Origin of the sequence: Bacillus cereus group sp. BceL220, from assembly GCF_051776965.1 — a bacterium.
Lineage (GTDB): Bacteria > Bacillota > Bacilli > Bacillales > Bacillaceae_G > Bacillus_A > Bacillus_A cereus.
Genome location: NZ_JBPWBC010000006.1, coordinates 230,687 through 346,029, shown reverse-complemented (window position 1 = coordinate 346,029; position 115,343 = coordinate 230,687). Strand labels below are relative to the sequence as shown.

Sequence of the window (115,343 nt, the reverse complement as noted above, 5' to 3'; positions counted from 1 at the left end):
ATTGCAGTTGAACATGGCACTTATCCGACGTTAAAAGTAACAGAAAAAGGGAAAGAAGTATTACTTGGTAAAGAGAATGTTTTACGAAAAGAACGAGTAGAGACAAGACAAATTGTTCAAGACCATCCTTTATTTGAAGTGCTTCGTGAAGTACGTAAAGAAATTGCACAAGGAGAAGGTGTACCTCCGTTCGTTATTTTCTCTGACCAAACATTGAAAGATATGTGCGTGAAAATGCCGCAAAGTGATTCCGAATTGTTGACGGTAAAAGGTATCGGAGAACACAAACTTGTGAAATATGGCTCGCACTTCTTACAAGCAGTTCAGCATTTTATTGAAGAAAATCCAAATTATGCTGAAACGATTAAGACAGAAGTAGTTTCAGAGCGTAAAAAGTCAGGAAAAGCGTCCGCAAATTCTCATTTAGAAACGTATGAAATGTATAAACAAGGTATTGATTTGAATGAGATTGCAAAAGAACGCAACTTATCAAGACAAACAATCGAAAACCATTTAATTCGCTGCTACGAGGATGGAATGGAAGTAGAGTGGCAAAGTTTTGTTCCATCAGAGTATGAATCTCTTATTGAAACTGCCGTTCAAAATGCAGAGGGTGGTCTGAAATCTATTAAAGAACAGCTTCCGAATGAAGTGAGTTACTTTATGATTCGTGCTTATTTACAAATAAGAAAGTAGAGACATATAAAGGGGATAAGAATTTATGTATCATGTTTTCGTTTATGGCACGTTAAGAAGAGGGCAAACGAATGCTCATTATATGCTAGGTGCAACATGCATTGCAGACAGAGCTTGGACATATGGAAAATTATTTGATACGAATGAAGGATATCCGGCCATGACTTATTCGATTGAAGAAAAGGTGTATGGAGAAGTTTATGTAGTAAATGATGAGATATTGTGTAAGTTAGATGAACTAGAAGAATATACAGGTAATGCGGAGACTGATTTATATGATCGAATTACGCAAACAGTATATGTTGCTGATAGGGAAATTGAGGCATATGTGTATATCGCTCAAGATAAAAAGATGTTAAAGAAAGTGATAGAATCTGGTGACTGGCTTATGTATCAAAAAATATAATAAGGTAGTTTTAAAAATTGGAAAGCAGATAATGACGAATTCATTATCTGCTTTTTATTGTGTGAATAATTGTCGTTCTCTTTTTATTCTTATAGTTCTTAGTACGATTCCAATTCCGAGAAATAAAACAGTAGCAGCGACCCCGCTAATAGGATTTAACCAAAAATCACTACTGTTTGTAAGGGGAATAATCCCTGTTATGGTAACTAAAACAGTAGGAACAGCATCCTCGATCGCATGCATGATAACGCATGCCAGACGGATTTTGTAAGTCTATATATTTCAACATACATAATTGACCAACAAACCATAAGGATACAGCCAGATAAAAGCATATTTAATCTTGAGATAGATTCAAAATATTCATTTGAAGAGCCTCCTTTACTTTTATTTATCCTACTATTTATGGGCAGTAAAACGCCCATTGATTAAAGTCTTTAATTTTTACAATGTTTTTTAATAGATAAATTAAATAGGAGACAAATAGAAAGAAGTATCTTTTACATGCATCACTATACTATATGTGCATGTGTGTGATTTAGATGTTGCATATTCTTTTTAAATTAGAAAGATGAAAAGTAAGTTTTTTCGGAAAATTTAAATGGAAACTATTGACTTTATGATTGGATTTTTAATACAATGATACTTCGACTGAAAAATTAGAACGGACAGGAGGGAATCGTCGAAATGAGCAACATATTTGAAGATGAGTTACAAAAAATGAAGGATACTTTACATACGATGGATGAGCAATTGGATAAGCTTGAAAAAATCCCAGTTTATTATGGAGAAGATTTTAAAGAGCAAATTCTTGAAAGTATGAGGGAGTCTAATAGACAAAACTTACGTATTGGTGTGCAAGAGCCGTACTTTGGAAGGTTAGATTTTCAGGAAGATGGAAAAGAAGAAGTTATGCCGATTTATATCGGAAAAGTAGGGGTTTCGGATATGGACACGATGAAGCCAATCATTATTGATTGGCGGGCGCCTGTCGCAAGTATGTTTTATTCATTTACCGGTGGAGAAGAATTAGCATTTTATCAATCACCAGATGGGTTAGTAGAAGGTGATGTGTATTTAAAACGAAACATTTCCATTCGAAAAAGAGAACTTGAACGTGTTGTTGATACATATGTAAAAGGAAATGAGGATGTATCACATGCCGATGATTTTCTTCTATATCGATTAGGTGAGAATAAAGATAATAAGCTAAAGGATATTGTTTCAACGATTCAATCGGAACAAAATGATATTATTCGAGCGGAAAGAAATTTACCATTACTTATTCAAGGGGTTGCAGGGAGTGGAAAGACAACAATTGCTTTACATCGCCTTGCTTTTTTAATTTATGAATATCGTGAACAACTAGAAGCAGAAAGAATGATCGTATTTGCACCGAATAGTCTGTTTTTAGACTATATTTCGAGTGTACTTCCTGAATTAGGTGTAGGGAATATTAGTCAAACAACGTTTCCAGATTGGGCATTACGTACGTTAGATGATTCAGTGAAACTAAAGCAGACAGAAAAAAAATTGAAAGAAGCATTTTCAATTAATCGTGATGAAAAGAAGGTAATGCTAGGTAAATTAAAGGGTACGTTGGAATTTAAGACGTTTATTGAAGAGAGAATGATCCAATTTGAAAATGAGTTAGTTCCGACAAAAGATTTTGAGGCGTGGGATAGAGCGATTATTCCAGTAGAAGATGTTAAAAAATGGATGCAAGTTGAATATAAACATTATCCTTTACAGAAAAGAAGAGAACGATTAGTAGGACGAATGAAGCGCTGGATTGAAATTGAACTTAAAAAATTCGGGGAAACAAACGAGAAAAAATTACTTAAAAAAGAAGCGACTAAGAGACTGAACGCATATATGAAGTTTTGGCCGAAAATGAGTGCTCTTTCACTGTATAGTTCAATAGTAAAAAGTAAAGAAATACTTGAGGTATTACCTGAAGAACTTGTTAAAGAAACAGAAAAGAGTTGTCGTAAAAAAGAAGTGTGTGTAGAAGATTTACCAGCTTTAATATACATACATCATCGTATAACAGGGATCGAAATCGGGCAGAAGTTTCATCACGTTGTTATTGATGAAGCGCAAGATTTTTCGCCTTTCCAAGTTTATGTATTAAAAGAAATTACATTAGGTAATTCTTTCACTATATTAGGTGATTTATCGCAAGCGATTTATGATTACCAAGGAATTGAAGATTGGAATGCTTTTAAGGAAGTATTCCAAGAAACCGGTTATTATGAATTGACAAGAAGTTATCGTTCTACAAAAGAAATTATTGAATTTGCAAATGAAATAATTAAAAATGCAGAAATCCCAGTAGGACTCGCAACACCAGTCTTCCGCAGTGGAGAAGATGTGAAAGTAATTCATGCAGAAAATCAATTTACTGAAATTGTGAAGACGGTAAAACATTTGCAAAATGCAGATGTGAAAACAATTGCGGTAATCGGAAGAACAGAAGATGAATGTCGTGATATATATATGAAATTAACAAATGCAGGATTAATGGTAAACGTAATTGAAGCAAACCAAAGTAAATATGAAGGTGGTATATCAGTAGTACCTGTCTATTTAGCGAAAGGTTTAGAATTTGATGCGGTGCTTTTAATTGATGTGGATGAAGAACACTACAAAAACACAAAACATGATGCAAAGTTACTATATGTCGGATGTACGAGATCACTTCATGACTTATGGATTTTCCATAGTGGGGAAGCGTCACCTTTAATTAAAGGATTAAAATAAAGTAAAACTATAATCAGTGGGGAGTTTTACTGCAAGCTAATGTGGGATAAATATAAAAAGAGGATTTCTATTACTGTCTACTTAACAGGGAGATGACCATGAAGATCCTCTTTTTATATTGAAATTAATGTTCAATTTTAAACGAATAAAGCCATTAATATTAAATTTTGGTAGCTATCATCCAATTTTACACCCTTTGCTTTTCTACCCTCTTCAAAGAAGCCTAGATTCTTATATAACTGGATTGCACCTAGATTATCTTCCATTACCTCAAGACAAACTTTTTCAATCTTACTGTTATTTTTAGCCCAATTGATTAATGTTTCTAGAAGAGCTCTTCCGATACCATAATTTCGATATTCAGGTAGTATGGTCATCGCAAAAGCCCCTTGATGACTAATTTTTTCTTTGTTTCCGTTCTTAAAATCTATTGAGCCGACTAACTTACCATCAACTTCAGCAATAAACTGTACATAATTTGGATTTTCATGATAAGCTTTTAACGTTTTTTGAATAGCATCGATACGCACCTTTTTTACATCCTCAACCGTACTTAGCATGTATGGAGCGTTTATTAAAGCTTTTGAAGCAGAATCTAGTATTCTTTCTGCATCCTGTTCTTTAGCTTCTCTAATTAGTATTGTTTTTCCATCCTTAGATTTATAAGTAAAAACATTAGTTGATAAGATACTACACACACCCTTTCGGAATATAATTAGTTGAATTTTTTAACTATCGTACGATTATTAAGTAAGAAAAAGTCGTATCACCTTTTTCTTCAATCGCTCTGCTTCAACTTAATGACGATTATTTCAGATATTTTTAATTTTTACAAGAATTTATTCCGTTATATAGCCCGATTGTTTAATAATATGACTGGCGTTTTTTAAACAATTTTATTATGTTTTAAACAACTTTATTATCTCTGTACAAGATGAACTAACGACTTGAGCTGTTGTGTAAATAATATACAATGACCTTTTCTAATTCCTTAGTTTGTTCTTTTTTCCGTATACGAATGGCATCTACTGGAGTTTGTGTATGTTTTAACCAATCTAGAATAAGGTGTAGTTGTTCTTGTATTTGCCCAATGTTTTGCTCCTTTATGTTCTTATTCTGAATTCTATTAATTAATTGCAGCATATAGGGAAGTTTTTCTATACATTCGCCTAAATCCCCGCAATAACCTGACGGTAATTCATGTGTACCAAAATCTAAAGTATTGATGTAATTAGAAACTAGGTATATCATGGCTTCTTGTTCGGTATCACCACCTAATTCAATCGCTTTTCGAAGGGATTTTTCTAAATCGTCTTCTTTATTGCTAGAGTCCATATAAATTCCTATCCATCTAAAAGGTCTTGAATCAAATGGGGTGTTTTCTGTCCATCTATATAGAATGTCAATTAGAAAACTATTTAGTGAGAAAGTTAACACCTCATCTTTTTCGTTTGATGCATCTAAAATAGTAAACAGTGAAATGGCAAACTCCTCTTGATCTTTTGATTCCCATTTCTTTGCATTTGTAATAAATGTCTCTAAATGTTTATAAGCTAATTTTCGAAGTCCCGCTTCGCGATGCTGACAGTAACAAATAAAATCATGCCAATGCTCAGTTGTATTCATATGTATAATAATAGTTTGTAATGCAGTGAGAGGTTTATCCATTATAAGTCCCCAATCTATTAAGCACGTGTTGAAAATTTAGTGTTATTATATCATTACATAAATTAAAAAGGGAGAGTTACTATGATTACAAAAGTAATTACGAAAAGTAATTGGGAAATCGCAAAAATAATTGGAGAAATTAATGAAGCTTCCCTTATAGAAGAGGGATTTATTCATTGTTCATTAGTAGATCAAGCTTTAAAAGTTGCAGAAAAATATTTCAAGCATGAAGAAGATGTTTTATTACTTACAATTGATCCAGCTCTATTAAAAGCAGAAGTAAAATATGAACTTGCTTCTAACGGTCAAGAATATCCGCATGTTTACGGAGTAATTAATGTTGAGGCGATTGTAGAGGTTGTTCCATTTTCTAAAGAAAAAGGGGAATTTATATTACTTAAATCAGTTCGACTTTAGTAATAGGCGATGGAGTTCGCTATATATAGCTAATGAATCCTATTGAAAAACGAGATTTTTTTGTTTATCAGTAGGATTTTGAATTTTATTCGAACGGACTTAAAAAGAGCACATTTGAATTGTGCTCTTTAAGAGAAAAGTGAATTAGGGTTTTTAACTTCTAGATAATGTATGAGTGATTCATCATAATGTGACGATGAATCACAAAAGAGCAGTTAGAGTGGGAAGAATTTAAGGTGGATTTTATTGGTCACGGGATCCAATCGATTGGTAATGTAGCGGTTCTAACAGGACTCATTATTGACTTTGAAGATGAAACGTAAAAAAGTTATTATGTTTATCTGAATATTGAAGGAATACAAGAATTTTATTTATTTAATTTTTAGAAAAAATAGACTACAACATTAATAAATGGTATAATTTCCTTGTTATTGGAATTAAAAAGAAAATATTTGAAGAAAAAGGATAGGGTTGGTTTTAATGGGGGATTCTGATCACAAAGAAACAAAGGCAATATTAAAGTTATGGTTTATTTATATACCACTTGCATTTGGAGAATTTGTCTTTTCGAATATCATAGATTATTTAAAAAAATAAAGATTTTGCATTTGAAAAACAATTAACCTAATTTAATTGTTTTTTTATTTTTCTCTAATAAACCAAACAAAAATAAAGATTTTGAACAAGATGAAGTTTATGAAGGAAGTAACGTTGATTAGGTGCTGAAAACGGTGTGAAATCAACAGCCGATAAAGAATAAAACAGGAATCATTCAACCATGGTAATTTAGTAGTTAAGGTTGCTACCTTTTAGTGTGCTATAGATATATATAACTTAGCTAAAAAAGCACAAATCATATAATTTGCGCTTTTCATTATCTGTTTTTGGTAAAAAATTATAGTTTTTGTCACATTAATACTGTACGATACATAGTATAAAACACATACTGTATGACATATAGTAATGGAAATGAGGTGAGTAAATGGATACTTTATTAAACTCGTTAATTACTGAGTTAAGAAGAGGGACATTAACGTTAGCCGTTTTAAGTCAATTAAGAACGCCGCAGTACGGATATTCACTTGTCCAGTTATTGGAGCAATCAGGGATTACAATTGATCAAAGTACTTTATATCCGCTACTTCGCCGATTAGAAAAGCAGGAATTAGTGACGAGTAGTTGGGATAAAACGGAGAGTAGACCTCGTAAGTATTATGTTTTAAGTGATTATGGATTAGAAATATTTTTGCAGTTGAAAAAAGAATGGATAAAGGATTCGAAAGAACTTTATAACTTATTAAAGGAGGAGGAAGAGAATGAATTTAATTGATCTCTATATCCAAGAGGTTGCGAAGAGATTACCTGAAAAAAATAGTGAAGATATTACACTTGAACTAAGGTCAACTATAGAGGATATGTTACCTGAAGATTATAGTGAGGAAGATGTAAAGAGCGTTCTCAAAAAATTGGGGAGTCCGGTTTCATTGGCTAATGGTTATTTGGATAGACCGATGCATTTAATTGGACCACGTTATTTTGATGTATATACAACGTTGTTAAAAATGATTATACCAATCGCAGCTGTCATTGCACTCATATCAATGGTTGCAGAAAATTTTATAGGCTATAGTGGTGATCAAGCGGTATTAAATGTTATTTTGCAATTGATAGGTAAAGGCATTGGGGAAATTTTTGAAGTGGGCCCCCATGTATTTTTCTGGTTGACACTTGTGTTTGTTATTTTAGAAAGAACAGATAAAGACAAAGGTATCGAGCCGTTGACGACAAGTTTAAAAAAATGGACACCAGATGATTTGAAAAACATCTCGTATATCCCAAAGAAAAAAGCAATCTCGAAGTTTGAAGTTTTTGCAGGTTTAATGTGGACAGCAGTTTGGGCTACACTTTACTTTTATGCGAATCATCTTGTTGGCGTATATCATGGTACGGCAAATGGACTGAAGTTTGTCTCGCCAACTTTTAATCAAGATGTTTTACTGCAGTACTGGCCAATCATTGTAATTATGATCGTTTTTGAAATAGGTATATCCCTTTATAAATTAGTGCAAGGACAATGGACGCAAAGATTGGCGATTGGAAATGCTATTCTTCAAGTAGCTGGGACGATAGTATTCATTGTAATTGTAGTAAATCCACATTTATTTAACGCAGGATTTATTACGTATTTGGCAAATGCATTTACTATTTCCCCAGAGGAGTTTAAAACGTGGCTCATTGGGGGAGGAATTTTCTTTTATATGTTATCTGCTGCAATAAATATATTTGATGGTTTCCGAAAAGCTAGTATTCGTATGTAGATAAAAAACGGAAATTTCGATAAAATAAAACTATTAAAAAAATAGTGAAATAAGATGAACATGATGAAAGGAAGAAAATAATGATAAGGGAAGCAACGAAAAGAGATTTAGCATACATTTTAGATATTTATAACGATGCGATACTTTATACAACAGCTGTATATGCGTATAAACCTGTAACCCTTGAAAATAGAATAGATTGGTATGAACAAAAAAAGGCTGAAGGGTATCCCATTTTCGTATATGAATTAGATAATAAAGTAGTAGGGTTTGCGACATTCGGCCCATTTAGAGCGTGGCCTGCTTATAAATATTCAGTTGAACATTCTGTGTATGTAGATAAGGCATATAGAAAAAATGGCATTGGGTCTTCATTAATGAAAGAATTAATCAAAATTGCGAAGGAAAGAGAGTATATGACCTTAATTGCTGGAATTGATGCAGAGAATGAAAAAAGTATTGCCTTGCATCAAAACTATGGATTTGTTCATGCAGGGACAATAAAAAAAGCTGGTTATAAGTTTAATAAATGGCTAGATTTAACTTTTTATCAGCTGGAACTTAACGGTCCTGAAAATCCTATAGAAGAATAAATATTTTTCGGTAGCAAGAAAAAATGCATGCTACCTTTTTCTTATTTAAATAGCTGATATGAGCTGCCGAAAAGTTTTTTTATATTCGATATTGAATTTATTGGTATAATAGGAATGTTTAACGAATTTCTGCTTCTTTATGTGATGGGGGGAAAAGATTTACCGAATCGCCGTGAAAATAAAGAGGTAGATGAAGCTTTTGCAGTAGTTTTAAAGTACATATACAAAGAATATAGTGAAAACATGCTAGGAGTGAGCGGTTGAAAAGAAACTTAAAGACTTCAACAATCATTATTTTAATTTTAACGATTATTGCTCTTGAAGTTGGAATCGCACTATATGATCACGATTTGTCATTAGATACAATTTACTTTACAGCGATCCTTATTTGTATTGTATTGCTTTTTGGCACACGTGTTTCTGGAGAGAAAGAAAGTACATCGAAACGAGGAAGAAGAAAAACAGCTCTTATATTTTGGCCATCTATTTTATTGTCTATCGTTTGTTTTGCGGTTATAAGTTACATAAGGGTAGGATATGTCTCTGTACCAGGTATAATTGGCTTTTCATGCTTTGTTACATATGGTGGATTCGTATGTATTAGTATTTTAAAGAGAAAAAATAAAATGTAGATTACTAAGCTGAAAGGAAGCAATATAAATGAAACATATAAAGAACGGTACACGCACTGAAGGAGAATATATTAAAAATAAAGTTATTCAATATAATATGTCCATCTTAACAGATGAGGCAAGACAGACGATGGAAGAAGTACGCCTCGTAGTAAAAAATGAAGAAGGAAAAATTTTTGGTGGCGTAACAGGTACGATGTATTTTTATCACCTTCATATCGAATTTTTATGGGTTGATGAATCAGTTCGTCATGACGGTTATGGCAGCCAACTTTTACATGAAATTGAAGGGATTGCGAAGGAAAAAGGGTGTAGATTAATATTGCTAGATTCATTTAGTTTTCAAGCACCAGAATTTTATAAAAAGCACGGTTACAGGGAGTATGGTATTGTTGAAGATCACCCGAAAGGTCATAGTCAGCACTTTTTTGAAAAGAGATTATAATAATATTATGTATACTGTTTGATAGGAGAAAGAATATGTACACGTATAAATTGCAACAAGAACAACTAATCTGTGCAGAAAAAATAAAAAAACTTTATGATTCTGTCGGTTGGTGGCCAGAAAGAAAAGAAGTCGATATTGAAAAAATATTAAAGAATAGCATAGCCATTGGAGTATGGGAAGAAAATGAATTAGTTGGATTTGCTAGAGTCGTTTCTGATGGTGTTTTTCGAGCATACATTGAAGATGTTGTCGTACATGAGAGTGTAAGAAATAAAGGTATTGGAGAGAAGATGCTAACAATATTACTTCGAGAAATATCTCATATTGATATTGTTAGTCTATTTTGCGGAGAGAAGCTAATAAAGTTTTATGGTGAGCAACAATTTCAAACAACGAAGCAAATTGTGATGCATCGTAATCAAACAGGGAAAGAATAAGAGGTGCCAATTAAAATGAATGCAACAAGAGCGTACTGTTTATCGAAAAGAAAAGCGACAGAAGATTCTCCAGATGGTTGGAGTGCAACATGTATGAGGCTTAATAATAAAATATTTGCGATAGTAAATCATGAAGAAGGCGAAAAAGCTGCGATTACATTGAAGTGTGATCCAGAAGTCGCATTAAGAATAAGAGAAGATTATCCAGAAACAATTATTCCAGGGTATCATATGAATAAAAAACATTGGAATACCGTTTATATTCATAAGGGTATAGAGCAGGAGCAAATTAATAAAATGATTGATTGGTCGTATGATCTAGTACTACAATCATTTTCAAAGAAAAAGCAGCAGGAGTTAATGAATTAATATGTATTAGGAGTGTGTGTAATGAAAGATTTGATTAAAGATACGTATGATAAATTAGCGAGTACATATAAAGAAAATCTAGATTTCGCAAATCCATATAACAGTTATTATGAAAGACCGGCGATGATGGAGCTTATTTCAAAGGAACTAGAAGGAAAAAAGATACTAGATGCTGGATGTGCAGCTGGATGGTATACTTCTCAATTCATAGGAAGAGGAGCAAATGTTACAGCAATTGACGTAAGTCCTGAAATGGTAAAAGCAGCAAAAGAAAATATAGGAGAAGAAGCAACGTTCCTTTGTCATGATCTGCAAGAAACATTGCCATTTGAAAATAATACGTATGATGTGATTGTAAGTTCGTTAACTCTTCATTACTTAGAAAATTGGAATCAAGTATTTCAAGAATTTCGTCGCGTATTGAAGCCGGGTGGAGAACTTATATATTCTATCCATCATCCTTTTATGGATTTCACAAAGTTTCCATGTGAAAGTTATTTTGAAAAACAGCTATTAATAGATACTTGGGTTAAACCGAACATTACAATTGAAGTCGAATTTTTCAGAAGGTCACTACAAGACATAATAAATGAAACTACAAATTATTTTGTATTAGAAGAGATAGTGGAACCGAAGGCAGTTGAAAAGATGAAAGAAGTAGACAAAAAATCATATTATTATTTAAATATGAATCCACATTTTCTTATCATAAAAGCAATTAATAAATAGCTAGTAAAATAACTTTGTTTTACTAGCTATTTACAGTTTTACATTACATATTAGGAGACTTTAAAATGAATACGAAATGAAATAGAGTATTATATGCACTATTTACTATAGTTGTTATTATTTTAGGTCTTAGCTCAAGAAAGTTTTCTTTTGCACTACCACATCTATTAAATAATTACTTAGGCGATGCTTTATGGGCATTAATGATTTTCACTGGCTTTGGATTTTTGTTTCCTAAAACAGAGACGAAGAAGTTGGCTTTTATTAGTTTAATGTTTTGCTACGGGATTGAAGTGAGCCAATTGTATCATGCGAAGTGGATAGATAGCATTCGTGCAACGACTTTAGGCGGACTCGTGTTGGGATACGGTTTTTTGTGGAGTGATTTAGTGGCTTATACAATTGGTGTTGGAGTGGGAATACTTTGTGAGTTTATGTTACGGAGGAAATAATCGATTTTAAAAAGGAGCCCTTTATGAAAAAAATAATATTAATTGGTTCTGGTGGTTCAGGAAAATCTACATTAGCAAGGCAGTTAGGGAATAAATTAAATATTAAGGTGCATCATCTTGATGCATTATTTTGGAAACCGAATTGGGAAGGTGTTCCGAGAGAAGAACAAATAACAGTTCAAAATAACTTAATTAAAGATGAGAAATGGATTATTGATGGGAATTATGGCGGGACGATGGGTATAAGACTGAATGCAGCTGATACAATTATCTTCCTTGATATTCATAGAACAATTTGTGTTTATAGGGCTTTTAAAAGAATTGTAAAATACCGAAATAAAACAAGACCAGATATGGGCGCGGGATGTGAAGAAAGATTTGATTTGCAATTTTTTAAATGGATATGGGAATATCCTAATGCTAAACGACCTACAATTTTAAAAGGGTTAGAGCAATTTCCCGAAGAGAAAAAGGTTATTGTTTTAAAATCTCCAAATGAGGTTCGGAAATTTTTAGAGCACATATAATAATAGAATGTAACAAAACAATTCTTTGTAGATCTTACCGATTAGTTTAATAAAACTAATCGTTTTTTATTATGAAAAATTTAACGCATTTTGAAAATTGTATTTTGTAATGAGTATATGACTATAAGTTCATATAAAATGAACGTTTGGAGGAATAGAAAATGACTAACGATTTAATTCAACTAATCGATTCATTAATGGTCAATATTCCAGCTGGAGAGGTAGTATTAAGAGATGATCGAATAAAAAAAGAATGGCTAGTACAAATTCAACCATTTCTTCTTGCAAAGTATGCTGTAACAACGGAACTATATGATGCTATTACAAATAGTACATTAAATAATTTTGAAAATAATCATAAACCAGTTGTAAATATTTCATGGAACGATGCCATTGCGTTTTGTAATGTACTTTCAAAAAAAGCGGGATTAAAAGAATATTATTCTATTAGTGATGGTGGTCAAATTGTTAGATGTAAGTTAGATTCAAATGGCTACCGATTGCCATCTGAGGCAGAGTGGCAATATGCATGTAAAGCAGGTACAACCGGATATACATACGGGAAACTTCATGATATAGCATGGTATAATGAAAATTCAAATGGACATATTCATGACGTTGGCCAAAAGGAACCGAATGCATGGGGACTCTATGATATGTTAGGGAACGTTTGGGAATGGTGCTATGATTTGTATGATGAAAAAGTATACGGAACATACCGCATTTTTCGTGGAGGTAGTTGGGCTGAAGCAGCGAGAGGTTGCGGCGCTACTTGTCGTCGCCGAAGCCATCCTACATTTCATATAGAAGATCTCGGTTTTAGACTTGCTAGGTCAATTTAGCAGGAATATGATACGAAGGGGATCTATACTCTTGCCAACATAGGAATGATTTAACGTAAGGAGTGTTTATAATGGCGCGTGTTTTATTTATTAACGCTGGATCAGAAGGACATATAAATCCAACTTTGCCAGTTGTAGAAGAGTTGATTTCTCGCGGTGAAGAGGTCGTTTATTTTTCAATAGAAGCTTTTAGGGAACGAATTGAGAAGACAGGTGCTACTGTACGAACGATTGACGATCAAAAATTTATAAAAGCGTTTCTATCTGGAGGCAGAAATTATTTACAGGAAAGAATAAACGCTCTTCTACATACAGCAGATGTTGTTATACCTAGTGTTCTAGAACAAATTGAAGGTGAACATTTTGATTACATAATTCATGATTCTATGTTTGGCTGTGGGCACTTAATTGCTCAAATTCTTAAATTGCCATCCATAAATTCATGTACATCTTTTGCGCAGGATGAAAAATCTTTTGAGCAAATGTTAGGTCATCTGTCAAAAAATATCCCAGTAGAAATTCATGATAAAATACAGAATGATTTTCAAAACTTAACGAAGGGAATTGCTGAAAAATATGGTGTTGAAATAAAATCATCGTATGAAGTTTTCTGTAATCCTGCACCCCTTACTATTGTGTATACAATTAAGGAGTTCCAGCCTTTTGGTGATACGTTTGATGAAACATATAAATTTGTAGGACCATCTATCTCTGCACAAATGAAAAACAGAGACGTTTATTTTACTTCAATTGAAGAAAAAAGTCCGATTTATATTTCATTAGGTACTGTTTTTAATGAAGCGATTGACTTTTATAAACTGTGTATGAAGGCCTTTGAGAATAGTGAGCATACAATTGTTATGTCTATTGGTAATAAAACAAAAATAAGTGATCTAGGCGAAATCCCTAAAAACTTCATTGTGAAAAACTATGTACCCCAAACTGAGCTGCTTACATATACGAAACTATTTATTACACACGGCGGGATGAACAGTGCGCATGAAGGACTGTATAACGGGGTTCCGCTCGTTGTAATACCGCAAAGTGCAGATCAGCCAGTAGTCGCAAAGCAAGTGGAGAGTCTTGGAGCAGGAATAAAATTACAAATGCAAGGATTAACTGCGGATCAACTAAGTGAAAGTGTAGAAATGGTATTAAATAATCCGTCATTTAAAGAAGTTGCTTTGAATTTGAAGGAATCTTTCCAAAAATCAGGTGGATATAAGGAAGCTGTTGATGAAATTTTTATATTTGTAGGTCAGTGAAAAAAATGAAATTATACATTAGAAAAGCATCTAAATAGGATGCTTTTTATTTAACTTTATAATTCTTATTTTTAATATCTAGTATGGTTAAAACTAAGGCACTGAGAGATATAAGTATAAGAATAAAAGTTAACCAGTTAAATGTATTGTTAATTATGAAGTAAAGATGATAGATAAATATATTCAAATTGTATTTTAAAATGTTAGGACTTAGTTTTACATGTTAGTAATAATTTCACTATTTCTGCACAACTTCTGCACATACTCAGGTAATTTCTATGTCATGATATATTCATAAAGTGAAATATTTCACAAGAAAAATATAATTTCACTGCGGTGTATGCATAATTAACACATACATCGGTACAAGTTTGTCTCTTGTTATTCTTTTACATCAAAGCCCACATTCCACTACAAAGTATAACAAGAAGGAGACATGAGCATGAATAATCGATTTTTAAAACAACTACAAAATATGAAAATGAACAAAAAAAGTTTAGGAGCTGTAGCATTAACAGCTGGAATTATTAGTACGACACTTATTCCTCAAAATGCTTATGCGCACGGTTTTGTTGAAAAGCCCGGTAGCCGATCCGCTTTATGTAGTTCAACTTATGGTGCGCTAAATGTAAACTGTGGAAGTGTTATGTATGAACCACAAAGTTTAGAAGCTCCAAAAGGGTTCCCACAAAGTGGTCCAGTAGATGGACAAATTGCTTCAGCAGGCGGAAAATTTGGTGGTATTTTAGATCAACAAACAGCAAATCGTTGGTTTAAAAATACAATCACTGGTGGGGAAAATACATTTACTTGGAAGTATACTGCGCCTCACTTAACGAGTAAGTGGCATTACTATATTACTAAAAAAGGATGGAATCCAAATAAAGCGCTAACAAGAGCAGATTTTGAACCAATTGGAACTGTACAACATGATGGTTCTGCAGCTTCAAATAATTTAACTCATAAAATCAATGTACCTACTGATCGTAGTGGATATCATGTGATTTTAGCAGTATGGGATGTAGCTGATACAGCAAATGCATTCTATAATGTAATTGATGTTAATCTTATTAATGATGTGAAACCAGACATAGAAGCGCCAAGTATTCCAAATGGACTTCAGACGCAAAAAGTAACAGCAAATAGTGTAGAACTAACATGGAACGCTTCTACGGATAATGTAGGGGTAAAAGGATATCAAATCTTCCGTAACGGAGAGATGATTGATACAGTAATAGGCACTCATTTTATTGATAAGAAATTACAACCAAGCACAGAATACTCTTATACTGTAAAAGCAATTGACGCAGCTGGCAATGTATTGAAGGAAAGTACAGCGCTTACAGTAAAAACAACAGTTGAGATTCCTGATACAGAACCACCAACACAACCAAAAGGATTACATAGTATGGGAACGACAGCGTCAAGTGTGGATTTAATGTGGAGTCCATCTGACGATAATATTGGTGTAGACCATTACGATATTTATAGAGAAACAGAAGGATCAATGAAAAAGATTGCAACATCCAATACAACTTCTTATATGGATAAAAATCTGCTCGCTAATACTACTTATAAATATGTAGTAAAAGCTGTTGATGTAGCTGGAAATGAATCCGTACAGAGTGATATATTCACAATTACTACAAAAACCGAAAGCGCTTCATATGAAGCGTGGGATGCAAAAAAAGCATATAAAAAGGGAGATAGAGTTCTACACGAAGGAAAAGTATATGAAGCAGTCCAGAGTTATCAAGGAAATGGTGATCCGAACTGGATTTATGCATTATCATTATGGAAAACAGTGTAAGCTTTACCTAGATATGAACTAAGAGATGATGGGCTTTGATTTCAAAAGAGAATCTTGAGAATTCACTTTTCTATTAATAATAAAGGGTAGTGTATGAATACATAAGATTCATACACTACCCTTTTTATTATGATAACATTTTCGTCATAAGTATATGCGGAATGCCATCTTCCATAAATATATCAGAAGAAGTTTCATAACCTAATTTTTTATAAAATCCTTCAGCTTGTGTTTGCCCGTGTAGTTTCACTTTTGTAGCTTGTTCGTTACGAGCAATTTCTTCTAACGTTTGAATGATGACTTTACCTAATCCGTATGTACGATAATCTTTTAAAATGCAAATACGTTCTAATTTTCCGACGCCATCAACAAATCGTATACGCCCTGTACCTACAGGAAGCTCATTATAATAAACTAAAATATGTTTACATTGCTCTCCGATTTCATCGAATGTATCGAATTCATCTGCAAGAGGGACACCTTGTTCTTTTACAAATACTTCTTTTCGAATATGAAAGGCAGTTTCTAAATCAGTAAGTTCTGTTATAAGTTTGGATTGCAAAATGTTCAGTCCTTTCTAATGTAATCAGCTTGTGTTTTCATAGTATATCATAATAATGCGCTATAAAGAGAAGAACATACTAAAAAGCCAACTTTAAAAAGTTAGCTTTTATTACAATTCCTTTATCCCATTTTTAGCGCCGATAATTACTTTACTCGTCATACTTATAAACAACCCTGTTTCAACTACACCAGTAATCATTTTTAATTGAGTGTGTAAATGGGCAGGATTAGAAATATGATTAGGGAATATACAATCGATAATCATGTTATTGTTATCGGTTATATAGGTTTCATTATTTTTCAAACGTAATGTTGTTTGACATCCTAAAGACTGAATTTTATTTTCGGTTTGTTTCCATGAAAAAGGGATGATTTCAATAGGTAATGGAAAAGTACCTAAATGTGTTACAAGTTTCGATTCATCAGCAATGATAATTAGTTCTTTAGAGGAAGAGGCAACGATTTTTTCACGAAGTAATGCACCGCCACCGCCTTTTATAAGTTGTAAATTTGAATCAATTTCATCCGCTCCATCAATTGTAAGATCAAGACTTTGTACGTCGTTTAACGAAATTAGGGGGATATTTAGTTGATGTGCTAATGCTTCAGTTTCCTTTGATGTCGGTACAGCTTGAAATGATAATCCTTCTTTTACACGCTCACCTAATTTTTGTATTGTCCAATATACAGTAGAACCTGTACCAAGCCCAATCTTCATGCCATCATTTACAAAGTTAGCGGCATATTCGCCAGCGAGCTGTTTTAAATTCATCGCTTTACTCCGCCGGACGCGGTCCAGCATCAAGACCTGAATTTTCAACTGTAAGTACCGGACGAACGACTATATCTTTATGTACACGCATTTGACAAGATAATCGTAAATGATCTTCAATCCCTTTTTCCGTCATTGCATGTTTCTCATTCGCACTCGCTTCACAGAAATCACCTGCTAGTATTTCTACTCTACAAGTTGTGCAACGTGCATTCCCGCCGCAACGATGAAGAATGTTGACACCGCTATCTTCAATTGCTAATACTAACTTCGTTCCTTCTTTTACATCAAATGTTCCCGCACCTTCAATTGTTAATTTTGGCAAATTTGTTCCTCCTCACGTAAAATTGTACATAACATATTTATGACCGCGAATTATTGAACATAAACATTATTTTTTTATATCCCCGTAACTTTTTTTAATGTTGAATCGTTTATTAAGTAAGCGCTGAAAAGGAGTGGTTATTTTGTGCACAAAAGTAACTCATGTTTTAAAGAACCGTATCGATATGAATCATTCAAATATAAACTTTTTAATTGAACAATATGGAGAGTTAAAAAGATACTGTACTTTTTTAACGAAAAACAAATGGGATGGGGAAGATCTCGCCCAAGAAACAGTGTGTAAAGTGCTTCAAAAATATAGAAATAAAGATATTTGTATGACACTCGTCTATAAAATAGCAAGAAATCGTTGGTTAGATCAGATGAAGTCTAAGTCTGTTCATGAAAAAATAAGAGAACAAATCACTTTTGAAGAACCACATGAGAACATTGCAGATTTGCATGAAATGGTAGGGAAAGTATTGTCTTCATTAAATGTACAGCAATCCGCAATTTTATTATTAAAAGATGTTTTTCAATATAGTATCGCTGATATTGCTAAAGTGTGTTCTGTATCAGAAGGTGCAGTGAAAGCTTCTTTATTCCGGAGTAGAAATAGGCTGAAAACTGTAAGTGAAGAAGGGGTCGAGATAGTCGAATTCACAGATGATATGGAAGTTGTAGTAACGTCTATTCGAGAAGAGAGACCGGAATTATTAACGAAACTGCTTCCCTCAATAGATTTTACTAAGTTACCATCTAAACAGCCAGTCTTATTATTTAATGTGAAACAACCTTCTTCCTACAGTTGTATGCTTTGCGCAGCATAACAAGTATTGGAGGGATTTAAAATGAATGCAATTCCATATGTAGTAGAACAAACAAAATTAGGAGAACGTTCCTATGATATATATTCAAGGTTATTAAAAGACCGCATTATTATTATCGGTTCAGAAATTAATGATCAAGTAGCGAGTAGTGTCGTAGCTCAATTATTATTTTTAGAAGCAGAAGATGCAGAGAAAGATATATTCTTATACATCAATAGCCCCGGCGGTTCAACGACAGCAGGTTTTGCAATATTAGATACGATGAATTTAATTAAACCAGATGTGCAAACGCTGTGCATGGGCTTTGCGGCATCATTTGGTGCATTGCTATTATTATCTGGAGCAAAAGGAAAACGGTTTGCGCTCCCTAACAGTGAAATTATGATTCATCAGCCGCTTGGTGGTGCACAAGGGCAAGCAACAGAAATTGAAATAACTGCGAAAAGAATATTAAAGTTAAAGCATGATATTAATAAAATGATTGCAGAAAAAACAGGCCAACCGATTGAAAGAGTAGCACATGATACAGAAAGAGATTATTTTATGACTGCAGAAGAAGCGAAGGAATATGGGATTGTAGATGATGTTGTTACGAAAAAATAAGATGAAAAAGGCTAGAGGATATATTAATTCTCTAGCCTTTTTATTAATCCTTTACCCATTCATCAACTAATGCTTGATTTTTTTTAATCCATTTTCGCGCAGCTTCTTCAGGATCTTTTGTTTTATTTAACATGACCATTAAAGTACCGAGCTGTTCATCGTTCATTTTCCATTTATCAAAGTATTTTATAACATCTGGGTGATCTTTTTCGAAACCTTTACGAACGGAGTAATAAATGTCATCTTTTTCACCATATACTTTCTTAGGGTCTTTTAAATATTTCAAGTCAAATTCTGAAAAACCCCAATGCGGATTCCAAAGCGTAACAGCGATTGGTTTCTTTTTTGTATATGCTTTCTTTAGTTCACTCATCATCGCAGCTTCAGAGGATTGGACAAGTTTTAGTTTTATATCATATTCTTTCATTGCTTTATTCGTTAAATTCATAAGACTACTACCGGGTTCGATACCGACAATTTTATTATCTAGTTCATCTTTATGAGCATTTAAATCTTCGATACTGTTTATGTTTTTCATATAAGAAGGGACGACTAAACCTAGTCCAGTACCTTCGTACCATTTTGATTTTAAGACAATATCATCTTTATAACGATCGTTTAGCGGTTTATCTGTAACTGGTAGCCATACTTCTAAATTCGCATCAACATCGCCACGAGCAACACCAGTCCAAATTGCGGCTTTTTCTAAATACATGAGCTCAACTTTGTAGCCTTTTTCTTCTAATAAAACTTTCCACATGTTTGCAGTTGCAATATTTTCTTTCCAACTTGTTACACCAAGTTTAATTTTCCCTTTCGAATTTGCATTTGTTGCATTACATGAAGTGAAAATCATAGTAATAAATAATGCAAGGCATATAAACCAAATTTTCTTTCGCATTGAAAACCTCCTAAGTAACGTTTGCCTTATAAAATAAATGTATAAGTAAGCATTCTTATTATGAACGGAAACGAGAATTTTAAAGAAATCTTATGAATGTCATTTTTATGTAATATTTCTTTGTAAAATCGCAACACTATGTGAATAGATGGGTAGAAAAGGAGTAGTGACATGGATAATACAAAGGTGCGTGTTGAAAACGTAACAAAAGTATTCGGGAAACATCCGCAAAGAGCCCTTTCCTTATTAAAAGAAGGAAAAAGTAAATCGGAAATTTTAAAAGAGACAGGAATGAACGTTGGGGTGAAAAAAGCAACGTTTGAAGTATACTCTGGAGAAATTTTCGTTATTATGGGTTTGTCTGGTAGCGGGAAATCTACGCTAGTTCGTATGTTAAATCAATTGATTAAACCAACTGCAGGTCATATATACATAGATGGTGAAGACATCGCAACGATGGGAAAAGAAGAGTTACGAAGAGTAAGAAGAACGAAAATGAGTATGGTATTTCAGAAATTCGCTCTATTTCCGCATCGTACAGTTATACAAAATGTTGCATATGGGTTAGAAATACAAGGAGTTCCGGTTGAAGAGCGAGAGAAAAAAGCGTTAGAATCGCTACAGTTAGTAGGACTCGATCATCATAAAGATAATTATCCAAGTCAACTTAGTGGCGGTATGCAGCAGCGCGTTGGAATCGCAAGGGCGCTAACGAATAATCCAGATGTATTACTAATGGACGAGTCATTCAGTGCATTAGATCCACTTATTCGAAAAGAAATGCAAGATGAATTGTTAGAGTTGCAAGATAAAATGGAAAAAACGATTATATTTATTACGCATGATTTAGATGAAGCGCTTCGAATTGGAGATCGTATCGCATTAATGAAAGATGGAGAAATCGTTCAAATTGGAACGCCAGAAGAAATTATGATGAGCCCCGCTAATGAATTTGTAGAAAAGTTTGTTGCGGACGTGAATTTAGGAAAAGTAATTACGGCGGAGTCTATTTTAAAACGACCAGAAACTTTATTAATTGATCGTGGACCTCGTGTAGCCCTTCAAATTATGAGGAATGCTGGTGTTTCAACTGTATATGTTGTAAACAAAAAGTATGAGTTTTTAGGTATATTAACTGCGGATGATGCGAGTAAGGCAGTACAAAAACAGTGGCCGATTGCTGATTTATTACTTAATGATATTCCGCATGTGTATTTAGATACTTTACTGGAAGAGACGTATGCAAAAATGGCGGAGATGAAATATCCGTTACCAGTAATCGATGAGAAGAAAAGGCTAAGAGGAATTATTAAACGTGAAAGTGTCATTCAAGCTCTTGCAGGAAACATTGAGGAAGAGGTGAAAGACGATGAATAGTATACCGCGTATTCCGTTAGGGGAATGGGTCGACTCATTTGTTGTAAGTTTATATGAGCACTTTGAAGGCTTATTCCGAGGATTCTCTTATATTATTGGTGGATTCGTTGATTTACTCACTAATTTTTTAATAATAATTCCTGCCATATTGATGATTATTATCTTATGTTTCCTCATTTGGTACACAACGAGAAAACTATCTTTAGTCATTTTTACGCTTATTGGATTATTATTTATTTTGAATATTAACTACTGGGCACAAACGATGCAAACATTAGCACTCGTACTTACGTCAGTTATTATTTCAATTATTGTCGGAATTCCAATTGGTATATTAGCATCTCAAAATGAACGTTTCTCAAAATTTTTAAAACCAACATTAGATTTTATGCAAACAATGCCTGCATTCGTATACCTTATTCCAGCGATCACATTTTTCGGAGTAGGTGTAGTACCTGGAATTATTGCATCAGTAATCTTTGCAATGCCACCGACAATTCGTTTTACTGACTTAGGAATTAGACAAGTTCCAGAAGATTTAATTGAAGCAGCGAATGCATTTGGATCCACGGCATCACAAAAACTATTTAAAGTACAATTACCACTTGCAACCGGAACGATTATGGCTGGTGTGAACCAAAGTATTATGCTTTCATTATCGATGGTTGTAACAGCATCACTTGTAGGAGCTCCAGGACTTGGAGTTGATGTATATCGCTCGGTAACACAAGTTAATATCGGAATGGGATTTGAAGCTGGATTAGCTATCGTAGTAATCGCAATTATATTAGACCGAATTACACAAGGGTTCCATACGAAAAGAAAATAATGACCAAAAAACACACTTTTATACTACAAAGTGTGTTTTTTATTGCATCCAGTTTACATACGAACGATAACAGAACCTCCAGCTGGTGCACAAACTTGGTTTTGCTGTTGTTCCATGGATTTAATTAATTGATTATTTTCTTCAATTAATGAGATTAATTTAGCTAACTGACTTTCAAGACTTGCGATGCGCTGCATCATATATTGTGAATCATGATGCAATGTATTCCTTACAGGATGGGGGAATAAACATACTGTTGATTTATATTTGGATTCCAATGAGGATGCATTTGAATCGTTCCTCCTTCAATAAATTACGGATCTTTCTTATAGTAAATGCCTATATATATTTAATGGTTACTTGAAATTTTTTCATTATAAAAGGAGTATGTACAGAAAATGGAAAATATTATATATGAAGTTAAAGTGCATTTTTTGAAAAGATTCAAGCGAGATAGTGCGTATATTAATACATTTAAGTGAATGCATGTTGTTTAGGGAGAAATGATGGGAGGAGATGCAATTTTGGCTAAAAATAAAAAAAGAAATGATGCTTTGGCAATAGGTGTCGGTATAGGGGTTGTAATCGGTGTATTTCAAGGGCACTTTACAAATAATTTAGTAATCGGAATTGTGATTGGGATTATAATTGGGATTGCGTTTTTGAAGAAATAATGAGATGTAAATTCATTTCAAAAATTGTTGTATCAAAAGAATGAAAATTCGGAATACGAAACCTGTTTTTCCTTTTTTTGTGCTATTATATATGAAAAGGAAGGTGATGGATAATGTCAACAAACAATCAAATAGAACAAAACTGTTTCATTTGCGAAAAACATAAAGGAATTATTATAGTTCCAGGTGGAGCTATTTACGAAGATGAACTCGTTTACGTTGGACATGTCTACTGGGATAGTGAAGAAACATACCTAGGTTATGTAATGATAGATATAAAAAGACATGTACCTGGCCTTGCTGAACTAACAGATGAAGAAGCGAAAGCGTTCGGACTTATAACAAGTAGAGTAAGTAAAGCGCTAAAAGAAAGCGAAGGTGCAGAGCATATTTACACTTTTGTTTCAGGAAATGGTGTACCACATATGCATATGCACATTATTCCACGTTATCCAAATACACCAAAAGAATTTTGGTCACCAACCGAAGTAGCGAAATGGACTGGTGCACCATATGGTGATGAAGAGAAAATAAAAAAACTATGCGAAAGAATACGTAAGTATATGGTAAATGAGTATGCATACAACAAATAATACACAATATTCATGGGTTGGAAATATAGAAATGTGTTTAGGAGAAATTTCAGTTAAGCAATATGGTGATATTGTACTTGGTAAATATGGCGGGAATATAAGTGCTGGAGCGAAAAAGAATGAAGATGGTGCATTAGTTTGGTCAAATGGTGAATGGGAATTTGCAGCTATATTAGATGGACATAATAGTGCAGAAAGTGTTGATTTAGTAGTAAATACAATCGAAAAAGAATATGAAAATATAAGCGTAATTTTGAATGAACCAATTGATAAAGTATTTCAGTATGTTGAAAATCATATACTTACAATTTTTCAGTCATCTTCATTTAAGGAAAAGTGCAAAAGAATACAAGGTGAAACAGCTTGCTTACTATGTGTAAGAAAAGAAAATTATATATGGTGGCTTTCTATTGGTGATTGTTTAGTGTATGTATTTCATGAAGAGTTACATAAGTTAGGACAATATGCATTAAATCAACGTCATTTTTACGAATGGATTGGAAATGTAAACACATTTGATTTACCTGTTCCTTGTTATTCATCAGGTATTCGTGAATTACGTACTGGAAAGAACCGAATTGTAATGGTGACAGATGGAGTATTAGAATGCGGGGAACGCCGATATGAAACGCCAGTAAATCTGTATAATAATATGAATAGAAATAATAAAAAACTTGAAGAAAGTGTTCATCATGTATTAGAGCACGTTCATCATCAATTCGGACGCGATAGTGCGACTATAATTAGTTGGGACGTTGAAAATAAAGAGAGTGCTACGTATCCGAGTGATCAGCCGGAGAAAAGGTAAAGGAGGAGGCCTTTCTGTTTCTTTTGAAACTAATTGTCTTATTGTTATGGATTATAATTTTATTCTTTTTAGAAAAAATTGTGAGGAAGAAGTTAAATATACCGAGACAAACTGGATGGAATAGTAAATATGTCAGCCAATCACATAAATGGGGGCAATGGATTATCATTATTTCTTATGTAGTACTTATGATGATAGGTTCAATTTTGAATCCAATATACATGACTTATATACCAATTTTCTTTTTTATGACGTTGTACATTTTTCAAGGATATATGCAGTGGAAATATGATAGGAAAGCAAAAGAATATATTATTTCGTTTGGAATTGTTCCGTTACTAATAATTACAGGTTTTATTTTGAATGTATTCTATAATACGTATTGGTGATGAATGGTCATACAAATAAAGGGTGAGAAAATGATAAGACCACGTTTACGGGCTGAAGTAATGATTGTAAACGACGAACATTCAAAAGTACTAGTACAATGTGATGAGAATGAATCATTTTATCGTTTTCCAGGTGGCTCTATTGAATTTGGTGAAACGTCAAAAGAAGCAATAATTCGAGAGTTAATAGAAGAATACGATTTGAAAGTTGATGTTCAAGAGTTAGCAATTGTAAATGAACATATTTTTGAGTGGGGCAACGAAAATGGTCATCATTGTACATTGATACATTGGGGGACTGTTGAAAAAATCATTACAAATGAAATAAGGCATAAAGAGCATGAGGATATTATATTAATTTGGAAAAGTCTAGAGGAATTACAGGAGAAGCCGACATATCCTGAAGGCATCATAAGTTATTTAGAAGGGGATAACCGTAATATAGTCCAATTTATTTCAAGTAATTAAATGAAATAATAGGAGGGGTTAAAATAGGAGCTTCTACTTTTTGGATTATAACTATTGTTTTTTGTATAGCTGTCTATTTTCTCGATAAGTTTTCAAGAAAAAAATTGAATATGCCCACGGGTGGTTTTTGGGGATATAAGAAACATGTAAATAGTTTACATAAAAAATTGGAAATAGGACTACTTTTTATTTATTTAATAACTAGCTTTATATTTATCTTTAAATTTGAGAGTGTTAATATCGCTTATGTCATTTTTACTTATTTAGGTGGGACGTTAATCTTAAGAGCATTGATGGAATGGAAGTATGATAAAGAATCGAAAGAATATATATTTTCGGTAATTGGGGTATTCACGTTTATTTTTATGACTTCGATACTATTTTACTTCTTTCCACCTGCTGTATAATAAAAATTTGATAGTACAAATAATGAAATAACTAATAAACAAGAAACCATTTACTACTAAATGGTTTCTTGTTTATTTAAGCATTTATTTTAGTTAATATAGATGTAATGAAATTAGTTTTATCCTCTGCATACTTATGTTTATCAGTAGGATTAGCTTGTGAAAGTTGAATCTTTAACTGTTCATACTGCATGCGTGCAGTTTTATTGTCTATTAAGTAATCACGAAATTGTAATTGTTCTATTAAATATGTATTCCCTTGTTCATACATATGAATTTGATGAGTTCTTGGTTCACCTTTATTAAAATAGTATCTTTCGGGTAATACTTCTTTTCTATATTTATAGTTTAGTAGTTCTAACTTTTTAATACAATGTATACCGTCCGTATAATTTTCTAATTCAATTGCTATATCAATAATTGGCTTTGCACTTAAATATGGAATAGAAGTACTATCAATATGGTGTATCGCTAAAATATGTTCGCCAATTTGTTCCTCAATGATTTGTTTCTCTTTCATAAACTCAATTTCCCATTCTTCAGTCCACGGCACTAAAAACACTTTCCCATACGGTAAACCTAACATTTAATTAGCACCTCTTTCAAAATAGTTTATTACATCTTCTTAAAGCTTCTCAAAACAAGGTATTCCCACAATCTCCAAGGAAGAATCTTCTTCGTAAAGATCATAAATTTTACACCTTTTCCAATAGGATATCGTAAAGTAGTACGCTTTTTTTCAGCAATTTCAACGATTTTATTAGCAACATCTATCGGATTACCAAATGTATCACTACCGCTATTAATATGTTTTTGTATTTTATCCATATATTCTTTGTAAGGAGATGTTGTATCAGATTGGTTTTCAGCTAGTTGTTTACCAACCTCCCATATATTTGTGTTGTAAGAACCAGGTTCAATTAAAGCGACATCTATTCCGAAAGGTTTTAATTCTAAGCGAAGCGATTCACTCCAGCCTTCTAATGCATATTTTGAAGATACATAAGGAGATAAACCAGGGAATCCAACTTGGCCGCTAATGCTGCTTATATTAATGATTTTTCCACTTCTTTGTTTTCTCATATACGGTAAGACAAGCTGGGTAATTGATATAGCTCCAAATATGTTCGTTTCAAATTGTTTACGGTATTCCTCTACTGGAATTTCTTCTACAAAGCCCCCATTTGCATATCCTGCGTTATTTATAAGGAGATCTATTCTATTAATTTCTTTTAAAAACAATTGGAAATTATGTATAGAATTTTGATCTGTTACATCTAATTGTTGAACTTTTATATTGTGCTGTAAGTTAAGTTGAGTAACTTGGGATAGTAAGGTTCCTTGTTTTTCTAGGTTTCGCATTGTAGCGATAACTAAATAATCTTTTTTTGCGAGTTCGAGTGTAGTTAATAGTCCAAATCCACTTGAGGCTCCTGTAATTATTGCGATTTTTTTATTCATTTTCCGCCAGCTTTCTTTTTCTTTTATCATAACGAGTTATGATAAGAAAATCTATTATTCTTACATTTAGTATGAAATCAATTTGTATGTAAAAAAAGGGGATCATAGGGAATCAGCGTATATAGAGTAGTGTATATTAATATGATAATGAAATGAGGGAAGAAACATGGTCCATGTAAAAGCTGTATTAGCAGATCAGCTATTAGCGAATGCAAATGATCCCAGTTGGTATATGCCATTTTCAGATGCAGTTAAGGATTTATCTGAGAGGGAAGCTTTCTGGAAACCGAATGAAGAGAGTAATAGTATAGCTGAAATCGTACAACATTTACTGTATTGGAACTCTACGTGGCAAACTAGGTATAAAGAATCAAATGTGAATGCAGTACCCGCTATAGGAGATAATAACAAAAGTTTTATGCTCTCAGATAATCAAACTTTCGATGAATTACGGGAAAAACTACTAGAAAAACTGTTACAATGGCAAAATCTCATAAATGAAGAAAAGGTTGAAAGTGATGTAGTGGGATTTCCTGTTTCTGCAAAGTGGTGGGAAGTGCTAGCGAATGTAACAACTCATAATGCATATCATATTGGTCAAATTATTTACATCCGAAAATTACAGAAGAGCTTTGATAATGAATAAAGTAACAATTCTCTTATTAAGGGAACAAAAGTGGACAAAACGAGACAAACGTCTCATTTTGTCCACTTTTTTATTGTTAAAAGATAGAGAAAACCTATTAAAACAAGGATTCGAAATTGGCACAATACTTGCAATATAAAAGACGAACAAGAAAATAGGAGGGCTGGACATGTTAAAAACAACTGAAAGTAAAGGGAATGAAATTACGAAAGAACAAGCTCGTTGGATGTACGAAAAAATGTTAGAAATTCGTAAGTTTGAAGATAAGGTGCATGAATTGTTCGCGCAAGGCGTTTTGCCAGGTTTCGTTCATTTATACGCAGGTGAAGAAGCGGTAGCAGTTGGTGTATGTGCCCACTTAACGGATAGTGACAGTATTACAAGTACACATAGAGGTCATGGACATTGTATCGCAAAAGGTTGTGATTTAAATGGTATGATGGCTGAACTTTTCGGGAAAGCGACAGGATTATGTAAAGGTAAAGGCGGTTCCATGCATATTGCCGATTTAGATAAAGGAATGCTTGGTGCGAATGGCATTGTAGGCGGGGGTTTCCCACTTGCTTGCGGTTCAGCATTAACAGCTAAATATAAAGGAACAAAAGATGTAAGTGTTTGCTTCTTCGGTGACGGAGCAAATAATGAAGGAACATTCCATGAAGGGGTTAATTTAGCGGCGATTTGGAAGTTACCAGTTATTTTTATTGCAGAAAATAACGGTTACGGTGAAGCAACTACATTTGAATATGCTTCAAGTTGTGATTCTATCGCTGATCGCGCAAAAGCTTATAATATTCCAGGTGTTCAAGTAGATGGAAAAGATCTTCTAGCTGTATATAAAGCTGCTGCAGAAGCAGTGGAACGTGCACGTAATGGTGATGGTCCAACAATTATTGAATGTATGACATATCGTAATTATGGTCATTTCGAAGGTGAAGCACAAACATATAAAACATCAGAAGAAAAAGAAGAACATTTAAATGAAAAAGATGCAATTGTGAATTTCCGTAAGCATTTAATTCATGAAGGTTTATTAACGGAATCTGAACTTGTTGATATGGAAAAAGCAGTAGATGATGCAGTACAAAGATCCATTGAATTTAGTGAAAATAGTCCATACCCAGACGATGAAGAATTATTAAAAGATGTATACGTTTCTTACAAATAAGAGGAGGGTGAAAAATTATGACTAGAACAGTAAGTATGTCAACTGCAATTAATGAAGCGATGAAAATCTCAATGCGTCGTGATGAAAATGTAATTTTAATAGGTGAAGATGTTGCAGGCGGTGCACAAGTTGATCATCTGCAAGATGATGAAGCTTGGGGTGGTGTTCTTGGTGTTACGAAAGGACTTGTACAAGAGTTTGGCCGAAATCGTATATTGGATACACCAATTTCTGAAGCGGGTTATATGGGAGCTGCGATGGCAGCTGCTGCAACTGGATTACGTCCGATAGCTGAGTTAATGTTTAATGATTTTATCGGTAGTTGTCTTGATCAAGTATTAAACCAAGGTGCGAAATTCCGTTATATGTTTGGAGGTAAAGCAAAAGTACCCGTTACAGTACGTACGATGCATGGCGCTGGTTTTAGTGCAGCAGCTCAACATTCACAAAGTTTGTACGCATTATTTACGAGCATACCAGGTATTAAAGTTGTTGTTCCTTCCACACCGTATGATGCAAAAGGCTTATTATTAGCGGCAATTGAAGATGATGATCCAGTAATCTTCTTTGAGGATAAAACACTTTACAATATGAAAGGTGAAGTGCCAGAAGGATACTATACAATTCCATTAGGAAAAGCAGATATTAAACGGGAAGGTTCTGATGTAACAATTGTCGCAATCGGAAAGCAAGTTCATACAGCGCTTGCAGCTGCAAAGCAATTATCGAAAAAGGGGCTTGAAGTAGAAGTAATTGATCCACGATCTTTATCACCACTTGATGAAGATACTATTTTATCATCTGTTGAAAAAACAAATCGTCTTATCGTCATTGACGAAGCGAATCCTAGATGTAGTATCGCAACAGATATTGCGGCAATTGTAGCGGATAAAGGTTTTGATTTGTTAGATGCACCTATTAAACGAATTACAGCACCACATACACCTGTTCCGTTCTCACCACCACTTGAAAAGTTGTATTTGCCAACACCAGAAAAAGTAATTGAAACTGTATCAGAAATGATCGGAGACCAATCTTTATTACATGTGTAATAAAACGATGAGAAGGGAGAGAGAGACATGGCTGTAGAAGTTGTAATGCCGAAGTTAGGTATGGCGATGAAAGAAGGTATTATTACGAGCTGGAATATTAAAGCAGGCGATAATGTAGCAAAAGGAGAACTAATTGCTAGTATTAATTCAGAAAAAATTGAAACGGAAATTGAAGCGCCAGCTGATGGTACGGTACTTGATATAGCTGTAAGTGAAGATGAAGGAGTGCCGCCTGGTACTGTAATTTGCTACATCGGTAAACCGAATGAAAAGGTAGAAATGCAGGAAAGCACACATGTTGTAGAAGAAAAAACATCTAATATAGAAGTACAAAATGTACAAAATCAAGAAGCAAATGGGAAAGAAGTATCGAAGCAAAGAATTAAAATTTCACCTGTAGCGAAGAAAATTGCAAAGTCTGAAAATCTGGATATCAAGGCATTAGTTGGTACAGGTCCTGGCGGAAGGATTACAAAGGCAGATGTATTAAAAGCACTTGAGGTAAGAGTAAACGTTCCGGAAATATCTGAACGAGAAGAAAGTAAAGCGATTCCTGTTACTGGTATGCGTAAAGCAATCGCAAATCGTATGCACGCAAGCTTACAAAATAGCGCACAATTAACGTTAACGATGAAAGTAGATGTAACAGATTTAGTTGCTTTACATAAAGAAATAGCGGAAGTTGTACAAAAAAGATATGATAATAAATTAACTATTACGGATTTCGTCTCGCATGCTGTTGTATTAGCACTTGGAGAACATAAAGAAATGAACAGCGCTTATATAGATGATGCAATTCATCAATTTGAACATGTGCATTTAGGCATGGCAGTCGCATTAGAAAAAGGGTTAGTCGTTCCAGCTATTCGCTTTGCAAATAATTTATCTTTAGTAGAGTTGTCTAAAGAGATTAAGAATGTGGCACAAAAGGCACGAACAGGTAGCTTAAGTAGTGATGATATGCACGGAACGACATTTACAATTAGTAATTTAGGTAGCTTTGGTATTGAATATTTCACACCTGTATTAAATACACCTGAGACTGGCATTTTAGGTATTGGCGCAATTGAACATGTTCCTGTATATAAAGGGAAAAAATTAAAAAAAGGTAGTATGTTACCTTTAAGTTTAACATTCGATCATCGTGTACTAGACGGTGCACCAGCAGCTGCATTTTTACGCACAATTAAACATTATTTAGAAGAACCTATAACAATTCTTTTATAAAGAGAAGGTGAGAGAATGAGTAAATTAGTTGTTATTGGGGGCGGACCTGCTGGCTATGTAGCAGCAATTACCGCGGCTCAAAATGGCAAAGATGTCACTCTTATTGATGAAGCTGACCTTGGCGGAACGTGTTTAAATGTTGGTTGTATGCCTACGAAATCACTGTTAGAAAGTGCTGAAATACATGACATTGTGAGAAAAGCGAATGATTATGGAGTTACGCTTAATACAGGAAGTATATCAATTGATTGGGATCAAATACAGGCGAGAAAATCACAAATCGTAATGCAACTCGTCCAAGGAATACAATATTTAATGAAGAAAAATAAAATTAAAGTTGTAAAAGGAAAAGCGAAATTCGAAACGGATCATCGTGTGCGAGTTGTACAAGGAAATAAAGAAGAAGTAGTTGATGGAGAGAGCTTTATTATCGCATCTGGTTCCGAACCTACAGAATTACCATTCGCTCCGTTCGATGGAAAATGGATTTTAAATAGTAGCCATGCCATGTCTCTTGAGAGTGTACCATCGTCATTGTTAATCGTTGGCGGTGGTGTAATAGGATGCGAGTTTGCAAGCATTTATAGTAGACTTGGCACAAAAGTATCGATAGTTGAAATGGCACCGCAATTAATACCTGGTGAAGATGAAGATATCGCGAATACTTTAAGAGAGAAATTAGAAAAAGATGGGGTGAAAATTTTTACGGGAGCAGTTTTAAAAGGTTTAAATAACTATAAGAAGCAAGCTTCATTTGAATACGAGGGAATTACTCACGAAGTAACTCCAGAATTTGTTCTTGTTTCTGTAGGAAGAAAACCACGAGTGCAACAATTAGGATTAGAAAAGGCAGGGGTTCAGTTTTCAAATAAAGGGATTGCTGTGAATGAACATATGCAAACGAACGTATCGCATATTTACGCAGCTGGTGATGTGATTGGTGGAATTCAGCTTGCTCACGTTGCCTTCCATGAAGGAACGACAGCAGCATTACACGCAAGCGGAGAAGACGTGAAAGTAAATTATCACGCTGTGCCCCGTTGTATATACACAGCTCCAGAAATAGCTAGTGTCGGGTTAAGTGAAAAAGGTGCAAGAGAACAATATGGTGATATTCTCATCGGAGAATTTCCTTTTACAGCGAACGGAAAAGCTCTTATTTTAGGAGAACAAGTAGGTAAAGTAAAAGTCATTGTAGAACCTAAATACCAAGAAATTGTAGGGATTTCTATTATCGGTCCTCATGCAACTGAACTTATTGGTCAAGGAACCGTAATGATTCATACAGAAGTTACCGCTGATATAATGAGAGATTATATTGCAGCACACCCTACTTTATCAGAAGCAATTCATGAAGCGTTAATGCAAGCGGTAGGACATGCTGTACATGCTTAAATGGAAATATAATAAACCACTATTCTCTAAACAAATAAGAGAATAGTGGTTTGATTTTTTATTAATAGAATATCTTATTATTTTTTAATTTCAATCGCTGAAGTAATATCGTTCCAATCAGGAGCTAAATTAGCAGTTTTACCATACCAATCAGCGTGTTTAAATATAACACCTTTTCCATATCCTTGTGTTGAAGTGTGCTCCCAAAGTGTCGTTGAATAACTTGCAGAAGGTGAGGCTGTACTTACAGAAGAAATTCTGTCATTCCAGCTAGATGGTAAGTTTTTAAAGCCGCTGCTCCAGTAAATATATTGACCACCTTTATCTTTATGTTCGTAAAAATCAGTACTACCAGCACCGCTACCTAAAGGATTAATATTATTTTTAATTGCTTTTTTATCCTTTGCAATATACGCATCCAATGTTTCGCGGCTAGTAAAACCATAAGCTAGCCAATCTCCATTTTCATTTTGCTCTGGTAATACCATAGTAATTTGGATATCTTTCTTATCCTGATCACTTAATTTTGCAAATGAATTAACATTTTGTTCATCCACTTTTAAATAATCAAATGACTTAATTGTGTTACTTTTTTCCTCAGCACTTACTGCACCTAGTCCTCCAGTTAATGCAAAACCCGCTACTAATGTCCCTGCTACTAATTTCTTCAACATATAACCATCCCTTTTTGTTTGAATTTTTGTACAGGTGAATCTTGTACAGCTAAAATGTATTCTAATTTTATACTTTTGTAAATATTCTGAAGTTTTAGAAATAATAGGCGGAATATTTACATTTTTACATTATTTCTTTAGAAAAAATGGTTATTGGAATGATATAATAAGTGGATGTATTGCTTTTACTGGATGTAAAGATATTTTAGGAGAGGTGTCATTGAAATATTTTACAAGAGAATGGTATAAAAAAATGCAAGTTTTAGAATTTATAAGTTTTATAGAGTCTATAAAAGAATGGTCGGAAATGGATATACAAAGTTTAAAGGAAGAAATAGAGGAAAGGAAAATAGATTTATTAAAATTCCTTCCTGAATCGATATACTCAATTATACAAAACATAACAATTAATTCAGAATACCCATCAGGTGAACTGAAAAAACTTATGCAAGAGTGGACAACAGATTATGAGAAAAGAATGGCACAATTAGATCAATCATACGTAGAATATTTTAATTCCATTGAGAAAAAACTTCCGTCAAATGTCGCTCAGTTACACAAGACATCACTACACGATAGTGTAATTAAAGTAATAAAGAGAGAATCAGAAGATACTTTGTCTATCGTATTAGATTGCAGTGGTACTTTTAGTGAATTTGATAAACTTGAAGTAACCTTTATAGGAGTAACACAGTGTTCTATGCCGGAAAACTTTGAAAATGCTTGGTGGTTATATCATGAAATAGCTCTTACTGAAGATGGTTTTGAACTAGGCGTTTTATTTGACTCTCCGTTTAGAGAAGTGACGATTTGCGCAGCAGATGTATTACTTGTGAAGAAATAATGTTGTATGGAGTATTACAAACGTTTGACATAATAAAAAAATAAAGTTATTGTAGATACATGAAGTCTACAATAGGAGCTGTACTATGAAATATTCTAAAGCTACAAATTATGCTCTTCATACAATGCTTTTTCTGGCAAAGGCCACACCAAATAAGTTAGTTAGTGTTCACCAATTAGCAGAAATGCAAAATGTTTCACCAACGTACTTGTCTAAAATACTAACTAAGTTGACGAAGGAAGGGATGATACACTCATCATCTGGTCCAAAGGGCGGTTACTCGCTTAGTAAGAATTGGGAAGATATTTCATTTTTAGATATTATACATGCAATTGAAGGCAAAACATCATTGTTTGACTGTTGTTTACATGACAAACCTGGATGTTTAATTAATGAGGCAATGCTCGCAGCAGAAGAGAAAATGGAAGAAGAGTTAAGAAATCAAAAAATCGTAGATCTTGCGAAAAAAATAAAAGTGGATTTTTAATCTGCTTTTATTTTTAAATTAATTAAGGATAAAGAGGCTCTTTAATATCTTTAATTGTAGTTAGAAAATGATATGAAGAAGGAGAGAAGATGATGAATAATTTTTGGAATGATCGATATAAATCAGATGAATATTTTTACGGGGAAGAACCTAATACATTTATTAAAGAACAAGCATTTCGTTTAGCAAATCACAATAAAGTAATAGCATTTGCGGAGGGAGAAGGTAGAAATGCTGTATTTCTAGCAAGACAAGGGAACGAAGTAACAGCTATTGATTATTCGGAAGATGGATTAGAAAAGACAAAAAAATTGGCAGAGAAGCATAACGTAAACGTGCATACAAAAAAAGTAGATTTATTAGCTGATAGTTTGCCAGAAAATGAATATGATGCGGCAATTATGGTATTTGGACATTTTCATGATGATTATAAAAAAATGATATTAGATAAAATGATACAAACGATAAAACCTGGTGGATTAATTATGTTTGAAGTTTACTCAAAAAAACAAATAAACTATTGTACTGGTGGACCAAAAGATGTTGATATGCTGTATGATCCAATTGATATCCTTACTTGGTGTGAAGAACATAAGGTAATTCATTTCTTTAATGGAGAACAAGAGCGAGTTGAAGGGAAAGGACACACTGGTTTAGCTGATGTTATTCAAGTTGTTATTAGAAAATTAATATAAGTGTTAATGAAAGTGTTAAATGTATGAATGTAAAAAGACCAGTCGTATAAGACTGGTCTTTCTATTTAGATACTAAATTATCAAGCTTCCAATATGTATTTGTTAACGGCGCAGCTTTGCTATCTATGTATAAATACATATTATTTAAATCTTTTGGTGAAGTTTTCAGTTCAAATACAACGTCAGTAGTTAAAGAGAATTCGTGTGGAACATTTTTATAGTGCTCGTCATCTATCGGATGAGCTTCACCTTCATATTTCTCACCAGTTTTTTCATCTTGTATGAAATATTCTATTTCCGAAAGATCAATAGTTTGTCCATCGTCTCGAACATTATTAATCATAACACGAGTAGTAAGGCGCCGCTCTTTGTCTATTTTTTCAAACTTTGCATTCTCAACTGTTGCTCTATAGTATTCGTTTTTAACTATTTCTCCATAGTGCATTGCATTCTTTTCGAGAGCGCTCTTTTCTTGTTTTGATGTAGTATTGCTATTACATCCTGTTAATATTCCAGTAAATAATAATGCTGTACATGTCGTTTTGATTAATGATTTCATAGTAATCCCTTTCTGTATTAAAAAGTAAAACATAGGAATAATTTTACATAAATAGGAAGGTAAATGGAAGTATTTTTGCGTAATATACAGATATACATTTATTTGGTTGTCAAGTTAACAGGATAGAAAGAGGGAGAAGACTGTATAAAACGGAATAAATAAGAATTGAAAATATTGTAAAACGGAAGAGGCATGCATATAATTAAAATAAAGTTTAAGTTTCTGAACCTTCAATAACGGTGGTGATAACATGTTTACTGAAGAACGTCGAGAGAAAATTTTAGAACTACTTAATACAGATGGAAGAGTAATAGCAAAGGATCTTGCGGAAAGATTTGATATGTCTATTGATTCTATAAGAAGAGATTTGTCTATTATGGAAAAGGATGGTTTATTAAAAAGAACGCACGGAGGTGCAATTGAACTTACGCGAGTGAGAAACTTAGCTGCGGAACCAACTAAACGTTATAGTGATAGCTCAATATATGAGGACACAATTGCAAGAGTTGCGGTATCTTATATACAAGAAGGTGATTCAATTTTTATTGGTGGGGCTTCCGTTCATAATGCGATGCTGAAATATTTACCGGAAGTATCATTTACGGTTATTACGAATTCTATAGAAATAGCTGGTTATCTACGAGAATATAAGAATATTGATACGTATTTAATTGGCGGAAAAGTAAAACCTTCAGGGAATATTACTGATACACTTGCCTCTGAATTGATAAGTAGATTTTCTATTGATCTGTATTTCTCTACAGGTGGAGGCATTTCATTACAAGGTATTAGTACCGCAACACCTGAAGTTGCTTATTTTAGTAAAAGAGTAAGTGAAATTGCTAGAAGAAATATTTGTTTAGTTCCGCATAATAAACTTGGAATAGATTGTTTTATAAGAGGAGAGTCTCTAAAAAAAATTGACATTATTATAACTGACGAAGAGGCTAGTAAAGAAACTGTTCAGGACTTTGAGAAACAAGGTAAACAAGTTGTAATAGCGCCATTATATTCATTTGAAAGGAGTTTGACATGATTGTAAAAGAGCAAGAGTTTCATATAAATGGATTAACTTATACAATTCGTTCTGCAGCTGAGAAAGATGCTGACCAGTTATCGAAAATTAGAGTTCAGATTGATGGAGAAACTGAAAATATGGATAGAGATGCTGGAGAGGGATTTATAGATAATCTAGGATTTCAAAAAATAATAAAAACAGATAGTGAAGAGACGAAGAATCTCTTTTTAGTTGCAGAAGTGCACAATCGAATCGTTGGATTTTCAAGGTGTGAAGGATCAAATTTTAAGAGATTATCTCATAAAGTGGAGTTTGGCGTTTGCATTTTAAAAGAGTTTTGGGGATATAAAATGGGTAAGAGCCTATTACAACAATCTATTAAATGGGCTGACGAAAATGCAGTAAATAAAATATCTTTACAAGTATTAGAGACAAACGAGAAAGCTATTCATCTTTATAAAAAATTAGGTTTTGAAGTAGAAGGCGTTTTGAAAAATGACAAAAGACTATCGGACGGAAAGTATTATAATACGGTAGTGATGGGAAGGTTTACTGATACTTTTCATAAAAGAGGTGAAGAAGTATGTTTTACAGAAGGAAGTACTATGTAGTGAAAAATGAATTCATAGAAGTATTTAATGATCATTTCAATAACACGAACTTACCTAATCAATTAAAGCATGGTTCTAAGCTAATAGGACGCTGGATGAAAGATAATAAGAATGGTACGTCTGAAGTATTTGCCATATGGGAATATGATAGTTATGAACAGTATAAAGAAATAGAATCGAAAATTAGAAGTGACGAGAGGCATATTAGAAGAATACATGAATGGTATGAAAACCATGGCGGGAAAGAATATGTTTTACAGGAGTACATAGTAGAGATGAAAAATGAAGAGTTAGTATGTACTGTAAAGTAATAGAGGGGTGAGGGATAATAGGAATGAAAACAAAATTATATTTTAGTTTAGCATCCACTATTTTATTTGCAATAGCCGTGATTGTTTTCTTTATAAACGGTAATCCACAAAAGTGGTTTTGGTTATGTATTTTCTTTGCTTCCATTATACAAAATATAGTGCTACTAAAAAAGAATAAAGAAGTGCATTAAGATATTCAAATTATTAACATATTTGTGTCGTCTTTCTAGTTTTATTGAAAACGCTTTTATTCAGTTTTATAATAAAAGTATGTTTTTACAGATCTCCAAAACAATGAATAGGGAGATGATACAATGTTAGCTTCACCGTTTTACTTACATACATGGAAAAAGTTTATTAATGAAGGAGTCCTTGATTCGAACCGTATAAACGAAAGAATTTCAGAGTCATGGCATCGATGTAAACAAGCAAATGTGAATCCTCACATGAATAAAGGTCAGAAAATTTTGTCTTCTAATTTTTTTCAAGATCAAAAGAAAAAGAGTGAAATCTTCCTAGATATCGCAATCCCTCAAATACAAAATATGAGAAAAACCATTGATGAACTACAAATGATGGCATTATTAATCGATCCAGATGGTTATGTTCTATCGTTAAGTGGAAATAAACAAACGTTAAAGCGAGCGAAACATATTAATTTTATTGAAGGTGTAAAATGGACGGAAGCAGCTGTGGGGACAAACGCAATAGGAACAGCGCTAGAAATTGAAGAAGCTATTATGATAAGTGGTACTGAACATTACTCCGTGGTATCTCATAGCTGGAGTTGTGCGGCTGCTCCCATTCATAATGATGACGGGAAATTAATTGGTGTTCTAGATTTCTCCTGTCCAATTGAATTTTCGCATCCATATATGCTCGGTATGGTAACTTCAATTGCACATGCGATAGAACGTGAATGTAGCATAAGAGTTCATCAAAATGAATTACACTTAATTCATCGTTTTTTAGATGTCATTGATAGTGATGAACAAGTAGTTATTTGTAATCATCGTGATGTTATCGTTTCTGCGAGTAAGAGCGTTCGTGAACGAATAAATAATTGGTCAAGAATGAAACTTGAAGAGTTAATGCACCATGGATTAGAAACTAAATTAGAGATACCAGTATATAGTAATGAAAGAATGATTGGGAAATGTATGTATTTAAAGGAAAACGAACAAATGAATACATATTCTGCTCTCACATTTATAAAAGGAATTACTTTTCCAGGAGTTACTGGGACAAGCAGAGCATTTCAACACACACTAGAAGAAATTAAGCTTGTTTCACCGACTGATGCTAGTGTGTATGTATGTGGTGAGACAGGAGTGGGAAAGGAATATGTCGCGAGAGCGATTCATGAAAATAGTCCAAGAAAAGACGGGCCCTTTATAGCTGTTAACTGCGGTTCTTTGCCTAAAGAATTAATAGAAAGTGAATTGTTCGGTTATGCTGAAGGTGCATTTACAGGTGCGCGACGTCAAGGATATAAAGGGAAATTTGAACAAGCGAATGGAGGAACATTATTTTTAGATGAAATTGGTGAAGTACCACCAGAGATGCAAGTAGCATTATTGCGTGTTTTACAAGAACGTACAATAACTCCAATAGGAAGTTCAAAAGAGGTACCAGTAAATATTCGTATTATTACTGCCACACATAAAGATTTACTACGGTTAGTAGAAGAAGGGAAATTCCGTCAAGATTTATATTATCGTTTGCACGTTTATCCGTTATATGTTCCATCGTTAATAGAAAGAAAAGAGGATATCCCATATTTTATACAACACTTTTGCGAACAGAAGAATTGGAATGTTGTATTTTCGAAGAGTATTTGCAATCAATTTTTACAACATACATGGCCCGGAAATATTCGAGAACTAGTAAATGTATTAGAACGCATTTACATTTTGTCGCAAGGACGGGAAATATGCGAAAAACAAGTCGCTTTTTTGATACAAACAATGATCGGAAATCAACAACAACTTGAGTTACAAGTTGAAAATAAAACAGAACATACATTGAATTTTCGTAAAAAAATACAGCGTGATAGCATGATTGAAGCATTACAAAAGACAAACGGAAATGTTTCGTTAGCTGCAAAACTATTAGATGTACCCCGTAGTACATTCTATAAACGAATGCAAAAATATAAGTTATAAAGTAGATTTTTGTAATCTACTTTTTCTTTGTGGGCTCATGTTCTGTCGGAATGTGCGCTTACCGGGGAAATAATAGAATTGTTAGAAAATAATTCCCGGAAGGGGGACTTATGTGAAGTATATTGAAATCGGCTTCGGAAATAGGTGGTTCGTTCGAACAGAAACCGAAAATAAAGATGGAACTGAATTTGAAGAACGAGGAATTATAAAACCTATTTATTTTGAGTCACTATATGTACGAATGTGGTTTCGGAAAACGTGTTTAATTTTTGATACGAAAGAAGGATTTAAAAAGATTAAGAAGAAGAGGATTGAATATAAATTTATAGTTGGAATTGTAAGTAGACTGAATAAAGAAAAAGTGTGCTAACATACATAGTTATATTGGCCAGGAAATTCTATTGACTTATATCAAACTCATAAAAAGTAATTTTACTAAATATAAATTGTTAATAAAACCACTAAGGAAACTTAGTGGCTTCTTTTTTTATAGGAAGGATTTTCATATGAATAGGATCTTAACGATTGTACTTGCAATTATTGTAATGGGGTATTCCATTTATAGTTGGAATGATGTTTCGGAACAGAGTATGCTAATTTTACAAACGCTTATAGGGATTATGTTAGTTAGTTTAGGAGTGCAAAATTTTAAAAATAAAGAAAATAAAAGTATGGGCATCGCTTGACTACTCGTTGCGTTATATTTAATTGTTGTATTGTTAGTAAAACATTTTGCATGAATAAGTATTTAAATTATTTATTCATGATTTTCTTATTACGAAAAACATTCTCGCAATAAAAGTTAAAATTCCACTTGTATTTCACTATATAAAATATGGCATAATGATTTAGTTAAATAGAAATGGATAGGGTATTTGAGAGGGGCAGTATAATGAGTTTTGCAATTGAAATAGTAATAAAAGCACCAATGGATATTGTATGTGACTATATAATAGAAGATGAAAAAATAAAAGAATGGAATACGTTTATAATAGAAAATCGCTATCCTTCAAATATGGATAAAGAGAATCCACGTGTAGGAGATAAATATATTTCTGTTCAAAAAGTAGGTAAGAAAATATTTGAGGCAGAAGTAGAAATTCTTGAATACGATACACCCCATATTATTTCACTAGGTAGTGAAATGAAGCAAGGTTATTCAGCGATGACTTATATGTTAGAAGAAGATGAGGAAGGTACAGCACTAACATTAATTTCAGAATATGAACCTAGTAATTTTTATTATAAAATGATGTATAAGTTAACAGGCTGGATATCACGAGGTATAACTATGGAACAAATGGAGCGTCTAGCAGAATGTGTAGAAGCTGCTTATCATAAAGAAGATTAATATTAAAAATATATTAAGGTAAAAGCGTTACTCAATCTCATGAGTAACGCTTTTACTGTTTGAAGATTTTTCATTGAAAATCTCAATAGCTCTTTCATATATTTCTTTATCAACACAAAATCTTTCTGTTATCCAATAATTAAGTTCAGAAGATGTAATGATTTGTTCTCTTTTCTTACCTTGGAAATATTGTTTTAAAACATTATCATTTATAGAAGTCGGAATGCCATCGATATAACCGAAAATCTGAATTTTCTTTAATACAGGAGATGTACGCCAATCGTTAGACCTTGAAATAAGTTCTTTCATATTTGATAAGTGTATTGGTTCTATGTGTAAGGTTTTTGTGGGACCTGGATTTCTAGTAATTTCAATCTTATTATTTGAGACTTCATAAGTGAAAGTTTCTCTTACATTACTTACTTGAAATGATTCATAAAGTGGGTAAGCTTGGAATAAAGGTGCACAGTAACCAACATCAACATAATAAGATTGTTCTAAGTTAACCCGTAAGCATAAATGTCCGGGGTCCATATACATATATTGAACATCAAAACCAAGATTTGATAATAACCAATGGAATCCAATCGAGTGAGTCCAACAAGTACCGCCCAGACCTTTTGTTGTAATACGGTTTATGTATGTCTCAATGGAAGGAAAATAATCCTCTGTTTTCTTACCTTTTTCCCAGTCAATTATTTTAGTAAGAGTTTCCCACTTTACTTTTTCTTGATGAGCTTTAATAAGCTCATTTAAAAACTTTAAGCTAGTAGGCTGTTTTGTCGTACCTAAAAATGATAGAAAGCTATTTACTAGTTGTACTTGGGTCATTTTCGTATCCTTTCTATATAGAAATGGTTATTGGTATTATTATAGAATATATGTCAGAAAATACAGTTATTCATTAATGGAGTGGGAGAGAATTATATGTCGATGTCGCTATATTATAAAAAAATCCGGGAGCAATTAGGACATGAACTAATATTCATGCCAAGTGTAGCTGCAGTTATTAAAAACGAGCAGGGAGAAATCTTATTTCAATATCCTGGCGGAGAATATTGGAGTTTGCCGGCTGGAGCAATTGAACCTGGGGAAACTCCAGAAGAAGCAGTAATTCGGGAAGTATGGGAAGAAACAGGATTGAAAGTACAAGTAAAAAAACAAAAAGGGGTATTTGGAGGGGAAGAGTTTCGTTATACATATGCAAATGGCGATAAGGTAGAATATATTGTTGTTGTGTTTGAGTGTGAAGTTACTAGTGGAAAACTGAAATCGATAGATGGTGAATCTTTAAAACTACAATATTTCTCATTTTCTGAAAAGCCTACTTTAGCACTACCATACCCAGATAATATATTTTTATAGATGTAAAATAACACACCTTACTTATTGAAGGTGTGCTATTTATATAACCCGGTCATATACATCTCCGTTAACGTATACACAATTTCCTCTAAGTTAATCTTTTTGTCATTTTGCGTAATAGTCCAAAGAAACGATTCATTCATCGCGAACCAACCGCGTGCTACAATCTCTTTATTTAAATTAGGTTGTGCTAATCCACTTTCTTGAGAGTAAGTAATATCCTGTTTAATGCTTGTTATAAAACGTTCCCGAATCTCATCCCATTTTTGCCGTATTTCTCTTGATAATCCTATCGCTTCCTCTACAACTTGCAAAATAGCGCGTTCTTCATCTGCTAATTGCAGGAATGCTCTAACTTGATTTTGGATCATTATACGTGCTTCCTCTTTTGTTTGTGGAGAAAAAGAGAGCTCAGCAATATTATAAAATTGATTCATAACATCTTCCATTAAACTAATTAGGAGATCATCTTTGTTTTTGAAGTATACATATGCTGTTCCATAACCAGTTTCTGCATGTTTAATAATTTGTGTAATTGTCGTTTTTTGAAATCCATTATTTATAAAAATAGTGTAACCAGAGTGTAATAGTTTCTTCTTCGTTTCTAAGGAGCGGTGTTTTCTTGATGAAAGAGTAGAGTTTTTCAAAGAATCACCTCTTTATACTGAAATATCTGAAAATATAACTGTATTGTAAAAGAAGTTCATATATAAAGTCAACTGACACAATATCATTGACGTTGTATCAATTATGGTGATATATTTCAATTAGTTAGAATAAAAAGAAAATTAAGAGAAGGTGACACCATGTATAAAGAACCATTTCAACCAACTTATGAGTATGCGCTTGAATGTGATAAACATGATGAACTGAAAGATTTTCAAACTGAATTCTATAAAAAAGAAGGTACTATATATTTAGATGGAAACTCATTAGGGCTACTTTCAAAAAGAGCAGAGAAATCATTACTTACGTTGCTAGATTCTTGGAAAGAGTATGGCATTGACGGCTGGACAGAAGGTGAGCACCCGTGGTTTTTCCTTTCAGAGAAATTAGGTAAACTTACAGCCCCTCTTATTGGAGCTTTACCCGAAGAAACTATTGTAACCGGTTCTACGACTACGAATATACACCAAGTTATTGCGACGTTTTATGAACCAAAAGGAATACGTACAAAAATACTTGCGGATGAATTAACTTTCCCGTCAGATATTTATGCACTTCAAAGTCAAATTCGTCTAAAAGGATTAGACCCAAATGAGCATCTAGTAAGAGTGAAAAGCCGAGATGGTAGAACACTTTCTGAAGAAGATATTATTTATGCGATGGAAGATGATATCGCTTTAATTTTATTACCTTCTGTTTTATATAGAAGTGGTCAAATTCTGGATATGAAACGTTTAACAACGGAAGCTCATAAACGCGGCATTCATATCGGATTTGATTTATGCCATTCAATAGGATCTATTCCGCATCATTTCAAAGATTGGGATGTCGATTTTGCTGTTTGGTGCAATTATAAATATTTAAATGCAGGACCGGGTGGCGTTGCAGGAATTTATGTGAATAATAAACATTTTAATAGACTACCAGGGTTGTCTGGATGGTTTAGTTCTAGAAAAGATAAGCAGTTTGATATGGAGCATACATTAACAGCTGCTGATCATGCAGGTGCTTATCAAATTGGTACACCGCACGTTTTAAGTACAGCACCATTAATTGGTTCACTTGAAATTTTCAAAGATGCTGGTATTGAACGTTTACGTGAGAAATCTTTACATATTACGAGATACATGCTGAATTTAATTGGACATGAATTAAAAGATTTCGAATTTACAATTGGAAATCCATTAGAGGATGAAAAACGAGGCGGGCACATTTATTTAGAGCATGCAGAAGCAGCACGTATATGTAAAGCACTAAAAGCAAATGGAGTAATTCCAGATTTTAGGGCGCCAAATGGGGTGAGACTTGCGCCGGTCGCTTTATATAACACATACGAAGAAGTGTGGAAATCTGTACAAATATTAAAGAAAATTATGAAAAATGAAGAGTATAAGCAGTTTGAAAATAAGCGAGAGGTTGTGGCATAAATATGAAAACATCAGAGTGGATTGATATTTCACAACCGCTAAATAATAATATTGCAACGTGGCCAGGAGACACACCGTTCTCGTATGAAGTTTCATGGTCAAAAGAAGAAAGTGGCTCAGTAAATGTCGGAAAGTTAACGATGAGTATTCATACAGGCACTCATATTGATGCACCATTTCATTTTGATAATGATGGAAAGAAAGTATTGGATTTAGATGTTCAAGTTTATGTTGGACCAGCACGGATTATTGACGTTTCTAATCTTGAAAGCATCGGGAAAAAGGAATTAGAAAGCTTTCATTTAGAAGGTGTAGAACGATTATTATTACGTACATCTTCACATGGAAAAGCTGAAGAATTTCCAGAGGTGATCCCTCATTTACGTGCAGACATAGCGTCGTTTCTTTCAGAGAAAGGTATTCGTTTAATCGGAGTAGATGTACCATCAGTTGATCCGCTAGATGATAAAGAATTAGCAGCGCATCATCAATTATTTAAACATGGAATTCATATTTTAGAAAATGTCGTACTAGATCATGTAGCAGTCGGTGATTATGAACTTATTGCATTACCACTTGCATTAACTGATGCAGATGGAAGTCCAGTTCGAGCCGTTATTAGACCAATATAAGTAGAATCATATAAAAGGGGCGTTTGGCTAATATGAAAGAAAATGAAAAAGTAATTATGGAAAAAGGGATTCATACGGATTTTAAAGAGAATATGACGTATGGGGAGTATTTACAATTAGATAGTTTACTATCTTCTCAAAAAAGATTATCGGACCATCATGATGAAATGTTATTTATCGTTATTCACCAAGCAAGTGAGCTTTGGATGAAGCTCATTTTACATGAGCTAAATGCGGCGATTGAATCTATTAAACAAGATAAATTACAACCAGCTTTTAAAATGTTAGCACGTGTATCAAAAATTCAGTCTCAAATTATTCAATCTTGGGATATTCTTGCGACATTAACACCATCAGAATATATTGAGTTTCGTGATTCACTCGGTCAAGCTTCAGGTTTTCAATCGTATCAATATCGTATGATTGAGTATGCACTTGGCTATAAAACGCCACACGCATTAAAAATTTATGAAAAGGATCCAGAATTACATGCACGACTTCATAAAGCGCTACATGCACCAAGTCTATATGATGTCGCGATTCAAGCATTAGTAAAAGAAGGATTCCCTATTCATAAAGATGTGTTAAACCGTGATATTACGCAGCCTTATGAAGAAGATGCAACAGTAGAAGCAGCATGGTTGGAAGTGTATGCGGATGTGAAAAAATATTGGAATTTATATCAGCTTGCTGAAAAATTGATTGATATTGAAGACTGGCTACAACAATGGCGTTTTCGTCATATGAAAACAGTAGAACGAATTATTGGACATAAAATGGGAACAGGTGGATCCTCCGGTGTTTCTTATTTAAAACGAGTACTTGATCAACAATTCTTCCCAGAGCTGTGGAATGTTCGTACGAAATTATAAAAATAAACCTGTCAGTTCATTATGACTGACAGGTTTATTTTTATTTGAGCACAATTATGTTTAAAATGAAGGAACAAGATATAATAAATGGAGTAACTATTTAAATGGAGGTAAAGTTTTTGGATTTCAAGCAACTAGAAAATAAATTCGAAAAGAAAAAAGTGAATACATTTCTTGTTTATCAAAAAGGGGAATTAACAACTGAGTACTATAAAACACCTGAATGTGCAAATAACTTATATAAAATAAATTCGATTACAAAAAGTATTGTATCTTTATTAATTGGTATTGCTCTTGATAAGAGCTATATAAATGATATACATACACCGATTACAGAGTGGATTGAAAATGTACCTGGGGAAAAACATGATTTGACGCTTTATCACTTATTAACAATGACTACTGGTGAGGATTGGAAAGAGTTTGGAAATGGAGTAGTATTCCCAAATGACTTTGTAGAATCAGAGAACTGGGTACAGTACATATTAGAAAAGCCAATAATTGAAGAACCTGCTACAAAAATGAATTATAATTCAGGTTCTTCTCATTTACTGAGCTATATTATTCAAGAAGCTACTGGAATGTCGACAGAGCGGTTTGCAAAGAAATATTTATTTGATCCATTAGAAATTAACGAATACGAGTGGCAACAAGATCCGCAAGGTATATATGTCGGCGGCTTCGGTATGAAAATGAAATCTACCGATTTATTAAAATTAGGAAAGTTATGTTTGCAAAATGGATATTGGAATGAAAAAGAAATTGTATCAGCGAAATGGTTAGAAGAGTCAAGTAGGGCTCTATTTGAAACATATGAACATGTCGGTGCATATGGATATCACTGGTGGGTATTACATAACGGAAGATTTCACATACCGTATTGTATATATTTTGCTATGGGATACGGCGGACAATACATCGTTATCATTCCTCAGTTAGAAATAGTAGCTATTATAAGTAGTCATATGCCAAAACGTGGGCTTGTTCCATTAAAACTATTTATTGAGCATGTACAGGGAAATTCTAATTATATATAAGAAAAGGAGGGAATGTATGAAGGATGAAAAAATTTTATCTTTATTTAGATTATGTTTAAGTCTTCTAGTGTGTAGCGCCATTATTACGCAATTCATAATTAGGGCACAAGTGAAGCCGTTTAATCCAGTTAACTTTTTTAGTTTCTTCACTATTGAAAGTAACATTTTAGTTGCATGTATTCTCCTTTTAAGCAGTATCGGAACAGCTACATTTGGTCGCTCAGAACAGTTTAGTATACTTCGTGGTGCGGCAACGGTATACATACTTACGACAGGACTCGTTTATTTTTTGTTACTAAGAGGGTTAGAAGAGTCACTTCAAACGGCAATACCATGGGTAAATACTGTGCTACATTATATCATGCCGATTGCAATGCTTTTAGATTGGATTTTAAATCCACCTATTAAGAAAATCACTTGGAAACAAGCTGCAAGTTGGCTCTTATTCCCGTGTTTTTACGTTGTATATAGCTTAATACGTGGTCCAATCGTGAATTGGTATCCATATCCGTTTTTAGATCCGAGAATAGGTGGATATGGTAAAGTACTTTTATATAGTATAGGGATAGCTGTAGTAATTGGCGCTATTTGTATATTGGTAAGATTTTTAGGGAATCGAAACTTTAGGAAAGAATTTTAGAAATGCAAGGAACCCCACTGTTTCCATTTTTAACAGTGGGGTTTCACTTTATCTACTCGTCTTCTGAAACGACAACTTTATAAATTTCTCCGTCTTCGTTTCAAATTCTACATCAACAAAAACACCATATTCTTTTCCATCTTCACGTAACCACAATTTAAATTTTTCAACAGTTATTTGAACTGTTTTTGGTTTTCTACCTATATGAAGATAGTCAATAATTTCTGCTTTTGGGTATTGTTCTTTCGTCTTTTCTACGGCAAGTTTACCCCATTTGGCATACGGCGGCTGCGCATGAACAATTGATGAGTCTGTATATATATTTGAACATGTTGTTAGGAACAGAATGACGAGTGCGACACGTTTTAACGATTTCTTCATGATGAACTCCTTTCATCCTTTTTTATATTGTTTACATATTTTTTCAACGATATTAGTTTGGATTTTTTTGTCTTCTTTACATAAAAGCGAGGCTTTTACAAAACATAACCAAGAAATCATTTCCGTAATTAAGGAGGGAAAATTATGCGCCAAAAAGCTATTTTTAAAATAGCAGTTTTACTTGCGTTCATAGGACTGTCTTTAATGGTCAGTAGTATACAACTAAAGAATGTAGAAGCTTTTTCTAATCAAGTTATTCAAAGAGGAGCATCTGGCGAAGATGTCATTGAACTGCAATCTCGTTTGAAATATAACGGATTTTATACGGGAAAAGTGGATGGTGTTTTCGGATGGGGTACATACTGGGCACTTCGGAATTTTCAAGAGAAATTCGGATTACCCGTTGATGGTTTAGCTGGAGCTAAAACGAAGCAAATGCTCGTGAAGGCAACGAAGTATGACAAGTCAACTGCTAATAAAGGGACAACAACGAATAAAGGAAATAGCGGCGGAACTGCACAAGAGAATAAACCACCTCAAAATAAAGGGACAAATGTTCCGAACGGTTATTCTCAAAATGATATTCAGCTTATGGCAAACGCAGTATACGGCGAATCACGTGGTGAACCGTATTTAGGACAAGTTGCAGTAGCTGCCGTTATTTTGAATCGTGTTACAAGTGCGTCATTCCCAAATACTGTTTCAGGTGTAATCTTTGAGCCTAGAGCATTTACAGCAGTAGCCGATGGACAAATATATTTAACGCCAAATGAAACAGCAAAAAAAGCAGTTTTAGATGCGATTAACGGATGGGATCCAACAGGAAATGCTTTATATTATTTCAATCCAGATACTGCGACTAGTAAATGGATTTGGACTCGTCCACAAATTAAAAAAATCGGTAAACATATTTTCTGTAAATAGAGCGGAGGTGGGACAATGTTACGAGGTATTATCATTGTATTATTAACAGTCGGTGTAGTAGGAACAGGCTATTGGGGCTATAAAGAGCACCAAGAGAAAAATGCGGTTTTAATTCGAGCGGAAAATAGCTATCAACGTGCATTCCATGATTTAGCATACGAAGTCGATTTATTACACGATAAAATTGGCACAACACTTGCGATGAATTCACGATCATCTTTATCACCTGCATTAGCGGATGTATGGCGTTTAACATCTGAAGCTCGCTCAGATGTAGGACAACTTCCTTTAACATTAATGCCATTTAATAAAACGGAAGAATTTTTAGCGAATATCGGTGATTTCAGTTACCGTGCAGCCATTCGTGATTTAGAAAAAGAGCCGTTAAATGAGCAAGAATATAAAACGCTACAAACTTTATATTCAAATGCAGGAAATATACAAGATGAACTAAGAAAAGTACAACATCTTGTTTTGAAAAATAATTTACGCTGGATGGATGTAGAAATGGCACTTGCATCAAATCGTGATCCAGCAGATAACACAATTATTGATGGATTGAAAACTGTAGAGAAAAACGTAACATCATATTCTTCTACAAACTTCGGACCGACCTTTACAAGTGCGCAAAAAAATAAAAAAGGCGGATTTGAAGCGGAAGGAAAGGCAATTTCTAAAGATGAAGCGGCGAAAATTGCCAAATCGTTTTTGAATTTAAAAGGAAATGAAAAAGTAGATGTAGAGAAAAGTGGAAAAGGTGCGAAAGAATCCTTCTATAGTGTGAAAATTAAAGATGAAGCAACGAACAATGAGTTCTATATGGATATTACCGGAAAAGGCGGATATCCAATTTGGGTTATGAATAACCGCGAAATTAAAGAACAGAAAGTTAGTTTAAACGATGCAGGTAGTAAAGGTTTAAAATTTTTAAAGGACCATAAGTTTAATAATATGGAGCTTTATGATAGCTCTCAATATGATAATGTTGGTGTATTTACGTATGTAGTAAATGAAAATGGAGTACGAATTTATCCAGAAGCAATCCAAATGAAAATTGCTTTAGATGACGGTTCTATCGTAGGGTTCTCCGCAAAAGAATATTTAGCGTCACATCAAAAACGAACAGTTCCATCGGCAAAGCTAACTGCAGCAGAAGCAAGAAAGAAAATCAATCCGGATGTAAAAGTAATGGAAGAACGTAAAGCTGTAGTAGTTAATGATTTGCATAATGAAGTACTTTGCTATGAATTTGTAGGTACTTTAGGAAAAGATACGTACCAAATATTCATTAATGCTAATAGCGGGGCCGAGGAAAAGGTAAAGAAAATGCAAGCTGTTGAAAAAATTTATGATTAAACCTTAAAAGTGAAGTGGTGAAAATAATGAAAACTCTAATATATATATTAATGCTTTGCTTCGTTATAACTGGATGCAGTATTGGAACAAAAGAAAACCCAAACGAAAAGCCGGAACAAAAAAATGTTTCAATGAAAAATGTTAATTATACGAATAAATCAAATAAGCCAAATGAAAAAGCGGCAGATCATTTAGCATCTTTAGCAGCAAGTGTGCCAGGTGTGAATGATGCGACAGCGGTCGTTGTTGGAAAATATGCTATTGTAGGTATAGACGTAAAAGCAAAACTTGATCGAACTCGTGTTGAATCAATTAAATATTCTGTTGCAGAAAGTTTAAAAAATGACCCTGACGGTGCTAATGCAGTCGTTGTAGCAGATGTTGATACGTATGAACGCCTCAAACAAATCGGAAAGCAAATTAAAAAAGGAAAAACAGGTGAAGGTATACTAGATGAATTAGCGGCTATTGTGGGACGAGTAATGCCACAAGTTCCAAATGATATGATTGAAAATCGAGAAACGAATCCAATTAAAGATAATGATAAACAATTACCAAAAGATGAAGAACAAGAGTTAAGAAAAGAACAGGATGATCAATCAAATAATCATTTGAATAAATGAAATTAGCCTCGTACTTAATTGTGCGAGGTTTTTAAGTATAATATTAAATATTCAGTTTATTTTTAAGGGAATATATGGTTTAATTATGATGGGAGGGACAACTGTTATGATGAAAAAAAGCGCATGTATATTGTTTAGTTTATGCTTAGGTTTCAGTATGACAGCGTGTGAAAAGAGAAAAGAAGTGAAAAATCAAACAGCAACTTCTTCTACTGTGATGGAAAGGCAACAGAAAGAATCTATCAATATAAATCATTTCTCGAACATAAATGAAGGAATGACTTATACAGAAGTGAAAGATTTAATTGGTTTTGAAGGGGATTTACTTATAGAAGAAGGGGTAGAACATTCTACACAAATTAAACAAATTTTTGCTTGGAAAGGAAACAATCCAAATTCATTTGTTGAAATTACCTTTTTAGATGGAAGAGTGCATTCAAAAGCACAGCAAGGTATAAGTTAATAAGCTAAAAAATGGGAGAGTTTAGCATGAACATACACACAGGGGAAATTCAATTAGTTCCGTATAAGGAGAAATATAAAGAAGTTATACAAACATTTACTTTACCAAGTGAACAAGTTCAGTTTACAGCAGATCCAAGCGCATTACTGGAAAAAGCAAAAAGTGATCGTACAAAAAATGTGATTGTTATTTTAGATTACAATGGGGTACCGGTGGGTCTTTTCGCATTGGAAACGGGAGATAGAGTAAAGGAGTTCACAGATAATGAGGATGCTTTACTTTTAACGTCATTTTCTATTAATCACAATAGACAAAGAAAAGGATTCGCTAAAAAGTCATTGTTATTATTAGAAGAGTTTGTAAAATGCTATTTTCCAATAAAAAATGAAGTTGTACTTGCTGTGAATGAAAGAAATATTCCTGCACAAAATTTATATGCAAAAGTGGGCTTCGAGGATAAAGGTTTTAGAAGAATGGGACCAATTGGCCAACAAATAATAATGCATTTACCTATAATGAAATAATGAGATAGAAAACTTACTCTTGAATATTCACGTAGTAGGTTTTTTTATTTTAGTAATATATGTATATAAAATGAAACAGAAATGAAGGATATAAAAAATGAATCAAGATAGAAAATGGAATATCGTTGGGGGAAGAGTGATTAAAACTGGGATTGCAGTTTTTCTTACAGTGTTAGTTTGTGAATTTTTTAACATTCCAACTATTTTTGCTGTAATAACAGCAATTGTTACAATTGAACCAACTGCAACAGACTCAATAAAAAAAGGGCTTATTCGCTTTCCGGCCTCAACAATTGGATCGGCATATGCCATGACGTTCACATTTTTCTTAGGTCATCAAGCAATTTCTTATGCATTAGCTGCGATGTTTACGATCGTTACATGTCAAAAACTAAGGTTACATGCGGGAACATTAGTCGCAACTTTAACTGCTGTAGCTATGATTCCAATTACGGCAGATCATTATTTCACTGCATTTTTAATTCGTTTAGCTACTACATCTACTGGTATTATAGTATCTACTTTAGTGAATTTTTTCATTTTCCCACCACACTACACGAAAACGATTTTTGGATGTACAGAGGATCTATTTGCTAAAACAGCAAATATTATGGAAGAATGGATTACTGCATTAGTTGCAGGAAAAGGTATGAAAAAGGAGACCGCTCAGGATTTATCTAAATTGACTGTATTATTGCATAAGGCGATGCAATTTGTTCAATATGAGCAGAAAGATTGGAAATATCATCAACATACAAAGAAGGAAATGAGAAGCTTTTTAACCATGCAGAACCAACTTCATATATTACAGCAAATCATTTACCATATAGATAATTTAGCTCGAGTGTCAATTGAGACTTGTGACTGGTCACAAAGTGAAAGGGAAATATTACAACGAACAATTCATTCTATAATTGCTATATTGAGAAACCGTTGTAATGAAATTGATGAGGAACATTTGAAACTTATTGCTGAATTAGACAAGCAATTTTGGAGTTATAAAAATGATTTAAAAGATTATAAACCAAATCATTATCATCACCATTTTTCAAGTGAGTCTATTACTTTATTTGAGGTATTATCTATTCATGATATGTTAGAAGAATTAAAACAAATATCCGAGAAATATGAGTGGGAAAATCGATTCAATTGATAAGTTTATTTTATTGTGAGGGGAATAATATGACACTTTATATTGCATTACTAAGAGGAATCAATGTCGGTGGACATAAAGTAATCAAAATGGCTGATTTAAAACGAGTGTTTGAATCAATAGGGTTAAAACAAGTGAAAACATATATACAAAGTGGTAATATCGTGTTCGAATCTGAGGAAGATATAAGCTTTCTAAAGGACCGAATACAATCTGAAATAAAAAATGAATTTGATTTCGATGTTCCAGTCATGCTAAGAACATATGGTGAATTTATAAATATTATTAAACAATGTCCGTATGAAGTTCATTCATTGTTAGAAGGAGAAAGTGTTCATGTTGCTTTTTTAGCTAATGTACTTTCTGAAGAGGAAAGTAGTCAATTGCTTACATTTAAAAGTGAACTTGAAGATTGCTATATAGATGAGAAGGTTGCTTATTTGTTTTTCAAAAATAGCATTCGAAATTCTAAATTAATGAACCAGTTTCAGAAGTTACATACACCAGCTACAGTTAGGAATTGGCGTACTGTGAATAAATTAAAAGCAATTGTAGAGAGTATGTAAATATAAAAAGATGAGGTTTTCTACATGTAGAAAACCTCATCTTTTTACTTATATTGTTTTGCAACTATGAGTTCGACAATAGGATAAATAAAGAATGAAGAGCAAATTGCGATGAACAGAGGGAGGTTTTTAACGCCATCTAAATTAGCCCCCATAGAAAATCCTTCGGAGAAGATTAATAAAAGGAACATTACAACTACAAGCACAAAATACGCAATTTTAAAGCTTTTATATGTAATTTGTTGGCCCATTTCATCTTGACTTTCTTCTGATACACCGTGGGGATCTCCCCAAGTAATGTGATTAATTAAATTACTAAGTATTAACGAGATAGCAAAAATCGTACCACCCAAAATAGAACCTTCAGTGATGTATTTATATGTGCCATGTACTAGTATTGCAATTAATGCTAAAACAATGATTATAAAAATAGTTTTTTTAGTATTCAATAAATAATTGCCCCCCTCGATTGTAAAAACCTCTTTACAAATATAAGTATAAAATTGGAAAAGTATCATGTCAAATACTTTTTACATATAATATGTCAGTATGCAATATTTTGGTTTTATGATAAATAAAAAATTACAATACATTTGAATGTAAAAGAATGGGCTCGCATATATTTGGAAGGGATGTCAGATTAATTTAGGGGGTAGTTATGTCTATACTTTTAAAAGCTGGTGCAGATGCAGGAAACAACGGTTTGAAGTTAATGGTGAAAGGGCAAGACCCTATTTTTATTCCGAGTATTTATTCTTTATATATAGGTGAGCCGACAGGACTCTTAGATGAGGTAGATGTTTCATTATCTGAATTAGAAAACCACATTGATGTGACTATAAGTTCGCCATCGTTAATGCTTAATAATGTACGATACATCGTTGGAGAAAAAGTCATTCAAGATCAATTAAAAGGTACTGAGGTAGAGAAGAAATCAAATAAGTCAACGGATGAGTTAATGGTTATTACAATACTATCAGGTTTGGCGGTAAGCGCTATGCGTCAAAGTCCAACTTCTAGCCATATTAATATTCGTTATGATTTATCTGTCGCTCTTCCTATGCAGCTTATTACACAAGAAATAGCTGCTGAAAATGCAAAACGTTATATGGGAAATCATAAGGTTATTTTCCATTATCCGAACGGACGCGATGTGACAATTAATGTTTCAATTGAGTATTGTAAATGCCTGCCTGAGGGTGCTTCTGGGACGTGGGGCATTGTATACGATGAAGAAGGAAATGTTGTAAAACATAAAATAGAATGTGAGCAAAATCAAGTTTCTGAAATTGATTTTGTAGATAAAACTCTACTCTCTTTTGATATTGGTGCAGGGACGACAGAAGAAGTCGTTTCATTAGGAGTAAATTTCCGTCCGCAACTAAGTAAAGGTTTATCTTATGGTGTAAAAGAGACGCTACTACAAATCATTACGAGATGGAACCGGAAGTATCCAACTAAGACGATTGATAGTATTACAGAATTCAATCAAATTTATTTAAATGATACGCATCCGAGAAATACCTTATTAGTTGAGGAATCACAGCCGGCACTATTAGGTTTAGCAGCGCGTGTCGCAACAGATATTATAAATAAAATTGATGATATGAAAGACGATCCATACGTGTTTATTTATGGCGGGGGTGCAGTAATTATTAAAAACAGTTTAAAAATGATTTTAAAGCAAAAAGGACGACTAAAAAATGTAATCTTTGTAGATAATCCGTTATTTACAAATGCACGAGGATTATTAGTTTATACTTGTTCGCCAAAATATAGAGAGCATAAGCAAAAAGAGTTAGGATTTACAAACTTAACGATAAGTTAGTTGGTGGAAGTATGCGATCTAGGCGATATAAACGTGGTGATCGAGTAAAAATCAGTATTCATAAATCGGTATCACCTGAAATGCTTGCGTGGCTGAATAAACAATCAAATCCAACTAATTTCTTCTTTTTTGCTGCGCAGCAATTATTTAAACAAGTAGGAGATATTGACGTTTCAAAAGCTTTACCAAGCAGCCATGTTTTCTCATTATATGTGGAGCCTTCATCCTTATTAAAAGTCGAAGTAAACCCTTTTAAAAACATGACACTAGAAGCAAATACATCCACCGAAAATGCAAAAAAAAAATTATGGGAATCTGTTGATCAATTAGATTGTCCATTTTTTTAAACATAGAAAAATATAAGAAGTCCCATCACTATACATACGAATACAGTGATGGGTTTTTGTTTGTAAATGGAAGGGGCACAATACAATTTGTGCCCCTTCTGTTAATTATTTGTTTGTCTAAATTTCAGATGTATGTTTAGAAACCGCAGTAATTATGCTTTCCCAATCATTTGGATGATTTTCATGACCTGCCCCTTTAAGAGTTAATAGTACTGAGTTTGGAATTTCATCAATTAGTGCGAGGCCATGTTCAAATGGGAGTGCTGTATCGTCTGTTCCGTGAATAACCAATGTTGGTGCTTGTATGGAGTGAAGTACACCTTCATATGCATCATCACCTTGAAGTAAAGCGTGATTAAACATACTTAATAAATTGTTTGCGCGTTCTATTTCTTGTTTTACTTGTGTATAAACTCTATTTTCATCAAATATTCGTTCTGATCCACATAATAGACGAGATCCTGAAACTAAATACTCTGCCACATCATTTTTATTTGTCCAATCTATACTTGCGCTCTTTACATGATGTGTTAAAATCCTTTCATCCATTGGGGGTAAATCGCGAGTATTATTATCAGATCCTATTACACTAGTCGCTAGTAAAGTTAGCGTCAAAATTCTTTCGGGATGTTTTACAGCGGCAATTTGAGCAATCATACCACCTAATGACATACCAAAAAGATGGGCTTTATCAATATGATAAGCGTCTAATACTCCGATTGCATCTTCAGCCATATCTGTTACTGAATAATTTGAAGTGCCAGGTTCATATGTAACAGAGCGTCCAACATCGCGATTATCAAAGCGAATAACAAATTTTCCTGTGTTCGCCAACTGTTCACAAAATTCTTCATCCCAATATATCATTGAACAAGTAGCTCCCATAATTAATAAAATAGCGGGATCATTAGAGTTACCGAAGCTTTCTGTACATATATCAATACCGTTTATTTTAAATATCTTTTCACTCATAAAGTTAGCCCCATTTCTTTTGAATTTAATTAATAATACAGTTTTGAATAATTCTAAGATGTGTGTAAGATTCTTTTTGAAATTCATCCCGCTATTTGCCGGGCAGTAAGAGCCCGATTGGTGAGGAATGATTAAAGTTTTACTTTATAATGCTTTTTGCATAATTACCCCCAAAAATAAGTATATGGTAATTCAAGGCAAAAAATTTTGAGAAATAATTGTATGTTATTAAAATAAACAGTAAGGAGGAGAGGAAATGAAAGCAATTGTTATTGATCGATATGGCAGTGTTGAAGAATTAAAAGAAAGACAAGTTTTAAAACCGGTTGTTAAGAATAATGAGGTATTAATACGTATTCATGCAACATCTGTTAATCCAGTTGATTGGAAAATAAGAAAAGGTGAGTTACAAGAACAGTTACGCTTTTCATTTCCAATCACTTTAGGATTAGATATAGCTGGAGTTATTGAAGAAGTTGGAGAAGATGTAGAGTGTTTCAATATAGGAGATAAAGTGTTTACGAAACCTGAAAATATAGGAAGCGGCTCTTATGCTGAATTCATTGCAGTACAATTAGATTTAGTATCACATATGCCTAATAATATTAGTTACGAAGAAGCAGCTTCTATTCCTCTTGCAGGACTTACAGCGTGGCAAAGTCTTGTAGATTACGCAAAAATAAAAGAAAATGACCGTGTATTCATTCATGCTGGAGCTGGTGGCGTTGGAAGTTTGGCAATCCAAATCGCAAAATCATTTGGAGCTTTTGTTGCCACGACTGCTAGTAGAAAAAATAAAGAATTTTTACAGTCTTTAGGAGCGGATCTCGTTATTGATTATAAAAAAGATAAATTTGAAGAACTAGTATCAGACTTTGATATTGTGTTAGATACAATAGGTGGCGAAGTGCAAGAAAAAAGTTTTCGAATTATTAAACCTGGTGGTGTTCTAGTTTCCATTGTTCATGAACCACTACAAAAAGTAGAAGGAATAAAATCAGGATTTTTATGGCTAAAACCAAATGGAAAACAATTAGAAGAATTATCAGCTTTAATTGTAAACGGGAAAATCAAACCAATCATAAGTAAAGTGGTGCCATTTAATGAAGCAGGAGTTCGAGAAGCTCATATTTTGAGTGAAGGACAACATGTTAGAGGAAAGATTGTAGTTAAAGTGGAATGATAATCAAGATTACAGCTTATAGAGTAACTAGATTTGAATAACGAAAAAGCTCAACAATAGATAATATCCCATACTATACATTTTCATTTGCAGGTATTATTTATTGTTGGCTATTGTGATATTACTTCTAATAAATACTGTTTCGTATTGTATCGTGTAATTTCTCTAATCCAATTTCCATATCTTTCTCGTTTAACATTGAATAGCTAATTCTTAATTGGTTATCATTTGTTTCGTAATTTAATAGACAAGCTGTTCCTGGTAAAAAAGAGACATCTACTTCATTTGCTTTTTGTAATAAGGTAAAGGGATCTATCGAATCAGGCAGTGTCACCCATAAATTAAAACCGCCATTTGGTATTTCAAAGTTTAGTTCTTTTAATGGCGATAATATATCAATTGTTAAATCACGTCTCATTTGTAAAGCTGTTCGTAATTTTTCTAAATGATTTTTCATACGTTCCGCACGTAAAAACGGTAGAAGTGCCTTTTGTGTTAATAAAGGACTACCGATATCCATTGAACCTTTCACTGCATATAGCCATTCAAAAATAGGGCCATCGGCAATAAGTGCTGCAATACGCAATCCTGGTGCTAACGTTTTACTAAATCCTTTTATATATATTACGTGGCCATCCTTATCAAAACTTTTGATTGGAGGTGGTACTACAGCATCTTCAAAATATATTTCTCCGAAAGAATCATCTTCAATGATAAAAAATTGATATAGCTCCGCTAGTTCTATAAGTTCCATTCTTCGTTCTTTACTCATTACTGTACCTGTCGGGTTTTGGAAGGTCGGATTCGTATACAATAAAACGGGATTTTTACTTTGACAAATATCATCAATTAAGTCGGAGCAAACTCCATGATTATCAAGAGAAACAGGAATGATTTGAACACCTTTATTGATGAAAACATCAAGCGCGGCACTGTAACACGGACTTTCTACTAATACAGTATCTCCAGGTTTTAATAATGTTTGAGCAATTAAATCAATTCCTTGTTGTGCTCCGCTTGTAATTAATAATTGAGATGGGTCCGTCACTAATTTCTGGTGTTCATTTAAGTAATTTGCTATTTCAACTCGCAATTCATAATCGCCTTGAACTGGCCCATAAGTTGCTAACAACATCGGATTTTTATCTAGCAATTTATGCATTTCGTCTGCCAAAAATGGATTTGGTAACAGACGGGGATACAGAATTGCTTGTGAAAAATCATAATATTTACGGTGTTTATTCATTGCATATTGAGAACGCATAACATTAATAGATCTTGATTGTTGCCATTTATACGGTATCGGTTTAAAATCTTTCTTTACACGTTTATATATGTAAGCACCTTTTCCTTGTTCGATGCGTATATACCCTTTCGTTTCTAACTGTTTATAAGCTTTACGAACAGTTAATACATTGATTTGTAAATCTGTGGCCATACAACGTAAAGAAGGAAGGGATTCACCATGTGAAAGCATACCACTTTGTACTCTTTCAACAATTTGCATATATATTTGCTTGTAATACGGTATGTTTGATTCTTTACGCAATACAATCTTCATAGGTTCACCTATTTTTCTTTTTAATTTAATTAAAGCGAAAAATATATAGGGAATCAACTACAACTTGAAGTAACTGTTATATGTACCGATACACTGTTATACACCATAGCCTCTATACTTATTTTAAGAGTAAAAAGGAGGAAGTAAAATGGTCATTTTTAATTACATTTTAGTATGTATTATTTTCGGGACAACATTTTTAACGATTAAAATTGGAATTGAAGCAGGGGCGCCACCGTTGTTTTCAGCAGGAATTCGCTTCTTTTTAGCGGGTATAATCCTTATGATTATTTTTAAATTAAAGCGAAAAGAAATTATGCCACATATATTTTCAAAACGTATTATGTATGCTGGATTTTGTTTAACATTTATGACATTCGCAAGTTTATATTGGTCAGAACAATATATTTCTTCGGGATTAGCTGCTGTTCTTTCTGCTACGGGACCAATGATGATTTTATTAATACAAGCAAAGAGGAATAGGGAGAAATTACAAAAGGAACAACTCGTTGCCTTAGTTATTGCACTAATAGGTGTTATATTTGTTTCTTTACCAGGAATGCATCAACAAGTAAGTTTCATATGGAGTATTGCTTGTATTGTTTTAGTTATAGGAGAGTTATTTTACGGAATAGGCTCTATTCGTTCGAAAGAAATACTTTCAGATTTATCAAATGTATCACCATTTCTTATTAACGGAATTCAAATGTTTTATGGAGGGATTTTACTACTAATCGCATCTATTATTGTAGAACAACCAAATGTAACTGTATTAACTTCATGGAGTGTACAATGGCCTATTTTATATCTCATATTTATCGGATCAATCGGTGGACACGGATTATATTACTGGCTCTTATCAAAAACAAACCCAGTATTTCCATCGACGTGGTTATATGTATCACCATTAATAGCAATTATCGTAGGGTATATCGTATTAGGAGAACCCTTAAATCCTACAATGGGAATGGGGGCTTGTTTCATTTTGATAGGTGTATTTTTAGCAAACCGTACAACAATTGGAGCTTATTTTAAGCAAGGGAAGCTATTAAAGAAGGAGCTTTAAATAGAAACGACTGAAGTGTTTTGAGAACTTAAATAAATAGATGACACAAAAAACATGCTATTACTAATTTGTAGCATGTTTTTCTTATTGGAGCCGTTACCATAATTTTCTTAGAGAATAACGAACACTGTACTTTACGAACAGTGTTCGTTATGTTATAAATAGAACAAGTAATTCAAAAACATGTAAGGTGTGATTAATGATGGAAAGAACGAAAAATATGAAAAAAAGAATTGCCATTATAGGCGCAGGACCAGGAGGATTAACATTAGCTCGTATATTACAACAACATGGTTTAAAAAGTGTGGTGTATGAAAGAGACACATCCCCAATGATTCGTCAACAAGGAGGTTCATTAGATATCCATCATGATACTGGTCAAGAAGCGCTAAAAGAAGCAGGATTGTTAGAGAAATTTTATGAATTTGCTAGATATGAGGGAGAAGATTTTCGATTATTTGATAAAAGTGGAAAAATATATTTAGATGAAGAAGCAGATTCAGCTGGCGGGAATCGTCCTGAAATTGATCGTGGTACTTTGCGTGAGTTGCTTTTAAACTCTATTGATTCAGAATGTATACATTGGGGATATAATTTAATAAAAGCCGTTTCTCTAGAAAATGGTATGCATAAACTTCATTTTGAAAATGGACATGTAGATATTGTGGATTTAGTTGTAGCGGCAGATGGTGCTTTTTCACAAATTCGCCCACTTGTCACAGATTCGGCACCGCAATATACTGGAATTAGTATGATTGAATTGAATTTGCAAAATGTCACGGAAAATCATCCGGGAATAGCGGAGTTTAATCGACGTGGTAAAGTCTTTGCACTTTCGGATCAAAAAGGTATTTTGACACAGTTAAATGGAGATGACAGTATTCGAGTATACTTAAGTTTTAGAACTAATAAAGAATGGCTTGATAATTGTGGGATTCCATTTGAAAATGTAGAAGAAGCAAAGAGTCAACTTCTACAATATTTTGAGGACTGGGATGAAACTCTTAAAAATTATATTAGATGTGCAGATGGTACAATTTTTCCTAGACGAATTTATATGTTACCTGTGGGGCTAACTTGGAATAGTACACCTGGTGTTACTTTAATTGGTGATGCTGCTCATTTAATGTCTCCATTTGCTGGAGAAGGTGTGAACCTAGCTATGCGTGATGCAGCAGAACTTGCACTAGCTATTGTAAAGTATGACGATTTGAACGAAGCAATCAAAACTTATGAAGGAAAAATGTACGATTATTCTTCACAATCTGCTGCTATCTCAAATGATAACCTTGAAATTTGTTTTTCAGAAGATGCTGCTATTAAAATGTACAATCTTATGAATCAACTTCATGGACAACAATAAAACTGGATGTAATTAAGGAGAACTATGGAAGAGAAAACAAATACAACGAATAGCCGTCGTTCGCGACCAGCAAAAGAACCATTGAGTAAAGAAATCATTGTGAAAACCGCATATAACCTCCTGGAGTCTGAAGGAATATCAGGCCTTAGTATGAGAAAAATTGCAAAAGTGCTAGATACAGGACCATCTTCTTTATATGTTTATGTTAAAAATGCTGATGAATTAAGAGCGTTTGTATTAGATTATGGTCTAGGAAACATTGAAGAAATAGATGTCAAAAATGAAACATGGAAAAAAGAATTATTTGAACTTGTATATTCATATTTCAGAATTTTGTTCAATTCCCCTGGAATGGCAGAATTGGCTTTAATGACAATTCCAATTGGACCAAATTCGTTAGCTCTTACCGAACGGATTTTGCACCAATTACACCTAGGAGGAGTAAATGCGAAATCATCAGCATGGGGAGTAGATATTCTACTGTTATATGCTGCTTCAGTCGCCTTTGAACAAACAGCACGTAAAGAAAAGGGAACTACACTTGACGCAATTCGTGCTTCGTACGAAACATTAGATGTAGTAAAGTATCCGATGATTGTAAGCTTAAAAGATGATATGTTGTCTGGTGGAGAAGAAAGGTTCCGCTGGGGATTAGAAGTTGTACTTCAAGGTATTTTACATGCACAATAATAAGGATTTTAAAATCGAGAATTAATGGCGATATTTATATAAAATAAAAAACACACTATGTCTTTAAAATATAGTGTGTTTTTTATAATTAATTCACTTTTTTAATAAAGCCTTTATAATGACGTTTTACAAGCTGGCTTTCTAACGTCTTCATAGTTTCTAGTGCTACACCGACAATGATAAGTAAGCTTGTACCACCAATTTGAGCAGAAGGTGGTAACGTAGCAATTTTCGTGAATACGAGCGGTAATATAGAAATTGCACCTAAGAAAATTGCACCAATAAATGTTAAACGGTATAAAATTTTAGTTACATATTGTTCAGTTGCTTTACCAGGACGAATACCAGGAACATATCCATTTTGCTTTTTCAAATTCTCAGCCATTTGTTCAGGATTTACTTGAATAAATGCGTAGAAGTATGTGAAAGCAACGATAAGACCGACATAAAGTGTCATTCCAATTGGATGTGCGAAATCAAGATTTGCAACTAACCATTTTGATACGCTTGAATCAGGGAAGAGCTGCGCAATTGTACGCGGCGTCATTAAAAATGCAGAAGCAAAGATAACTGGTATAACACCAGCACTATTTACTTTAAGCGGTAAATGAGTGTTTTTTGCTCCTTGATATTGATTGTTTCCTGAAACAGCTTTTGCATATTGGATCGGTATTTTACGTACAGCTTGTTGAATGTAAATAACACCAACAACTATCGCTAAAATTACGAGTCCAATTAAAACAATTTTTATTATGTGCATAAATAGCTGATCGCCAGCATTTTGGAATTGTTGTAAATAAATTTGATTTGCAACATTTGGAATTGCGGCAACGAGACCTGCGAAGATAATCATCGAAATACCATTACCAACTCCGTTAGCGGTAATTTGTTCGCCTAACCAAAGTAAAAATGCAGTACCTGCAGTTAAAACTGTCGCAATAAATAAGTATGTAGTCCAGCTTTGATCTGTTATTAATTGTCCACCTGCTATATTATTAAAGCCATAAGACATTCCGATGGCCTGTATGAATGCGAGAATGATTGTAAAGTATCGAGTGAATTGAGCTGATTTCTTACGGCCCATTTCTCCTTGCTTTGCCCATTCCGAAAACTTAGGTATAACATCCATTTGTAGTAATTGTACTATGATGGAAGCTGTAATATATGGTGTAATACCTACAGCAAAGATTGAGAAATGTTGCAATGCTCCTCCACCAAATACGTTTAACATACCTAGAACGTTAGCTTGATCTTGTACTTTTAATACCTCTGCGTTAGTATGAGGAACTGGAATAAACGTGCCAATTCGAAAAACGATTAACATCGCTAGTGTAAAAAGGATTTTCCTTCTTATCTCAGCTACTCTCATGAAATTTGAAATCGTACGAAACATTATGTCGCCTCCTATATTTTTATCAGTAAAAAACTGATTATTATACCCTATGAAGTAACCACAAACCTCCTTCCGCACTAAATTCATTTGACAAATGGATTTTCATACACTTTGTAGTTTTCACGGATATAAAAATATAAGGTGTTATATAAGCGACTTTTACACTTTACGTAATCATTCAATACCCATAATATATCGAATAAATTAACAAATGTACATACATACGCATTAAAAATGAATAAATAGAGTCATTTTTTACATTTATTTAATGATAAATTGATAGGACATTATTATTCAAGATTGTTATACATGTTATCAATTAAAGTTTATCCCGCATTAACTGGTAGCCCGATTGGTTCAACTAATAATCAGTGGGGATGAACAAAACCATCGCTGATTAAAGTTTCACTTTATGTGATTAGAAAATTCTTTTTGTTTAAGAAGGAATAAATATTAAAGAAAGCTAAATAAACAGTGTACGTATTTATAGGGGAGAAGATGTAAATGAAAGTTGTTATAAAAAAATTACCAACATTAGAAGTAGCGTATATAAGACGAACTGGTAGCTACTTTGAACTGCAAGATCACTGGGGAAAGTTACTGAACTGGTCAATTGAAAATAAACTGTATCCACCAGAGCAATCATTTATCGGAATATCATTAGATAATCCTGAACTTGTTGCAAGTCATAAGTGCCGGCATGATGCATGTGTTACGATTCCTGAAAACTTCGATAAAGAAAAGTATCATGATGTGCAATTTAAAAGATTAGATGGAGGTACATATGGTCTATACCAGTTCTATGATGAACCTCATAAATTAAGTGAAGCGTATCAATACATGTATGCAGAGTGGCTACCAAATAGTGAGTATGATGCAGATTATGATAGAGATAATTTAGAGTTTTGCTTAAATAATGTTGCTGAAGATCTAGAAGGAAAGTTAAAGGTTGATTTATTTGTGCCAATTAAAAACATACAAAAAAACAAATAACTTCATTTGTGGCTTTAAAATGAAATTGGAATAGTAGTGAAAGAAAATCTGTTTTCGAAGATAATATTTTTAGCGTAGAAATTTAAGTATGTAGGTTGCAATGAAAGGAGAATCCACATGGATACATTTGTAAATGACAAGTTTTATGAAACGAGAAATCAATTAGTTGAGGAAATTTCTTTGTTGAGTGATGCTCAATTTAATAGGAAACTAGATAAGGATAAATGGAGTATTGCACAAGTTTGTCATCATATAGTTTTATTAGATGAGAGAGTTATAACAGTTATTTCCTCAGGATTAAAAAAGTTAGATAGTACCCAAAATGAGCGTAAAGAAATTCACACTATTTTATTAGATAGAACGAAAAAGTTTATAGCTCCAGAAATGATTGAACCAAGTATAGAACCATTTGAAGTGCAACAAATGCTCAATATGCTAAACGAATCAAGAAAAGAATTGATGCATTTCCTGAGTACAATAGAAGATGAATCAATATTAGCGAAAAAATCAGTGATGCATCCAGCTCTTGGAGAATTGCCCCTTGATCAGTGGATAGAACTGATCTATCTGCATGAACAGCGCCATATAGAACAAATCAAAGAGATAAAATTGCTTTGTGAAATTGAAAAGTAAAAATTTCTCCCTATTTATTGATACGTATTATAAACAGGGAAAACGGTTGATTCATATTGATTCAGAAGAAGACAAAAGTAGAATGAGATTAGTTGAAAGTAACCAATAAACTTAAGAAAATATGAAACTACCCGATTTTCTGTATAAGTGTAACCCCGTCTTAAATGAAGAGCGGGGTTATTTTTTTGAAAGTGTTTTTATTTAGAAGGAAATAAATCAGCAACGAAATTCAAAAAAATAATCATCATAACATATTGTATATGCCCGTTTTAATAAATTGAAATAATGATTTTTATGTTGACGAATGATATGTATATATTTTGAAAGTGCTCTTCACACGTTTAAGGAAGGAGTATTCTGTCAGAAAACGATAAAATACGATTCTGTTAGGGGATGTATGCAATTTATTCTCTTTATTTTTGCAACAGAACCACCTTCAAAATTATCTTTTGTAGTTGAAGTTTCCTGAATAATAAGTTACATTTTTAAAGTTCAAGCAACTTTATGAAAGTACAAAAAGGGGAGAAATATTATTATTATGCAAAAAATGAAATGGAAGAACTATGTATGTTACTTTGTAATTCTATTACTGCTTGGAACAGCAGTAATAGTCAAACCACCTATCTCTAAGGCTGAGGAATCTGAAGTAAATATTACATTGTTAGGTACTGCAGATATTCATGGTAGATTTATGCCTTGGGATTATGCACTTGATGGAGCAAATATGAGTGGAAGTTTGACGCAGCTTTATACGGTTATAAAGAAGGTCCGTCAAGAAAATCCAAATACCATATTAGTAGATGCCGGGGATACAATTCAAGGAAACTCAGTAGAATTATTCAACGATAAGCCACAATCGCCAATGATGGTAGCGATGAATACAATGGGATATGACGCCTGGGCATTTGGAAATCATGAATTCAACTTTGGATTAGATACATTGAAAACAGTTAGTGAGCAATATAAGGGAAAAACGTTAGCAGGAAATATTTATAAGGAAAATGGAGAGCGCTTTCTTCCTGCATATACAATTGTAGAAAAAGGTGGAATTAAAGTTGGGATTATTGGTATGAATACACCAATGATTAGTGATTTTGAAAAAGGGACAGATCACTTAAATGGTTTAGTGGTGAAAAATCCGGTAGAAGAGACGAAAAAGGCAATTAAGGAATTAGAAGGTAAAGTAGATGTAATGGTAGGAGTTATGCATATGGGACTAGAAAATGAGAATGGTATCCCTGGTACTGGTGTTCAAGATATTGCAAATGCTTGTCCGGAACTAAGTGCTATTTTTGCGGCTCATATGCATAAACTTGTAAAAAAAGAAGTTGTAAATGGCGTAATTATTACAGAACCAGATAAATATGGAACACATATTTCACGTATTGACCTTACTTTTACAAAGCAAGATGGGAAGTTGGTTTTAAAAGATAAAACTGCTACCGCTATACCTGTAAAAAATGCTGATGGAACAACGATATTATCTGATCCTACACTTGAAGAAATACTAACACCTTTTCACGAATATGCGAGAGGAGATGCAAATGTTGTAGTCGCTCAATTAAAGGGTAGAAATCTTGTTCCTGAAAATGAAATAAAGGGTATCCCAAGTGTTCAGATTCAAGAAACACCTTTATCAGATTTCTTTCATGAAGTCATGCTCTACTACAGTAAAGCAGATGTAGTAGCCCATCAAATTGATAATGATTATGCCCGTTTGGATACAGGTCCTATTAAGAAAAAAGATATTGCGTATAATTACCAATATGCCTTGGGAGAAATTACAGTATATAAGATTTCTGGAAAAGATTTAAAAGACTATATGGAATGGGCAGCAGGATATTTTAACTCATCTCGTGCCGGAGATGTAACCGTTAGCTTTGATAAAACCCGCCGTGCATCTAAATACAGTACGAACGATTTCTTTGGAGGCGTAAAATACGAAATTGACTTAACAAAACCATACGGAAGTAGAATTACAAATTTACGCTCTATTCGTACAAACAAACCAATCAAAATGAGCGATGTTATGACGCTGGGAATGAATGCATATAGAATGGAGGCTCTTCAGGCAAAAGGAGGAGCTTTAGAGGGGCGTAAGTTTGAACAAATTTGGTCATCTAAACAAGAGAATGCATTTGGAGAAACAGGTGGAACCATTCGTAACCTCGCTATTACATATTTAAAAGAGGTAAAGAACGGTGTATATACGCCAAAAGTTATGCGTAATTGGAAAATTACTGGTGTAGATTTACATTCTTCAGAGCATAAGGCGGTAGTTGATCTTGTGAATAAAGGGATTTTAGAAATTCCAAAAACAGAAGACGGAAAATACACAAATATAGCATCTATAAATACTAAAGACTCAATTTCAAAAGAAGAGATTATATTCCTCTCACAAAAAGCAAATATTAATCCAAATCAGTTTAATCATGTAAAGACAAAAGGTGAATTCTACAAAAAACTTAGTAGGATCACTAAAAAATATAAATTATAAAATTTCTTATAGTAATTGTTATTTTAATAGCATGAAACCCACTCTTAAAATAGTTAAGAGTGGGTTTTTATGTTGTTATTTAGATGTAAGTATACTTTTATTAGAATGAATATAGATAATTAATAACTAACCAATTGGATGAGCGCCTATAAGGACTCTCTTTTATTCAAATTAATGTACATATGTGTTCCGTTCATTATTTATAATATTGACCACAATTTATGTAATTTTGCATAATGTTACATAAATTGTGTATTTTCTCTTTTTTCCGACAGAAATAGACAGTATACTTTGTACAAGCTTTCTATTTCAAAAATTATACGAGGTGAAATAATGAAAAACAAAAAGACATTAACTAAGGTAGCATTAACAACAGGATTAGCTTTAACAGCTGTGGCACCATATGGGGTAGGTCATGCAGAGGAAACAGATCAACTACAAGTTCAAATTCAGGAGGAATCGTTCCGTTCGGGTGAACTTACACAGCCGTCACAAAAGGCACCAGAAAATGTAGTAAAGGATGCACTTAAGGAGAAAACAGAACAAGCTCTGTCCCAAAAACAAGTCAATGGAGAAGTAGGAGTAGATTATAAAGTCCTGCAAAAACGTGGTTCGTATGATGGAACTACACTTGTGCGTATGCAGCAAACATACGAAGGAAAAGAAGTATATGGCCATCAATTAACTGCACACGTAGATAGTAAGGGTGTTATTAAAAGTGTTTCAGGTGATAGCGCGCAAAATCTAAAACAAGAAGAATTGAAAAAACCTATTAATCTATCAAAAGATGAAGCAAAACAATATATTTATACGAAGTACGGGAACGATATCAAGTTTATTTCCGAGCCAGCAGTTAAAGAGGTTATTTTTGTTGATGAAAATAATGGACAAGCTAAAAATGCATACCAAGTTACCTTTGAAGCTGCAACACCAAACTATGTTTCTGGTACTTATTTAGTAAATGCACAAAATGGTGAGATGTTAAAGAATATAGTACAAGAATCTAACTTAAAAGCCAGTGACAAACTAGTTGGAGCCTTAAAGAAAAGTAAACAAAGCAGTCTTACATCATTAACTGGAACAGGAAAAGATGATTTAGGTATTTCTCGTTCATTTGGTATTTCTAAACAAAGTAATGGCAAATATGCTCTTGCTGATTATACAAGAGGGCAAGGAATTGAAACATATGATGTGAATTACAGAGATATTACTAAAGAAGAAAGCTATTATCCTGGTACATTAGCGACTAGTACTTCGGCAACATTTAACGATCCAAAAGCGGTAAGTGCTCATTACTTAGCAACAAAAGTATTTGATTTTTATAAAGATAAATACAAGCGTAATAGCTTTGATAATAAGGGACAAAAGGTAGTTTCAGTTGTACACGCTTGGGATTCTGAAGAGACGAATGATCCGAAGAATTGGCAGAATGCATTAAGTGCTAATAATGGAAGTATGCTTGTATATGGTGATCCTATTGTTAAAGCATATGACGTAGCTGGACATGAATTTACACATGCTGTTACTTCTAGCGAATCTAATCTTGAATATTACGGGGAATCTGGTGCGATTAATGAGGCACTATCTGATATTATGGGAACATCTATTGAGAAATACGTAAATAATGGAAACTTTAACTGGACAATGGGAGAACAAACAGGATCTGTTTTCCGTGATATGGAAAACCCAGCTTCTGTTCCATCTTCACTAGGAGTACCTTATCCAGATGATTACAGTGAATTTAACGATTTTAATGGATGGGATCAAGGCGGTGTTCATTTTAATTCAAGTATTATTAATAAAGTTGCGTATCTCATTGCAAAAGGCGGTACTCATAACGGAGTAACTGTTAAAGGAATTGGTGAAGATAAAATGTTTGATATTTTCTATTATGCAAATACTGATGAGTTAAACATGACTTCTAATTTCAAAGAATTGAGATCAGCATGTATTCGAGTGGCAACTAATAAATATGGTGCGAATACAGCTGAAGTTCAAGCAGTTCAAAAGGCATTTGATGCAGCAAAAATTAAGTAATTTAGAAATATAGTCATCATTCATATATTAATACATTATGAAAAACAGCTAGTATCATTTTAAGGATATTAGCTGTTTTTTTACGTAGCTATGTATTGTTGAAAATAAACTGACTAAGCAATAATTAGGTGCGTTATCTGTAAGAAGTTGCGACAAATAAATAAGGTTTAAAATGTGTAAAAACAGAAAATTAATAATATATTGACCTCTTGATAGAAAGTCTATAAAATGAAAGCGATAACAAACGATTGCTTTAAAATGATTTCCCTGACCTTTTAGCATTTACAAATATATGAGGGCATACACAAATCTATTTTTTTAACTATTAATGCAAACGTTTTCGTATTAAAAGGTCATTGAAATACATACGTGAAAATAGCCAATATGGAGGTGAATTAAAAGAGATTTCTAGATTAATTTAAGAAGTGTTATTCAGTGTAAGCATAATAAATCGCTAGTAATATTTGAAGAAAGGGTGTATGTGGTGCAAATTACAAAAAGATTAATTAACAAAACAGTTTTATTACTTACTTTAATCGTTATGTTATCATCTGTTTTCTCCTTTCAGGGTGTGAGAGCAGTTTCAAATTTGAAAACAACTGAAGTTATCATTCATTACAAAGAGAAGCTTGGAAATACAAAAGACTGGAATCTTTGGTTATGGGGTGAAAATGCAAATGGTACATCTTACGAATTTACTGGTGAAGATGAATTTGGAAAATACGCTAAGATAAAAATAGACGGTGACTATAATCGTGTAGGATTTATAGTTCGAACAAATGAATGGGAAAAAGATGGTGGAGATCGTTGGATTGAAAATATAAAGGACGGTCGTGCTGAAGTATGGATTCTTTCGGGTGATGAAAAAGTATATAACTCTAAGCCTTCATCGGATCTCTCAATTCAAAAAGCAACTATTGATAGTTTCCATGAAATTACTGTAACGACTAATGTCCCATTTAATATTAGGGAAAAGAAAATTGAAATTGAAGGCATTAAAATTAAGGATATTAGTCCTTATGATATAAACAGTGGAGATATTACTAATAAGGTTAAAATAATTACGGAACAGAAAATTGATTTAAAACAAACATACAAACTTAAAATAGAAAACTTAGCTGATACGAATACTGAAATTGGTAAAGTCATTCGTAGCGAGGAATTTGATAATTTATTTTATTATAGTGGTAACGATTTAGGGAATACATATACCGCGCAACATACAAAGTTCCGTGTATGGGCTCCTACTGCAAGTGAAGCGAAGTTAGTTACATATAAAAAATGGAACGATAAAATAGGTACTGAAATAAACATGCAACAAGGTGAAAAGGGAACTTGGACAGCAGAACTAAAGGGGAACCAAAAAGGGCTCTTTTATACGTATAAGGTCAAAATTGGTGATAAGTGGACTGAAGCAGTTGATCCATATGTGCGTGCTGCTTCTGTAAATGGGGATAAAGGTGCAGTCGTTAATTTAGAAGAAACAAATCCGAAAAAATGGAAAGCAAACAAAAAGCCAAAATTTAAAAATCCGGAAGATGCTATTATTTATGAGTTACATATACGCGATCTTTCCATCCAACCTGAAAGTGGTATTAAACAGAAAGGGAAGTATTTAGGTGTAACAGAAAAAGGAACAAAAGGGCCAGAAGGTGTAAAAACAGGACTTGATCATATAAAGGATCTCGGTGTTACTCACGTTCAGTTTTTACCGATATTTGATTATGCTTCAGTAAATGAAGAGACTTTAAATGAACCGCAATATAACTGGGGATATGACCCTAAAAATTTCAACGTTCCAGAAGGCTCCTATTCTACAAATCCTTATGAGCCAACTGTTCGAATAACTGAATTAAAGCAAATGGTTCAAATACTACATGATAATAATCTTCGTGTGGTAATGGATGTAGTATATAACCATATGTATAACGCTGCTGAATCTAATTTCCATAAGTTAGTTCCAGGTTATTATTATCGTTACAATGAAGATGGAACATTTGCAAATGGAACTGGAGTAGGAAATGATACTGCTTCAGAAAGAAAAATGATGAGGAAATTTATGATAGATTCCGTCACATATTGGGCAAAAGAATACAATTTAGATGGATTCCGTTTTGATTTAATGGGTATTCATGATTATGAAACGATGAATGAAATACGTAAAGCTGTTAATCAAATTGACCCTTCTATTATACTACACGGAGAAGGATGGGATTTAAATACACCTCTTGCAGCTGAGCTGAAAGCAAATCAAAAAAATGCAGAGAAAATGCAAGGGATTGCTCATTTTAATGATAATATACGTGATGGATTGAAAGGTAGTGTATTTGAGGAGAAGGAAAATGGTTTTATAAATGGAAAGGAAAACATGGAAGATCGTATTAAAAAAGGTATTACGGCAGGTATTGACTACGATACAAATTCGTCTACCTATCAAGATCCAGAGCAGGTGCTAACTTATGTGGAAGCACATGACAATCATACATTATGGGATAAACTTGAGTTAACTAATCCAGGTGACAACGATGAAGTGCGAAAACAAATGCACAAATTGTCTTCTTCAATTTTATTAACATCACAAGGAATTCCATTTTTACATGCAGGGCAAGAGTTTATGCGGACGAAATACGGTGATCATAATAGTTACAAATCTCCAGATTCAATTAACCAGATGGATTGGCTGCGCCGTGCAACGTTTAATAATGAAGTAGATTATATGAAGGGTTTAATAGAATTACGCAAAAAGTACTCAGCTTTTCGAATGACATCTGCAGAGCAAATAAAAACACAAGTTTCATTTATAGGTGCCCCGAAAAATACGGTAGCTTATACAATAGAGGGGAATAAAAATGAATACTTTACGGTGGCTCACAATGCAAATAGAGAAGCGGTTGAAATAACACTTCCATCGAAAGGGCCTTGGAAAGTACTAGTAGACGGGAAGCAGGCGGGAAGTAAACCACTTTATGTTGTCCATGACAATAAAATTAAAGTTCCTGCATTAAGTTCCATTGTTTTAAAATCAGAAAAACCTACTAAATAAAAGCGAAGAGTGTGGAAATAAATACTGAATTGAGCAAAGTTAATAAGGATTGCAAATAAAAAAAGCGAAGTGAAGATTATTCTCACTTCGTTTTTAAAGTTAATGTAATATAATTTCACATACTGTAATTATATTACAATTTAACAAAAGAAATAAGCAATAGATTATTTCTTTTGTGAAAGTAGGGGGAGAAGATATCTTTGAGTTTATTTATAAAATTATATGAAATACGTTCGTAATTCAGATAATTTTTATTATATATTTGAACATATAATAAACTAGATGTTCGAGTTGTATTAATTCCTACAAATCGTTTAAAAATAACAAAGGCGTAAAAAGTATATGGAATTAAAATAGAGAAAAGACACCATTCAAGGTGTCTTTTCTCTATTTTGAATATGAAATGTAAGTAACTCAATTGTATGTAATAGTATGTGATATTTTCACACTAACTAATTAAGAAAAATTTAAAACTCTTTTCTTAATCTATTTGTAATAAATTACATCATAAAATTTTATCAATATAATAAATAAAACTTTCTCAACATTATTTGATTTAATAACTATATTCAACCGCTCTTCAATCTATTACAATAATTTCACATTGGAAATACATGAATATTCTCAATGTTATAAATGGTTTATACCTTATAGGATTACTGTGGGAAAGGATGTGAAATATCCAAAAAAAAATCATTTTTTATGATTAAATAAAAAATTTTAATGAAGAAAAAGTTATTTCATTATTTTCAAGTTTCGTTAAAGTACATGTATTTATAATCACTATGAGACAAGGAGCAGAATCTAAAAAAATTTTGTAAATTAGAAAATTGCATTTCAAAAATAAGTTAAACGTTTATGGAGGGTTATATGAGCGAGAAAATTTATTACTGGTCTCCGATTAAGCATTGGGAGAAGTTGCATAATGAAGTTTTGATAGGGGAAATGAGGTTTACAGGTATTCTGTCTGAGTGGTTTCCTGATTTTTATTTTATGGCTCAAAAAGGTGTGAAAATTAGTGAACTAGTAGAGCGCTTTTCGTTAGGAAATGTAGAAGAGACACAAAAAAACATAGAGCTCATGATAAAAAATCGTGTGTTAGTAAGTAACATATTACACCCAAGAGAAGTATTTTCTTCACAAGAAAAGATTTTTCCAAATCCATATAGCAACCAGATTCGCTTTTCTAAAGAAGAGTTAGATAAGTATATGAGTGAACAATTAAATCGCACGTACGTTGCTGCACGGTCAACCGAAATTCAACTTGAAACAACAGATGAGCTACCCACTATAATCAAGGAACGTAGGTCTTGTCGTCAATTTGAAATGGAAAAACACATTAGTTTTTCGGAATTTTCCCAATTCTTATCAACTCTAAAACAGGTTAGGGAAGAAAAAATATACTATCATTACGCAAGTGCAGGCGGGCTCTATCCCATTGATATCTTTGTTTATATAAAACCAAAACGTATAGAGGGTATGAAAGCTGGATTTTATTATTATAACCCATCAAAAAATAGTCTTGTGATTGTAAACAACATTGATCAAGTGATCAAAAGTGATCATGAGTTAATTAATCAGGATTTATTTACTCAATCTGCATTCTCAGTGTATTTGATTTATAATGCGAACGCTTCTATCCCGAAATACGGTTCAGATGGATATTTATTTGCTTGTATCGAGTCAGGCATTATCACTGCTACCTTAAATATGGTTGCTGAGACATTAAATTTAGGGGTTTGTTCAGTTGGCCATATGAAATTTGAAGAGATTCAGAAATTTTTATGTTTGGATAACCATCAAGTGTTTCTCCATGGGCTTGAAGTTGGCTTGAAAATTAACGAGTAGAAAAAATGAATATTAGGGGGATAAAGATAAAAATGCACATTAAAGATCGAAGTTCGATTCATGAAAATAAAGAAGTAGAAGCGTTTTGGAAGGAGCAATTATCTTCCGAGGTTCTCGATTTTTCTGTATTTAATAGCGATTACCAACTAAATAAAGAAACACCTTGTGAGTACGTTCAAGTCATAGTGAATGTAGAGTTTAGTAAAAGTATACAAAAAATAAGTAAGTCTCAAGATTTATTATTATTTAGCTGGTTTCAAGCCGCTTTAAGGGTTTGTTTGGCACATTATACAGATCAAGAAAGAATTACTATTGGTATTCCTATAATTGAAAAGAATCTTGAACAAAGTGAGAATCTTAATAAGTTGATTCCTTTAGGAAGTGAAATCCATCCGCATCACCCCTTTAAACAATTAGTAAATGAGATTGAACAAACGACTTTATTCGGGTATGAAAATCAGGAGTATCCGCTCTCTGAATTATTAGTTAAACACAATTTAACTCCTTTTCAAATTGTAATCGGGATGGAAGGATTACATAATGAAAATTCACTAGAAGAATACGCAGAGAATAATTTAGTCCTATGGATACGAAGAAAATGGAATGAAATACATAATGAATTTGAATTTCAAATTTCTTGCAAGTCCCGTTCATTCTCTTCTTTGCAACAGTTTGCCAATTCGTATTGTTATGTTTTAAAGCAAGTTTCACAAAACCCGAATTTGGCATTGAAAGATATTTGTATTATTGCAGAAGAAGAAAAAGAGTTGTTAGAAGGATTGAATACTTTTCAAACAGGCATAGACTTGTTTCAATCATTTCAAGATTTGTTTGAAGCGCAAGTATTAAAAACTCCAGATCAAATTGCTGTTGTTTGTAATGATCAATCTTTGACATATAGAGAATTGAATAAGAAAGCGAATCAATTGGCTTCTATCCTTCAAAGTAAAGGTGTTTCAAAAGAAAGTATTATTGGCGTTATGGTAGATCGGTCATTAGAAATGATTATTGGTATGATGGGGATTTTAAAAGCAGGAGCAGCCTATTTACCAATAGACCCTAACTACCCAACTGAACGAATTGAATATATGTTACAAGATAGTCAAGCAAAATATTTACTTAGTAAGCGAACAGAGGAAGTGTTGCCACAATTTGCGGGTGAAGTACTGTATCTTGATAAAGAATATCTTTTTCAAGGTGAAGAAAGTAATTTAGTACGAGAACATAATCCTAATGATTTGGCTTATGTTATTTACACATCAGGATCGACAGGAAATCCAAAAGGGGTAATGATAGAACAAAAATCGCTAGTTCATTTTTTAAATGTAATGAGAGAAAAAGTAAAGGCTAATCAATCATTCTTGTTTCTTGCTAGTGTATCTTTTGATATTTCCTTGTTAGAAATATGTCTTCCTTTAACGCAAGGTTCAAAAGTAGTAATTGCTACAGAGGACCAGTTTGCAACAAAAGAATTGGCTCATTTGGTCAAAAAACATAAGGTGGATTTATGGGAATCAACGCCATCGCGAATGGAAGTGATTTTGAGTGATCCAGAAGGGGCAAATTTTCTAAAAGATTTAAAATCTATTTTATTAGCAGGAGAAGCATTTTCCATTGATTTGGTTGAAAAAATTCGTTGTATCAGTGAAGCAAAAATTTTAAATATTTATGGTCCCACAGAAACAACCATTTGCGCAACAGTAAAAGACTTGAGCACTTCCAAAGAAGTTACGATCGGCAAACCAAATCCGAATTATCATTCCTATATATTGAATAAGTATGGCCAATTAAAAGCATTTGGAATTCCCGGTGAACTATGCATTGCTGGAGTAGCGGTAGCACGAGGGTATCTTGGTAAAAGTAAACTGACAGATGAAAAATTTGTACCGAGTCCTTTTATGGCAGGGGAAATGATGTATCATACAGGTGATCTCGTTCGTTGGTTGCCTAATGGAGAACTTGAGTATTTAGGTCGAATGGATCATCAAGTGAAAATTCGGGGGTATCGGATTGAATTAAGAGAAATCGAAACTCAATTAAGGGAATATCCAGAAATAAACCAGGCTATCGTTGTTGATCAAGTGTATGGAAATAGGAAATTATTAGCTGCCTACTATGTATCGGATAACAAGGTGTCTTTTGGTGAAATCAGAAAATATTTAAGTGATAAATTACCTGAGTTTATGATTCCTGAAAAAATGATTCAGGTAGAAGAGATTCCATTGAATCCAAATGGAAAAGTGGATAGAAAAAGGTTATTGGATATAACACAAACGGATTATATATCAATTCCATACGTTGCCCCGCGCAATGAAATTGAACAAAAATTAGTGCGTGCGTGGGAAAAAGTTATGGAGATTGAGGGAATCGGTATTCATGATAATTTTTTTGCATTAAAAGGAGAATCCATTAAAGCACTTCAGGTAATTAATTTATTAAGAAAAGACTGCTTAAAAATAAGTACAACAGATTTTTTTAAGCACCCTACAATCGCTCAACTGAGTTCTTGTGTAAAGTTAGAGCATAAAGAGGAAAACTTTGAAAGTAGACCAACTCATGTTAAAGATTTGTCTAATCCATTTTCCTTAACAGAAGTTCAAACAGCGTATATGTTAGGAAGGAATTCACAGTTTGAATTAAGTGGTATTTCACCTCAAACATATTTTGAATATGAAACAGCATTGGATATCAATCGTCTTTCAAAAAGTTTTCAAAAGGTAATCCATCGTCATCCAATGTTGCGAGCTGTAATTTTACCAGAGGGAAAACAGCAAATATTACAAAGCGTTCCTGATTACGAGATTGAAATAGTGAGTCTCATAGATTTAGATGATAGGAATCAAAATGCTCGCATACAAGAAGAGCGTTCTCGAATGACTAACCATGTATTCCCTTTGGGGCAATGGCCTTTGTTTGAATTGAAAGCTTTTCTTTTAAAAGAAGACACATATTTATTATGTTTTCGATACGATGCTTTATTAATGGACGGAGCAAGTATGAACATTGTTGGACAGGATTTGTTGCATTATTATTATAAACCAAATCAAAAATTAGAATCTTTATCTTTTGATTTTCAAGATTATATGTTTATCTATGATGAAATGGAACAAAGCGAAGAATATAAAACAGCAAAAGATTATTGGACAAGTAAGCTTCCTGACTTTCCGTTTGCACCTTCTTTGTTGTTAAAAAAGGATCCAGCAGAGATTGCTACTCCTAAATTCCAATCACTTACTAAGATCCTGGACAATGAAAAATGGACAAAGCTACGAAAGATAGCACAAGAGAAAGAGGTAACTCCTTCCGCTCTACTTTGTACAATATATGGTGATGTGTTGGCATATTGGAGTAATCAATGTCGATTAGCAATTAATTTGACTGTATTTAACCGTTATCCTGTTCATGATGAAGTAGAACAGATTGTAGGAGATTTCACATCGCTTATTTTGTTGGATGTTGATGTAAAACCAGAGCAAACTTTCTTTACTAGAGTAAAAGAAACGCAATCTACTTTATTAGATGGCCTTGAACATCGTCATTACGATGGAGTTAACTTTATTCGAGATTTTACTCGATATCATCAAATGACACCAAAAGCAGTTATGCCAATCGTTTTCACCTCGATGTTAGCAGGTGCAGGTGCTTTCTCTTGGGAACAACTTGGTTCTCTTCGCTATATTCATGCTCGGACTCCACAAGTGTATTTGGATAATGTAGTAATTGAAAAAAATGGAGAGTTACTAATTAGCTGGAACTATGTTGAAGAGTTGTTTGATGTTGATGTAATAGAAGCAATGTTTTCCCAATTTGTTGACTTATTGGAACAATTGGTGAAACAAAGCGATATAACATCTTTGCAGATGAAAGAATCGGATCAAACTTTAATTAAGCAATACAATGAAACAACAGAAAAAATACCTTCAACTACTCTGTATCAATTATTTACAGACCAAGTAAAACGTACACCGGATGAAGTAGCAGTAGTATTTGAACAAGAATGGTTAACATACACGGAACTTCATAAACGCTCCAATCAAATTGCCCACTTCTTAAAAGAGCAAGGCATTGGTCTAGGTGACAAAGTGGGTCTTTTAGCAAAAAGGCGAGTTGACACAATTGTTAATATGTTAGGTATTTTAAAAGCAGGTGCTGCTTATGTTCCGATTGATCCCGATCATCCTTTAGATCGCCAAACATATATTTTAAAAAATAGTTCATGCAAGCTTTTATTAGAACCTAGTCTTTATGAAGAAAATCATTTGTCATTTTATACAACAAAAGATATGCCCGCTATTGCTGGTCCAGAAGATATTGCCTATATTATATACACTTCAGGAAGTACAGGAAAACCAAAAGGAGTAATTATTACTCACCAAGCGGTTACAAATACTATTCAAGACATAAATCAAAAATATGAGGTAAATGAAGATGATCGTATTATTGGTATCTCTTCCATGTGTTTTGACCTATCTGTATACGATATTTTCGGAGCTTTAAGCACAGGTGCAATGTTAGTAATGATTCGTGATCCGAGAGACATGCAAGAATTAATCCGCACTGTCGAACGTAGAGGGATTACAATTTGGAATACAGTGCCTGCAATCATGGATTTGGCATTGGATCAAGTAGGTTCTCATTTTGAACATTCTTCTTTACGTTTAGTTTTACATAGTGGAGATTGGATTCCGCTTTCTTTACCAGAAAAAATAAAACGACATTTTCCGATTGCAGAAGTAATTTCACTAGGAGGGGCAACAGAAGCATCGATTTGGTCAATTTATTATCCGGTCAAACAGGTGGAATCACATTGGAATAGTATTCCATACGGGATGCCCTTGGCAAACCAAACGTATTATGTGTTGAACTATGAAAAGAAAATGTGCCCTGTTGGTGTAATTGGAGATTTATATATCGGGGGAGTGGGCCTTGCTAAAGGATATTTAAATGATGAAAAGAAAACAAATGAAGCGTTTGTGTCACATCCTGATTTTGGTCTTATATACAAAACAGGAGATTGTGGAAAAATGCATTCTGAGGGATATATTGAATTTTTAGGCCGCCAAGATTACCAAGTGAAAATTCAAGGATATCGAGTAGAGTTAGAAGAAATCTCTCATTGTCTTCTAACTTATAAACAAGTCGAACATGCTCTCGTAATTGATCAAACAGATGAGAACGGAATAAAATTTTTAGTTGCATATGTAGTAACTGAGCAAAATATTAGTACAACAGAACTACGAAAGCATTTGCGAGATCACTTGCCAGATTATATGATTCCTTCTTATTTTGTTTATTTGGACCAATTACCCCTGACTCCAAACGGGAAATTAGATAGAAAAGCGCTCCCTACTCCGCAGAAACAAAAAAATGAAGTATTTATTGCTCCAAAAACTGAAATGGAAAAAATATTAACTAGTATTTGGCAAGAAGTACTCAAAATAGATCAAGTTGGAGTAAATGATCATTTCTTCGCCTTAGGTGGAGATTCGATAAAAGCGATTCAAGTGTCCGTTAGACTGTATCGACAAGGATTCGAGCTTGAACCAAAAAATCTATTTTCATTTCCTATATTAAGAGACATGGTTCAATTTGTTAAAAAGCTAGACCAGTTTTCAAGTTCACAAACAAATGATGTAAATATAATGAACGATAATAAAGCTACATTACTAAATGTTAAAGATAAACAACTTAATCAACATACACTTACCAAAATACAAGAAAAAATGCCGGATATAAAAATAGAACGTATTTACCCGTTAGCACCTTTCCAGAAAGTTATTTATGAGCATGCTACGAATGAACCTGATACAAATGCATATTTTGAACAAACAATTTGGGCACTTGAGGGGGAGCTGGATATTAAACTCTTTATTCAGTGTTTCCAACAATTAGTTGATCGTCATGATTCTTTAAGAACAATAATTGTGCAAGATGAACAAGCAAAACCTTGGCAAGCTGTTCTATATAATGTTCAAATAAATTCAGAAATAAAAAACTTGATTGAGATGACGAAACAAGAACAGCAAGAATTCCTAGATCAGTGGATGAATGAAAATTTAAGTCAAGGATTTAAAAATAGTGAACTTATGACCCGTCTCTGTATATTCCAACTAGGTAATAACGAGTATAAGGTAATTTGGAGTTCCCATCATCTATCATGTGATGGTTGGAGCGTCAGCATTTTGATAGACGAATTATTCCAGCTCTACGAAACTACAAATGCGGGAACTACGGCGGAGTTACCTATGGTAAAACCTTTTGAAACATTTATAGATTGGACTTTGGCACAAGATCATGAGAAAGCACGTCATTTTTGGCGAGATTATTTATCAGGATACAATCAGAAAATTAGTATTCCTAAAAAGAAAGTCCCATCTAAAAGTGAAGGGTTAAACTTCACTTTTACGGATTTAACATTAGACAAGGATTTGACTGATCAGTTACAGACATTTGTAACTAAAAATAATATAACTATGAATACGGCATTACTAGCTGTATGGGGAATATTGCTTGGCAAATTTAACGGAACGAGAGAAGTAGTATTGCCTAATCTAGTATCAGTCAGACCTCCCGAAGTAGAAGGAATTGAAAATATGTTCGGTCTGTTCACAAATATTTTGCCTATCCGATTAGCATGGACAGAAACGCAATCTTTTGTGGACTTCCTGCAAAAGGTACAACTAGAGACATTGAAATGTAATGAGTATGCATACTATTCATTTGTTGATATACAAAAGCAAAGTGAATTAAAAACTGAGTTGACTGACCATCTTTGGGTTTTTGAAAACTATCCAACTAATCCAGCAATCTTTTCTTCAAATGAAAACAGACATTTTGCTATCACGGATTACGAAGTCGTTGATGAGCCACATGTAAAGTATGGAATTATGTGCTTCCCTGAAGAAAAACTTACAATAAAGTTTGGATTTGATCAAACCGTATATGAAGCAGAGAAAATACAGGAAATATTAAATCACATTTATGGATTAATCAACATGATTCTTCAAAATCCAGTACAAGCAATTGGTGATTACAAATTATAAAAAATGAAAAGGCGAGCAAGAACTCGCCTTTTTAAATAGAATAGGAGCAAACCAAATGACAAAAAATTTGCAGTTATCAGCCGAAGAGATGCGTCAGTTAGGATATCAAGCGGTTGACTTGATTGTTGATCATATGAATCATTTAAAAAGTAAACCAGTTTCAGAAACGATTGATAGTAATATTTTTAGAGACAAGCTAATTGAAAAGATTCCGGAAAACGGATCTAATCCAAAAGAATTACTTCATTTTCTTAATAACAATGTGTTTAATCAAATTACTCATGTGGATCATCCTCATTTTATGGCTTTTGTGCCAGGTCCTAATAATTATGTTGGTGTATTAGCAGATTTTTTAGCAAGTGGGTTTAATGTATTTCCTACAGCTTGGATAGTAGGTGCAGGTGCCGAACAAATTGAATTAACGACAATTAACTGGTTAAAATCAATGCTAGGATTCCCTGAATCAGCTGAAGGACTATTTGTCAGTGGCGGTTCCATGGCTAATTTGACTGCACTTACTGTAGCAAGACAGGTTAAGTTGAATAATGAAATCGAAAATGCGATTGTTTATTTTTCTAACCAAACTCATTTTTCTGTAGATCGAGCACTTAAAGTATTAGGTTTTAAACAGCATCAAATTTGCCGAATTGAGACAGATGAAGATTTAAAAATTTCAGTTAGTACTTTAAGAAAGCAAATAAAAGAAGATCGATTAAAAGGGAAAAAACCATTTTGTGTTATTGCGAATGCAGGGACAACGAATTGCGGAGCGGTGGACTCCCTCGATGAATTGGCTGATGTATGTGGTGATGAAGATATATGGCTACACGCGGATGGGGCTTATGGAGCTGCAGCAATTCTCAGCGAAAAAGGAAGAGAGTTGTTAAGAGGAATTCATCGTGTTGATTCTTTGACGTTAGATCCGCATAAATGGCTTTTTCAGCCTTATGATGTTGGTTGTGTACTCATTCGAAATAGTCAATATTTAAGTGAAACGTTTCGTATGATCCCAGAGTATATTAGGGATACGGAAACTAATATAGAAGAAAAAGTGAACTTTGGGGAGCGTGGAATTGAACTTTCTCGTAGATTTAGAGCATTAAAGGTATGGCTTTCTTTTAAAACATTCGGAGTTACAGCTTTTCGTGAGGCAATTGATCATGGCATTATGCTAGCTGAACAAGTTGAAGAATTTTTAAGGAAAGAAAAAGATTGGGAAGTAGTAACACCTGCCCAATTAGGAATTGTTACTTTTCGTTATATTCCATGTGAGCTAACATCTACAGATACAATTCATGAAATAAACAAAAAATTGGTGGAAGAAATTAATCAAAGAGGATTTGCTATGCTAAGTACGACTAAATTAAAAGAAAAAGTAGTAATTCGACTTTGCTCTATCAACCCAAGGACAACAAAAGAAGAAATACTTCAAATCATGATGAACATAAAAGCATTGGCAGAGGAAATAAATACATCGTCTAAACATCTTATATCTGTTTCTCAACCTTGATATATTAGGCGGATTTTACATATTAATAGCCGATTTCAAATGAGAATCGGCTATTATATTTAAATGATAATAACACTCACAAATGTATACTATTTATGAGTGTTTCTCTTGTAATGGGATTAAGCCTCAACCTTAGATACTCGTTTGAACCCAGTTTTTATTGCTTGTACTATTTCGTTCACAGCATAAATAGATACATCGGCATTTGGATTTAACCCTTCAAACCAGTGATAGGCATTTGGATATAAATGAAACTCGACATCAACACCAGCTTGCGCTAGTTTGCTTATATAGGTTAATGTTTCGCTTCGGAATGGATCTAATTGACCTACAAATGTGTAAGTATACGGTAAGTCACTATAATCCTCAGCTCGAGAAGGCGCTGCATATGCAGGGATTTGATCCATTCCATACATTTCTCCTAAATACATTTTCCAGCCAGCTTCATTTGCCTTTTGGTTCCAAACAAATCCTTCTTTAATTTCATTCGCTGAAGGTGTATTATTTCGGTCATCAATCATTGGATATAGTGGCATTTGTAAACAAATTGAAGGATATTTTCGATCTCGTGCTAATAATGATAATGCTGCTGTTAGTCCACCGCCAGCGCTTACTCCTGCAACTCCAATTCGATTCGAATCAATGTTTAATGACTTTGCATTATCAGCAATCCATTTTAAAGCTGAATAACAATCCTCAATTGGTGCTGGGTAAGGGTGCTCAGGTGCTAAGCGGTAGTCTACAGACACGACCACACAGCTAGCTTCTTTTGCAAACCTCATACAAGTATCATCGTTATCATCTATAGACCCTAAGATATAACCTCCACCATGTATCCATAATAAGACAGGTAAAGATTCATGATTTGATTTTGGACGATAAATTCGTAATGGTAACGGATTATCATCAGGCCCAACAATGACTTTATCTATTAAAGAAAGGGAGTCATCAACAACGGTAGGTGGTCTCATTTGAGCTATTCCTTCTCTGATTGATTGCAAATTTTCTGGGCGTAAATCGAGATCCGGAAACATCTCTAACCCTTGTAATAATTCTGGATTTACTCTAGTTTTCATTTTAGCACCTCTATTTGTAATTGTTTTCAAATAAATGAAGTGTATTCTAAGTAGTTTAATTGTGAAAGAACACCACAATTAAATTGTAAATTGGATATGTTATAACGGTCAACAGAATATTCGGAAATTAAAACCTTTCTCAAGAAGGAGTTTCATGCAATTAATAATACAAGTAGCGGATTTAAGAGCAAAGTGTTTTAATGTCGTTGTAATTATGTACATTAGAAAAATTTCTTTTCTAGACTCATGAAGAATTATAAAAAGCAAAATTTTATAGATAGTTATTTTAAAAATAAACAAAAAGAGAAGAACTAACCAATGTTCTTCTCTCTTTTTCATATGTAATTAGGGTATCCATAAATGTAAATACGGATGGTATAGATTAATGGATGAATAATTTATTTTTAAATTAATAACGTAATAAATAAAGATTTTTGTATGTAATATTGCATATACAGGGACCACTAGTGAAAATGCTGACCAATGTTTTTCCACATGGTAAATTAGTTCCTTAGTTATTTATTTTATTTCATTTTCAATCGTGTAAGGCTTGGGGCTAAGATTTACAAAGGTGACTAGTAAAAAATATAACAATATAAGTATAAGATTTTGTACTTAGTAATCTCACAATTTAAGACCTGTCATTGGATAAGTGCAGGGAGTTCAATCGATTTTGAATAAAATTGATTGTATCAGTTGCAATTTTTTTACGTTTAAGAACTATCCCGGCATGCCCACATGTATAAATATATCGTGTAGGCCTTTCCCAAGATTCCCACAAGTAGTCTGTATCCTCAGAATGCACATATAGATCGTGCTTACCTGAAATCAATAAAATATTTTCTTTTTTTACTTTTGGTAATGCTTGACTCGGTTCAGTGATTTTCCAATAATCTATTAAATCATCATACGTTACACCATGATGTTCCAAGTCTTCTCTAATAAATTTACCTGGAGTTGTATTCCAAATTGAATAAGAAAGTCGATTTGCATAGAAAATGGATGCTAACACATCAATTTCTTCTTCAACAAGAGAGGTTAAGTTAGTAATAAATCCACCTAAACTAATTCCTATTAGAATCAGGGGACCATTTTTATTTGCTTTAATCCATTTAATCAAAGCTCGTAAATCAGCTACAGCTTGTCTAGTTGCTTGTACTGTTCGTTCAATATTTGCACTTACCATATACTCTCCACTGAAAAAGGATTGATCGGGTTTTCTTTCAAAATGATAGGGTAGAGTGAAATAATACATATTCCACTTCAGGCTGGTCATATGATGGTGGAATATTTTTTCACACGTTCGTTAGAATCCATTCTCCAACCGTGAACAAAGATAACATGAGGTGCATTTTCATTTTTATGTAAGAATAATTCCCCAGTTACAGAGTCGTTGCGTGAATCACCGGATTGAACCGAACTTTTATATTTGAATTGCCCAACCATGTATTCCTTTTCCTGTTTTGAATGCTTAATGTCAAAATGAATATAGGATGGTTTTACGTTATAAAAAGATTCTATGTCCTTTATATTTAATGAAGTGTTAGATAGGGAAGTATACTGAAACGCTACACTTCTTTTTTTGTGTAAATCATATAAGGCGTACCGATCAATGAGTTTTGAAAAAATCAAATTAACCTCCTCCAAAATACATATTGTTTAAAACATGGACAAAATTTATGTTGTAAATTAATTATAAAATATTCTCTTTTCCTAATAGTAGGTGCTTGAATTATAAAAACAGGTGATAAATTTGCATATTATATTATAAAGCTTACAATAAATAATTTATACTAAAATTTAAGAAGCAAGTTAATATTCTTATCCATATAAAAGAATGTTAACTTGCTTCTTTTCTTATTAAAAGATGTAATTTCTATGAGGAACTACTTACAATTCTCAAATAAATATTCACAAATAGGTTCTCTATATTTATTGTATAGAAATTATACAATAAATATATTTTTTATATTATATACATTAAATTAAGCTTAACCTCTCTTTTCTATAAGTCTCTTAAATTGACTAACTCCTTACCGAAATTCAAAAACGACTGAGTTTTTGAATTTGTGTTCTAGCTTTTTTGGAACAGGTAAATAACTACACATAAACTCCTTGTATCTCTAGTTAAACTACCGATTAGCTCCATATGAACTCTAGATAACCTATATAGAATACAAGTTATCAAGGAGGTAAGAAAAAATGAATTTTATGAAACGAGCAATTCTCAGTATGAAAAAAAGGATAGGAACATCATTAATTTTGATGGCAGTTTTTCTGATTGTTACAAATTTGGTTCTTTCAGGTTTCACAATCCAAAATGCGTCAAAAAAAGCAGCGGATGCTGCGAGAAAAAAACTTGGTGCAGATGTTACTTTAGGTCTTGATTTCGACAAATTAGGTCAAAAAGCTAAGGAAACTGGAGAAATGCCAAATCCACCGCAGCTCGATACAAAAGAAACAGATCAATTAGCGAAATCCAAGTATGTAAAAGACTATAATTACATAGCTAACACTTTTGGTATTTCTGATGGACTTAAACTAGTAGGAGCTTCAGAAGAAGAAGGAAAAGGTAAAGCCGGAATGGCGGCTGTGCGAGGCGGTTCAAGCTCTGGTACAGAAATAGATATGAATGCTTCTTTTATGATTGAGGGAGTTCGCAAGACTGCATTACAAGAAAGCTTTAAAAACAGAAAAAGTAAAATCATTGATGGAAAGCCAATAACAGAGCAAATGAAGGACCAGAATGTAGCTTTAATGGAAAAACGATTAGCGGAATTAAACAATTTGAAAGTAGGAGACAAAGTTAACGTGCAATCAGGGGATAAGAAGGAAACCCTTGAGGTTGAAATTATTGGTATTTACGAAACAAATGAGCAAGCAATGGGTCAACAGGCTCCTCCTATTATGGATCCAGCTAATAAACTATATATGCCGTATTCAACTATGAAAAAATTAGAAGTAGACCAAGGTATAAGTAGTGTTCAAGTCGTGTATTTCTTGAATGACCCACAATATATTGATTCATTTAAAAAAGAAGCAAAAAAATCTAATATTGATTTTAATTATTATAAATTAGATGCGCATGATTCATTGTACAAGCAAATGATTGGTCCTATCGAAAATATCTCTTCGACTTCTCAAATGATTATTTATATTGTATCGATTGCAGGTGCGATCATTTTAGGATTAATCATTATGCTATCAATTAAAGGGCGTCGTAAAGAAATGGGAATTCTATTGTCTATTGGAGAGAAAAAGTGGAAACTGATGGCGCAATTCGTAGTAGAAGTAGTGTGTGTCGCTATTTTAGCATTTGGATTATCCATAACAACAGGAGCTAAAGTTTCTCAATATATCGGGGATAATTTACTTTCGAATGAAATTGCTACTGCAAGCGAAGAAACAGATACCTCGCAACATGGTACTGTAATGATGGCTGGACCCGGCGGTACTCTACAAAATCAAAAAGAAGATCCAATTGATAAAATTGATGTAAGTGTAACAGGAGAAGATGTAGGAAAAATGGGTGGAATTGGACTAGCTATTGCTATAATAGCAACGCTTCTTCCGGCATTATCTATTCTACGTTTAAACCCAAAACAAATTCTTTTAAAAGATGAATGAGGAGGCTCGATATGGAGACGATTTTACAGTTTAAAAATTTGGATTATTATTATGAAAGTAATGGGAAAAATGTAGCGATACTAGATAATGTTAACTTTTCTTTTCAAAAAGGACATTTCTACACGATTTTAGGACCATCTGGATCTGGTAAAACCACAACTCTGAGCTTAGGTTGTGGACTGGATGTCCCTAAAAATGGTTATGTACTGTATAATGGCAAAGATATTAGAAAAATTGGTTTGGATCGATACCGTAATCAAAATGTATCTGTAATTTTCCAATCTTATAACTTAATTACCTATATGACCGCTCTTCAAAACGTCTTAACAGCAATGGAAATTACAGGTGTTAAAGTGCAAAATAAAACAGCAAGAGCATTAGAATTATTAGAGAGGGTAGGACTCTCAGAAGCTGAAGCGAAACGAAACGTCCTGCAACTAAGTGGCGGGCAACAACAGCGTGTAGCAATTGCTCGAGCACTATCTTGTAATGTTGATTTACTGATTGCAGATGAGCCGACAGGAAACCTCGACGAGGAAACCGCAATGGATATAATAGAACTGTTTCAAGAACTTGCACATAAAGAGAATAAATGCATTATTGTTGTGACGCACTCACAGGAGGTTGCTAAAAAATCAGATCGTGCAGTGTATTTAAGTAAGAAGAAGTTAGTCATAAATGAAATCTAATATAAACATCGTAGCTGTTTAATTCACATATTTTTCAAAAACTAGACCTTTCAAAAGCTTATATTTGATTTATAATACAATCAAGCCATAATCAAAATGGTCTCCCTGTACTGAATGTTAAAATAGTTTGTCGTTCCCGTTTTAATAATATTTGAAAAAGAACTTGTAGAATATCCTACAAGTTCTTTTTATTATAATTGGTTACCTATATCATGGGATAATTACACATAAAAAACGGGACATTACCTAGATGTATGATCTAAATGATGTCCCGTTTCCCTATGTATCTGTATAGTTATTGCAGAACTAAACCTACAATCATAATTAAACTAAATACTATCATCCAACCAAACGCGCAATAGCCAAAAATTCTAATCCATTTAGGTAATTGATTCATGTTAATTTTATTTGTGGGAACTCCTTGCATAGAAAACATCATTTTTTGATCTCTATCTCTATCATTTTGTTGTTCATACATAATATCATCACCTTTCCAGAACTATTGTGTTTATAGTATATCAGCCTAAAGAAAATTATGTACAGAATAAGAGGGGATAACATATATATTATGTGGTGAATTTTATAAATAAAGACATTTAATTGCCATGGTTCTAAGCGCTAATCCGTTATAAATTCTGAAAAAGAGCCCTACATAAATAGGAATCTTTTTCTTCAAATATTAAGTTGCTGGATATACATCAGAACCAAGGTAACGTTCTTTTATAATTTGAAGATGATGAAGCTCATGACCAGCAATGATGTATGCTAATGCACGAACTGTAACTTCAGAATTATTCGCATTTCCTCTTTGTGACCAAGCTTCTTTATCTAAGCTTCTAAGTAAATACAGGGTAGATTGGCGAACAACTATTAAATTCTCAAGAAGATCTTGCATAGATTGCTTATCAAAAGCAGCTCTAAGAACATACATATCATCATTATAGCCTGGAAGTTCTGCTGTCTCGCCTCGAGCGATTGATAACAATCGATACGCCATAATCCGTTCTGTATCTGCTATATGACCGATTACTTCTTTTATACTCCATTTAGTAGGAGCATACCGGAAAAGTCCCTCACTATTAGAAATTCCCTGTAATAAAAGATTCGTTTCCTTCATTTGTTGTTCTAGAATATGTATGATATTTCCGTCTGATACCAAGTTGGTATACGTTGCATAATAGGAGTTATATTCACTTACCTTTGGTCTTATTTGCATACGAATCATCCTTTATGTTTTATGTTTAATCTTTACATATAGCTTATCATAAAAGAATTCCAAATTAATCTGAAAGTTTGAAATTGAAATCAAAAATTATGCTTACTTCCGTAGGTGAGCTATAAATATTGTTTCACATATATAGGAAGGTTCAAGTCGAATGTTCTGCATCCGCTAAATGAAGGGACTACTTCATCATCAAAATAATAAAACTTGTTTATGACAAAAAGATAAGTTTTTTAAATATTATTATGTTTTATTAGATCTATTCCAGTTCATTCTAGTAACTATATATTCAATACGAAACACAAATGAAACAAGTAGAATGAACTTAATAAAGACAAGAAACTATCCCGTTAGGGCTTTCTGAGGCTGCATCAATTTTTTAGCGTGGAAAACACACCTAGATTTCATCGTAGCAAACTAGAAGAAGGGGATTAAAGTTCATCCGTTTTTCTCTCTTGAAAACTAGGATTCAACCCTTTGGAGAGTGAAACACAACCATATTTTATAGCATAAAAAAGCAAGAGGGATGAAGCATTACCATATTAAAACATCAAAATCGGATAGTGTCATAAATGTATTTACTACATTCAAAATGTGAACACTTATTATTCTTTAGCGTGGTCTCAATTTATTGAAAAAGCTATTCTTTCCTATTATTGTATAGAAAGAATAGCCTGTTTTGTCCGTTATATTTTTTTATGTTAGTTCAATTGCTATATGCAGCATGACGTAAAAATCCTTGAAATCCCAAATTAAGAAATACTTCTATATTGAACTGGTGATGATAAGTTAATTAAAGTTGATGGATAGCCGAACTCCATAGAATCATCGATAAATTCTTCTAACTGATGCACGGATTCAGTGATTATTTTCACCAAATAACTATATTGTCCAGCTAATCTGTGGCACTCAAAAACCATGGGATTTTCTTTGCAAAAATCCCTGAATTGCTTACATTTTTTTGATTCAAACAATACAAAAGCCGTTACATTCTTATTCAACTTTTCTGGGTTTATAACTGCCCTATAGGCGGTAATTATACTTTTATCTTCTAACTTTTTAACTCTTTCTTTTACAGCAGGTGTCGATAAGTTAACCATTTTTCCGAGCTCAGTCATAGATACCCGTCCATCTTCTTGCAGTATATATATAATTTTTTGGTCAATGTGATCCATTCTCAATAACTCCTTTTTATTTAATGTAAAATACGTATAATAAATTAAATTTTTAAGTTTACCAGATGAAATAACTCATAATTTGTATTTAAACAAAATTATTTAAAATTTATAATTTTAAGTATATCATGAAAATAATGTTATTGGAGGAATTGAAATGGGACTTGAGATGAGAAAACATTGCGAGAAATGCAATAAGAAGATTGAGGCGCAATCATTAGCCTTTATTTGTACACATGAATGTACATTTTGTGAGGAGTGTACAAAATTAATGAACAATGTATGTCCTAATTGCCAAGGAGAACTTGTTAAAAGACCTAGAGCCCTGTCGAATAGTGACTGTCCTATTAGTTTATAACAATATTACTTATTAAGTTTATAGTGAAATAGTTTCTAAAAATACTAGATGGCGACATTATGATTGTAAAAATGAGAAAAGCTATGGATAACATAAATATGTTACATAAAGGAGTTTTTATATTGAAACATGCCTTGCGTATTATTGATGTACAACAAGAATTAAATGTAGATAATTTTTCTGTTGTTCGAACTAGCCACGAGGATTTGTTTCAACCCATTCATAATAATTACAGATAAATCTATACCAAGGGTACAACTCTTACTGAATAATTATCGGAAAGGATTGTACTTTTTATTTAATATACAATAAATCGATGACTTTAATATCATTGGGTTTGAAACTGAAAAATTACTTTCTCAGATACACAAAATCAATGGATTGTGAAATAGATTTTCACGAAATGTTTGATAATCAAATTGCAATTGTAGAGGATGCTTTAATACACCGAAATACAAAAGAAGAGCAAATTCAGGCTGCGAAGAGTGCCTATGATGATTGTATATTAAAGAATCGTAAACAAGAATATCGTTTCATTTAAAACGAAAAGCCAGCCTATTAGTTCCTGATAAGTCTATAGTTACTACAAAAACAAACAAACTCGTCCTACTAAGAGGGGAGGTTGTTTGTTTTTGGTCTAGATAATGGAATCCTTATGCAAAATTGCACACTATGTTCCATATTTTTTATTGAATACTTTATATCTAGCGTTTCAAGAATTTGTTTAACAATATATAGCCCCAAACCACTTCCTCCAGTATTTCGATTCCTTGATTTTTCAATACGATAAAATGGTTTGAAAATTTGTTGTATATCTTCATCTTTAATATTGATACCTGTATTTGTAATTTGTATTTCGATTTGATCTTGTTTAGAATTCTCGCTTAACTTTATATAGACTTTTTCATTATGTGGTGAATACATAACCGCATTGTGAATAATATTTTTACATGCTTTTTCTAAAAGAGCACAATCTGTATAAATAGAAAGATCAGAATCAATTTCTTTTATTATTTCGATGCTTTTTTGAGAAGCAAAAAATTCGAGATCTTTTGTGATTTTACCTATTAACTTTGAAGGATTAACTTCCTCTACTTTTAGTTTGAAGGTGTGTTGTTCTAATTTCGATACGCTTAAAATTTCACGAACTAATTGTTCCATACTTTCAATAATTTGATGATTTTTCTTTAAATATTGATCGCGATTTTGATAAGGGCCAATATTGTAAATCATCCCTTCTAAGTAGCCTTTCATTACAGTAAGAGGGGACTTTAATTCATGTGCTACAATCGCAAAAAACTCTCTGCGTTTTGTTTCTATTTCTCTTTCTTTTTCAATATCATTTTTTAATTGTTCATTTGCTTTTTTTAAATCAAACATAGCTTGTTGTAAGTTAATAGACATGTCATTCAAACTATTAGACAATTCTCCTAACTCATCTGTAGAGCGAACCTCAATTTTTTCGGAGAAATCTAAATTTGCCATCTTTTGTGCACCTTCATTAATATAAATAAGTGGCTTTGTAATAAACCTGGAATAAAAATAAGCACTCCCTATACCAATTACGAGTACAATGATACTAATATAGGGGAGAAAGCGTACTAAAACCTGTGAAGCTTCATCAATCGGTTGAAATGTAGCAAAGACTATAAGCGTTAAACTACCATCTTGGAATTGAATTGGTTTCGTAACGTTATATGAATTGCTAAGGGTACTTGCATTCTCGAATCGTGTTGCTTTAGTAACTACTGTTTTTTGCGTACCACTTTGAATAAAAGAAAACGAAGGAGAGTAAATAATTACCCCTTCTTTATTTTGAAGGTAAAGCATCGCATTATTTTTTTTTGCGTATTCATCAAAAAGTGGTGTCGCATCTTGAAACGTAAGATTTTTAGACTTATCAATGATTTCGTTTATCCCTGTTTGAAGTTGATCTGTTTTATATTGCTCATAAAATGTAGGGAGAAAGAAGTATAAAGTTAAATAAATCAATACTGCAAAGGATAACAAAATGAGAGATGTAGTCATAAAGAGTTTATAAGTGATTTGCTTCATCTTCATAAGTTTCACAATACTATTCATCAATTTTATAACCAATACCCTTTATTGTTTTAATATAAGGGATAGCTAATTTTTTACGTAGATTTTTAATATGTGTATCAATTATTCGTGTTTCTCCAAAATAATCGTACCCCCAAACCTTCTCTACGATATTTTCTCTTGTAAGTACTTTTCTCTCATTTTGAAATAGTAGTTGTAGAATTTCAAACTCTTTTGTCGTTAATATAATTTCAACGTCATTTACATACACTCTATATGCATCCACATCGATACGAACTTCTTTAAATATCAAATGATTATTTACATTTTTATCATAACTTCTTCTAAGTACAGCTTCGACTCGTCTAATCAAAACATGAAATGAAAAGGGTTTTGTTATATAATCATCGATCCCAAGATCGAATCCTTTCATTTGATCTTCCTCTTCTTCCAACGCAGTTAGCATAATAATTGGTACGTTTGACTGACTTCGGATCATTTTAGAAACTTCAAACCCATTAAGATTGGGCATCATAACATCTAGAAGAATTAAATCAAATGATTGCTTATTAAATTGTGTCATACCCTCTAGTCCATCTGAAGCGACTACCACTGTATAATGCTGTGTCATTAAAAATTGTTTAATTAATTCCTGAATTTCTTGATCGTCCTCAACCACGAGGATATGATAGTTTTTCATAATATCACCTCTGGTAGTCATTATAGCCGTACAATCTGGAGTTTATGTGGAGATACAGTAGTAAACTTCATAGGACGTTTACTACCAAAAAGTATTATTAGCTATATTCCTTTTTTATGGAGAAATAATTGCTTAAAAAAACTTATCGTATGAATTGATGTACGATTAATATTTACGAAAAACTAATGTATAATAACGTGAATTGTATGTAGTTTCTTAAAATTCTCGAAAATATACTTTTGCTTCTTTACCAAAAGAGGAAAAGGAATTTCAATATAGAAGAAGCTACTGTAATACTAGAGTGTGTGCCAAGAACTATGGATTTCTTTCATCTAGTTTTTATTTAATCGTTAATCACTACATAACAATGTTCTTGCTAAACCAAAAGTTTAAAGGTACAAACTTGGAGAGATTTATATAATGCTAGAAAGGTTGTGAAATGATTTGATGGGTTATAAAGCGATGCTGTTTGATTTAGATGATACATTACTTGATAGGGATAAAGCAGTAGAGGCATTATTTTTAATTGTTTTAGAAAAGTGTTATGAAAATGTAGATGGTGCGGCTAAAAGCAACATGTTACAGAAATTCAAAGAATACGATAAAAGAGAATATGGCATAAGTAATAAAACGACAGTTTTAGAATCATTGTTTGATGAATTCACGCCGAAGTATAGATTGCCACGCAATTACCTCCAAGATTTTTGGAATAATAATTTCCCTAGATGTTTTTCAATAGACCAAAATACTATTCATTTCTTAAATCAAATAAAGAAGCACTTTAAAGTTGGAATTATAACAAATGGCTCAACTCAGAGGCAAAAAGCTAAAATATTTAACACGAATTTAAATAAGTATTTTGAAACAATCATTATTTCTGAAGAAGTGGGATTTAGTAAACCTGATAAACGTATATTCGAACTAGCATTAAATAAGTTAAATTTACAACCGGAAAATACTTTATTTGTTGGGGATGACTTAGAAAAGGATATTGCTGGTCCTCAAAATGTAAATATAAAAGGTGTGTGGTTTAACCCTCAGAAGATCAAGAATACTACCAAAATACAACCGTATGCCGAGATTAACACTTTGGATAGTTTGTTAAGTTATGTTACTCCACAATATTTTTATAACAAGTAAAAGTAATCTCATATATATTCAAAAATATAATAAAGAGAAACTATCATTAATTTCATTGACCGTATTAGTAATAAAAAATATATACTTACAATAAAAAATAGGGGCGATTTTAATAGCTGTGGCTAATTTAATCTATGATTAATACAAAGTTTTGTAAAACAATTTTACTCATACTGTGTAAATTATAAAGGGGTGGGACTATGGAAATAAAGAAAGTAGTAATCGATGGAATCAATATTGCGGTCATTAGAAATGATAAGGTATTAATATCGGATGTTCAGTCTGCATTAGATACTATGGCAACAGTTCAATATGAGGTAGATGCGAAACATATTATTATTCATAAATCTTTAATAAGTGAAGATTTCTTTGACCTAAAAACACGGCTTGCGGGTGATATCCTTCAAAAGTTTATAAACTACAAGGTAAAGATTGCTATTGTTGGAGATTTCTCTATGTATACTAGTAAAAGCTTAAAGGATTTTATTTATGAATGTAATAAAGGGAATGACATTTTTTACTTAGCAACTGAACAACAAGCAATTGAAAAACTAAGTACATTAAAGTAATAATTATATCCTGCTAAATTCCCCCATTTCACTTAGTTCATAATTATATACGATATAGAAGAACTGATGTTTGTGGTAAACTAAGAGATGAATAAAGGGGGAGTTTTTTTGAACAATTTTAATAATATAATCCGAAATTTAAATAATATAGTTTACAAACCTAACAACTTAATGATTACGAATCTAAAAGAAGAAAAGCAAAACGCAGAATATGCCGGATGTTTATTCCACTTAAATAACAAAACCATTCGTTTTAGAAAATCAAAAGTTACTCCTAATAAAATTGGGCAATTTGTTTCTTTTTGGGAGAAAGATGAAAATATGCGAAATAGAGCTTTCTCTTATGAAGCTGCTCCTGATTTATTAGTAATCACGTGTATTGCTGATAATAAACTAGGGCAATTTATTTTCCCTAAAGAGATTCTTCTTAAAGAAAAAATATTGAGAACACCAAGTCAAACAGGGAAAATGGCAATGAGAATTTATCCTGTTTGGGATACCACTGTTAGCAATCAAGCTAAAAAGAGCCAAACGTGGCAACTTCAATATTTTGTTGATTTAAGTGATATTAATAATTTTCCTATAGATAAACTATTAAATTTATATTCGTAGCTTTTGATTTGCCCCAAAAAGAAGTAATTACAGAAAAGACATTTGTAATGACGCCTTCTATTAATTTACCTCGTGAATCGTAATTTTTGTACCGGTACAGTTAAATGAAATGTACATTGTTACAGTGCCCCTTAAAATTTACAATCAGCATATATTATTTTAACTTATAAATTTTTAAGGGGTGCTAAATATGACAAGTTTACAAGATCAGCTTTTCACAAGATTAAATCTTAAAAAACGTAATGATGTAACGTTTGAAGAATTACCTACCATACTCTTTTCGTTTGCGCATACTATACCATTTGAGAATTTAGATGTTATAGCACGAAATACGAATCAAATCTCTCCGGAAAACTTGCGAGAGAAAATTTTAACTAGTTCCCGTGGTGGACTTTGCTACGAATTAAACACTCTTTTTTACTATTTTTTAAGAGACTGTGGCTATGATGTACAACTGGCATTAGGTACGGTTTATAAAAACGATATAAATGCATGGGCACTTGAGGATGGCCATATAACAATTATTTTAACTTATGATAATGTACAGTATTTAATTGATGTAGGTATAGCTTCGTTAGTACCTCTTGTTCCTGTACCTTTTACTGGTAAGTCTGTTTCTTCAAAAAATGGTTCGTACCGGGTGAGACGAAAAGATACGAGTAAAGGAAATTATGTTTTAGAAAGAATAGATACTGATGGAGAATGGAAAGTTTGTCATGCTTTTTATAAACATAATATTGATGAGATAGTAGTAAATGATGTTCAAAGAAGAGTGATAGAAGATGAGAAGTCTATTTTTAATAAAGGACCAATTGCAGTAAAGTTGACGAACTCTGGCCATATTTCATTAACGAATACAAGTTTAACCGAAATTATTCATGGGGAAAAAACTAAGCGTGAAATTACAGAAGATCAATATAAAGAGTTTTTATATACTTTATTTGCTATTAAGTTATGAATAATAAAGATAGCCGGTTCTTATTCAGAAGCGGCTATCTTTATTATTTTTGGTGTAAATGGTTTTCTTCTAATATGTTTCGGAAACTACGGTATAGTTAATGTTTTTAATGTTTCCTCAGCTTCTTCATATGTATGAAAAATTGGTTCTTTTCCATCATCCCCTTGTAAAACTAGCCCTTCATCTCGGATTACATATGGCATAAAACCACCCCATCTAGTAAAGAATTATGTTCTTTTGCAGCAGAATAATACGATTTAAAGTTTGATTTTCTTAATACATATAATACACTAGAACAGTACGAAAAAGTATGTACAATGAACTTTGAATGTAAAGGAAGATTATTATGTCAGTTATTGATAAATTGAAACTTAATAAGTATACAAATATGGTCGTTATTAACGAACCAAGCGATTATGACATTTTTACAGGTAAAGAAACTGCATTCTCAAAAGAACACGATGCTATCTTTATATTTGTAGAAACGCTTGATGAAATGGTGAAACAAACGAATTTTATTATTAGTAATGAAGAATTACTAATTGAAAAAGGTTACGTATTCTTCGCATATCCGAAAAAAGGTAATGCTCGTTATAGTACGTTTATTCACCGTGATGAGATGTTTCCGGCATTAAACGTTGGAGAAGATGGTTATGTGGGAGAAAGCGATATTAAATTTGCACGAATGGTAAGTATGGATGAAGTCTTTACTGTTGTTGGTTTAAAACGTGAAAAGAAAAAAACAACAAAAACATCTGCTATGAGTCAATGTGTTGCCGATTATGCAGATCGAATTAAAGATGTTGAAGCATTATTAGCTAATCATCCGAATGAACTTAAGTTTTATCAAAGTTTAACGCCTGGATATCAGAAAGATTGGGCACGTAATCTTTTTTCTGTAAAACAAGAAAAAACACGTGAAAAACGTCTAGAGAAAATGATAGAGATCCTTTCACAAGGCTATAAAACAATTGAATTATTCCGTAAGAAGAAAAAATAATGATTAAGAAAGTCACAATGCTGCAACAATTAATTGTGATGAGTGCATTGAAAAAAGCATTCCTTCCATTATACTAAGGAATGTTCTTATATTTATATAATTAGCAAAAGAGAAAAGGTGTTTGAAATGAAATCGTATATTGTAGTTGGATCTGGAATTTTAGGAGCGTCTACTGCTTATCATCTTGCTAAGGCAGGTGCGAATGTTACTATCGTGGATCGCCAACAATTAGGGCAAGCAACTGATGCAGGAGCAGGTATTGTATGTCCATGGCTATCACAGCGTCGTAATAAAGCATGGTATAAAATCGTTAAAGGCGGTGCACGTTACTATTCTTCGTTAATTCAGCAATTAGAAGAAGACGGTGAAACTGACACAGGATATAGTCGTGTAGGTGCAATTAGTTTACATACTGACGAGAAAAAGTTAGATCAAATGGAAGAGCGAGCTTATAAACGACGTGAAGATGCCCCAGAGATTGGTGAAATAACTCGCTTATCAGCTGAAGAAACAAAAAAATTATTCCCAGCATTATCAGACGAATATAGTTCTGTTCATATTAGTGGTGCTGCACGAGTAAATGGAAGATTATTACGCAATGCATTAATAAGTGCTGCGAAAAAACATGGTGCAACTTTTATAAAAGGCGATGCCATATTAGTCCGTGAAGGAAATCATATTACTGGAGTTACAGTAAACGATGAAACAATTTTAGCAGAAAAGGTTATTGTAACTGCAGGCGCATGGGCGAATGAAATCTTGAACCCATTAGGAATTAATTTCTTAGTTACATTCCAAAAAGGACAAATTGTTCATCTGCAAATTGAAAATACAGCAACAGAAAATATGCCAGTTGTTATGCCACCAAACGATCAATATATTTTAACGTTTGACAATGGTCATGTCGTAATTGGTGCAACACATGAGAATGATACTGGTTTCGATCATCGTGTAACAGCAGGTGGTTTACATGAAGTATTCCATAAGGCATTAGCAGTTGCACCTGGCTTAGAAAATGCTACAATGCTTGAAACGAGAGTTGGATTCAGACCATTCACACCAGGATTCTTACCTGTTATCGGGCCACTACCTAACTTTGAAGGAATTCTCGTTGCGAATGGATTAGGGGCTTCGGGTTTAACAGCTGGTCCATACTTAGGAGCGGAACTTGCTAAACTAGCGCTCGGACAACCGATTGAATTAGATTTAAATGATTATGACGTTGCTGGCGCAATTGAATAATATGGAGTACTACTAACATTTATGAAAAACCATGCTAAACAAATTCGACAGAGAATAAGTAGTTTTTCCTCTATTAAGAGTAAGCCTGTTTATGAAAAATAAAATTGTTTAAAAATAGAGGGCCGACATTATAAACCTGCATTAATAATGTAGAATTGTGATGTCGGCTCTTTATTCATATTGCTTTAAAACTTATTTTCGAGAGGAGGTTAAGTAATGAGAGCGCCATATCAAGTATTGATATTTCCTTATATAAAAACTGCCGATTCTATTCAATATGCCATTTTTAACCGAAGTGATTATGGTTATTGGCAAGGAATAGCTGGTGGCGGAGAAGACGGTGAGATTCCTATTGAATCAGCAAAACGGGAAGCATTTGAAGAGGCTGGTATTACAAGAGAATGTCCATATATACAATTAGATTCTGTGTCTTCACTATCAGTAGAAGATGTAGTTGGAGGATTCCTTTGGGGAGAAGAGGTTTATGTAATAAAAGAATTTTCTTTTGGAGTTAAAGTCCCTACAAAAAACATATCATTATCTAAAGAACACTTCAATTATAAATGGTTATGCTTTGAGGAAGCAATAACGTTTTTGAAATGGGATAGCAACAAAACAGCATTGTGGGAATTAAACAAAAGACTATTAAAACAATAAAAGTTTTAGCTAACAAAGATAGTATTGGAACAAGAATGGAACCATTACAAACCTTTGCTACACTTCTAAACAATGTTTTAGATTATAAAATAGAGTAATATAGATTTTGTATAGGTAATTTACTAAGAGAACTTGTACTAAGAAAAGCCCTATACAGTTGACTCTGAAAAAATGAAAATAGTTAGAAATATTTTTATATCGTACGGTTTTTGGCTATGAATAACGGAATAGATATTAAGTATTCAACAGTTTAAATAAAACGAGTTAGCTTTTTATTTTAAGAAGAAAGATGACTCGTTTTATGCTAAAATTCGCTTAGTGTATATTTTCGTTAAAATGTGGGTGGGCCCCCTTTTAGCAAAACCGGAGTGGGAATGATGAGTATAAATAGTTTTGTGGGATTGATAAAGGACGAATTATTAAAAGAGGTAAGTATAAGAAGTGAGGATGAATTCGAGCCTGTAGTAGTTAAAGATATTCCTAGACTTTGGAAGTGTTTAGGAACAGGTAATTATGCCGCAGTATTCATGCACAAAGAATACAAAGATTGGGTAGTGAAAGTTTACGTGCGAGAAGGAGAAGGAATTGAAAAAGAGTCAGAAGTATACCGAAGAATTGGAGATCATCCTTCTTATTCAAAGCTTATATATAAAGGAGAAAATTTCATAGTATTGAAACGTTTAAAAGAAATTACCTTATACGATGCTATTCATAAGGGAATTAAAATTCCTAAGCAAGTAATACTTGATATTAATGAGGCTTTAGAGTATGCGAGGGAACAAGGGTTAACTCCTTGTGATGTTCACGGGAAAAATGTGATGATGGAAAAAGGAAGGGGATATGTAGTCGATGTATCTGATTTCTTAAAAACAAAAGAAGATAGTAAGTGGAGAGACCTAGAAAAGGCATATTTCACCTTTTATTTTCCTTTCATTTATAAATTGCCTTTCCCCGTTAAAATACCGTATTTTATGTTAAACATTGTTAGACGTTCGTACAGAAAATATAAGAAGCTTAAAAAGAACTTCAAATTATAAAAGGATCACATATGTTCCTGAAAACGATTTGAATTCACATAAATAACTTTAGAAAAATTTAAAATTTTGTTTAGGGGCTACTTCAAGACCTTAGCTTGCTGGGCATATGGTGCTACCTCAAAATATAAAAAGATTAGGAGTGAATCCTAATCTTTTTATTTATACATATTTTTGTTATGAATATCACTATCAATTCCAAAACGGGATATTTTGAATAAATGAAACCGTCAAAATAAGTGTTGATACGGAACCAGCAGTTACTAAAGTTACTATTTTTCGTCCATTCTGTTCTTTTGAAGGTTTTATAAGTTCTGTAATTAACACAATCCATATTATGATAGAGATTATTGAAATAATATCTATAGACATATGTAACACATCCCTTCTTGTTTTCACATAAATATTTCTTCTTTTATAAAATAAAAGCAATTTAACAAGAAAATATGTAACGCATTACAAATCAATATTTTCCTGTTAAACCACCTTTTTTAAATAGAAATACGACTGATAAAACGATAACAACACCCTTCAAACTTCCCCAATATGGATAAATAGCATGATCTGTTAGACTAGCATATTGAAAAATATTCTCTAAACCGAAAATTCCTATCATGACTGCTAAAATGAATGAAGCTGATCCATACGTCCCGTTATGATAGAGGGTAAATAAATAGACTGCGAAAATTAGTGGTAAGATGATTTGTAGTACGATTATCATAGTTCGTCCCCCATATTATTTATAATTATATTATATACAAAATTGTAATAAAAAGGAATACGACTTATTTGATACTAACAGAACTACTCTAATCATATTCTTCTATAAAAAGAAGAAAAAGGGGTGTACAGTTAATTGACAAAAGTTAAAGTTAGTTTACGACCCATTGTTCATAATATAAATTTACCAACCGTATTGAAAACAACAATACTTCCAGTCGAATCGACCGAAAGACTATTTATCGCAACCCAATTAGGAGAGATTTTTTACATAGGGAATGGAGTTATAAAGATATTTTTAGATATTCGTCACCTAATTATTAAATTAGGTACATTTGAAGAAGGTGTTTCTAGTAGCGGTTATGATGAACGCGGATTGCTAGGACTTGCGTTCCATCCACAATTTTATCAAAATAGGTTATTTTATCTACATTATTCAGTAGCCGGAACTCAAGGGCCAGGTGCACTTTCTGAACAATTTAAACCGAATCCTTGTGACCCTAAAACATTAAATTTAAAGTGGGTTAATAGAAATACGCAATATGATCACATTGATACTGTGGAAGAATGGACTTTACAACCTAATGGTCAAGCTCAAAAGCGACGAACATTACTGAATGTAAGAAGACCATTTTTTAATCATAACGGAGTCAATAGTTTAAACTTTTCACCTGAGACTGGAAAACTTGTTTTTACAAATGGAGATGGCGGATCAGGTTATGATCCATTTAACTTAAGCCAAGATGATTTAGAAATAGCAGGTAAAATAATTGAAATCGATGTAAGTAAAAATACATTTATAAATAACCCTCCTGTAGTTACACGCTTCGATGAACTTCCTTTATCTATACAAGAAACACTTACAGTAATTGCAAAAGGAGTACGTAATATAACCGGCATTTCATTTCAAAGGTTTTATAATCAATATATCAAATACGCCGGAAATGTCGGACAAGATATTGTAGAGTCTATTTTTTCATTTGTTCAATATAAACCTATACCGGTTACAGAACTTGTTCAAATGCATTTTATGAGGCTCACTCCCAATCAAGATGGGTTTATCAATTTTGGTTGGAGAGGATGGGAAGGGGATTTACCTACTTCTTTTATACGGCATTGTTCCGAAAATCAGACTTTGGATGAAAGAACAATGACTTATTATGATGAAACAATACAAACTTCAGCGAGGCGTATTCTGCCTCTACTTAGTTATTTTCATCAAGATTCCAGACCCGATAAGTTTGGAGGAACTTCCCTTACAGGAGTTCAGCCATATATGGGAAATGCAATTCCAAATTTAACAGGTAGCGTAGTGTTTACTGACCTTGCTAAGAAAGAAGATTCTCGACCGCCAGTTAAAGGTGTTTTAGCATATACTAGAGCAGGTACAGACGGTAAACATGCTGATTTTCATGCTATTGAAACCAATTATGATTTTGGTACGCAAGCAGCTTATTATATGAGTTTAGGAACAAATTTGAATCAAACTAAATTATATTTAGGAGTTTACGGTTCTATGAAAGTAACTGATTTTAATAAAGGTACCATTTTTGAAATTATCCCTTAATACGATACAAATTATCAGTCTAAAAATATAATATAAGGAATTCATTCTGTTCCCAAAACGCACGACTTAACTTATCCCCCTAAAAATCTTCAATGTATGAGCATCTATTAACTTGCAGAAAGTAACTCATAAACCGTATGTGTACGAATAATATAGAAAGTAATGAATGAGGTATCTTTAGGGGGTATTTTAATGAATCGGTTTGTACGTTATTGGTATCAACTGATGATAGAGCATGATACAAGCTTTGTTCATAAAAGGAAATTGTCCATTGCGAATAAATTAGTACTTACAGCTTTGATGAGTGCATTGGCTACCATGTTTCAAGCAGCGGGGAACTTAATTCCTGGTATAGGTTTGCTCATTAGTCCATTTTCGACATTACCGATTTTTTTTGCTATTTTCTATTCTATTCGTGAGGGAATACTTTCTTATATTCTTACTATTCTTCTATTATTTATTATTGAGCCCAGTGAACTAATTGTTTTTCCTTTTACTACAGGCTTATTAGGTCTAGCCTTAGGGGTATCCTTTTTAAAATTAAAGAAAAGAATTTGGATTGTTTCTTTTTCAGCAACTTGTCTACTTATAGGTATTATGATCGTTCTCGATGTTTTCCGCTTTCCGGTACTTGGTCCTGCTGTTCATACAACTATGGATATAAAAATTATTTTATTGATATTTATACTGAGCTTTCTATACTGCTGGATTTATGCAGGTTTTTGCAGAATAATGATGAATAGATTATGTAAAGTGTTGTATTGACAATGGCATAATGAAGATTGGAGAATGCATTCATGACTAACGTTGCAGTTAGAAGACCGAATTTGAATGATGTAGATGAACTATATTTATTTTTCCGTATCGTTATTACGAATACATACAAAAATGAAGGATTGTCACAATTATTGGATGACATAGAAAATGAAATTAACTCAAAAAAGCGGTATTTGAAAAGTGATTTTGAAAGTAACGGAGAAAGTCGTTACTTTTTATTAGCGATTGATACAAATAACGATAAAATCCTTGGAACAATTGAAGTTGGTCCAGCAAGTACATTGATTAATAGTTGTACAGGTGGTGTACTTAAGGATTTGTATGAAATAGGAACTGTATTTATACTTCCAGAGTATCAAAGAAAGGGTATCGGGAGTTTACTGCTACATACAATGTTTCTTACGTTACTTAGCAGAGGAATAACAGAATTCTGTTTAGATAGTGGATACAGAAAAGCGCAAAGTATATGGACAAAGAAGTTTGGAGAGCCTAGTTATGTACTGAAAGATTATTGGGGAGAATCAAGTGATCATATGATTTGGAAGAAGAGTTTACATGATACACCTATAATATTTGAATTATAAAATGAAATATACCTATGAACGTAGCTTTTCTTACATATGTATGCTATTATTTATCTTTATAATAAAAGAGGACGTGAATGAACTTGATTAAAATTAGTATCCCTGAAGTTGATGTTACAATTACTGAACGTAAACAAGTTATTAAAGGAGACGAGCCAATCATTACTCCAATTAATGGATTTATCGATTTCCACTTGTTCCCTAGAGATAAAGGCGGCATTTTTATGTTTTACAATATTAATGACGAACTACTTTTCGTAGGTAAAGCTCGTAAAATTAGACAACGTATTAAGAAGCATTTTGAAGATAATGTTTCACCAATTAAAAATCACCGTGATGAAGTATACCGCATTGATGCATGTATCGTAGAAGATCCAACAGAAAGAGAAATTTACGAAACGTATATCATTAATGAATACAAAGCGAAATATAACGTTGATAAAGTATTCTACAAATAATCAACATTAATAAAAAACAATCCTAGCTAATATGCCAGGATTGTTTTTTATTTAGATTTATTCTTCATATCTTTCTCCTTTTTTCAAATGATTAGCCACAATAAAACAGAATATCCCTATAAATATAAGTACAATACCAAGCGTTTTATGTTTTCCCTCAAAGAAAGGAATATCTGAAATAACATTTGTCATACATAGTCCTAAAAATACAAGGATAGGGCCCATCCAAAGTAATACATTACCGAATTTTGTGTGCTTCCACATAATAACCCTCCTTAATTCTCTTTACATATATATCCATAAACGAAAAGTAAATTCATAGAGAAATATAGTTTTTTTCATATCGAAAATTTAACCCTCATATATTGGTACAAGCAAAAGAGAAAGGAGACCATCATGAATTGGTTAGAAGCTTTCATATTAGGTATAATTCAAGGTTTAACAGAATTTTTACCAATCAGTAGTACCGGACATCTTTATTTAGGAAGGCATTTATTTCAATTAGATGAAGCAGGCTTATTTTTAGATACGATGTTGCATATTGGGACTTTACTTGCAGTGTTTATTTATTACAAAAAAGAATTTATATATTTAATTAAAAACCCATTTTCAAAGCTCATGTTATTACTTATTGTTGGGACGATACCTGCAGTTGTTATTGGTTTATTGTTTAAAGACTTCTTTGAAGATATTTCAAAAACAGGAATCACGATCGGTTGGGAGTTTTTAGTGACCGGATTCTTTCTCTACATGGCAGATAAACAAAAGAATGGTCGTAAAAAAATGGGTGACATAACATATAAAGACGCATTAATTATCGGTTCATTTCAAGCTGCTGCTATTTTTCCAGCCATTTCCCGTTCTGGAATGACAATTGTCGCTGCATTATGGAGAAAATTAGACCGTGAAACTGCTGCTTACTTTTCTTTTTTACTGTCGACACCAGCTATTGTTGGAGCTATCATTTTGCAATTTGCAGACGTTTTTCAAGGGAAAGCAGAATCTATTTCTAGTACATCTTTAATTGTCGGAACGTTATCAGCAGCGTTTTTTGGATACATAGCCGTTTCATGGATGATTCAATATTTAAAACGTCACTCCTTAAAAGTATTCGCGTATTACGTATGGGGATTAGGTATTTTAATTTTAACGTTGCAATTTACTGATGTATTTTAAGTATAATGATAAAGAAGTTAATTAGTTTAAGATCCTGTTTCATTCATACAAGGCAGGATCTCTTTTTATTAAGGGGGAAAATATGTTTAATAAGGCTATCGTTATTGGTGGAAGTATGGCAGGAAAGTTTGCAGCAAAAGCATTATCAACTTTTTTTAAAGAAGTAATCATTTTAGAAGTCGGTGAAAAATGGGATGGAAAAGCTTCAAGAAAAAGAGTTCCACAAAGTAATCATCCTCACGTGTTATTAAAAGGTGGAGAAAAAGCAATTGAAGAATTGTTTCCTACTATTACGAATGAATTAATAGAAGCGGGTAGTATTATAAACAACTTTACACGTGATTTGAAATGGCATCAATTCGGTCTATGGAAACAACCGTTCATAGGGGAAGTACATATGATTCAACAAAGTCGTCCTTTACTAGAATGGCATATTCAAAAACGAATACATCAGATTTCAAATATTACTATTAAATATGAAACATTGGTTAAAGGGTTATTGGTAGATGAAAAGCTTAACAAAGTGTGTGGAGTAAAAGTTAAATATTTAGAGACAGACATACAAGAAGAAGTTCATGCAGACCTTGTAGTTGATGCGAGTGGATTTGGCTCAAAAAGTATAGAGTGGTTACGAGAATACGAAATTGAAGTACAAGAAGAGAAAGTTCGTATTGATTTATTTTACGCAACGAAAATGTTCAAACTTAAAGAAAATGAGAAATTAGACTGTTGCAATGTGCTAATGTCTCCGAGTTTCCCTGATAACCCTTATGGCGTTCTTATTCAAACGATAGAAGATAATCGTTATTTTGTTACTTTCAGTGGATACGCAAACGAGAAAGCACCACAAACAGATGATGAGTTTTATGATTTTGCTGAAAACCTATCAATTTCTAATGTTACAGACTTCCTAAACAAGGCTGAGGGAATTACTGATATAAAGACATACAAAATTCCCTATCAAGTACGCCGGCGATTTGATTTAGTGAATAATGTACCAGAAGGCTTATTAGTTGTTGGAGATGCGCAATGTCGTTTTGATCCCGTTTTCGGCCAAGGCGTATCAGTTGCTGCTATGGAGGCTCACCAGTTGCAATTACTTCTGCAAGGTAGAAAACAACTTGATAAAACATTTACACAACAATTTTATAAAAAGGCAGCTAATATAATAGAAACCCCATGGGATATGACAACAACGGAAATATCACGTCATCCGCAACTAAAGAGAGAATTAACTACAAAACAAAAATTTCAGCTATGGTATACGAAACAAATATATCGACTATCCGCAAGTAATTCTGATGTTTATATTCGGTTAGTACGAGTGATGAATTTAATTCGTAGTCCATTTCATCTTTTTCATCCGAAAGTGCTACTATCTGTATTACTTAATCGAAAGTAATAGCAGGAATATAATTGATTAAAAAAGAATGTATAACAGTTAGTAAATCTAGAAGGAGAATACGGGATGGAAATATACATAGAGCAACTAAAGAAACAAGATGCTAAGGATTTATTTACGTTTGAACTTACGAATAAATATTTTTTTGAAACAATGGTACCAAATCGTGGCTCAAAATATTTTGAATTTGAATATTTCCAAAAACTACTAGACGATTTATTAATAGAACAAGCAGATGGAGATTCTTATTTTTATTTAATTCGTAATGAAGAAAAAGAAATTGTAGGGCGAATTAATTTAGTAGATATAGATACGGAAACTCGAATTAGTTCTCTAGGGTATCGGGTCGGAGAAAAATTTACTAAAAAAGGCGTTGCTACAGCAGCCGTAAAATTAATTTTAGATGTAGCGAAAAAGAATGAAATTACTGAAGTTCATGCTAAAACAACTACTAATAATCTCGCATCACAAATTGTACTAGAAAAAAGCGGATTTTCTTCTTATCAAAACGAATCAGATATAACATCTGTAGAATTAAATGGAGAACATGTGAAGTTTGTACACTATATTTGGAGAAATACTTCGCGCTTATAATAAGGAGGACTTATTCATGAATGATTTACGTTATCCAATTGGCCAATTTACATACAAACGTCCTATAACTGAAGAAATGATTGATACATGGATTCAAGAAATTGAAGATTTACCTCATGAACTAACAAAGGCAATTAAAGATTTAGATCAGAAGCAGTTAGATACACCATATCGCGTTGGAGGGTGGACTGTCCGTCAAGTTGTTCATCACGTTGTTGATAGCCATATGAATAGCTACATACGCTTTAAATTAGCACTGACAGAAAAGAATCCAACTATTAAGCCGTATAAAGAAGAGAAGTGGGCAGAGTTACCCGATTCAAAATTACCGGTAGATGTTTCACTAGTAATGCTAGATTCATTACATAAAAGATGGGTTAACCTTTTATATTCTCTAGAAATTGAAGATTTAGAAAAGACATTTAACCATCCTGAAACTGGTGAAACAAAACTTGCTGTTGCAATAGGACTATATGCATGGCATGGTCGTCATCATACCGCTCATATTACCTCGTTAAGAAAGCGACTTAATTGGTAACATGGAGATTACATTAGAGAAGGCGACAGAAAGTGATACAGAAGTTATATTTCAAATGCAAATAGACTCATTTAGCCCTTTATTACATAAATATAAAGACTATGAAACAAATCCAGCAAATGAAACTATCGAAAAAACTATTTGTAGAATAAATCATGTAGACGGTGGCTTCTATAAAATAATAGTGGCAATGAATCTTGTTGGAGCGATATGCATTTCACAAAAAGAAACACCCTCTAAATTTTGGATCAGTCCAATGTTTATTCACCCGAGTTATCAAGGAAAAGGAATTGCCCAAAAGGTACTTACATTAATTGAGGAAATGTTTCCTGAAGCAACGAGCTGGGAACTTGCTACTATTTTAGAAGAAGAGAAAAATTGTTTTTTGTATGAAAAGATGGAGTATAAAAGAACAGAAGTTATAAAGAAATTAAATGATGAAACTACACTTATTTATTACAAAAAAGAAAGGTAAAGCATATAAAATACGCTTTACCTTTTTATGTTATTTTAGATTAAAAATACAAAAATAATGTATGTTCTTCCAAAATACTCGGATTAGTAATTTTAAAAATGAATAAAAATACAAAAACCACTACTTTGTCGTAAAGGTTACTAACGCTTTTTGAATGCTTAAAATACTATCGTCACCTTTAAATTCTTTCGTAATTGGATCCTCCATACTAGACACCCAAATTTTAAGTTCTGCATCTAAATCAAAATGCCCAGCCGTTTCGATGCTATATTGTGTAATACTTTTATAAGGAATAGAATGGTATTCTGTTTTTTTGCCAGTTACTCCTTGTTTATCTACTAAAATAAGACGACGATTTGTAAATACGATTAAATCACGAATTAATTTATAAGCATGCTCTACTTTTTCATCGTCTAGCATAATCTTCTCTAAATCACGTTCTACACTTTCAGAACTCGTATTTGATGCATTTCCTAAAATACCGCTAAATAAACCCATATTAAATTCCTCCTTTAATATATGTGGAATGAATTACTTATATTGTAACATGTTACTCACAAAGATATTATGACATTACTTTAGTAGTTTCTGGTTATTGTTGTAATTAGTTTATATAACCTCATCTTAAAATCTTATGCTAATATGAAATTAAGAAAAAAGAAGCAGAGGGATATAGCATGAAGAATATAGGTTTAGTATTAGAAGGCGGAGGAATGAAAGGTTTATATACTGCAGGTGTACTCGAATATTTCATGGAAAAGAACTTATTCTTTCCGTATGTAGTCGGCGTATCAGCTGGAGCCTGTATGGGAGCAACTTATTTATCACGTCAAAAAGGGAGAAATAAGAAAGTAAATACAGAGCTAGTAGCAGATCACCGTTATATATCTTATCGAAATTTGATTCGAAAACGCGAATTATTCGGAATGGATTTTTTATTTGATGAAGTACCTAATAAAATTGTACCATTTGATTTTCAAACTTTCTTAAAATGTAATGAACAGTTTGTCATAGGGACGACTGATTGCGAATCAGGACAAGCCATTTATTATAATAAAGCAGAACACGGAAATGATATTTTAAAAATCATTCGCGCCTCAAGCTCTGTACCGTTTATAGCACCTGCTGTAGAATATAATAATCGAAAATTATTAGATGGAGGGATTATAGACCCTATACCAGTTTTGAAAGCCCAAAAGGATGGTTATGAAAAGAACGTTGTCATTATGACAAAGCCAGAAGGATATGAGAAGCAGCGAAATAAATTTTCAGGCCTGGCTAAAATTTTATATAGAAAATATCCGAAAATCGCAGAGAATTTAGTAGACCATTATCGTTTTTATAATGAGACGATATCTTATATGAATCGAGAAGAACAAAAAGATAATTTTTATGTAATTCAACCAAGTGTACAGCTTCCTATAAGCGGAATAGAAAGAAATAAGGAAAAGCTCGTTAATCTATATAATCTTGGGTATATAGATGCTCAATATCATTATGAAAACTTATTAAATTGGATAGGGAAATAAAGGGGTGGAAAGTTGAAGTTAGGAAAACGAATTATTTTTAAGGAATTGCAGAAAATGCATAGTCCACTTCATAAACCGTTTCCTTATCGTGCTACAGCAAAATTGCAGCGAGACTTAAAAAGTAAATTTACCGAAGATGACTGTATAAACGCTGATTTTAATCATTATTGGATGCATACAGCAGCTACTTTAAATTCTGTACTAAATGGAAACGAACAGAACATTACGTTTCAACAAATAAAGTGGTTAAGAAAATCGTTTTTTGAGTGGTTTCCGCAATATCGTTTTCTAGAAACAGAAATTGTGAATTATCCCATTTTGTATAGAGATTTCATAAGTTATGAGAAGACCAGGAAGCTATTACTTTATTACCTTACTGAATAAAAGCGAAAACGTACAGGTTACATTACTTGTACGTTTTTTTGTTCATAAAACATTCAATATTAACAACTAGTTTATATAGGAATTCTAATGAGAAGAAAGAAGTACATATAATAGAATGATACAGGGGAGGAGAGAGGAATAGCTGTTTTACTTTAAGTTATTGTCCAACTCGAATACAGTTAGTTATTTATGTTAAAATATTTCGAGTGAAATCAAGCTTTTAAGGATTTCATTAAACATTAAACAAAACAAGTTAGCAACGTAGAAGGGATAACATTAACATGAAAAACGTATCAAATATAGATAAAGTAGAATCAATAAAATCTTTACAGTCAACAATTAGTAAACTTGAAAATGCCTTATCACAGATGACTCAAAAAGGATCAAATACTACTTTAGTGAAAAAAAGACTCAAAGCAGCTAGTATCGGCTTAGCTATGTTAGAAAGTGTTTGGAAGCAAGAAACTCATTATTATACTCAGGAAGATTTAGCAGAAGCTCGTAATGTTCTAATTGGTTTGCTTCCATCAATTGAAAAGATTTACGTTAAGTCAAAGCTTGGGAGTCCTCAAAGAACGCTTTTAGAAAGAAGAATAAAATCATTAGAACTTTCTATTCAGGCAATTGATTATTTTTCTAATAAATAACTTCGCTAAACAAATAACTTACGACTACTTTTATATAGGGATTCTAATGAAAAAAACTACATATAGAATACTACAAAGGAGGAGAGGTGACTACAATAATCAGTCCTAAGTTAGAGAAGCTTAAAAATTAATTAAAGAACGGAAACAAAAAAGCTCTTTATACTTTTTTGCATGAAATAAAGTCAAATCACACGCCACTAATAGAACAATGCCCTGCAGATAATCAGTATAAGCTTATAACGTATATATGGTTAGGGGATCAAAACACTGAAAACGTTTATGTATTCGGTAGTTTTCCTGGTTGGGATTTGTCTGTAAATCAATTACAACGATTGTTACAGACAGATATTTGGTATGTAACGTTTAGGACGGATAAGAGTTTTATTTCAACGTACTATTTTTCAGTAAACGATGTTTTCGAAAATGATTGGATAAAGCGTAGTGAACAGTACGAAATAGACCAATTTAATCGAAATACATTTGGAGAAGGTACCAATAAAGCGTCTGTGTTAAACATAGGAATGGAGGTGCAATATAGCAGTCGTTTTCCTTCAAATGATTATCCATCCGGAAAGATTGAAACATATTCTTTTTATAGTTCGATTTTAAATAACACACGCAAAATTCATATTTATACGCCTCATGATTATTCTCACACTTCACATCTTCAAGAACTTCTCATTGTATTTGATGGGAATTCATTCATTAATTACCTTTCAATCACAAAAACACTTAATTATTTAATTTACGAAAAAGAAATCCCATCGTGTATTGCTGTTGCTATAGATCCTGTCGATCGATTAGAAGAGCTAACTTATAACGATAAAATGAATGCATTTTTAACGAAGGAATTACTTCCGTGGATTCAAGCTAAGTATCACGTTTATCAAGAAAAGAATCATATAACAATTGCTGGTTTCAGTCTTGGTGGCTTAGCAGCTTTTTATGCAGCATTTCAAAATCCACATATTTTCGGAAATGTGTTGTCACTGTCTGGATCCGTACATTGGAAAAAGGATAATTATGAAAATACAATTCCTTGGATTGAAAATCAAATTTCATCAATATATTCTAATGCGACTCATCTACATTCTTACATAGCAGTAGGTGAACTCGAAAACGAACCTCTTTTAACGGCTAATAGACGGCTATATAAAGCTTTAGAAGAAAAGAAACGCCCAAACACCACTTACGAAGAGTTTCAAGGCGGACATGATAGCGTATGGTGGCGAGAAAAGCTATTCGATGGATTAAGGGCATTAGAATTTACAAAAACGACATTAGAAAATAAAAAGGAGAGAGAATCTATGAATCAAGAAGAACTAGATAAAAAACTAAAAAAACAAGAGATTTTAGTAAAAGATGAGAAAGTTTGGTCTTATACGTATGAGGATCATATTAGTTCTATCGTTAAACAAGCAGAACAGAAAGGAGCTTTTGATAATTTACCTGGTAAAGGGAAACCTCTTAATCTTGATAAAGATCTTTCTTACAATCCTGAAAAGCAACTTTATAGAACTTTAGCAAATAATCATGTTTTACCTAGGTGGATTGAGCTTTCAAAAGAAATTGATGATTTAAAAGAAAAACTAAAAGAAAATACAAATACTGCAGAAGCAGCGGACTTAATTCGAACTATTAATAAAAAGGTTTTAGAACATAATCTACTTTGTCCACCAAGCGCGCAAAAAATGAGGGTGAAAATGGATTTTTAACGATTTTCAATTAAGCTATCGCTTGCTATATAATTAAGTTAGGCATTTTCAATTCATTACTAAAGGGAGGCAAATGTAGTGAAGAATACGTATCAACTTCAAATTCCGAAAGAACTAGAACAGTATCGTAGTATTTTAGAAGAAAGTGTGAAACCGTATGTTAAAGTGTCTGGAACGCAAGCAGAGACAACGCTTTTTGAAAGTAAGTTTGGTGGATATCCGTATTTACCTATAGATCAAGAGCATCCTAAAGACTCAAACGGACAACCTATGATGTTACTTGCGCAGTTAAACCTTGAAGAAATACCAAACATTGAACATATGCCTCAACATGGAATGTTACAGTTTTTCATAAGTGCTGAAGAAGATCTTTTTGGAGCAGATTTTGATCATCCCACAAGCCAAAAAGACTTTCGAATTGTTTATCATTCTACAATCACAGCGGATTTAACTAAGGTGATTACTGA

At 33.0% G+C, this 115,343-nt stretch carries 122 protein-coding genes and 7 pseudogenes (2 of these 129 running past the window's edge); 98 read left to right on the top strand and 31 right to left on the bottom strand.

The window, feature by feature from the left end:
- Together recQ and ACS2FK_RS18585 are read left to right on the top strand one after the other, a co-directional pair.
- Positions 1-696: the 3' end of a DNA helicase RecQ gene (gene recQ, locus ACS2FK_RS18590; protein WP_063547537.1), read on the top strand. 1,422 nt of this gene lie to the left of the window's left edge; 696 of the gene's 2,118 nt are visible here — the last part of the coding sequence; its start codon lies off the left edge, out of view; it ends in the stop codon at positions 694-696.
- Between the two features lie 25 nt (positions 697-721).
- Positions 722-1,102, top strand: coding sequence for a gamma-glutamylcyclotransferase family protein (locus ACS2FK_RS18585; RefSeq protein ID WP_063547535.1), 381 nt, complete (start codon positions 722-724; stop codon positions 1,100-1,102).
- Positions 1,103-1,156: 54 nt separating this feature from the next.
- Here ACS2FK_RS18585 and ACS2FK_RS18580 read toward each other — a convergent pair.
- Positions 1,157-1,470: pseudogene (locus ACS2FK_RS18580) on the bottom strand (CPBP family intramembrane glutamate endopeptidase); the annotation flags it as partial.
- Between the two features lie 319 nt (positions 1,471-1,789).
- Between ACS2FK_RS18580 and ACS2FK_RS18575 the strand changes: the two are divergent.
- Positions 1,790-3,865 carry a HelD family protein gene (locus ACS2FK_RS18575; RefSeq protein ID WP_063547533.1) on the top strand — a complete coding sequence of 692 codons (2,076 nt, stop codon included), beginning with the start codon at positions 1,790-1,792 and terminating at the stop codon, positions 3,863-3,865.
- Positions 3,866-4,002: 137 nt separating this feature from the next.
- Here ACS2FK_RS18575 and ACS2FK_RS18570 read toward each other — a convergent pair whose 3' ends face one another.
- Entirely contained in the window at positions 4,003-4,563 is a 561-nt protein-coding gene (locus ACS2FK_RS18570; protein WP_000337115.1) for a GNAT family N-acetyltransferase, read from the bottom strand.
- A gap of 241 nt (positions 4,564-4,804) precedes the next feature.
- A complete protein-coding gene (locus tag ACS2FK_RS18565) occupies positions 4,805-5,533 on the bottom strand; it encodes a hypothetical protein (RefSeq protein ID WP_063547531.1) in 729 nt (242 codons plus the stop codon).
- Positions 5,534-5,614: 81 nt separating this feature from the next.
- On the opposite strand from ACS2FK_RS18565, the gene ACS2FK_RS18560 reads away from it, so the two are divergent.
- The 16 genes and pseudogenes from ACS2FK_RS18560 to ACS2FK_RS18485 all read left to right on the top strand — a co-directional run bounded on the left by ACS2FK_RS18560 (position 5,615) and on the right by ACS2FK_RS18485 (position 16,372).
- Positions 5,615-5,950, top strand: coding sequence for a DUF952 domain-containing protein (locus tag ACS2FK_RS18560; protein WP_016122662.1), 336 nt, complete (start codon positions 5,615-5,617; stop codon positions 5,948-5,950).
- A 245-nt stretch (positions 5,951-6,195) separates the two neighbouring features.
- Positions 6,196-6,270 (top strand): annotated as a pseudogene (locus ACS2FK_RS18555) (DUF6944 family repetitive protein); the annotation flags it as partial.
- A 662-nt stretch (positions 6,271-6,932) separates the two neighbouring features.
- Entirely contained in the window at positions 6,933-7,280 is a 348-nt protein-coding gene (locus ACS2FK_RS18550) for a PadR family transcriptional regulator (RefSeq protein WP_063547529.1), read from the top strand.
- On the top strand, positions 7,267-8,268 hold the full coding sequence (locus ACS2FK_RS18545; protein WP_063547527.1) for an HAAS signaling domain-containing protein: 1,002 nt from the start codon (positions 7,267-7,269) through the stop codon (positions 8,266-8,268). Before ACS2FK_RS18550 ends, ACS2FK_RS18545 begins: the two co-directional genes overlap by 14 nt.
- Positions 8,269-8,348: 80 nt before the next feature.
- Positions 8,349-8,861, top strand: coding sequence for a GNAT family N-acetyltransferase (locus ACS2FK_RS18540; protein ID WP_063547525.1), 513 nt, complete (start codon positions 8,349-8,351; stop codon positions 8,859-8,861).
- A gap of 99 nt (positions 8,862-8,960) precedes the next feature.
- Positions 8,961-9,125: pseudogene (locus ACS2FK_RS18535) on the top strand (serine hydrolase); the annotation flags it as partial.
- Positions 9,122-9,493, top strand: a complete 372-nt coding sequence (locus ACS2FK_RS18530) for a hypothetical protein (RefSeq protein WP_000827990.1) — start codon at positions 9,122-9,124, stop codon at positions 9,491-9,493. The pseudogene ACS2FK_RS18535 and the gene ACS2FK_RS18530, both read left to right, overlap by 4 nt.
- Before the next feature lie 28 nt (positions 9,494-9,521).
- On the top strand, positions 9,522-9,938 hold the full coding sequence (locus ACS2FK_RS18525; protein ID WP_063547523.1) for a GNAT family N-acetyltransferase: 417 nt from the start codon (positions 9,522-9,524) through the stop codon (positions 9,936-9,938).
- Between the two features lie 35 nt (positions 9,939-9,973).
- Complete coding sequence (locus ACS2FK_RS18520) at positions 9,974-10,378, top strand: GNAT family N-acetyltransferase (RefSeq protein ID WP_063547521.1); 405 nt, start codon at positions 9,974-9,976, stop codon at positions 10,376-10,378.
- A 15-nt stretch (positions 10,379-10,393) separates the two neighbouring features.
- The gene (locus ACS2FK_RS18515) at positions 10,394-10,747 is read left to right on the top strand and encodes an MmcQ/YjbR family DNA-binding protein (RefSeq protein WP_000994624.1); all 354 of its coding nucleotides are present in this window, start codon (positions 10,394-10,396) and stop codon (positions 10,745-10,747) included.
- 21 nt (positions 10,748-10,768) lie between these two features.
- Positions 10,769-11,476, top strand: a complete 708-nt coding sequence (locus ACS2FK_RS18510; RefSeq protein ID WP_063547519.1) for a class I SAM-dependent methyltransferase — start codon at positions 10,769-10,771, stop codon at positions 11,474-11,476.
- Positions 11,477-11,583: 107 nt separating this feature from the next.
- Complete coding sequence (locus ACS2FK_RS18505; protein WP_140157185.1) at positions 11,584-11,928, top strand: DUF2809 domain-containing protein; 345 nt, start codon at positions 11,584-11,586, stop codon at positions 11,926-11,928.
- Between the two features lie 23 nt (positions 11,929-11,951).
- Positions 11,952-12,455: a DNA topology modulation protein gene (locus ACS2FK_RS18500; protein ID WP_063547517.1), complete on the top strand. Its 504-nt coding sequence runs from the start codon at positions 11,952-11,954 to the stop codon at positions 12,453-12,455.
- Between the two features lie 161 nt (positions 12,456-12,616).
- Positions 12,617-13,297 (top strand): formylglycine-generating enzyme family protein, encoded by a 681-nt coding sequence (locus ACS2FK_RS18495; RefSeq protein WP_063547515.1) that lies wholly within the window; start codon positions 12,617-12,619, stop codon positions 13,295-13,297.
- Between the two features lie 71 nt (positions 13,298-13,368).
- Positions 13,369-14,562 (top strand): macrolide family glycosyltransferase, encoded by a 1,194-nt coding sequence (locus ACS2FK_RS18490; RefSeq protein ID WP_063547513.1) that lies wholly within the window; start codon positions 13,369-13,371, stop codon positions 14,560-14,562.
- A 442-nt stretch (positions 14,563-15,004) separates the two neighbouring features.
- The gene (locus ACS2FK_RS18485) at positions 15,005-16,372 is read left to right on the top strand and encodes a lytic polysaccharide monooxygenase (RefSeq protein ID WP_063547512.1); all 1,368 of its coding nucleotides are present in this window, start codon (positions 15,005-15,007) and stop codon (positions 16,370-16,372) included.
- 127 nt (positions 16,373-16,499) lie between these two features.
- Here ACS2FK_RS18485 and ACS2FK_RS18480 read toward each other — a convergent pair whose 3' ends face one another.
- From ACS2FK_RS18480 to ACS2FK_RS18470, 3 genes are all read right to left on the bottom strand, one after another.
- A complete protein-coding gene (locus ACS2FK_RS18480) occupies positions 16,500-16,934 on the bottom strand; it encodes a GNAT family N-acetyltransferase (protein WP_043935622.1) in 435 nt (144 codons plus the stop codon).
- A 111-nt stretch (positions 16,935-17,045) separates the two neighbouring features.
- A complete protein-coding gene (gene rpiA / locus ACS2FK_RS18475) occupies positions 17,046-17,708 on the bottom strand; it encodes a ribose 5-phosphate isomerase A (protein WP_001049982.1) in 663 nt (220 codons plus the stop codon).
- Positions 17,709-17,712: 4 nt separating this feature from the next.
- Positions 17,713-18,033: a 2Fe-2S iron-sulfur cluster-binding protein gene (locus tag ACS2FK_RS18470; protein ID WP_001125388.1), complete on the bottom strand. Its 321-nt coding sequence runs from the start codon at positions 18,031-18,033 to the stop codon at positions 17,713-17,715.
- A 142-nt stretch (positions 18,034-18,175) separates the two neighbouring features.
- Here ACS2FK_RS18470 and ACS2FK_RS18465 point away from each other — a divergent pair, with 142 nt between their 5' ends.
- Positions 18,176-18,862 carry an RNA polymerase subunit sigma-70 gene (locus ACS2FK_RS18465; protein WP_000337521.1) on the top strand — a complete coding sequence of 229 codons (687 nt, stop codon included), beginning with the start codon at positions 18,176-18,178 and terminating at the stop codon, positions 18,860-18,862.
- A 21-nt stretch (positions 18,863-18,883) separates the two neighbouring features.
- Positions 18,884-19,465, top strand: a complete 582-nt coding sequence (clpP, locus tag ACS2FK_RS18460) for an ATP-dependent Clp endopeptidase proteolytic subunit ClpP (RefSeq protein ID WP_000991612.1) — start codon at positions 18,884-18,886, stop codon at positions 19,463-19,465.
- 43 nt (positions 19,466-19,508) lie between these two features.
- On the opposite strand, the gene ACS2FK_RS18455 is transcribed toward clpP, so the two are convergent.
- Entirely contained in the window at positions 19,509-20,366 is an 858-nt protein-coding gene (locus ACS2FK_RS18455; RefSeq protein WP_001227615.1) for a glycine betaine ABC transporter substrate-binding protein, read from the bottom strand.
- Positions 20,367-20,537: 171 nt separating this feature from the next.
- On the opposite strand from ACS2FK_RS18455, the gene ACS2FK_RS18450 reads away from it, so the two are divergent.
- Together ACS2FK_RS18450 and ACS2FK_RS18445 are read left to right on the top strand one after the other, a co-directional pair.
- A complete protein-coding gene (locus ACS2FK_RS18450; RefSeq protein WP_000370606.1) occupies positions 20,538-21,743 on the top strand; it encodes a quaternary amine ABC transporter ATP-binding protein in 1,206 nt (401 codons plus the stop codon).
- Positions 21,736-22,572, top strand: a complete 837-nt coding sequence (locus tag ACS2FK_RS18445) for an ABC transporter permease (RefSeq protein ID WP_001084773.1) — start codon at positions 21,736-21,738, stop codon at positions 22,570-22,572. Before ACS2FK_RS18450 ends, ACS2FK_RS18445 begins: the two co-directional genes overlap by 8 nt.
- A gap of 53 nt (positions 22,573-22,625) precedes the next feature.
- On the opposite strand, the pseudogene ACS2FK_RS18440 reads toward ACS2FK_RS18445, so the two are convergent.
- A pseudogene (locus ACS2FK_RS18440) lies at positions 22,626-22,861 on the bottom strand (hypothetical protein).
- Positions 22,862-23,078: 217 nt separating this feature from the next.
- On the opposite strand from ACS2FK_RS18440, the gene ACS2FK_RS18435 reads away from it, so the two are divergent.
- The 6 genes from ACS2FK_RS18435 to ACS2FK_RS18410 all read left to right on the top strand — a co-directional run bounded on the left by ACS2FK_RS18435 (position 23,079) and on the right by ACS2FK_RS18410 (position 25,911).
- On the top strand, positions 23,079-23,246 hold the full coding sequence (locus ACS2FK_RS18435) for a hypothetical protein (protein WP_000508401.1): 168 nt from the start codon (positions 23,079-23,081) through the stop codon (positions 23,244-23,246).
- A 113-nt stretch (positions 23,247-23,359) separates the two neighbouring features.
- The gene (locus tag ACS2FK_RS18430) at positions 23,360-23,839 is read left to right on the top strand and encodes an HIT family protein (protein ID WP_023522158.1); all 480 of its coding nucleotides are present in this window, start codon (positions 23,360-23,362) and stop codon (positions 23,837-23,839) included.
- Positions 23,823-24,647 (top strand): PP2C family serine/threonine-protein phosphatase, encoded by an 825-nt coding sequence (locus ACS2FK_RS18425; protein WP_140157183.1) that lies wholly within the window; start codon positions 23,823-23,825, stop codon positions 24,645-24,647. Before ACS2FK_RS18430 ends, ACS2FK_RS18425 begins: the two co-directional genes overlap by 17 nt.
- Before the next feature lie 23 nt (positions 24,648-24,670).
- Positions 24,671-25,036, top strand: a complete 366-nt coding sequence (locus tag ACS2FK_RS18420) for a DUF4181 domain-containing protein (protein WP_000767735.1) — start codon at positions 24,671-24,673, stop codon at positions 25,034-25,036.
- Between the two features lie 30 nt (positions 25,037-25,066).
- On the top strand, positions 25,067-25,504 hold the full coding sequence (locus tag ACS2FK_RS18415) for an NUDIX domain-containing protein (RefSeq protein WP_000620919.1): 438 nt from the start codon (positions 25,067-25,069) through the stop codon (positions 25,502-25,504).
- A gap of 23 nt (positions 25,505-25,527) precedes the next feature.
- Positions 25,528-25,911 carry a DUF4181 domain-containing protein gene (locus tag ACS2FK_RS18410; protein WP_063547511.1) on the top strand — a complete coding sequence of 128 codons (384 nt, stop codon included), beginning with the start codon at positions 25,528-25,530 and terminating at the stop codon, positions 25,909-25,911.
- A 76-nt stretch (positions 25,912-25,987) separates the two neighbouring features.
- Here the strand turns inward: ACS2FK_RS18410 and ACS2FK_RS18405 are convergent, their stop codons facing one another.
- Complete coding sequence (locus ACS2FK_RS18405) at positions 25,988-26,497, bottom strand: GrpB family protein (protein WP_063547510.1); 510 nt, start codon at positions 26,495-26,497, stop codon at positions 25,988-25,990.
- Positions 26,498-26,526: 29 nt separating this feature from the next.
- Complete coding sequence (locus ACS2FK_RS18400) at positions 26,527-27,372, bottom strand: oxidoreductase (RefSeq protein ID WP_063547508.1); 846 nt, start codon at positions 27,370-27,372, stop codon at positions 26,527-26,529.
- A gap of 166 nt (positions 27,373-27,538) precedes the next feature.
- Between ACS2FK_RS18400 and ACS2FK_RS18395 the strand changes: the two genes are divergently transcribed.
- The 6 genes from ACS2FK_RS18395 to lpdA are packed head-to-tail and all read left to right on the top strand — an operon-like array spanning position 27,539 to position 32,860.
- A complete protein-coding gene (locus ACS2FK_RS18395) occupies positions 27,539-28,018 on the top strand; it encodes a DinB family protein (protein WP_000233778.1) in 480 nt (159 codons plus the stop codon).
- Positions 28,011-28,157 carry a hypothetical protein gene (locus tag ACS2FK_RS18390; protein WP_162900592.1) on the top strand — a complete coding sequence of 49 codons (147 nt, stop codon included), beginning with the start codon at positions 28,011-28,013 and terminating at the stop codon, positions 28,155-28,157. The genes ACS2FK_RS18395 and ACS2FK_RS18390 overlap by 8 nt, the downstream gene beginning before the upstream one ends.
- 30 nt (positions 28,158-28,187) lie before the next feature.
- Positions 28,188-29,186: an acetoin:2,6-dichlorophenolindophenol oxidoreductase subunit alpha gene (gene acoA / locus ACS2FK_RS18385; protein ID WP_000921275.1), complete on the top strand. Its 999-nt coding sequence runs from the start codon at positions 28,188-28,190 to the stop codon at positions 29,184-29,186.
- Between the two features lie 17 nt (positions 29,187-29,203).
- A complete protein-coding gene (acoB, locus tag ACS2FK_RS18380) occupies positions 29,204-30,238 on the top strand; it encodes an acetoin:2,6-dichlorophenolindophenol oxidoreductase subunit beta (RefSeq protein WP_000198898.1) in 1,035 nt (344 codons plus the stop codon).
- Positions 30,239-30,265: 27 nt separating this feature from the next.
- Positions 30,266-31,465: a dihydrolipoamide acetyltransferase family protein gene (locus ACS2FK_RS18375; RefSeq protein WP_063547506.1), complete on the top strand. Its 1,200-nt coding sequence runs from the start codon at positions 30,266-30,268 to the stop codon at positions 31,463-31,465.
- Between the two features lie 15 nt (positions 31,466-31,480).
- On the top strand, positions 31,481-32,860 hold the full coding sequence (lpdA, locus tag ACS2FK_RS18370; RefSeq protein ID WP_063547504.1) for a dihydrolipoyl dehydrogenase: 1,380 nt from the start codon (positions 31,481-31,483) through the stop codon (positions 32,858-32,860).
- Positions 32,861-32,937: 77 nt separating this feature from the next.
- Here the strand turns inward: lpdA and ACS2FK_RS18365 are convergent, their stop codons facing one another.
- The gene (locus tag ACS2FK_RS18365; protein ID WP_000914433.1) at positions 32,938-33,534 is read right to left on the bottom strand and encodes a hypothetical protein; all 597 of its coding nucleotides are present in this window, start codon (positions 33,532-33,534) and stop codon (positions 32,938-32,940) included.
- Between the two features lie 220 nt (positions 33,535-33,754).
- On the opposite strand from ACS2FK_RS18365, the gene ACS2FK_RS18360 reads away from it, so the two are divergent.
- The 3 genes from ACS2FK_RS18360 to ACS2FK_RS18350 all read left to right on the top strand — a co-directional run bounded on the left by ACS2FK_RS18360 (position 33,755) and on the right by ACS2FK_RS18350 (position 35,560).
- A complete protein-coding gene (locus ACS2FK_RS18360) occupies positions 33,755-34,378 on the top strand; it encodes a DUF4085 domain-containing protein (protein WP_063547502.1) in 624 nt (207 codons plus the stop codon).
- Positions 34,379-34,463: 85 nt separating this feature from the next.
- A complete protein-coding gene (locus ACS2FK_RS18355) occupies positions 34,464-34,865 on the top strand; it encodes an Rrf2 family transcriptional regulator (RefSeq protein ID WP_000877649.1) in 402 nt (133 codons plus the stop codon).
- An 89-nt stretch (positions 34,866-34,954) separates the two neighbouring features.
- A complete protein-coding gene (locus ACS2FK_RS18350) occupies positions 34,955-35,560 on the top strand; it encodes a class I SAM-dependent methyltransferase (RefSeq protein WP_063547500.1) in 606 nt (201 codons plus the stop codon).
- Between the two features lie 61 nt (positions 35,561-35,621).
- Here the strand turns inward: ACS2FK_RS18350 and ACS2FK_RS18345 are convergent, their stop codons facing one another.
- Positions 35,622-36,119, bottom strand: a complete 498-nt coding sequence (locus ACS2FK_RS18345; protein WP_063547498.1) for a hypothetical protein — start codon at positions 36,117-36,119, stop codon at positions 35,622-35,624.
- A gap of 250 nt (positions 36,120-36,369) precedes the next feature.
- Here ACS2FK_RS18345 and ACS2FK_RS18340 point away from each other — a divergent pair, with 250 nt between their 5' ends.
- The 7 genes from ACS2FK_RS18340 (at position 36,370) to ACS2FK_RS18310 (ending at position 41,575) form a co-directional block, all read left to right on the top strand.
- Positions 36,370-37,155, top strand: a complete 786-nt coding sequence (locus tag ACS2FK_RS18340; RefSeq protein WP_000493642.1) for a DeoR/GlpR family DNA-binding transcription regulator — start codon at positions 36,370-36,372, stop codon at positions 37,153-37,155.
- Positions 37,152-37,748, top strand: a complete 597-nt coding sequence (locus ACS2FK_RS18335) for a GNAT family N-acetyltransferase (RefSeq protein ID WP_000635672.1) — start codon at positions 37,152-37,154, stop codon at positions 37,746-37,748. The genes ACS2FK_RS18340 and ACS2FK_RS18335 overlap by 4 nt, the downstream gene beginning before the upstream one ends.
- Positions 37,721-38,059: an NIPSNAP family protein gene (locus ACS2FK_RS18330; protein ID WP_000499988.1), complete on the top strand. Its 339-nt coding sequence runs from the start codon at positions 37,721-37,723 to the stop codon at positions 38,057-38,059. Before ACS2FK_RS18335 ends, ACS2FK_RS18330 begins: the two co-directional genes overlap by 28 nt.
- Before the next feature lie 314 nt (positions 38,060-38,373).
- Entirely contained in the window at positions 38,374-40,224 is a 1,851-nt protein-coding gene (locus tag ACS2FK_RS18325; RefSeq protein WP_063547496.1) for a sigma-54-dependent Fis family transcriptional regulator, read from the top strand.
- 112 nt (positions 40,225-40,336) lie between these two features.
- Entirely contained in the window at positions 40,337-40,594 is a 258-nt protein-coding gene (locus ACS2FK_RS18320; RefSeq protein WP_000873828.1) for a DUF3977 family protein, read from the top strand.
- 136 nt (positions 40,595-40,730) lie between these two features.
- A complete protein-coding gene (locus ACS2FK_RS18315) occupies positions 40,731-40,910 on the top strand; it encodes a DUF3953 domain-containing protein (RefSeq protein ID WP_001079915.1) in 180 nt (59 codons plus the stop codon).
- 206 nt (positions 40,911-41,116) lie between these two features.
- Positions 41,117-41,575: an SRPBCC domain-containing protein gene (locus tag ACS2FK_RS18310; RefSeq protein ID WP_063547494.1), complete on the top strand. Its 459-nt coding sequence runs from the start codon at positions 41,117-41,119 to the stop codon at positions 41,573-41,575.
- A 27-nt stretch (positions 41,576-41,602) separates the two neighbouring features.
- Here the strand turns inward: ACS2FK_RS18310 and ACS2FK_RS18305 are convergent, their stop codons facing one another.
- Positions 41,603-42,406, bottom strand: a complete 804-nt coding sequence (locus tag ACS2FK_RS18305; RefSeq protein WP_063547492.1) for an arylamine N-acetyltransferase — start codon at positions 42,404-42,406, stop codon at positions 41,603-41,605.
- 96 nt (positions 42,407-42,502) lie between these two features.
- On the opposite strand from ACS2FK_RS18305, the gene ACS2FK_RS18300 reads away from it, so the two are divergent.
- Entirely contained in the window at positions 42,503-42,940 is a 438-nt protein-coding gene (locus tag ACS2FK_RS18300) for an NUDIX hydrolase (RefSeq protein ID WP_000062925.1), read from the top strand.
- 35 nt (positions 42,941-42,975) lie between these two features.
- Here ACS2FK_RS18300 and ACS2FK_RS18295 read toward each other — a convergent pair whose 3' ends face one another.
- Positions 42,976-43,587 carry a TetR/AcrR family transcriptional regulator gene (locus ACS2FK_RS18295; RefSeq protein WP_063547490.1) on the bottom strand — a complete coding sequence of 204 codons (612 nt, stop codon included), beginning with the start codon at positions 43,585-43,587 and terminating at the stop codon, positions 42,976-42,978.
- Positions 43,588-43,746: 159 nt separating this feature from the next.
- On the opposite strand from ACS2FK_RS18295, the gene kynU reads away from it, so the two are divergent.
- From kynU to ACS2FK_RS18270, 5 genes are all read left to right on the top strand, one after another.
- Positions 43,747-45,033 (top strand): kynureninase, encoded by a 1,287-nt coding sequence (kynU, locus tag ACS2FK_RS18290; protein ID WP_063547488.1) that lies wholly within the window; start codon positions 43,747-43,749, stop codon positions 45,031-45,033.
- A gap of 2 nt (positions 45,034-45,035) precedes the next feature.
- On the top strand, positions 45,036-45,665 hold the full coding sequence (gene kynB, locus ACS2FK_RS18285; protein WP_063547486.1) for an arylformamidase: 630 nt from the start codon (positions 45,036-45,038) through the stop codon (positions 45,663-45,665).
- A 32-nt stretch (positions 45,666-45,697) separates the two neighbouring features.
- Complete coding sequence (kynA, locus tag ACS2FK_RS18280) at positions 45,698-46,537, top strand: tryptophan 2,3-dioxygenase (protein ID WP_000661957.1); 840 nt, start codon at positions 45,698-45,700, stop codon at positions 46,535-46,537.
- A gap of 119 nt (positions 46,538-46,656) precedes the next feature.
- Complete coding sequence (locus tag ACS2FK_RS18275) at positions 46,657-47,574, top strand: serine hydrolase domain-containing protein (protein WP_029442518.1); 918 nt, start codon at positions 46,657-46,659, stop codon at positions 47,572-47,574.
- A gap of 16 nt (positions 47,575-47,590) precedes the next feature.
- Positions 47,591-48,214, top strand: coding sequence for a Pr6Pr family membrane protein (locus ACS2FK_RS18270; RefSeq protein WP_000650960.1), 624 nt, complete (start codon positions 47,591-47,593; stop codon positions 48,212-48,214).
- Between the two features lie 48 nt (positions 48,215-48,262).
- Here the strand turns inward: ACS2FK_RS18270 and ACS2FK_RS18265 are convergent, their stop codons facing one another.
- Positions 48,263-48,595, bottom strand: a complete 333-nt coding sequence (locus tag ACS2FK_RS18265) for a DUF3889 domain-containing protein (protein ID WP_016512695.1) — start codon at positions 48,593-48,595, stop codon at positions 48,263-48,265.
- A 144-nt stretch (positions 48,596-48,739) separates the two neighbouring features.
- Here ACS2FK_RS18265 and sleB point away from each other — a divergent pair, with 144 nt between their 5' ends.
- From sleB to ACS2FK_RS18230, 7 genes are all read left to right on the top strand, one after another.
- Positions 48,740-49,519 carry a spore cortex-lytic enzyme gene (gene sleB, locus ACS2FK_RS18260; protein ID WP_001249053.1) on the top strand — a complete coding sequence of 260 codons (780 nt, stop codon included), beginning with the start codon at positions 48,740-48,742 and terminating at the stop codon, positions 49,517-49,519.
- Between the two features lie 15 nt (positions 49,520-49,534).
- Positions 49,535-50,875: a germination protein YpeB gene (ypeB, locus tag ACS2FK_RS18255; RefSeq protein ID WP_016081334.1), complete on the top strand. Its 1,341-nt coding sequence runs from the start codon at positions 49,535-49,537 to the stop codon at positions 50,873-50,875.
- Positions 50,876-50,901: 26 nt separating this feature from the next.
- Entirely contained in the window at positions 50,902-51,498 is a 597-nt protein-coding gene (locus tag ACS2FK_RS18250) for a YhcN/YlaJ family sporulation lipoprotein (protein ID WP_000854060.1), read from the top strand.
- A gap of 106 nt (positions 51,499-51,604) precedes the next feature.
- The gene (locus ACS2FK_RS18245) at positions 51,605-51,961 is read left to right on the top strand and encodes a hypothetical protein (RefSeq protein WP_016512697.1); all 357 of its coding nucleotides are present in this window, start codon (positions 51,605-51,607) and stop codon (positions 51,959-51,961) included.
- Between the two features lie 11 nt (positions 51,962-51,972).
- The gene (locus ACS2FK_RS18240; protein ID WP_120460134.1) at positions 51,973-52,485 is read left to right on the top strand and encodes a GNAT family N-acetyltransferase; all 513 of its coding nucleotides are present in this window, start codon (positions 51,973-51,975) and stop codon (positions 52,483-52,485) included.
- Positions 52,486-52,582: 97 nt separating this feature from the next.
- A complete protein-coding gene (locus ACS2FK_RS18235) occupies positions 52,583-53,638 on the top strand; it encodes an aromatic acid exporter family protein (RefSeq protein ID WP_063547482.1) in 1,056 nt (351 codons plus the stop codon).
- Between the two features lie 29 nt (positions 53,639-53,667).
- Positions 53,668-54,204: a DUF1697 domain-containing protein gene (locus ACS2FK_RS18230; RefSeq protein ID WP_000177386.1), complete on the top strand. Its 537-nt coding sequence runs from the start codon at positions 53,668-53,670 to the stop codon at positions 54,202-54,204.
- A 44-nt stretch (positions 54,205-54,248) separates the two neighbouring features.
- On the opposite strand, the gene ACS2FK_RS18225 is transcribed toward ACS2FK_RS18230, so the two are convergent.
- Positions 54,249-54,653: a hypothetical protein gene (locus ACS2FK_RS18225; protein ID WP_001093141.1), complete on the bottom strand. Its 405-nt coding sequence runs from the start codon at positions 54,651-54,653 to the stop codon at positions 54,249-54,251.
- A 209-nt stretch (positions 54,654-54,862) separates the two neighbouring features.
- Between ACS2FK_RS18225 and ACS2FK_RS18220 the strand changes: the two genes are divergently transcribed.
- Together ACS2FK_RS18220 and ACS2FK_RS18215 are read left to right on the top strand one after the other, a co-directional pair.
- Positions 54,863-56,032, top strand: coding sequence for a ParM/StbA family protein (locus tag ACS2FK_RS18220; RefSeq protein WP_000025623.1), 1,170 nt, complete (start codon positions 54,863-54,865; stop codon positions 56,030-56,032).
- 11 nt (positions 56,033-56,043) lie between these two features.
- The gene (locus ACS2FK_RS18215; protein WP_063547480.1) at positions 56,044-56,379 is read left to right on the top strand and encodes a hypothetical protein; all 336 of its coding nucleotides are present in this window, start codon (positions 56,044-56,046) and stop codon (positions 56,377-56,379) included.
- A gap of 117 nt (positions 56,380-56,496) precedes the next feature.
- Here the strand turns inward: ACS2FK_RS18215 and ACS2FK_RS18210 are convergent, their stop codons facing one another.
- A complete protein-coding gene (locus ACS2FK_RS18210; protein ID WP_063547478.1) occupies positions 56,497-57,351 on the bottom strand; it encodes an alpha/beta fold hydrolase in 855 nt (284 codons plus the stop codon).
- A 256-nt stretch (positions 57,352-57,607) separates the two neighbouring features.
- Between ACS2FK_RS18210 and ACS2FK_RS18205 the strand changes: the two genes are divergently transcribed.
- A complete protein-coding gene (locus tag ACS2FK_RS18205) occupies positions 57,608-58,534 on the top strand; it encodes an NADP-dependent oxidoreductase (protein ID WP_063547476.1) in 927 nt (308 codons plus the stop codon).
- Positions 58,535-58,661: 127 nt separating this feature from the next.
- Here the strand turns inward: ACS2FK_RS18205 and ACS2FK_RS18200 are convergent, their stop codons facing one another.
- Complete coding sequence (locus ACS2FK_RS18200) at positions 58,662-60,095, bottom strand: PLP-dependent aminotransferase family protein (RefSeq protein WP_063547474.1); 1,434 nt, start codon at positions 60,093-60,095, stop codon at positions 58,662-58,664.
- 148 nt (positions 60,096-60,243) lie between these two features.
- Between ACS2FK_RS18200 and ACS2FK_RS18195 the strand changes: the two genes are divergently transcribed.
- The 3 genes from ACS2FK_RS18195 (at position 60,244) to ACS2FK_RS18185 (ending at position 63,214) form a co-directional block, all read left to right on the top strand.
- Complete coding sequence (locus ACS2FK_RS18195) at positions 60,244-61,161, top strand: DMT family transporter (protein WP_000234338.1); 918 nt, start codon at positions 60,244-60,246, stop codon at positions 61,159-61,161.
- A 199-nt stretch (positions 61,162-61,360) separates the two neighbouring features.
- Positions 61,361-62,524 carry an FAD-dependent oxidoreductase gene (locus ACS2FK_RS18190; protein WP_063547472.1) on the top strand — a complete coding sequence of 388 codons (1,164 nt, stop codon included), beginning with the start codon at positions 61,361-61,363 and terminating at the stop codon, positions 62,522-62,524.
- Positions 62,525-62,548: 24 nt separating this feature from the next.
- Positions 62,549-63,214 (top strand): TetR/AcrR family transcriptional regulator, encoded by a 666-nt coding sequence (locus tag ACS2FK_RS18185; protein WP_023522125.1) that lies wholly within the window; start codon positions 62,549-62,551, stop codon positions 63,212-63,214.
- Positions 63,215-63,302: 88 nt separating this feature from the next.
- Here ACS2FK_RS18185 and secY read toward each other — a convergent pair whose 3' ends face one another.
- Positions 63,303-64,607, bottom strand: coding sequence for a preprotein translocase subunit SecY (gene secY / locus ACS2FK_RS18180; protein WP_000490135.1), 1,305 nt, complete (start codon positions 64,605-64,607; stop codon positions 63,303-63,305).
- 504 nt (positions 64,608-65,111) lie between these two features.
- Between secY and ACS2FK_RS18175 the strand changes: the two genes are divergently transcribed.
- The 8 genes from ACS2FK_RS18175 (at position 65,112) to ACS2FK_RS18140 (ending at position 84,211) form a co-directional block, all read left to right on the top strand.
- Positions 65,112-65,600: an AraC family transcriptional regulator gene (locus ACS2FK_RS18175; RefSeq protein WP_063547470.1), complete on the top strand. Its 489-nt coding sequence runs from the start codon at positions 65,112-65,114 to the stop codon at positions 65,598-65,600.
- A gap of 117 nt (positions 65,601-65,717) precedes the next feature.
- A complete protein-coding gene (locus ACS2FK_RS18170) occupies positions 65,718-66,233 on the top strand; it encodes a DinB family protein (protein ID WP_063547468.1) in 516 nt (171 codons plus the stop codon).
- Positions 66,234-66,771: 538 nt separating this feature from the next.
- Positions 66,772-68,730 (top strand): bifunctional metallophosphatase/5'-nucleotidase, encoded by a 1,959-nt coding sequence (locus ACS2FK_RS18165; protein ID WP_063547466.1) that lies wholly within the window; start codon positions 66,772-66,774, stop codon positions 68,728-68,730.
- Positions 68,731-69,063: 333 nt separating this feature from the next.
- Positions 69,064-70,767 (top strand): M4 family metallopeptidase, encoded by a 1,704-nt coding sequence (locus ACS2FK_RS18160; protein WP_063547464.1) that lies wholly within the window; start codon positions 69,064-69,066, stop codon positions 70,765-70,767.
- Positions 70,768-71,251: 484 nt separating this feature from the next.
- Positions 71,252-73,810 carry a type I pullulanase gene (gene pulA, locus ACS2FK_RS18155; protein ID WP_063547462.1) on the top strand — a complete coding sequence of 853 codons (2,559 nt, stop codon included), beginning with the start codon at positions 71,252-71,254 and terminating at the stop codon, positions 73,808-73,810.
- A gap of 870 nt (positions 73,811-74,680) precedes the next feature.
- Positions 74,681-75,658, top strand: a complete 978-nt coding sequence (locus tag ACS2FK_RS18150) for a SagB/ThcOx family dehydrogenase (RefSeq protein WP_001290961.1) — start codon at positions 74,681-74,683, stop codon at positions 75,656-75,658.
- 32 nt (positions 75,659-75,690) lie between these two features.
- Positions 75,691-82,701, top strand: coding sequence for a non-ribosomal peptide synthetase (locus ACS2FK_RS18145; protein ID WP_063547460.1), 7,011 nt, complete (start codon positions 75,691-75,693; stop codon positions 82,699-82,701).
- Between the two features lie 55 nt (positions 82,702-82,756).
- On the top strand, positions 82,757-84,211 hold the full coding sequence (locus ACS2FK_RS18140) for a pyridoxal phosphate-dependent decarboxylase family protein (protein ID WP_000164806.1): 1,455 nt from the start codon (positions 82,757-82,759) through the stop codon (positions 84,209-84,211).
- A gap of 119 nt (positions 84,212-84,330) precedes the next feature.
- On the opposite strand, the gene ACS2FK_RS18135 is transcribed toward ACS2FK_RS18140, so the two are convergent.
- Together ACS2FK_RS18135 and ACS2FK_RS18130 are read right to left on the bottom strand one after the other, a co-directional pair.
- Positions 84,331-85,287: an alpha/beta hydrolase gene (locus ACS2FK_RS18135; protein WP_000857931.1), complete on the bottom strand. Its 957-nt coding sequence runs from the start codon at positions 85,285-85,287 to the stop codon at positions 84,331-84,333.
- A 631-nt stretch (positions 85,288-85,918) separates the two neighbouring features.
- Positions 85,919-86,919: pseudogene (locus tag ACS2FK_RS18130) on the bottom strand (alpha/beta hydrolase).
- Between the two features lie 570 nt (positions 86,920-87,489).
- Here ACS2FK_RS18130 and ACS2FK_RS18125 point away from each other — a divergent pair.
- Entirely contained in the window at positions 87,490-88,914 is a 1,425-nt protein-coding gene (locus tag ACS2FK_RS18125; protein WP_063547458.1) for an ABC transporter permease, read from the top strand.
- An 11-nt stretch (positions 88,915-88,925) separates the two neighbouring features.
- The gene (locus tag ACS2FK_RS18120) at positions 88,926-89,603 is read left to right on the top strand and encodes an ABC transporter ATP-binding protein (RefSeq protein ID WP_000447851.1); all 678 of its coding nucleotides are present in this window, start codon (positions 88,926-88,928) and stop codon (positions 89,601-89,603) included.
- A 295-nt stretch (positions 89,604-89,898) separates the two neighbouring features.
- On the opposite strand, the gene ACS2FK_RS18115 is transcribed toward ACS2FK_RS18120, so the two are convergent.
- The 3 genes from ACS2FK_RS18115 to ACS2FK_RS18105 all read right to left on the bottom strand — a co-directional run bounded on the left by ACS2FK_RS18115 (position 89,899) and on the right by ACS2FK_RS18105 (position 92,000).
- On the bottom strand, positions 89,899-90,081 hold the full coding sequence (locus ACS2FK_RS18115) for a hypothetical protein (protein ID WP_000273220.1): 183 nt from the start codon (positions 90,079-90,081) through the stop codon (positions 89,899-89,901).
- Positions 90,082-90,282: 201 nt separating this feature from the next.
- Positions 90,283-90,819 (bottom strand): DinB family protein, encoded by a 537-nt coding sequence (locus tag ACS2FK_RS18110; protein ID WP_023522117.1) that lies wholly within the window; start codon positions 90,817-90,819, stop codon positions 90,283-90,285.
- A gap of 758 nt (positions 90,820-91,577) precedes the next feature.
- Positions 91,578-92,000, bottom strand: a complete 423-nt coding sequence (locus ACS2FK_RS18105) for an Lrp/AsnC family transcriptional regulator (protein ID WP_000349584.1) — start codon at positions 91,998-92,000, stop codon at positions 91,578-91,580.
- Between the two features lie 157 nt (positions 92,001-92,157).
- On the opposite strand from ACS2FK_RS18105, the gene ACS2FK_RS18100 reads away from it, so the two are divergent.
- The gene (locus ACS2FK_RS18100; RefSeq protein WP_023522116.1) at positions 92,158-92,358 is read left to right on the top strand and encodes a DUF1272 domain-containing protein; all 201 of its coding nucleotides are present in this window, start codon (positions 92,158-92,160) and stop codon (positions 92,356-92,358) included.
- Positions 92,359-92,761: 403 nt separating this feature from the next.
- Positions 92,762-92,899, top strand: coding sequence for a hypothetical protein (locus ACS2FK_RS18095; RefSeq protein WP_003274441.1), 138 nt, complete (start codon positions 92,762-92,764; stop codon positions 92,897-92,899).
- Between the two features lie 68 nt (positions 92,900-92,967).
- Here the strand turns inward: ACS2FK_RS18095 and ACS2FK_RS18090 are convergent, their stop codons facing one another.
- Together ACS2FK_RS18090 and ACS2FK_RS18085 are read right to left on the bottom strand one after the other, a co-directional pair.
- The gene (locus ACS2FK_RS18090) at positions 92,968-94,440 is read right to left on the bottom strand and encodes a sensor histidine kinase (RefSeq protein WP_063547456.1); all 1,473 of its coding nucleotides are present in this window, start codon (positions 94,438-94,440) and stop codon (positions 92,968-92,970) included.
- The gene (locus ACS2FK_RS18085) at positions 94,433-95,098 is read right to left on the bottom strand and encodes a response regulator transcription factor (RefSeq protein ID WP_000800727.1); all 666 of its coding nucleotides are present in this window, start codon (positions 95,096-95,098) and stop codon (positions 94,433-94,435) included. The genes ACS2FK_RS18090 and ACS2FK_RS18085 overlap by 8 nt, the downstream gene beginning before the upstream one ends.
- Positions 95,099-95,545: 447 nt before the next feature.
- Here ACS2FK_RS18085 and ACS2FK_RS18080 point away from each other — a divergent pair, with 447 nt between their 5' ends.
- The 4 genes from ACS2FK_RS18080 to ACS2FK_RS18065 all read left to right on the top strand — a co-directional run bounded on the left by ACS2FK_RS18080 (position 95,546) and on the right by ACS2FK_RS18065 (position 98,377).
- Positions 95,546-96,238: an HAD-IA family hydrolase gene (locus ACS2FK_RS18080; RefSeq protein ID WP_023522114.1), complete on the top strand. Its 693-nt coding sequence runs from the start codon at positions 95,546-95,548 to the stop codon at positions 96,236-96,238.
- 200 nt (positions 96,239-96,438) lie between these two features.
- Positions 96,439-96,807, top strand: coding sequence for a DUF4180 domain-containing protein (locus ACS2FK_RS18075; RefSeq protein ID WP_000403464.1), 369 nt, complete (start codon positions 96,439-96,441; stop codon positions 96,805-96,807).
- A gap of 87 nt (positions 96,808-96,894) precedes the next feature.
- Positions 96,895-97,419, top strand: coding sequence for a MepB family protein (locus ACS2FK_RS18070; RefSeq protein WP_078993721.1), 525 nt, complete (start codon positions 96,895-96,897; stop codon positions 97,417-97,419).
- A gap of 190 nt (positions 97,420-97,609) precedes the next feature.
- Positions 97,610-98,377: an arylamine N-acetyltransferase family protein gene (locus ACS2FK_RS18065; RefSeq protein ID WP_023522112.1), complete on the top strand. Its 768-nt coding sequence runs from the start codon at positions 97,610-97,612 to the stop codon at positions 98,375-98,377.
- 20 nt (positions 98,378-98,397) lie between these two features.
- Here ACS2FK_RS18065 and ACS2FK_RS18060 read toward each other — a convergent pair.
- Positions 98,398-98,580: pseudogene (locus ACS2FK_RS18060) on the bottom strand (hypothetical protein).
- 143 nt (positions 98,581-98,723) lie between these two features.
- Between ACS2FK_RS18060 and ACS2FK_RS18055 the strand changes: the two are divergent.
- The 4 genes from ACS2FK_RS18055 (at position 98,724) to ACS2FK_RS18040 (ending at position 102,313) form a co-directional block, all read left to right on the top strand.
- Positions 98,724-99,377: a YdeI/OmpD-associated family protein gene (locus ACS2FK_RS18055; RefSeq protein WP_000110844.1), complete on the top strand. Its 654-nt coding sequence runs from the start codon at positions 98,724-98,726 to the stop codon at positions 99,375-99,377.
- A 126-nt stretch (positions 99,378-99,503) separates the two neighbouring features.
- Positions 99,504-100,619, top strand: coding sequence for an NAD(P)/FAD-dependent oxidoreductase (locus ACS2FK_RS18050; RefSeq protein WP_063547454.1), 1,116 nt, complete (start codon positions 99,504-99,506; stop codon positions 100,617-100,619).
- 216 nt (positions 100,620-100,835) lie between these two features.
- Entirely contained in the window at positions 100,836-101,276 is a 441-nt protein-coding gene (locus tag ACS2FK_RS18045) for an NUDIX hydrolase (protein WP_063547453.1), read from the top strand.
- 377 nt (positions 101,277-101,653) lie between these two features.
- Positions 101,654-102,313: a serine/threonine protein kinase gene (locus ACS2FK_RS18040; RefSeq protein ID WP_000026522.1), complete on the top strand. Its 660-nt coding sequence runs from the start codon at positions 101,654-101,656 to the stop codon at positions 102,311-102,313.
- Positions 102,314-102,502: 189 nt separating this feature from the next.
- Here ACS2FK_RS18040 and ACS2FK_RS18035 read toward each other — a convergent pair whose 3' ends face one another.
- Both ACS2FK_RS18035 and ACS2FK_RS18030 read right to left on the bottom strand, forming a co-directional pair.
- A complete protein-coding gene (locus ACS2FK_RS18035; RefSeq protein ID WP_063547452.1) occupies positions 102,503-102,682 on the bottom strand; it encodes a hypothetical protein in 180 nt (59 codons plus the stop codon).
- Positions 102,683-102,773: 91 nt separating this feature from the next.
- A complete protein-coding gene (locus tag ACS2FK_RS18030) occupies positions 102,774-103,031 on the bottom strand; it encodes a hypothetical protein (protein WP_063547451.1) in 258 nt (85 codons plus the stop codon).
- A 135-nt stretch (positions 103,032-103,166) separates the two neighbouring features.
- On the opposite strand from ACS2FK_RS18030, the gene ACS2FK_RS18025 reads away from it, so the two are divergent.
- The 4 genes from ACS2FK_RS18025 (at position 103,167) to ACS2FK_RS18010 (ending at position 106,416) form a co-directional block, all read left to right on the top strand.
- Positions 103,167-104,597: a PQQ-dependent sugar dehydrogenase gene (locus tag ACS2FK_RS18025; RefSeq protein WP_063547450.1), complete on the top strand. Its 1,431-nt coding sequence runs from the start codon at positions 103,167-103,169 to the stop codon at positions 104,595-104,597.
- A 192-nt stretch (positions 104,598-104,789) separates the two neighbouring features.
- A complete protein-coding gene (locus tag ACS2FK_RS18020) occupies positions 104,790-105,362 on the top strand; it encodes a hypothetical protein (RefSeq protein WP_063547449.1) in 573 nt (190 codons plus the stop codon).
- Between the two features lie 32 nt (positions 105,363-105,394).
- The gene (locus ACS2FK_RS18015) at positions 105,395-105,958 is read left to right on the top strand and encodes a GNAT family N-acetyltransferase (protein WP_063547448.1); all 564 of its coding nucleotides are present in this window, start codon (positions 105,395-105,397) and stop codon (positions 105,956-105,958) included.
- 77 nt (positions 105,959-106,035) lie between these two features.
- Positions 106,036-106,416 carry a nucleotide excision repair endonuclease gene (locus tag ACS2FK_RS18010; RefSeq protein WP_001048947.1) on the top strand — a complete coding sequence of 127 codons (381 nt, stop codon included), beginning with the start codon at positions 106,036-106,038 and terminating at the stop codon, positions 106,414-106,416.
- 57 nt (positions 106,417-106,473) lie between these two features.
- Here the strand turns inward: ACS2FK_RS18010 and ACS2FK_RS18005 are convergent, their stop codons facing one another.
- Positions 106,474-106,680, bottom strand: a complete 207-nt coding sequence (locus ACS2FK_RS18005) for a hypothetical protein (protein WP_000265470.1) — start codon at positions 106,678-106,680, stop codon at positions 106,474-106,476.
- Between the two features lie 132 nt (positions 106,681-106,812).
- Here ACS2FK_RS18005 and ACS2FK_RS18000 point away from each other — a divergent pair, with 132 nt between their 5' ends.
- The 5 genes from ACS2FK_RS18000 to ACS2FK_RS17980 all read left to right on the top strand — a co-directional run bounded on the left by ACS2FK_RS18000 (position 106,813) and on the right by ACS2FK_RS17980 (position 110,601).
- Entirely contained in the window at positions 106,813-107,592 is a 780-nt protein-coding gene (locus ACS2FK_RS18000) for an undecaprenyl-diphosphate phosphatase (RefSeq protein WP_001104276.1), read from the top strand.
- 82 nt (positions 107,593-107,674) lie between these two features.
- Complete coding sequence (locus ACS2FK_RS17995; RefSeq protein WP_000482039.1) at positions 107,675-108,994, top strand: FAD-dependent monooxygenase; 1,320 nt, start codon at positions 107,675-107,677, stop codon at positions 108,992-108,994.
- A 66-nt stretch (positions 108,995-109,060) separates the two neighbouring features.
- Entirely contained in the window at positions 109,061-109,588 is a 528-nt protein-coding gene (locus ACS2FK_RS17990) for a GNAT family N-acetyltransferase (protein ID WP_000409246.1), read from the top strand.
- A 16-nt stretch (positions 109,589-109,604) separates the two neighbouring features.
- Positions 109,605-110,126 (top strand): YfiT family bacillithiol transferase, encoded by a 522-nt coding sequence (locus ACS2FK_RS17985; protein ID WP_000999062.1) that lies wholly within the window; start codon positions 109,605-109,607, stop codon positions 110,124-110,126.
- Position 110,127: 1 nt separating this feature from the next.
- The gene (locus ACS2FK_RS17980) at positions 110,128-110,601 is read left to right on the top strand and encodes a GNAT family N-acetyltransferase (RefSeq protein WP_063547447.1); all 474 of its coding nucleotides are present in this window, start codon (positions 110,128-110,130) and stop codon (positions 110,599-110,601) included.
- 120 nt (positions 110,602-110,721) lie between these two features.
- On the opposite strand, the gene ACS2FK_RS17975 is transcribed toward ACS2FK_RS17980, so the two are convergent.
- A complete protein-coding gene (locus tag ACS2FK_RS17975; protein WP_000522472.1) occupies positions 110,722-111,099 on the bottom strand; it encodes a PH domain-containing protein in 378 nt (125 codons plus the stop codon).
- 179 nt (positions 111,100-111,278) lie between these two features.
- Here ACS2FK_RS17975 and ACS2FK_RS17970 point away from each other — a divergent pair, with 179 nt between their 5' ends.
- The 5 genes and pseudogenes from ACS2FK_RS17970 to ACS2FK_RS17950 form a co-directional block, all read left to right on the top strand.
- Positions 111,279-112,130, top strand: a complete 852-nt coding sequence (locus ACS2FK_RS17970; protein ID WP_023522107.1) for a patatin-like phospholipase family protein — start codon at positions 111,279-111,281, stop codon at positions 112,128-112,130.
- 12 nt (positions 112,131-112,142) lie between these two features.
- Positions 112,143-112,514: a YxiJ-like family protein gene (locus ACS2FK_RS17965; RefSeq protein WP_000765936.1), complete on the top strand. Its 372-nt coding sequence runs from the start codon at positions 112,143-112,145 to the stop codon at positions 112,512-112,514.
- Between the two features lie 281 nt (positions 112,515-112,795).
- Positions 112,796-113,161, top strand: coding sequence for a hypothetical protein (locus ACS2FK_RS17960; protein WP_023522106.1), 366 nt, complete (start codon positions 112,796-112,798; stop codon positions 113,159-113,161).
- 86 nt (positions 113,162-113,247) lie between these two features.
- Positions 113,248-114,876: pseudogene (locus tag ACS2FK_RS17955) on the top strand (DnaJ family domain-containing protein).
- 78 nt (positions 114,877-114,954) lie between these two features.
- On the top strand, positions 114,955-115,343 hold the 5' portion of the coding sequence (locus ACS2FK_RS17950; RefSeq protein ID WP_000799810.1) for a YwqG family protein. The gene runs 427 nt beyond the window's last position; 389 of the gene's 816 nt are visible here — the first part of the coding sequence; its start codon is at positions 114,955-114,957; its stop codon lies beyond the right edge, outside the window.

Coding starts and splice junctions, on each gene's coding strand:
- ACS2FK_RS18585 (WP_063547535.1), top strand. CDS start 722: ATGTATCATGTTTTCGTTTATGGCACGTTAAGAAGAGGGCAAACGAAT.
- ACS2FK_RS18575 (WP_063547533.1), top strand. CDS start 1,790: ATGAGCAACATATTTGAAGATGAGTTACAAAAAATGAAGGATACTTTA.
- ACS2FK_RS18565 (WP_063547531.1), bottom strand. CDS start 5,533: ATGGATAAACCTCTCACTGCATTACAAACTATTATTATACATATGAAT.
- ACS2FK_RS18560 (WP_016122662.1), top strand. CDS start 5,615: ATGATTACAAAAGTAATTACGAAAAGTAATTGGGAAATCGCAAAAATA.
- ACS2FK_RS18550 (WP_063547529.1), top strand. CDS start 6,933: ATGGATACTTTATTAAACTCGTTAATTACTGAGTTAAGAAGAGGGACA.
- ACS2FK_RS18545 (WP_063547527.1), top strand. CDS start 7,267: ATGAATTTAATTGATCTCTATATCCAAGAGGTTGCGAAGAGATTACCT.
- ACS2FK_RS18540 (WP_063547525.1), top strand. CDS start 8,349: ATGATAAGGGAAGCAACGAAAAGAGATTTAGCATACATTTTAGATATT.
- ACS2FK_RS18525 (WP_063547523.1), top strand. CDS start 9,522: ATGAAACATATAAAGAACGGTACACGCACTGAAGGAGAATATATTAAA.
- ACS2FK_RS18520 (WP_063547521.1), top strand. CDS start 9,974: ATGTACACGTATAAATTGCAACAAGAACAACTAATCTGTGCAGAAAAA.
- ACS2FK_RS18515 (WP_000994624.1), top strand. CDS start 10,394: ATGAATGCAACAAGAGCGTACTGTTTATCGAAAAGAAAAGCGACAGAA.
- ACS2FK_RS18510 (WP_063547519.1), top strand. CDS start 10,769: ATGAAAGATTTGATTAAAGATACGTATGATAAATTAGCGAGTACATAT.
- ACS2FK_RS18500 (WP_063547517.1), top strand. CDS start 11,952: ATGAAAAAAATAATATTAATTGGTTCTGGTGGTTCAGGAAAATCTACA.
- ACS2FK_RS18495 (WP_063547515.1), top strand. CDS start 12,617: ATGACTAACGATTTAATTCAACTAATCGATTCATTAATGGTCAATATT.
- ACS2FK_RS18490 (WP_063547513.1), top strand. CDS start 13,369: ATGGCGCGTGTTTTATTTATTAACGCTGGATCAGAAGGACATATAAAT.
- ACS2FK_RS18485 (WP_063547512.1), top strand. CDS start 15,005: ATGAATAATCGATTTTTAAAACAACTACAAAATATGAAAATGAACAAA.
- rpiA (WP_001049982.1), bottom strand. CDS start 17,708: ATGAATTTAAAACAGCTCGCTGGCGAATATGCCGCTAACTTTGTAAAT.
- clpP (WP_000991612.1), top strand. CDS start 18,884: ATGAATGCAATTCCATATGTAGTAGAACAAACAAAATTAGGAGAACGT.
- ACS2FK_RS18455 (WP_001227615.1), bottom strand. CDS start 20,366: ATGCGAAAGAAAATTTGGTTTATATGCCTTGCATTATTTATTACTATG.
- ACS2FK_RS18450 (WP_000370606.1), top strand. CDS start 20,538: ATGGATAATACAAAGGTGCGTGTTGAAAACGTAACAAAAGTATTCGGG.
- ACS2FK_RS18445 (WP_001084773.1), top strand. CDS start 21,736: ATGAATAGTATACCGCGTATTCCGTTAGGGGAATGGGTCGACTCATTT.
- ACS2FK_RS18435 (WP_000508401.1), top strand. CDS start 23,079: ATGGGAGGAGATGCAATTTTGGCTAAAAATAAAAAAAGAAATGATGCT.
- ACS2FK_RS18430 (WP_023522158.1), top strand. CDS start 23,360: ATGTCAACAAACAATCAAATAGAACAAAACTGTTTCATTTGCGAAAAA.
- ACS2FK_RS18425 (WP_140157183.1), top strand. CDS start 23,823: ATGCATACAACAAATAATACACAATATTCATGGGTTGGAAATATAGAA.
- ACS2FK_RS18415 (WP_000620919.1), top strand. CDS start 25,067: ATGATAAGACCACGTTTACGGGCTGAAGTAATGATTGTAAACGACGAA.
- ACS2FK_RS18405 (WP_063547510.1), bottom strand. CDS start 26,497: ATGTTAGGTTTACCGTATGGGAAAGTGTTTTTAGTGCCGTGGACTGAA.
- ACS2FK_RS18400 (WP_063547508.1), bottom strand. CDS start 27,372: ATGAATAAAAAAATCGCAATAATTACAGGAGCCTCAAGTGGATTTGGA.
- ACS2FK_RS18395 (WP_000233778.1), top strand. CDS start 27,539: ATGGTCCATGTAAAAGCTGTATTAGCAGATCAGCTATTAGCGAATGCA.
- ACS2FK_RS18390 (WP_162900592.1), top strand. CDS start 28,011: ATGAATAAAGTAACAATTCTCTTATTAAGGGAACAAAAGTGGACAAAA.
- acoA (WP_000921275.1), top strand. CDS start 28,188: ATGTTAAAAACAACTGAAAGTAAAGGGAATGAAATTACGAAAGAACAA.
- acoB (WP_000198898.1), top strand. CDS start 29,204: ATGACTAGAACAGTAAGTATGTCAACTGCAATTAATGAAGCGATGAAA.
- ACS2FK_RS18375 (WP_063547506.1), top strand. CDS start 30,266: ATGGCTGTAGAAGTTGTAATGCCGAAGTTAGGTATGGCGATGAAAGAA.
- lpdA (WP_063547504.1), top strand. CDS start 31,481: ATGAGTAAATTAGTTGTTATTGGGGGCGGACCTGCTGGCTATGTAGCA.
- ACS2FK_RS18365 (WP_000914433.1), bottom strand. CDS start 33,534: ATGTTGAAGAAATTAGTAGCAGGGACATTAGTAGCGGGTTTTGCATTA.
- ACS2FK_RS18355 (WP_000877649.1), top strand. CDS start 34,464: ATGAAATATTCTAAAGCTACAAATTATGCTCTTCATACAATGCTTTTT.
- ACS2FK_RS18350 (WP_063547500.1), top strand. CDS start 34,955: ATGATGAATAATTTTTGGAATGATCGATATAAATCAGATGAATATTTT.
- ACS2FK_RS18345 (WP_063547498.1), bottom strand. CDS start 36,119: ATGAAATCATTAATCAAAACGACATGTACAGCATTATTATTTACTGGA.
- ACS2FK_RS18340 (WP_000493642.1), top strand. CDS start 36,370: ATGTTTACTGAAGAACGTCGAGAGAAAATTTTAGAACTACTTAATACA.
- ACS2FK_RS18335 (WP_000635672.1), top strand. CDS start 37,152: ATGATTGTAAAAGAGCAAGAGTTTCATATAAATGGATTAACTTATACA.
- ACS2FK_RS18330 (WP_000499988.1), top strand. CDS start 37,721: ATGTTTTACAGAAGGAAGTACTATGTAGTGAAAAATGAATTCATAGAA.
- ACS2FK_RS18325 (WP_063547496.1), top strand. CDS start 38,374: ATGTTAGCTTCACCGTTTTACTTACATACATGGAAAAAGTTTATTAAT.
- ACS2FK_RS18315 (WP_001079915.1), top strand. CDS start 40,731: ATGAATAGGATCTTAACGATTGTACTTGCAATTATTGTAATGGGGTAT.
- ACS2FK_RS18310 (WP_063547494.1), top strand. CDS start 41,117: ATGAGTTTTGCAATTGAAATAGTAATAAAAGCACCAATGGATATTGTA.
- ACS2FK_RS18305 (WP_063547492.1), bottom strand. CDS start 42,406: ATGACCCAAGTACAACTAGTAAATAGCTTTCTATCATTTTTAGGTACG.
- ACS2FK_RS18300 (WP_000062925.1), top strand. CDS start 42,503: ATGTCGATGTCGCTATATTATAAAAAAATCCGGGAGCAATTAGGACAT.
- kynU (WP_063547488.1), top strand. CDS start 43,747: ATGTATAAAGAACCATTTCAACCAACTTATGAGTATGCGCTTGAATGT.
- kynB (WP_063547486.1), top strand. CDS start 45,036: ATGAAAACATCAGAGTGGATTGATATTTCACAACCGCTAAATAATAAT.
- kynA (WP_000661957.1), top strand. CDS start 45,698: ATGAAAGAAAATGAAAAAGTAATTATGGAAAAAGGGATTCATACGGAT.
- ACS2FK_RS18270 (WP_000650960.1), top strand. CDS start 47,591: ATGAAGGATGAAAAAATTTTATCTTTATTTAGATTATGTTTAAGTCTT.
- ACS2FK_RS18265 (WP_016512695.1), bottom strand. CDS start 48,595: ATGAAGAAATCGTTAAAACGTGTCGCACTCGTCATTCTGTTCCTAACA.
- sleB (WP_001249053.1), top strand. CDS start 48,740: ATGCGCCAAAAAGCTATTTTTAAAATAGCAGTTTTACTTGCGTTCATA.
- ypeB (WP_016081334.1), top strand. CDS start 49,535: ATGTTACGAGGTATTATCATTGTATTATTAACAGTCGGTGTAGTAGGA.
- ACS2FK_RS18250 (WP_000854060.1), top strand. CDS start 50,902: ATGAAAACTCTAATATATATATTAATGCTTTGCTTCGTTATAACTGGA.
- ACS2FK_RS18245 (WP_016512697.1), top strand. CDS start 51,605: ATGATGAAAAAAAGCGCATGTATATTGTTTAGTTTATGCTTAGGTTTC.
- ACS2FK_RS18240 (WP_120460134.1), top strand. CDS start 51,973: ATGGGAGAGTTTAGCATGAACATACACACAGGGGAAATTCAATTAGTT.
- ACS2FK_RS18235 (WP_063547482.1), top strand. CDS start 52,583: ATGAATCAAGATAGAAAATGGAATATCGTTGGGGGAAGAGTGATTAAA.
- ACS2FK_RS18230 (WP_000177386.1), top strand. CDS start 53,668: ATGACACTTTATATTGCATTACTAAGAGGAATCAATGTCGGTGGACAT.
- ACS2FK_RS18220 (WP_000025623.1), top strand. CDS start 54,863: ATGTCTATACTTTTAAAAGCTGGTGCAGATGCAGGAAACAACGGTTTG.
- ACS2FK_RS18215 (WP_063547480.1), top strand. CDS start 56,044: ATGCGATCTAGGCGATATAAACGTGGTGATCGAGTAAAAATCAGTATT.
- ACS2FK_RS18210 (WP_063547478.1), bottom strand. CDS start 57,351: ATGAGTGAAAAGATATTTAAAATAAACGGTATTGATATATGTACAGAA.
- ACS2FK_RS18205 (WP_063547476.1), top strand. CDS start 57,608: ATGAAAGCAATTGTTATTGATCGATATGGCAGTGTTGAAGAATTAAAA.
- ACS2FK_RS18200 (WP_063547474.1), bottom strand. CDS start 60,095: ATGAAGATTGTATTGCGTAAAGAATCAAACATACCGTATTACAAGCAA.
- ACS2FK_RS18195 (WP_000234338.1), top strand. CDS start 60,244: ATGGTCATTTTTAATTACATTTTAGTATGTATTATTTTCGGGACAACA.
- ACS2FK_RS18190 (WP_063547472.1), top strand. CDS start 61,361: ATGATGGAAAGAACGAAAAATATGAAAAAAAGAATTGCCATTATAGGC.
- ACS2FK_RS18185 (WP_023522125.1), top strand. CDS start 62,549: ATGGAAGAGAAAACAAATACAACGAATAGCCGTCGTTCGCGACCAGCA.
- secY (WP_000490135.1), bottom strand. CDS start 64,607: ATGTTTCGTACGATTTCAAATTTCATGAGAGTAGCTGAGATAAGAAGG.
- ACS2FK_RS18175 (WP_063547470.1), top strand. CDS start 65,112: ATGAAAGTTGTTATAAAAAAATTACCAACATTAGAAGTAGCGTATATA.
- ACS2FK_RS18170 (WP_063547468.1), top strand. CDS start 65,718: ATGGATACATTTGTAAATGACAAGTTTTATGAAACGAGAAATCAATTA.
- ACS2FK_RS18165 (WP_063547466.1), top strand. CDS start 66,772: ATGCAAAAAATGAAATGGAAGAACTATGTATGTTACTTTGTAATTCTA.
- ACS2FK_RS18160 (WP_063547464.1), top strand. CDS start 69,064: ATGAAAAACAAAAAGACATTAACTAAGGTAGCATTAACAACAGGATTA.
- ACS2FK_RS18150 (WP_001290961.1), top strand. CDS start 74,681: ATGAGCGAGAAAATTTATTACTGGTCTCCGATTAAGCATTGGGAGAAG.
- ACS2FK_RS18145 (WP_063547460.1), top strand. CDS start 75,691: ATGCACATTAAAGATCGAAGTTCGATTCATGAAAATAAAGAAGTAGAA.
- ACS2FK_RS18140 (WP_000164806.1), top strand. CDS start 82,757: ATGACAAAAAATTTGCAGTTATCAGCCGAAGAGATGCGTCAGTTAGGA.
- ACS2FK_RS18135 (WP_000857931.1), bottom strand. CDS start 85,287: ATGAAAACTAGAGTAAATCCAGAATTATTACAAGGGTTAGAGATGTTT.
- ACS2FK_RS18125 (WP_063547458.1), top strand. CDS start 87,490: ATGAATTTTATGAAACGAGCAATTCTCAGTATGAAAAAAAGGATAGGA.
- ACS2FK_RS18120 (WP_000447851.1), top strand. CDS start 88,926: ATGGAGACGATTTTACAGTTTAAAAATTTGGATTATTATTATGAAAGT.
- ACS2FK_RS18115 (WP_000273220.1), bottom strand. CDS start 90,081: ATGTATGAACAACAAAATGATAGAGATAGAGATCAAAAAATGATGTTT.
- ACS2FK_RS18110 (WP_023522117.1), bottom strand. CDS start 90,819: ATGCAAATAAGACCAAAGGTAAGTGAATATAACTCCTATTATGCAACG.
- ACS2FK_RS18105 (WP_000349584.1), bottom strand. CDS start 92,000: ATGGATCACATTGACCAAAAAATTATATATATACTGCAAGAAGATGGA.
- ACS2FK_RS18100 (WP_023522116.1), top strand. CDS start 92,158: ATGGGACTTGAGATGAGAAAACATTGCGAGAAATGCAATAAGAAGATT.
- ACS2FK_RS18095 (WP_003274441.1), top strand. CDS start 92,762: ATGTTTGATAATCAAATTGCAATTGTAGAGGATGCTTTAATACACCGA.
- ACS2FK_RS18090 (WP_063547456.1), bottom strand. CDS start 94,440: ATGAATAGTATTGTGAAACTTATGAAGATGAAGCAAATCACTTATAAA.
- ACS2FK_RS18085 (WP_000800727.1), bottom strand. CDS start 95,098: ATGAAAAACTATCATATCCTCGTGGTTGAGGACGATCAAGAAATTCAG.
- ACS2FK_RS18080 (WP_023522114.1), top strand. CDS start 95,546: ATGGGTTATAAAGCGATGCTGTTTGATTTAGATGATACATTACTTGAT.
- ACS2FK_RS18075 (WP_000403464.1), top strand. CDS start 96,439: ATGGAAATAAAGAAAGTAGTAATCGATGGAATCAATATTGCGGTCATT.
- ACS2FK_RS18070 (WP_078993721.1), top strand. CDS start 96,895: ATGAATAAAGGGGGAGTTTTTTTGAACAATTTTAATAATATAATCCGA.
- ACS2FK_RS18065 (WP_023522112.1), top strand. CDS start 97,610: ATGACAAGTTTACAAGATCAGCTTTTCACAAGATTAAATCTTAAAAAA.
- ACS2FK_RS18055 (WP_000110844.1), top strand. CDS start 98,724: ATGTCAGTTATTGATAAATTGAAACTTAATAAGTATACAAATATGGTC.
- ACS2FK_RS18050 (WP_063547454.1), top strand. CDS start 99,504: ATGAAATCGTATATTGTAGTTGGATCTGGAATTTTAGGAGCGTCTACT.
- ACS2FK_RS18045 (WP_063547453.1), top strand. CDS start 100,836: ATGAGAGCGCCATATCAAGTATTGATATTTCCTTATATAAAAACTGCC.
- ACS2FK_RS18040 (WP_000026522.1), top strand. CDS start 101,654: ATGAGTATAAATAGTTTTGTGGGATTGATAAAGGACGAATTATTAAAA.
- ACS2FK_RS18035 (WP_063547452.1), bottom strand. CDS start 102,682: ATGTCTATAGATATTATTTCAATAATCTCTATCATAATATGGATTGTG.
- ACS2FK_RS18030 (WP_063547451.1), bottom strand. CDS start 103,031: ATGATAATCGTACTACAAATCATCTTACCACTAATTTTCGCAGTCTAT.
- ACS2FK_RS18020 (WP_063547449.1), top strand. CDS start 104,790: ATGAATCGGTTTGTACGTTATTGGTATCAACTGATGATAGAGCATGAT.
- ACS2FK_RS18015 (WP_063547448.1), top strand. CDS start 105,395: ATGACTAACGTTGCAGTTAGAAGACCGAATTTGAATGATGTAGATGAA.
- ACS2FK_RS18010 (WP_001048947.1), top strand. CDS start 106,036: ATGAACTTGATTAAAATTAGTATCCCTGAAGTTGATGTTACAATTACT.
- ACS2FK_RS18005 (WP_000265470.1), bottom strand. CDS start 106,680: ATGTGGAAGCACACAAAATTCGGTAATGTATTACTTTGGATGGGCCCT.
- ACS2FK_RS18000 (WP_001104276.1), top strand. CDS start 106,813: ATGAATTGGTTAGAAGCTTTCATATTAGGTATAATTCAAGGTTTAACA.
- ACS2FK_RS17995 (WP_000482039.1), top strand. CDS start 107,675: ATGTTTAATAAGGCTATCGTTATTGGTGGAAGTATGGCAGGAAAGTTT.
- ACS2FK_RS17990 (WP_000409246.1), top strand. CDS start 109,061: ATGGAAATATACATAGAGCAACTAAAGAAACAAGATGCTAAGGATTTA.
- ACS2FK_RS17985 (WP_000999062.1), top strand. CDS start 109,605: ATGAATGATTTACGTTATCCAATTGGCCAATTTACATACAAACGTCCT.
- ACS2FK_RS17980 (WP_063547447.1), top strand. CDS start 110,128: ATGGAGATTACATTAGAGAAGGCGACAGAAAGTGATACAGAAGTTATA.
- ACS2FK_RS17975 (WP_000522472.1), bottom strand. CDS start 111,099: ATGGGTTTATTTAGCGGTATTTTAGGAAATGCATCAAATACGAGTTCT.
- ACS2FK_RS17970 (WP_023522107.1), top strand. CDS start 111,279: ATGAAGAATATAGGTTTAGTATTAGAAGGCGGAGGAATGAAAGGTTTA.
- ACS2FK_RS17960 (WP_023522106.1), top strand. CDS start 112,796: ATGAAAAACGTATCAAATATAGATAAAGTAGAATCAATAAAATCTTTA.